The organism is Xanthomonas sp. 60 (assembly GCF_011761925.1).
In genome coordinates this window covers 167,397-281,216 of sequence record NZ_JAASQW010000004.1, presented here as the reverse complement: position 1 = coordinate 281,216, position 113,820 = coordinate 167,397, and the positions used below count along the sequence as shown (strand labels likewise).

Here is a 113,820-nt window from a genome sequence, read left to right as displayed (position 1 = left end):
GACTCGCGGAAGGCGGTGAAAGTTCCCGCTTCGATGGCCGCGCGCACGTCGGCCATGAGCTTTTCGTAGTAATACAGGTTGTGCAGAGTGCCCAGCATGGGCGCCAGCATCTCGTTGCAGCGGTCCAGGTGGCGCAGGTAGGACCGGGTGAAGCCACCGGCGCAGGCGTAGCAGCCGCAGCCCGGCTCGATCGGTTCCATGTCACGCTCATACCGGGCGTTGCGGATGCGTACGGTGCCGAACGAGGTGAAATAGTGGCCGTTGCGGGCATTGCGGGTGGGCATCACGCAGTCGAACATGTCCACCCCGCGCGCCACGCCCTCTACCAGGTCCTCCGGCCGGCCCACGCCCATCAGGTAGCGCGGGCGGTCCGCCGGCAGCAGCGGATGCAGGTGCTCGAGCATGGCATTGCGCTCGTCCTCCGGCTCACCGACGGCCAGCCCCCCGATCGCATAGCCATCGAAACCGATGGCCTGCAGCGCATCGGCCGAGCGGCTGCGCAGGTCGGTGTGCACCCCGCCCTGCACGATGCCGAACAGGGCCGCGTCGTTGCCCAGGCCGTCGTGGGCCTCGCGGCTGCGCTGCGCCCAGCGCAGGCTCAGCTCCATCGAGCGGCGGGCGACGTCCTCGGTGGCCGGGTACGGCGTGCATTCGTCGAAGATCATCACGATGTCCGAGTCCAGCACCTTCTGGATCTTCATGCTTTCCTCGGGGCCGAGGAACACGCGCGCACCGTCGGTGGGCGAAGCGAAGGTCACGCCCTGCTCGGTGATCTTGCGCCGATGCGCCAACGAGAACACCTGGAAGCCACCCGAGTCGGTGAGGATCGGGCCGTCCCAGCGGGCGAAGCCGTGCAGGCCGCCGTGGTCGGCGATGACGTCCAGGCCCGGCCGCAGGTACAGGTGGAAGGTGTTGCCGAGGATGATTTCCGCGCCCAGCGCCCGGATGTGCTCCGGCAGGATGCCCTTGACCGAGCCATAGGTTCCCACCGGCATGAACGCGGGGGTCTCCACGGTGCCACGCGGGAAGGTCAGGCGGCCCCGGCGGGCACGGCCATCAGTGGTCTTGAGCTGGAACTGCAGTCGGGACATGGCGCGGTTGTTTGGACAGATAGCGGGCCATTGTCTCGCACTTTGCCGCAGGCCGCCCAGCAGGGCCTCATTTCCCGGGGAACAGCAGCATCGCATCGCCGTAGCTGAAGAACCGGTAGCGCTGCGCGATCGCATGGCGATAGGCCTCGAACACCCGCTCCCTGCCGGCGAAAGCCGAGATCATCATCAGCAGCGTGCTTTCCGGCAGATGGAAGTTGGTGACCATGGCGTCGACGCTGCGGATCCGGTACCCCGGCGTGATGAAGATCTGCGTCTCGCCCGCGAACGGGAGCAGCTCCCCTTCGCGCATCGCGCTTTCCAGCGCACGCACCACCGTGGTGCCCACGCCGATCACCCGGCCACCGGCCTGGCGCGTGTGCCGTACCTGCTCCACCAGCTCGGCCCCCACGTTCAGCCATTCGCGGTGCATCACGTGGTCCTCCAACGCCTCGGCGCGCATCGGCTGGAAGGTGCCGGCCCCTACATGCAGCGTCACATGGCCGAAGGCCACGCCCTGCCCGCGCAGGGTGGCCAGCAGGGCATCGTCGAAATGCAGCCCTGCGGTCGGCGCAGCCACCGCGCCCACCTCGCGCGCGAACACGGTCTGGTAGCGTTCCCGGTCATCCAGCCCGGGCTCGCGCTGGATGTAGGGCGGCAGCGGCAAGCGGCCCGCGTGCAGCAACCACTGCTCCAGCGGCTCGGGCACGTGGAACGCCAGCACGAAGAACTCGCCGTCACGCCCCAGCACCTCGGCCTCTCCGCCGGCGTCGAGCGCGATGCGGCTGCCTGCTTTCGGCGTCTTGCTCGCACCCACCTGCGCACGTGCCTGCTGGCCCCCCAGCAGGCGCTCGATCAGGATCTCCACGCGGCCGCCGGTGGCCTTCTGCCCGAACAAGCGTGCCGGAATCACGCGCGTGTCGTTGAAGATCAGCAGATCGCCTGGCTGCAGCAGTGACGGCAACGCATGCACGTGCGTGTCCTGCAGCGCGCCGGGTGCGGGCGGGACCACCAGCAGGCGGCTGGCAGAGCGCTCGGGCAGCGGCGCCTGGGCAATCAGTTCAGGGGGCAGATCGTAATGGAAATCGGACTTTTTCAAAGCTGCGCGCGCCAACGGGTCGACAATGGCGCGCATTGTACGGGCGGCTGCCCGCAACGCGCAGTCCAACACGCATCGTCAGCGAAAATGCTGCCATGCAGCAGGAAAACGCCGGGGTTATCGCCCTAAAACGCCCATGCTAGGATCGGTCGATACGTCCCCCGCACGGCGCTGGCGCTGCCCGGGACGAGGACGCGACCCGTCTGAGCGGGCCTGCGAACTTCATGCTCCAGGAGATCTGCAATGAGCTTCATCGAACACCTTGCCCCGTTGCGTGCCCAGCCCGGCCACCGCCTCACCTCCGGCCTGGATGACGCCACGCTGGAGCGCCTGGCCGCGTCCCACCCGCAGCTGGTGGCGGCCGTCGAAGCAGCGGGCGCGGCCTTCGCGGCGACCGTCGAGGACCTGCAGGCATCGAACCTGTCCGGCCTGCTTGCACTGGATGAACAGGCGCAGGTGGAGGCGATGCAAGAAGGCTTCATCAACTTCTACGCCGACGATGCGGTGACCCCGTACGTGGCGTTTATCGCGCGCGGCCCGTGGGTGGTGACGCTGAAGGGCGCGGTACTGTACGACGCCGGCGGCTACGGCATGCTCGGTTTCGGCCACACCCCGCAGGCGGTGCTCGACGCCATGGCGCGTCCCCAGGTGATGGCCAACATCATGACGCCCAGCCTGTCGCAGCAGCGTTTCGTCGGCGCACTGCGCCGCGAGATCGGCCATCGTCGTGGCGACTGCCCGTTCACCCGCTTCATGTGCCTTAATTCCGGCTCCGAGGCCGTGGGCCTGGCCGCCCGCATCGCCGATGTGAACAGCAAACTGCAGACCGACCCGGGCGCGCCGCATGCCGGCGCCACGGTCAAGCGGGTGGTGATCAAGGGCAGCTTCCACGGCCGCACCGATCGCCCCGCGCTCTACTCCGATTCGAGCCGCCGCACCTACCAGCAGCACCTTGCCAGTTACCGCGACGAGAACTCGGTGATCGCCCTGGCGCCGTATGACGAGGCCGCCCTGCGCAAGGTGTTCGACGACGCCACCCGCAACCAGTGGTTCATCGAGGCGGTGTTCCTGGAGCCGGTGATGGGCGAAGGTGATCCGGGCCGCTCGGTGCCGCCGGCGTTCTACGCGCTGGCCCGCGAACTCACCCGGGCCCATGGCAGTCTGCTGCTGGTCGACTCCATCCAGGCCGGCCTGCGCGCCCACGGCGTGCTGTCGGTGGTGGATTACCCCGGCTTCGAGGCGCTGGATCCGCCGGACATGGAAACCTACTCGAAGGCGCTCAACGCCGCGCAGTACCCGCTGTCGGTGCTGGCCGTCAACGAACGCGCCGCCCAGCTCTACCGCAAGGGTATCTATGGCAACACCATGACCGCCAATCCGCGGGCATTGGACGTGGCCTGCGCCACCCTGGCGCAGCTCACCCCGCAGGTGCGCGCCAACATCATCGAGCGCGGCGCCGAGGCGCTGCAGCGGCTGGAGGCCCTGCGCAAAGAGCTGGGCGGACTGATCACCAAGGTACAGGGCACCGGCCTGCTGTTCTCCTGCGAGCTCGCGCCGGCATTCAAATGCTATGGCGCCGGCTCGACCGAGGAATGGCTGCGCCAGCACGGCATCAACGTGATCCACGGCGGCGAGAACTCGCTGCGCTTCACCCCGCATTTCGAGATGGACAGCCAGGAGCTGGAGCTGCTGGTCAGCCTGGTGCGCAAGGCGCTGCGCGAAGGCCCACGGCGCGAGGAAGCGGCAGCGGCGTAAAGGATGTCCGTGCCGGGCGTCCGGCCGCACATTCGTCAGGCAGGGGCCGACCGGCGATAATGGTCGGCCCTTCTTTCATCGACTGATAAGCCATGAAGTCCGTCTGTGTGTATTGCGGCTCCAACGCCGGCAGCAAACCCGTCTACGCTGAACGCGCCCTCGCCCTTGGCGAGCGGTTGGCGCACGATGGCCTGCGGCTGGTCTACGGCGGCGGCAATGTCGGCCTGATGGGCACGGTGGCCAACGCGGTGCTGGCCGCCGGCGGCGAAGTCACCGGTGTGATCCCGCAGCAGCTGGCGGACTGGGAAGTGGCCCATCGTGGACTCACTTCGCTGGAGATCGTCGGCTCCATGCACGAGCGCAAGTCGCGCATGTTCGACCTGGCCGACGGCTTCGTCGCGTTGCCAGGCGGCTTCGGCACCATGGAAGAGATCTTCGAGATGCTGACCTGGCGCCAGCTCGGCATTGGCAACAAGCCGTGCGCGTTCCTGGATGTGGACGGTTTCTACGCCCCGCTGATCGGCATGATCGACCGGATGGTCGAAGAGCACTTCCTGCACCCGGCCCAGCGTGCCGACCTCTGGTACGGCTCGGACATCGACCAGATGCTGGCCTGGATGCACGCGTACGAGCCCGCCCAGGCCTCGAAGTGGATCGACGAGAAGCGCCGCAACGCGCTGCGCTGAAAGAGGGTCGGGGTAGACCAGGGCGCGTCCGCCGCGGGCATGCAGGCCCGCGGTGCGCTTACGCCCCGCCGTCCTCCCGCTGGGGGCGCCCGAGCAGATAGCCCTGGCCGTAGTCGCAGCCCAGCTCCAGCAGGGTCTGCCGCTGCGCTTGGGTTTCGATGCCCTCGGCGATCGTGGCGATGCCCAGCGTGCGCGCCAGCGAGACCACGCCCTCCACGAGCGCGTGCGTGCTCTGCGCCTCCTCGCCATGCAGACCGGCGATGAAGCTCTGGTCGATCTTCAGCGTGGAGATCGGGAAGCGGTGCAGGTAGGACAGCGCCGAGAACCCGGTACCGAAATCATCCAGCTGCACCACGATGCCACGCTCGCGCAACGTCTCCAGGATCCGCAGCGTACGCGGGCCGCCGTCCAGCAGCGCCACCTCGGTGATCTCCAGCCGCAGCCGGCGGGGATCGGCGCCGGCTGCGTCGATGAGCCCGAACAATCGCTGGGTGAAATCACGCGTACGGAAATGCCGCGGGGACACGTTGACCGATACGTAGCCGTGGCCACCGCGGGCCAGGGCAGCGATGACCTGTTCGTAGATCAGCCAGTCCACCTGCTCGATCAACCCGCTTTCTTCGCCAAGCTCAAGGAAGGCCCCGGGCAGCAGCAGGCCACGTCGCTCGTGCTGCCAGCGCAGCAGCGCCTCGTGTCCCACGACCACGCCATCGCTCAGGCGCACGATGGGCTGGTAGAAGGCGAGGAAATCGCGGCTGATGATCGCCCGCCGCAGATCGGCCTCCAGGTCCAGGCTGCGCATGGCCTGGTTGCGCATGTCCTCATCGAAGATCGCACAGCGGTCCTGGCCCTGCGCCTTGGCGCGGTACATCGCGGCATCGGCATCGCGCAGCATCTCCTCGCCGGCCAGGTACTGCCCGTTCCAGAGCGCGATACCCAGGCTCCCGGACGGAAACAGTTCGCGCCCGGCCACCCACATCGGCTCCTGCAACGCCAGCAGCAGGCGCTGCGCGAAACCCAAAGCCTGCGCCAACCCCTGCGGGCAGCGCAGCAGGATCGCGAACTCGTCACCGCCCAGGCGCGCCACCACATCGCCGGTCCCGAGCAGTCCGACGATCCGCCGCGCGACCTCCTCCAGCATGCGGTCACCGGCGGCGTGCCCGATGCTGTCGTTGACCAGCTTGAACCGGTCCAGGTCCAGGAACAGCACCGCGAACAGCGCCTGGTCCGGCGCGTGCCGCGCGGCTGAAATCGCATCCTGCAGGCGGCTCAGCAGATGGGCACGGTTGGGTAGTCCGGTGAGCCCATCGTGCATGGCCTGGTAAGTCAGTCGTTCCTCCGCGCGCAGGCGCTCGGCGATCTGTCCCAGCAGCCTTCCATTGACATCGGCCAGCTCGCGGGTGCGTTCATCCACGCGCTTCTCCAGCTCGGCGTGCGCCAGGCGCAGGCGCTCCTGGTCGCGCTGCCGGGCCAGCCCGGTGCCGATGTTCTGGGCGACGAAGGTCAACAACCGCTGGTCATCGGTGGTGAAGGCAACCTCGGCCGTGTAGCTCTGCACCACGATCGCGCCAGCCACCTCGCCATCGAACACCAGCGGCACACCGAGCCAGCACTGCGAACGCGCGCCGAAGTGCTCCACCTCGCCCGAAGCACACATGGCATCGATGCGCTCGCGCGAGGCCAGCAGCGGTTGCCGGTGACGCACCACGTATTCGGTCAGTCCGTTGCTGAAACTGCGCGGCGTGCGCGCACTGGTGTGCTCATCCACCGAATAGACGAACTCCAGGCCTTCACCACTCTCGTCCAGCAGCGCGATGTAGAAATTCCGTGCGTCCAGCAGCGTGCCGACCATGCCGTGCACCTGCACGTAGAACCGGGCCAGGGTCTGTTCGCGCATGGCAAGCTCAGCGATGCCGTACAGCGCGGCCTGCAGCATCTCCGCGCGCCGACGTTCCACCACTTCTTCCTGCAGGCTGCGGTTGGCGCGCTGCAGCTCCAGCGTGCGCAGCTCGACCTGGCGCTCCAGCTGCACCTGCGCCTGCCGCCGGTTCATCGCGGTCAGCACATGCTGGGCGACGAAGCCGAGCAACGCACGGTCGGATTCACCGTACTGGTCGCCCTGATCGTAGCTCTGCACCACGATGGCGCCGCACACACGACCCTCGCGCAGCATGGGCACGCCCAGCCAATCCTGGCTCTGTGGACCGCGGCGCTGGTGCGCCGGCTCGCCGAGCTGCTCCAACAGCGTGCGCGAAGGGCCGCTCAGCGGCTGCCCGTGGCGGAGCAGCGCGAACGTCAGGCTGCCTGCCAGCTCGCTCTCCGCATAGGCATGCTCAGGGTCGGCCACGAAGTCATCGATCTGGTCGGCAAAGTACAGGAAGCGAAGGGTATGCCGCACATCGTCGTATTCGACGATGAAGCAGTTCTGGGCGTACATCAGCGTGTTCAACACCGCGTGCACGTGCCGCAGCATCTCGGGCATCTCAAGGTCCGCGCCGGCCAGGTCGGCGATCTGGAACAGCGCCTGCTGGAGCCGTTCGGCCCCTTCCAGCGCGATGATCTGACCGGCCTGGCGCCCCCGCTGCAGTGCCAGTTCCAGGGTCTGCCGGGCCAACGCCCACCAGGCGGCCGGTGCCTGCGCCTGCTCGATCCACACCGACAGGACCGCCCCGTCATGTTCCCAGCGCTGCATCCGCGCCGAAGGGTCCAAGGCGGCCGGCCAGACGGTCTCTACCGGGGGCGTGGCCGGGGGATGGCTGTGTCCCCCCCGTCCCAGCATCGGATCATCCCAGCCCACGTGCAGCACGCCGCCAGCGGGCAGCAGCGCATGCAGCGATTCCAGCAACGCAGGCGTGACCGCGGGTTCGCGGTGCGGCTCCACCAACGGCATGATGATCTGACTGGACAACGTAGCACCCCATGACGCTCACCGCAGCGCGGCTCCCCTGCCGCCGAGCATAGCGCGTTCCCCGGTCGGCGGCGCCCGGACCGTCAACCCCACCCGGACCTGTCGTGCGTTTGCACTGAAATGCCAGCAACCGCCGCACCCTTGCCGCCCGCCCTGCCCCCCGGCCACGCCCTGTCCGGCTATGCGCCGCAGCGGCCAGCGCTTACCCTTGGTCGCGTGGATACCAACGCCCTGCCTACCGACGAAGCCTTGATGCTGGCCTGGGCCGGCGGGGACGTGCAGGCGTTCCAGGCCTTGTACGAGCGCCACCGCCGGCGCCTGTTCGGCTTCCTGGTGAAGCAGCTGCGCGATGGCACGCTGGCTGAAGAACTCTTCCAGGATGTCTGGCAGAAAGTCATTGCCGCGCGCACCACGTGGCAGCCCGAGGCCGCCTTCGGCACCTGGCTGTTCCGCATCGCACACAACCGGCTCAACGACCATTGGCGGGCCGCACGCCATCGCCCTGCCGCGCCCGCCGACGCCGAAGCGCGGCTGCAGGCCCTGGTCGACCTCCGCACGCCGGAGAGCGCGTTGGGACGCGAAGACCAGCGTCGCCACGTGCAGCAGGCCATGGCGGCCCTGCCGCCGGAACAACGGGAGGTGCTGCAGTTGCGGCTGGAACAGGAACTGACCCTGGAGCAGATCGGCGAGATCACCGGCGTCGGCAGGGAGACGGTGAAATCCCGCCTGCGCTATGCGATGGACAGACTCCGCGCGGGAGTGGACGCATGAGCCGGCACGAACCCCTGACGCCCGAAGAACGCGCCTTGGCTGCGCTGCTGCGGGACACGCTGGCAGCGGAGCCTTCCGCTTCGGTGGACGCGGCCGTGCTGGACGCGGCGCGCGCGGCGCTGGCGGCCGATGCCGCCCGCGAGGGGGACGCCAGCGCTCCGACCGGCCCGCGTGCCGGCGTGCCTCGCCGGGTCCGGCGGCGTGCGCGCTGGCAGCCGCTGGTGGGTATCGCGGCATCGGTGGTGTTCGCGGTAGGCATTGCCTGGCAGCTGCAGCCCACGCCAGCTGGACGTGAGGTGCCGAGCCTGCCGGAAGCCCTCTCGATGACGGCGGAAACGACTGCGCAGCCGCCGTCCCATGATCCTGCGCCACAGCCGGCCCAGCCGACGGTGGCCGAACCCGTCGCCCGCGCCCGGACGCAGCTGCCTGCCGCAGCGGCGCCTCAACCGGCACGTGGCGCGCCGGAACAGCGCCGACCCGCCCCGCGCGTCGCTGCGCAGCCGCCACCACAGGGGACGGCCAAGCCTGCGATGGAGGCCCCTGCTGCCAGGACGGTGGCACCTGGGCGGGGCCGCGATGGCCTCGCGGCGAAGGAGGAGGTCCAGCAGGAGCGCATGCCGGCCAACCGGCCGCACGCATTCGCATCCAGCACGGTGGCACCGGCTGCCGCCCACGGCAGCGCCGACGCGGCCACGCCAGCCCAGGCGGAACCCGCGGCGAGGTCGATGACCGCGCCCCCCCAGCGCGCCCTGATGCGCGCGCCCCAGGTGCCCATCACCCAGGCTGCGACCGACCTCGCCGGACAGGTGCGCGACGATGCCCGACTGCCCCGCCGCCAGTGGCTGCTGAAGATCCGCCAGCGCAATGACGCAGGGGACGTGGACGGCGCGCGCTCCAGCCTCGAAGCCTATCTGCAGGCCTATCCAGCAACCCGCGTGCCCGCTGACCTGCGCGCCCTGCTGGATCGTTGAGCCCCGATGCGGGCTGCGCGGTGCCGCGATGGGTGCGCCCGGTAGAATGGTGCCGATGCTCGACACTCTGCCCGCTCCTGTCAGCCATGCGCTGGACATCAAGCACAGCCGCTTCATCGCCCACGCCGCGCCGGTGGACGATGGCACGCAGGCCCTGGACTTCCTGCGCCAGGTCGCGGTGACCGAAGCGACCCACAACTGCTGGGCCTACCGCTGCGGCGGCGATTACCGTTCCAGCGATGACGGCGAGCCCGCAGGCACCGCCGGACGCCCGATCCTGGCCGCCATCGATGGGCAAGGCTTCGACCAGGTCATGGTCGTCGTTACCCGGTGGTATGGCGGAATCAAGCTCGGCGCGGGCGGTCTCGTGCGTGCCTACGGGGGCACGGCGGCCGAGTGCCTGCGCACGGCGCCCCGGCTGCCGCTGGTTGCGCTGAGCCGTGTCTGCATCCGCGCGGGGTTCGAGGATCTGGGCGCGCTGCACGCCGCGCTGGCGGCGCACAGCGCCCGGAAACTGGACGAATCGTTCGACGCCGACGGCGCCCTGCTGGAGGTCGAAGTGCCGACTGACGCGATGGACGCATTGAAAACGCGCCTGCGCGACGCCACTCGTGACCGTACCCGCATCATCGAAGCGAGCGCATGACCGAGCCGACGCCCTCCTCCCCTCCGCTGCGCCGGCTTGGCAGCCTGGCCACCCTGTGGCCCTTCGTACGGCGTCACAAGGGTCTGTTCTGCGCCTGGCTGGCGGCCCTTGCGGTGTCTTCAACCGCCACCCTGAGCCTGCCGCCGGCCGTCAAGCAGATGATCGACCATGGCTTCACCGGTGGCGGCCAGATCAACCGTGCCTTCGCGCTGCTGTTGCTGGTGGCCATCGTGATGGCGCTGGCCACCGCCGCGCGGTTCTACTTTGTTTCACTGCTCGGCGAAAAGGTGGTGGCTGACCTGCGCAGCCAGCTCTACGCCCACCTGATCACCCTGGGCGCCGGCTTCCACGACCGCAACCGCAGCGGCGAGCTGGTCTCGCGGCTCACCGCCGACAGCGAACTGCTGCGCAGTGTCATCGGCTCGACGATGTCGGTCGCACTGCGCAGCAGCGTCACCGTCGTGGGCAGCCTGGTCATGCTGTTCGTCACCAGCCCCCACCTCGCCGCGTGGTCGCTGCTGGGCATTCCGCTGGCGGTGTTGCCGATCATCCTGGGGGCACGCCGGCTGCGCGGCATTTCGCGCGACAGCCAGGACCGCATCGCCGATGCCAACAGCCTTGCCGCCGAAACGCTCGGTGCGGTGCGCACGGTGCAGGCGCATGCGCGCGAACCCTATGAACGGGGTCGCTTCGACCGCGCACTCGGCGATGCCATCGGTGCTGCGCGGCGGCGCATCGCAGCCCAGTCGCTGGTGACCGCCAGCGCCATCCTGCTGGTGTTCGGCGCGATCGTCGGGGTGCTCTGGCTGGGCGCGCACGACGTCATCGCCGGCCGCCTGAGCGCCGGCACGCTCGGACAGTTCGTGCTCTACGCCCTGATCGGCGGCGGCTCGGTGGGGGCGCTTGCCGAGGTCTGGAATGAACTGCAGCGGGCATCGGGCGGCATGGGCCGCATCAGCGAACTGCTGCACGAAGAGGTGGAGATCCGCACGCCCGGCACGGCCACCGCACTGCCATCGCCGCTGCGGGGGGAGATCCGTTTCAACGACGTGGTGTTCCACTACCCGCAGCGCCCCGACCAGCCCGCGCTGGACCACTTCAACCTGCACGTGCGGCCGGGCGAGACCGTGGCCCTGGTGGGCCCTTCCGGTGCCGGCAAAAGCACCGTGCTGCAACTGCTGCTGCGCTTCCACGATCCGGCCGCCGGACAGGTTGACGTGGACGGCATCGATGTCCGCCAGCTGGATCCTGCCGCGCTGCGGGCCGGACTCGCGCTGGTGCCGCAGCAGCCGACGCTGTTCGCCGCCAGCGCACGCGACAACATCCGCTACGGTCGACTGGACGCCAGCGATGCCGAGGTGGAGGACGCCGCGCGCGCCGCCGAAGCCGACGAGTTCCTGCGCGCGCTGCCGGAAGGCTATGCCAGCGAGCTCGGTGAGCGCGGCGCCCGTCTGTCCGGGGGCCAGCAGCAGCGCGTGGCGATCGCGCGCGCACTGCTCAAGGACGCGCCCATCCTGCTGCTGGATGAAGCCACCAGTGCGCTCGATGCGCAGAGCGAACGTTCGGTGCAGCACGCGCTCGAACGGCTGATGGCCGGCCGCACCACGCTGGTGATCGCGCACCGCCTGGCGACGATCCTCAAGGCCGATCGCATCGTGGTGATGGATCACGGCCAGATCGTCGCGCAGGGCACCCACGCGCAGCTGCTGGCCGAGGGGGGGCTTTACGCGGAACTGGCGAAGCTGCAGTTCATCGAGTGAAGACGCGCGCATAACGCCGTGCGGCGCACCGTGCATGGCATGCCCCCCGAGCCCCTGCACGGCGCCGCCGAAGAGGAGATAGCCCATGTCCTTCAGACAGTTTCCTGCCACCGACGCCAACGGCGAGAGCCATGTCATCATCGAGTTCAAGACCGAGGGCGCAACCTCGGGCGATGGCCAGGCCCCGCCGCGCTACGAGCTTGAAGACGGACGCGTGCTGATTCGGGCCGGCCGCGAATTCACCACCCAGGGCGGCGACCTTCGGCTGCACCTCTAGCCACAGTGTCGTGCGGATGGTGTGCTGACAAGCGGTCCGTCCGGGAGTAGCGACTGGGTGGTCAATAAATCACCACACGTCTTGACAACGTTGTCCCGCAAGCGGCGCACGCACTTATCCACATGTTTGTTGGAAAACCATCCACACCGCCTGTGGATGAAATGCGTCAGCGCGCGAGCACGCGCCCGATCCCTGTCGCATCGACTTCGGCCGCCGCAACGGCGATCCGGGCGATGTCGCTGCCTGCAACGAAACCGATGCGGAAATGCACGTCACCGGACGGCGTGCGCGAGGAATGGATCGATGCAAGGCTGATGCCGTGGGTCTCGAAGACGTGCAGCAGGGCGCGCAGCGAGCCCGGGCGGTCCTCCGGAAGATGCACGGACACCGCCTGCGTCTCGGTGAGATCGGCCAGCAGGTAGCCGACGCGTTCGAAGGTGTAGTTGCCCTCGGCCACGCCGGCCTCGCCGAGTACCGCGCGATTGTCCTGCAACCACTGCCGGCGGAACCCGGCGCGCGCATCGTCATCCCCCTGCGCCACCTGCGCATGCAATGCCTGCAGTTGGGTGACCAGCTGCTGCAACATCGGCGGCACGTGCGGATTGCCGAACTGGAGGTCTTCGTAGATGGCCGGGTTGAGCGCGAAGATGCGCGCGATGATCGCCGCATCCAGTTCGAAGGACGCTGACCGGAACGGCATCAGCGCGGACAGCTCACCGAGCAGAGGCTGATAGCTGCGCAGCACGCCGGCCTGCGCCAGGTGGGTGGCATGCACCATCGCCTGCACCAGCGCCATCCTCTGGTCATGCTGGGACGGCGTGGACTGCACGCACTCGGCCTCCAGCGCGGTGCACAGCGCCTGCACCCAGCCCTGCCACGCCTCCACGCGGGCCGGGCACACCACCAGCACGCGACCTTTGAGGGTCGGCGACTTGGGCGGCGCCGTCATCGGATGCAGGCCCAGCACCTCCGCCTGCGAAGCCAGCATCGCCTGCACGGGCGCCTCCTTCACCGAGGTCACGTCCAGCCACAGGCGGCCTGCTTCGCGGCCTGCCGATCGCTGCGCATACTCGGCGATCAGCGCCGGCGTGTGGCGGATGGGCGCGGAGAACACCAGCACATCGGCGCGCTGCAGCAGAACGTCGGGCGTGACAGACGCCGGATCGGCAGGATCGTGGCCGATCACCTCCAGCTGCATGCGATCGCGGAAAAAGCGCGCCAGCCAGCGCCCGTACGCGCCGGCGCTGCCGACGATGCCAACCACGCGCGGCGGGTGCGATGTCGGCACGCTCACGCCAGGCGCTCGACCGCAAAGCGTGGCGGGTCGAGCAGTGCGGCCGGCGCGGCGGCGTGCACATCGAACTCTTCCACACCCTCGGCAAGGGTGCGCTCCAGCGCCGCGTGGGTACCGGCCACCGCTCGCCCCACCGCCTGCTCCATTGATTCGCCGCGCAGCAGGAACGCCACTACCAGCGCCATCAGCACATCGCCGGTACCGGCCACATCCACCGGCAGCAACGGCGAACACCAGCGCCATACGCCTTCGCGGCCAACCGCCAGCGTGACCAGTTCGCCATCCTGCCCGGACACGCTATGCGCGATGACCCACTGCGGGCCGCGCTCGAGCAGGCTGCGCGCCGCGGCGATCGCGTCGTCCTGCGCCAGCGCCGCCCTGCCCGTCAAACGCCCAAGCTCGAAGGCATTGGGCGTGACCAGCCAGGCATGCGGCAGCAGCCGCTCGGCAAACACCTTTTCCAGCCCCGGCTCCACGTAGGGCCCGGTGTGCGTGTCACCGATCACCGGGTCGAGGCAGTAGCGCAGCTGCGGGCAGCCAGGCCGTACCGCGTCGAGCCAGTCGGCGAATGCGGCACCGTTGTCGACGCTGCCGAAGTACCCGGACACCAGCATCTTCGCCCGCTGCGGCACGCCCCGTTCGGCCGTGCCGCGCAGCAGGTCGGCGAACCAGTCCACCGGCAGCACGCGGCCGCGGGTGGTGGCATAGAACGGCGCATTGCTCAGCAGCGTCGTGGGGATCTCGGCCACGCGCACACCGAGCGCGCGCAGGGGTGGCGCGGCGGCACTGTTGCCGGCATGGCCGTACACCAGCTGCGACTGCACGGAAATGACATCGACCACGGCGGGGCCGTCAGGCCGCTGGCGGCGGCCATGTACCAGATGGTTTTCGAGGGATTCGCTCATGCAGCAAGTTTACGCCCGCGCAGCACCCGGCGTGGCGCGCCGGCGGACGGCAGAACGCCGGGCGCGGCCCGGCGCTCTGCTGGCAGTCAGGAGGTCATCCGGTCCCAGAAGCCCTTGACGCCGTCGATGAACGTCGCCGACTTCGGCGAATGCTTGCGCGCGTCCTCGCCCACGAACGTGGACTCGAACTGCTCCATCAGCTTGCGCTGGTCGGTGGTGAGATTGACCGGCGTCTCCACTACCACGCGGCAGTACAGGTCGCCCTCGGAGCGGCTGCGCACCGAGCGCACGCCCTTGCCACGCAGGCGGAACAGCTTTCCGGTCTGGGTCTCGGCGGGAATGCGGATTTCCGCTTCGCCGCCCAGCGTCTGCACGCGGATGGTGTCGCCGAGCGCGGCCTGGGAGATGCGGATCGGCACCTCGCAGTGCAGGTCATCGCCGTCGCGCTGGAATATCGCATGCTCGCGCACACGCACTTCGACGTACAGATCACCCGGCGGCGTGCCGGCCGGCCCCGCCTCGCCCTCGCCCGCCAGACGGATGCGGTCACCGGTATCGACGCCGGCGGGCACCTTCACCGAGAGCACCTTGTCTTCCTCGACACGCCCATTGCCTTGGCACGTCTTGCACGGGTTGGCGATGATCCTGCCGCGGCCGCCACACTGGTGGCAGGGCTGCTGCATGGTGAACGGGCCGCGCTGGATGTGCACCTGGCCACGCCCGCGGCACACGCTGCAGGTATCGACCTTGCCGTCTTCCGAGCCGCTGCCGTGGCAGTCATCGCACTCGGCCAGCGTGGGGATTTCGATACGGCGCTCGATGCCCCGCACGGCTTCCTCCAGGTCCAGCTCCAGCACGTAGCCGACATCGGCGCCGCGCCGGGCCTGGCGCGCGCCACCTCCGAAGATGTTGCCGAAGATGTCGCCGAAGATATCGTTGATGTCCGGGCCGCCACCGCCACCACCGCCCATGCCGTGCTCGAAGGCCGCATGGCCGTGGGCATCGTACATGCGCCGCTTGTTGGCGTCGGACAGCGTCTCGTACGCTTCCTTGCATTCCTTGAAGGCGGCTTCCGCCGCTGCATCACCGGGATTGCGGTCGGGATGGAACTTCATCGCGCAGCGACGGTAGGACTTCTTGAGTTCTTCGTCGGTCGCGGTCCGGGCAACGCCCAGGACTTCGTAATAATCACGCTTGCTCATGGAATGAATCGCTTTCCGGTACGTCGGGATTCGTCAAAGCAGAAGAGCGGAACCAGGTCCGCTCCTGCATCGGGCGCCCCGACACGCCAGGACGGCGGCCAGGACCCTGAGGCGACAACGGGGCACCGCCTTCCGGCAGTGCCCCGCATCGTCCTGGATCAGGACTTCTTGTCGTCCTTGACTTCGGTGAACTCGGCATCGACCACATCATCGTGGCGATCACCGGCCGCACCGGCGTCGGCACCCGGGGCACCGCCCTGGTCGCCGGCCGAGGCCGCGGCGAACAGCGCCTGGCCCGCTTCTTCCAGCGCCTTCGAGCGCGATTCGATCTGCGCCTTGTCGTCGCCCTTCATCGCGGTTTCCAGATCCGCCAGCGCCGACTCCACCTTGCCGATCACATCGCCGCCGACCTTGCTGCCGTGCTCGGTGATCGCCGAACGCGTGCCGTGGATCAGGGCATCGGCCTGGTTGCGCGCCTGCACCAGTTCCTGGAACTTCTTGTCTTCCTCGCGGTTGGCTTCCGCGTCGGCGACCATGCGTGCGATCTCCTCCTCGGACAGACCCGAACCGGCCTTGATCTCGACCTTCTGTTCCTTGTTGGTCTTCTTGTCCTTGGCCGACACGTGCAGGATGCCGTTGGCATCGATGTCGAAGGACACCTCCACCTGCGGCAGGCCGCGCGGGGCCGGCTCGATGCCGGAGAGATCGAACTTGGCCAGCGACTTGTTGAAGCGGGCCTGCTCGCGCTCACCCTGCAGCACGTGCACGGTCACGGCCGACTGGTTGTCCTCGGCGGTGGAGAACACCTGCGAGGCCTTGGTCGGAATCGTGGTGTTCTTCTCGATGATCTTGGTGAACACACCGCCCATGGTCTCGATGCCCAGCGACAGCGGGGTGACGTCCAGCAGCAGCACGTCCTTGACGTCGCCGCCGAGCACGCCGCCCTGGATCGCCGCACCCAGTGCCACGGCTTCGTCCGGATTGACGTCCTTGCGCGGCTCACGCCCGAAGAACTCGGTCACCGCCTGCTGCACCTTCGGCATGCGGGTCTGGCCACCGACCAGGATCACCTCGTTGATGTCGCTGGCGCGCAGGCCGGCATCGTTCAGCGCAGTGCGGCACGGCTCGATCGACTTGCGGATCAGCTCGTCCACCAGCGACTCGAGCTTGGCACGGGTCAGCTTGATGTTCAGGTGCTTCGGACCGGATGCATCGGCCGTCACGTAAGGCAGGTTCACCTCGGTCTGCTGCGCGCTGGACAGTTCGATCTTCGCGCGCTCGGCCGCATCCTTCAGGCGCTGCAGCGCCAGCGGATCCTTGCGCAGGTCGATGCCCTGGTCCTTGTTGAACTCTTCAACCAGGTACTCGATGACGCGGTTGTCGAAATCTTCGCCGCCCAGGAAGGTGTCGCCGTTGGTGGCCAGCACTTCGAACTGCTTCTCGCCGTCGACGTTGGCGATCTCGATCACCGAGACGTCGAAGGTACCGCCGCCCAGGTCGTACACCACGATCTTGCGATCCTTGTTGTCACCCTTGTCCAGGCCATAGGCCAGGGCCGCGGCGGTCGGCTCGTTGATGATGCGCTTGACGTCCAGGCCGGCGATGCGGCCGGCGTCCTTGGTCGCCTGGCGCTGGCTGTCGTTGAAGTAGGCCGGCACGGTGATGACCGCTTCGGTCACCTTCTCACCGAGGTAATCCTCGGCGGTCTTCTTCATCTTCTCCAGCACCTTGGCGGAGATTTCCTGCGGCGCCATGCGCTTGGCATCGCTGGTGGCCACCCAGGCATCGCCATTGTCGTGCGCCAGGATGCTGTACGGCACGTGGGCGATGTCCTTCTGCACTTCGCCGTCGGAGAACTTGCGGCCGATCAGGCGCTTGACGGCGTAGAAGGTGTTCTTGGGGTTGGTCACCGCCTGGCGCTTGGCCGAGGCGCCGACCAGCACTTCGCCGTCCTTGGTGTAGGCGACGATGGAGGGCGTGGTGCGGTCGCCTTCCGAGTTTTCAATGACGCGGGCCTTGCCGCCGTCCATGATCGCCACGCACGAGTTGGTGGTGCCGAGGTCGATACCAATGATCTTGCCCATGGGGAACTCCTGAAGATTATCCGGTGAATCCGGCCCACAGGCCGGTGTATGAATGGGATGTGGGGGAGGCTCGTGGAACATTCAAGCCATCCCGATGAATCGTTTCAGCGATCGGGCCGCGCCCGCCCGGACCGGGCGGCGCGTGACTCAGTCCGCGGCCACGACCACCAGCGCCGGCCGCAGCAGCCGATCGTTGAGCAGGTAGCCCTTCTGGAAGACGGTGACCACGCTGCCCGGGGCCACGCCCTCGGCCGGGACCTGGCTGATCGCCTGGTGGTGCTCCGGATTGAACGGCTGGCCGGTCGGGTCCAGCAGGGTCAGGCCGTTGTCGCCGGCGACCTTGAGCAGCTGCTTGTAGGTCAGGTCCAGGCCGTCACGGAGTGGGCTGGCCTGCTCGCCGGCGGCCTTCAGCCCGGCATCCAGGCTGTCGAACACCGGCAGCAGCTCGCCGAGAAGCTTCTCGTTGGCGAAGCGGCGCGCCTGGTCCACGTCGCGGACCATGCGCTTGCGCTGGTTCTCCAGGTCGGCGCGCTCACGCAGTGCATCGGCCTTGACCTGCTCCAGCTCGCCACGCAGCTGCTCCAGCAGGTCGTGATGGGTCGAGTCGGCTTCGGCGGCCGACGGGGAGGATTCGATATCGTGCTGATCTTGGTTCATGTGCGTTTCCCTGGCGGTGACTCCCCGCCTCCATCCCCCCTAGTGTGGGCGGGATGCTGCGTTTCAAGCGCCAGGGTGCCCCGGACGACGTCCGGTGGGTGAAAAAGCCTCACCAAGCACCTCGGCGGTGGCCTGAACCAGCGGGATCAGCCGGTCGTAGGCCATGCGCCGCGGCCCGATCACCCCCAGCACGCCCAGCACCTGGCCATCGGCCACGTAGGGCGCGGTCACCAGGGACACGCCCTCCAGCGATACCACCCCGGTCTCCTCGCCGATGAAGATGCGCACGCCCGGCGCCTGCTGGGTCCGCTCCAGCAGCTGCAGGATCTCGCGCTTGCTGGCGAACAGCTCGAACAGTTCGCGCAGGCGCTCCAGGTCGGAGAGGTCCTGCACCCCCATCAGCCGCGTCTGCCCGGCCACCAGCATGTCGTCGGCCGGTGGCGCGAAGGCTTCTTCGGCCAGGGTGATGCTGTGCGCCAGCAGCTGCTCCATTTCATTGCGGGCGTCGTGCAGTTCGTGCAGCAGGCGGTGCCGGATCTGCGCAAGCGGCAGCCCGGCAAAGTGCGTATTGAGATGATTGGCGACCCGCTCCAGCTCGGCCGGCTCCCACGCGCGGCGGCTTTCGATCACCCGGTTCTGCACCTCGTTGTCGGCGAAGACCACGATCGCGAGCACGCGCCGGGCATCGAGCGCCACGAAATCGATCTGCCGGAACGCGAACTGCTCGCGCCGCGGCGCGCTCACCACGCCGACGAAATGGCTCATGGCCGAGAGCAGCTCTGATGCACTGCCCAACAGGGCCTGCGTGCCTGCGCCACTGGCCAGCTCGCTGCGCAGCCGGCCCATTTCCTGCTCACCGGGCGGCTGCATCTGCACCAGGCTGTCGACAAACACGCGGTAGCCATGGGCGGTGGGAATGCGCCCGGCCGAGGCATGCGGCGAGCTGAGCAGACCCAGGTCTTCCAGGTCGCCCAGAATATTGCGGATGGTCGCTGCGCTGACATCCAGCCCGGCGGTGCGCGCAAGCGTCTGCGACCCGACCGGCTCGCCATCCTGGATGTGGCGGGCGATCAGGGTCCGCAGCAGGTGCCGCGAACGGGGAGCAAGGTGGTCATGGGAACGCGCCATCGGATCAGCCGGTGAGACTCAGCCACTACATAATGCCCCCTCCCCGGCTTGGCAAGTCATTGGACCGACCTGCCCTGCATGCTAGCTTTGCGCGGCTCCAGAGACTGCAACCCATGCTCAGACATCTATCCATCAAGGATTTCGCCGTAGTACGCGCCACCGAACTGGAATTCGGCCCCGGCATGACCGTGGTATCGGGTGAAACCGGTGCCGGTAAATCGCTGATGGTGGACGCGCTGGGCTTCCTGTCCGGCCTGCGCGCCGACAGCGGCGTGGTCCGCCACGGCGCTGCGCGCGCCGAGCTGTCAGCCGAGTTCGCGCTCGATGCCCAGGCCGGCGCCCGGCGCTGGCTGGCCGAAAATGAACTCGACGACGAGGACCACTGCCAGCTGCGCCGGATCATCCGCGCCGATGGCGGTTCGCGCGCCTGGATCAACGGCCGCCCGGTCACGCTGTCCCAGCTGACCGAGCTGGCCGCCTTTCTGGTGGAGATCCACGGCCAGCATGAACAGCAGGCGCTGCTGGCTCGCCCTTCGCAGCTGGCCCTGCTGGACGCCTACGCCGACAACGCCGAGCCGCGGCGCCTGGTGCGGCAGGCCGCCGCGACCTGGCAGGCGCTGGTGGACGAGGCCGAGACGCTCTCCCAGCAAGGGGATGTCAGCGACCGCATCGGGTTCCTGGAGCATCAGCTGCGCGAACTGGAGCGCGAGGACCTGGACGCCGACTCGATCATCGCCCTGGGCGCCAGCCACCGCCGGCAGGCGCACGCCAGCGCCCTGCTGGCCACCTGCGAGACCACCACCTCGCGCATCAGCGGTGACGAGGGGCCCTCGGCGCTGGAGCTGCTGCAGCAGGTCCGCGGCGACCTCGGCCGGATGGTCGAGCATGACCCGCGCCTGGGCGAGGTGGATGCCCTGATCGACAGTGCCAGCATCCAGCTGCAGGAAGCCCTGGTGCTGCTGGACCGCGTACACGACGACCTGGACGCCGACCCGGAGCAGTTCGAGGAGAACGAGCGCCGGCTGGGCCGGCTGCACGACCTGGCGCGCAAGCACCGCGTGCCGATGGAAGAACTCGGCCTGCAGCGCGATCGCATGCAGGCGGAAGTCGAGCAGCTGCGAGGTGCCGATGTGCGCCTGCAGAAGCTCGCCGGGGAGATGGAAAAGGCCGTGCAGGCGTGGCGCGAGGTGGCCAGCAAGCTCACCGACAGCCGTCAGCGGGCCGCCGCCGAACTTTCCACCACCACCACCGAGCTCATCGCCGAGCTGGGCATGGGCGGTGGCCAGTTCCTGATCCAGCTGGAGCCGCAGGACGCGGCGAAACCGGACCCGCAGGGCGCCGAACGGGTGGAGTTCCTGGTGGCCGCCAACGCCGGCCAGCCGCCCCGTGCGCTGCGCAAGGTGGCCTCCGGCGGTGAACTGTCACGCATCTCGCTGGCCATCGAGGTCGCCGCGCTGGATCTGGACGCCGTGCCGACGATGGTCTTCGACGAGGTCGATTCGGGCATCGGCGGGGCCGTGGCGGATATCGTGGGGCAGAAACTGCGCGCGCTCGGCGAGAAGCGCCAGGTGCTGTGCGTGACCCATCTGCCGCAGGTGGCTTCCAAGGGCCATGCGCATTACCGCGTCAGCAAGGCGCCGGTGGACGGCATGACCCAGAGTGCGGTGGAAAAGCTGGATACGCGGGCCCGCGAGGAAGAACTGGCGCGGATGCTGGGCGGCGTGGAGGTCAGCAAGGAAGCCCGGGCGGCCGCGCGCAGACTGCTGGCCGGCTGAGCGGGCGCTGAGGGGAATGGAAACAGCCGGGCAGCGCCCGGCTGTCAGGCAACGCCCGTCAGCGACGCTTCTTGCGCACGTAGAGCACGAGCGAGTGCTCTTCCAGATCGTAGCCATGCTCGGCGGCGATCTTGCGCTGCAGTTCTTCGATCTCCGCGCTCTCGAACTCGATCACGTTGCCGGAGTCCACGTCCACCATGTGGTCATGGTGGCCACCGCGGTCAAGTTCGTACACGGCCTGGCCGCCCTCGAAGTTGTGCTTGAGCACCAGCCCCGCGGCCTCGAACTGGGTCAGCACCCGGTACACCGTGGCCAGGCCGATCTCATCACCGTGCTCCAGCAGCTGGCGGTAGATGTCTTCGGCGGTCATGTGGTGCTGGGGAGTGCGCTCGAGCAGGGCGAGGATCCGCATCCGCGGATGCGTCACCTTCAGGCCGACTTTGCGCAGGTCGTGGGTTTCCATAGGTCTCCGTTCATTGGCGATTTAGCGCCAGCTGCCTCGGATTGGGTCGCGGTGGCACGCCGGGAGTGTATCATCGGTTCGTTTTCACCAACCGCCATTCCCGATGCGCAATCTCCTGCTGGTCGCCGCCGTTGCCCTGTCCACCACGGGCTGCGGCATCATCTACAAGCAACCCATCTATCAGGGAAATCTGATCCGGGAAGATGCCGTGTCCAAGCTCCAGGCTGGACAGAGCAAGCAACAGGTCACCGAGCTGCTCGGCACCCCGTCCATCGCCGATCCGTTCCACGCCCAGCGCTGGGACTACACGGCGAGCCAGCGGGTCAACCGCCTGGGGCGGACCGAGGTGAAGAACTTCACCGTGTACTTTGACAACGACGTGGTCAGCCGCTGGGATGGCGACTACTTCCCCTCGCAGGATGCCACCCTGGCCCGGGAGACCGTCCGCCAGTTCGGCCGCAACCTGCCGAAGGACAAGAAGAAGCGCGGACGCTGAGGCGCACGGTCGGTCTCCAGCGTACGGGAGGGGACGCCCGTCCCCACAGGTGCCGGCCGCATGGCCGGCACACTGCTATCTGGCGGCCCGGGCGCGGCGGCGGCGATTGTCCTTCGGATCGGCCAGCAACGGCCGCAGCAGTTCGATGCGGTCCCCGTGCTGCAGCTGCTGGGCAGGCTGCGCCAGGACGCCATGCACTGCGATGGCCGGGCACAGGATCGCCTCCTCGATCGCGGCCACGCGCAGCGCGTCGGCCACGGTGGCGTCTTCGGCCAGCTCCAGCGTCCGCTGGATCACCCGCTCCGGCCAGGCAAGCACCACATCGACGCGGATCACCGTTCAGCCCTGCTCGTCGGCTACGCGCACGAAATCGTTCACCATGCGGTCGGCCAGGCCCTTGAAACCGAGCGACAGCGCCGGGGTGAGCAGGCGCGAGGTCGGTTCGAAATCCAGCGACAGCGAAACCTTGCAGGCGTTCTCGGCCAGCGAATGAAACTCCCAGCGGCCATGCATGCGCTTGAACGGCCCCTCACGCAGCTTCATATCGATGCTGCTGGGCCGCACCAGCGCGTTTTCGGTCATGAACCAGGTCGTGAACGAGCCCAGGCCGAGGTCCAGGCGGGCGACGACGCGGTCCTGGCCCTGCTCGATGATCTGCGCATCCGAGCACCAGCGGAAGCGGCGTGGATAGGCGGCGACATCGTTGACCAGGTCGAACATGTGCGCGGCGGAATGCTCGACGAGAGCGCTACGGCGGATGATTGGCATTTCAGGTCTACTGCAGTGATCGACCCGGAGGCCCCGGATCGGAGAGAATAGGAAAATGAGCAAGAACAGCGGCAAGGATAAAGCAAAGGACGCGACGGCCAATAAGACCATCGCGTTGAACAAGCGTGCGCGCCACGAGTACCACATCGAAGAACGCTTCGAGGCCGGGCTTGCGCTGCAGGGCTGGGAGGTGAAATCGATCCGGGCCGGGCGCGGCAACATCATCGACGCCTACGCCTATGTGAAGCAGGGCGAGATCTTCCTGATCGGCGCGCAGATCACCCCGTTGATCCAGGCCTCCACCCATGTGGTGGCCGTGGACCGGCGTGAGCGCAAGCTGCTGCTGCACCGTCGCGAGATCGACAAGCTGGTCGGCAAGGTGGAACGCGATGGCTACACGATCGTGCCCACGGCGATGTACTGGAGCAAGAACAAGATCAAGCTCGAGGTCGCGCTGGCCAAGGGCAAGCAGGAGCACGACAAGCGCAACACCGCCAAGGACCGCGAGTGGGCGATCGAGAAGCAGCGCGTGATGCGCCGTGGCAACCGCGACGCTTGACTGCCTTGGATAGCGCGGCCGGCAACGAAGCTGCCGGACTTCGCTTCCAATTTCCGATCCTTTTCGTGACTATTCAGCCGAACAGGCGTAGCATCACTCGCGTTGGGCAGCCAGTGTCCCGTCGCATCGGATTCTGGCCAGTACTTGCAAGCATCTGTAGAAACCGGGGGTGCATTGGTTTCGACGGGGGTTGTGAAGTCGCTTGGCGCATGCCGAGGGGGTAGCTTTCCTCGTAAATCCAGCTGCAAAACTCTAGTTGCCAACGACGACAACTACGCTCCGGTCGCCCTCGCAGCCTAAAAACTGTGGTGTGTGACCTTCTGCCGACTTAGGCGGAGCCTCGAAACTGCTTGTGTCCATGCTCGCAGTGTAGAGTCATTATCATGGAATCGAGCCGGGCGGCTGCCTGTCAGTCCGGCACTAGAACACAGCAGGCTTGTCCCGGGATGTGCTTCGCACACCGTGCTGTTCCGGGGCGAAATCCAACGGTGAGCTAAGCATGTAGTGCTGGGGATGGAGTGCCTTCGGACGGCGGTTCAATTCCGCCCACCTCCACCATCTGTAAGCAGTTCAGCTGTATCTTGCTGATTCTGTTGGGTTTTGGCAGGGCGCGATACCGAAAAACGATCTTTCCAAAAGGATCTTTTGAGGTATCGCCCCTTGCCTAAGCCCTATCTTCTACGCCGACCTAGCGGACTTCATGTCCGCTTTCTTGTTCCTGTAGACCTGCGCGAGGCTATCGGCTCACGCTTCTTGGTCCGCCGCCTTCCTCCGTCTGCTGCTGACCTTGCCCGCCTCGTCGCGGCCCGCATGGCTGTGGCACTCTCCGAAGCATTCGAGCGCTGGAGGGGTAGCCGCATGGATGACAAGGATAGAGAAGACCTGCTGAAAGTCGTCAGCGGCTCCATCAACCAGTGGACCGGAAACATCCAGCTGCCGAATGGGACTAAGCTCACCGGCCTGAACGTCAATGGGCGAGAAGATGCTCAAGCACTTCTGGAAACGATCAGAGGCTTGGCGTTGCCTGAGCTCTCGGTTGTGGGACTGCCCAATGGACCCACCCGCGCAGATTTCACGCTATGCGACCGCATCGCCCTGTATCTGGCGGACCTGAGGAATGCCAAGACCTCACCCGGCAATCTTCTAGATAGTGAGAACACGCTCATCATCTTCCAGGAAGTTGCAGGACCTGACCTGCTGATGTCGAAGGTCGGGGAAGCTCAAGTCAGAGCGTTTCTGACAGGACTCCATCACTGGCCAAGCAATGCGAGGAAGAAGAGTGAATACAAAGAGCTGACTGCACCACAGATCATGGCCAAGGTCAGGCAGCAGAGAGATAAGGGCATCGTTGTTGCCGGTCTCTCAGATCGGACCCTCGGAAAGCACCGAGACCGGCTTGCCAGCTTCTTTAACGCACAAGTGGCCAGCGGCATCATCGCGCGCTCGCCCTTGGACGGGATCAAACGGCAGAACTCGGCACAATCTGTGGCTGCCCTGCCCCGCCGTCAGTTCACGATTGAAGAGATCAACAAGATCTTTGACCCAGAGAATTTCCTGCCTTGGGCTAAAGGGCGACCTGATCGCTACTGGGGCGTGCTGCTGGCGGCAGGCACCGGGGCGCGGGTCAACGAAGTTGGCCAGCTTTATGCGGAAGATGTTGCAGAAGTGAACGGCATCTGGGGGATCCACATCCGCGCCGTCCATCGCGACCAGAAGCTGAAGAATGCCAACTCGCTGCGCTTCATCCCACTACATCCCCGCCTCTTGGATGCTGGAATTCTCACCTATGCCCGCGATGTCATGGAGGCAGGCCATGAGCGCCTGTTTCCCCACCTGCCTTGGCATAAGAAGGCAGGCTACGGGGATGCCCTCGGAGATCAGTTCCGCGCCTATCTTGTTGGCTTGGGCATGATGCAGCCCGGCATGGGCTTCCACTCGTTCCGACATACTGCGAGCACTCGACTTCTCTACGCGGGGGTGCTTAGCTCTATTGCCGCAGCCATTACGGGGCACAAGGCGCACATGCCCGGCGAGCTCGGAACCTATGTAGATGTGCCGACACTCCAATCGCGCGCAGACGCCGTGGCGCTTCTCCCCGTTCCCGAAGGTCTGCCGGTCTATCAGCCGGGAGAGGCAGCGCAGTCTCTCAGGCAAGCGCAACTCAGAGCGAAGCGGAGGGCGGTCAATGCAGCTGCACGTGAACGAAAAGCGGTCGCTCTTGCCAAAAGCGCGCACTCCACGACGCCAGCAAGTCGCGTGAGGAAGCCATCGAAGGCGTCGTAGCGCCCGGGGGATCGCGGCGACAATGATTAGGCAACGCCATCAACTGGCGGAGGCGGCCCAGGATTGGGGTCAAAGTCTTGCGATCAACGCAAATGATGGTTTTATGAAAGCTCCCCCACGTTAGGAGCTTCATATGCCGTTAGAGAGAAAGTTGGCTATCGCTAGTCGAGTGCTGTGTCCGTTGATCGCACAAGACCGGACCCGAGACACTCAAGAGCGGATCGAGGACATCATCCATGCCCTCGAAATCGCCGACGAACTGATTAATCGATGCATGGTTCCAAAACCCCCGGCTGACGACCACACTCTGAAACCTGCCGTTAGGGTCAGAGAAGCCGTGGTAGAACGCGATCAGGTGCAGCTGAGCGACATGATCACAGAACGCCGTGGCGCAGTGTCCAAGCCCACTCGCGGGCCTACCTACCACTGAGTTTTCGAAACGAGGTTGGCTAAAGCCCCGGCTCGCCGGGGCCTTCGCTTGTCGGTCAGTGCAACCGGGCACCAGGCTCCTTGCTCTGCTTCATTGCCAGCAAGGCATCAGCAGGAATAGTCGCTGCGGGAGCATCAGTGGGCGCGTCCCCCAACACCGGATATCTACGCAGCAACACTTCACTCCAATTCTCCAGCTGCGAGAGGGACTCATCCGTCTGACGGTTATAGTCCTTCTGAGCGGCGGGGCCAGTGGCCTCGTGAGCGCGTTGATACTCCAGGCGCCCCAGTTCGAAAGCCCGAACCCGGCGCGCTCGGCGACGCGACCAATCCGACCGATTCAAGAGGCCCGGCCTTGGGTTCTGGCTTTCGAAGTTCTCCAAGGCAAATTCTGCTTGGGCCAATATGTGCTGGGCTCGATGTTCAGCTTTCAGCCTACGCTTGAAGCGTAGAGCGTCCCGCTTCAACTTCTTCAGTCGCACGAGCAGCTCTTCCAAGTCGCCACGGAGCTTGGGCGCCGATACATGAGCGGATATCAAAGCGGCACTGTTGCGCAGCAACCTGCGCGTGAATTTGAGCCTATCTCGAAGCGCCTCAATCCACGCCTCGGCCCAAATTTCTAACACAGCCTTCAACGCCTGCTTGGATGCGGTGGCCTGTGGCTGCCGCGCCTCGTCATCGGCAATCGCTTCAACTGGCAGACTTCCCTTCACCGCTTCAACCACAGGGCTCACCACGTCGGAAGACAGCATTGTTTGGATGGCAGGATGCGAAGGAGCCGCGCGCGGGCCGACCAAGATGGCTTGATCGGATGCCGGTTCCATCAATCTGCCCTGCTCCGCCAAGTCAGCGACGGCGCGATCCCAAGCAGCGCTGTTAGCCTGAGCAATTCCGTCATTGCCCTGCTTAAGGACTGTATCGGCGCCTCGGCGATGAAGCGCCGTCGCGTCTTTGCCCATGTGAAGTCCTGGAGCACGGGAAAGCTCCGCTGCTGTGAGCTCATCTCCTTGCTCTGCGGCCTCTGCCGCTTGGTCCTTAAGGCTACGGTGATCGACACGGGCCGAGATACCTGCAGCAGCAAGATGGGCATTGATGGCTTCCCCTACCATTGCCCGGATCCACTCGACTTCCCCTCGACCCGAAGGGCCGCCGTCTAATTCTCTGGTCTTGTCCTTCAGCCCCTCTGCGTCAACCCGCCTTGTAGTCGCCAAAATATGAACGTGGTAGTTAAGCCCGTCAGCGGTTTGCGGCTCATGGATGCTGGATTGGACAGCGAATCGGTAGCGCTGGACCAGACAGCGCGAAATCTCAGCCGCCAGATCTGAACGCTGCTCGTTGCTCAGTTCGTGTGGCAGCGCCACCTCGAACTCACGGGCAACGGTAGCGTCTTTTCGGCGCTCTGAGGCCTCTGCTGCGGGCCAGAGCTGCCGAGGATCGAAAGCCCAGTCAGGCGCCTCATCCGGCGCCAGGCAGCGGGTTTCGACTACGCCCCCACGCCTTCGGTAGTCGTGCCGGAGACCGGTGCGGTCATCGATGATGAGCAGGCCTGCGCGGTAGGCTGCTGCAGCGGTGGATGCGTGCCCCTGGGCACGGCTAAAGGTCTTTACTCTGGTGTGATAAATGGCCATTGATGCTCCTTGTTCTGGCCCCCGCACTTGCCTTTATGCCTACGATTTAGGCTTTGGCAAGCGCTTTTCCAAGGGGTCAAGGGGCACAGCCTCTTGCGCACGCATTGCCCGCAGGGCAATGCCTAAGTGCGCTCTTGCTAGCGCTTCGCTGTCTGCTTTGACCGTACTCCCGACGTGTATGGCCAAGTCTGGCCATGCCGAAAAGCACGCGGCGACGCGCCACAAAATGTGACAGGCATCAAACTATTGAACAGATGGGCTGCCTGAGGCAGGATCTCATGACTGAAGGGCGAATCAGCCAGGGAATTTTCAGGGGGGAGGTAAAATTTCGCAGGAGGCGTCAAGAAGCCCGGCAGATGTATCTGTCAGGATGATGATTGTAGCGCAGGATGAAAACGGCCAACAAATATGCCGACATCTACACGCGCGCGCAATGGACATCTCACGTCAGCCGATGCTGACAAATACGGCGCAGGGAGAATGCGCTGCCCAACTTCGCATGAGCAGAATACGTATCCAGGAGAACAAGCGTGTCTAGCCCGTTCCAAGATGTCGCACCCCGCATTACTGGAAATCCGAAGGTCAGAGAGCCGCAACAAGGAGCCTATGAGGCGCTAGCACAGCATGTAGCTGATGGCGTGGACATAAGAGAAGTTAGCGTAGTACTGCCAGTGGGTTGCGGAAAGTCAGGAACTATAACGCTGACTCCATTTGCGTATAAATCGAAACGAGCATTGATCATCGCTCCCGGCGTTGCGATTGCGACGCAGCTGGCAGCTGATTTCGACTTTAGCAGCGAGAAGCTATTCTATGCCCGCTGCGATGTCATGGACGGCCCTAATTATCCAGAACCAGTGGAAATAAGAGGCACCGATGCAAATCGAAGTGACCTTGACGCCGCACACGTTGCTATTACAAATATCCAGCAGATTTCCGGCGATGGGAACAAGTGGTTGCGAACGCTTCCTGCCGACTTCTTTGACCTGATCATTTTCGATGAGGGCCATCATAGCGTTGCAGCAACCTATGAGGCCCTGAAAGCAAAATTCCCTGCAGCCTCGGTCGTGAACTTCAGCGCCACGCCTCTTAGAGCTGATGGCCAGATGATGAGCGGTCCCATCGTTTACTCATACCCAATCTTCAAGGCGATCAGAGCGGGCTATGTTAAACAGCTCAAAGCAATCCAACTCAATCCGAAGACCTTACGCTATGTCAGGCGACCAGGCGATTCGGAGGTAGAAGTCTCCCTAGATGAGGTCCGTCGCCTAGGTGAGGAGGACGCGGATTTCCGCAGAAGCATCGTAACGTCCGAAGAAACGCTGAATACCATTGTTGATGCGTCCCTCCGGGAGCTCGACCGGCTCCGCAACTTGACAGGCGAGCCACGCCTAAAGGTAATCGCCTCGGCATTGAATTATGAGCATTGCATTCAGATTGTGGAGGCTTATCGCGCACGGGGAAGGAAGGCCGACTTTGTGCATTCCCGCGAGAGTAAAAAGAATGACCAAGTCATGCAAAGGCTGGCGAATCATCAACTGGACGTGATCGTACAGGTCAGAAAACTTGGCGAAGGGTTTGACCATCCGTTCCTGTCGGTAGCGGCGGTCCTTAGTGTGTTCTCCAACCTGTCTCCATTCGTCCAATTCGTTGGGCGAATCATGCGCGTAATCAAGCAAGATGCGCCTGGGGACGTTCTAAACCAAGGCAGTGTGATCTTTCATGCGGGCGGCAACATCGCCGCCAGGTGGGGAGACTTCCAGCAGTTCAGCGAAGATGACCAATCCTTCTTTGACCAGCTTCTTCCTCTTGAAGGCCTGGATCCTGCAGATCCCACGGAGCTCCGTGAGTATGCACCTCGCGACACTACCAATGGAAAGCCCGAGGTCAGGGAGCAATCCGAGGTGGAACTGCAGGAAATCCACCTACTAAAGCAGGAAGAGGAAGACGCCATTCGCCTGTTGAAGCAGAGCGGAATAATCCCGGCAGACTTTGATCCTACCACCCAAGCCCTCAAGCCCATCGCTGTCCCTAAGGCAGCAAAACGACAGGCCGCCAGAGACGCTCTTAACGAGCTTATTCAACTCCACGCAGGACGAATTCTAAATGAGCGCGGAATTAAACATGGCGGGCGAGAGTTGGATCACAGACGGCTTGGTCGCGACAACTACGTAGTGGTAGTCACCTCTCTCAACGAGGCGGCGAACACCTTGGTCGGCCGGAAGCCAAAGGAAAGAAGTGAGATGTCACAGGTGGAACTGGACACCATTCGGGGGCAGTTTGATGCCCTTACAGCAGGCGTTTGCAGGAAGCTGTTCGATGGCGACTAAGTCCTTGATAGTCTCAACAATGGTAGACAGGGCGAAGAAGGCCCACAACTGCCAAGCTAACAGTAAACATAGGATCGAACGCGGAGACATTCGACTAGGGGTGCGAAAAGACCGGGGCTGGGATCGATACTGTGTTGCTTGTGCGCAGAGCATGATCGAGCGCGGCTTATTGCGACTGGGAGAACTGAGCAAGTTGGAGCCTGAGGAAAGCGAAGACTAAGAAACAACATAGGTCCATCCTTCCGCACATGGAGGATGGACCACTCTGCTTTCCTGCCTACCTGCATTCGCTGGATTTGGTGCTGCTTAGATGGTCCGCGTTTCAGTAAGCCAAGCTTTCATCCTAGCGAACCATTCATCCCTCTCAGTCTCGTTGACAGCTGTGCTCTTGAGCCAACGGTCAGAGTGGCGGACGAACGGGACAAGCCAGAGCGGGTGAACAACGTCCCGGACTTGGACTTCCAGGCGATGGGTGATCACTCCCTTGTAGTTGTATTCCCCAGTGCGGATTGCGAGCACTTCAGATCGCCGCAGATAGCGCTCGCCCTTCCCAGGGTCCCGAACCCAGATGGCGTCCCTGCCGAGGTCCAAGGCAATGTGATCATGGGATACCGTGGGCTCAAACTCTTCAAGGCTATGCTTCTTCAGCTGGGGCGCTCGGCGCCGGAACAGCCACGGCAAGCCCCACAGTAGCGCAAGGGGCCAGAAGACCAGCTGCCCGAACAGCATCAGGCCGAAGACTGCTCCGTCAGCCGTCGTGCCCTCTTCGAACACCACGCTGCACAGCCACCACAGCGAGAGACCGGTGATGATCCAGCGGACTACCTTGAACAAGGTCCACATACGAGCTTCCTAGCGATGGTTGGGGAGGACCAGCGTCAGCGACGGTCTACGACAGTCCAGTTGCCGCCAACTTTGTCGATGACGAAAGTGCCGACAAGCTGCTGTTGCTCAATGCGAGTGCCCAACTGATATCGCGCGATTCCGGTCACACTACATGCATAGCCCGGGCTGTCCCCACGCACGCACTCTCCTACCTTCAAGTGCTCAAACGTCATCGTCGTTCCCGTCGCTTCCTTGAAATACACGGCCAAGGCCTTCTCAACATCGCCATTGCCGGGCCCACCAGAACAAGCCGCCAGCAGCGCAGCAACCGAAAGCATCCAGATCCTCTTCATCTCAGTTCCTTGATCAGTCGACAAGTAGGCAGTGACTGCCCTGATTCGTTGCAATGCCAGGCAGGACTTCGCTATCGATCACGGACCCAGCCTTATTGATGACGATCACGATCTGACTAGGCCGCGCAGAGGAGTCCTCCTCACGCTCGCCGAGGTAAGCCAGAGCGATGGCGTCCTTGAAGTCATAGACTTTGCCGAAGCCAATGACGCTATGCGCTTCGGGAGGCAGCAGAACCGGCTTTCCATCGAGCTTGATAGCGCGCTTGTAGTCCCGGCCTTCGACGTGGTCGATGCGGCCGATGCTGGTTCGGATGGGGCCAGTAGGCATTGCAGAGCCATGACCCGTGGCCCAGATGAACTCGGAGACCTCGGGCTTCCCTTTCCCCTCCCCCGGAAACTGACCGCTCTGCAGTTGGCACGACAGGCTCGGCGCAGCGTCGGCAGAAGCAGCGAACGCCAGAAGACCCAGAAATCCAAAGCACCTCATATCCATACGACAAGCTCTCCGACGAATATTTGCGTTGAACGCAAATGACCGGCTAAGCTTAGATCGGCACACTTCTGGGAGTCAACGTCTTTGTTGTTCTCGGATGCCCGCCCCTCAACCTACGCCTACTGTTCTTGGCCAACGTCTTCGCGCCGCCCGTGTGGCTAAGGGGTGGACACAGGCGCAGCTTGGGGAATTGCTTTTGGGCGTGGACGACCCGAACACGGTGGCTCCCCGCATCAGCCGTTACGAACGAGGCATGCACAAGCCCGATCTGGCGACCATTGAGAGACTTGCGGAACTGCTGGATCTGCCCGCGGCTTACTTTCTTGCTGCTTCGGACACAATGGCTGAAGCCATCTTGGTGCTATCGCAGCTTGATGACAGGAAGCAGAAGGAAGCACTGGTACTGCTAAAGCAGCTCGCTTCGCCTTAGCCTGTCAATGCATGTCTTCGGTCGGAATTCGGCCGGAGAGCACCTTGCAGAAGAAACCATCGTCCGCGATTTTTCAAGCGAATGACAGTGGTACTCTCTTTAAAGACCAGACGCGATACGGATCCATTAGTGCTTTCAGCCGGAACACCGATTAGAACAAGCATAGGTCTGGCGCGGTTGTCCAAGCAGGAGTTAATCTAGAAGCATCGGGAACGAGTCACAGGGGACTTGAAGGATGCAAGAAGCTCTGGATCGAAGAACCAATCACGAATACACCGCTTTAGAGATTTCGCTGCTCACGGAGGCCCAGCGGGAGACCTTTAGGGGCCACCTGAAGTGCTTGGGCTGTGAATCAACCGCTCACTTTCGCCGAGAGACCGATCCAAGTCCGGGAAGGAGGGGAAGAATTGCGCATTTCTATTGTCGTCCACATGCGGCCAACTGCAGCCTCATCCAGCGCAACGCAGATCCATGGGAAACAAATGAGAGTGATGCGACTGTTGCTCAATGGGTGGAACGCAATCAGACACTGATTGTCAGAATTCAGACACCAGTCGAATCTTCGGAGGTGAATTCTGAAGACGGCGAAGATGCTGACGAGGGCAGCAGAGCTGGCGGAGGCTCGGCCTCCCGAACACGCCGGTCGACGACTATATCTCGCGGGCCGCAACGGCTACTTGAACAATTAGTTCACTGGCCAAGCTTCAAAACAAGTCCAGTCCGGATACGGCTCCCAGATCCTGCTCATACGGAGGTGCCGGTCCATGACGCCTTTGTACGGTTTGAGGACGCCCGAGTCGATCTACATACGGAGCGTTGGCTTGGATTCTGGGGAATAGTGCGCTCTTTTAGCTTTTGGCCCCTTGGCAGTAGCTACTACTCAAACTTTGGCGCCGAAAACAGCAGCTTTCGCATCTCGATTCACCAGAGCCACGCCGATGCTATAGTGCAAAGGTATCGGCTAGAGAGCATTCATGACCTGGTTGGCCACCATCTCTTGCTCTTCGACCGTGCTCGCGAATCTGCATCAGGCCGCTTCACTGCAGACGTAAATTCAGTTCATCATGTTGGATTTGTCCGCAGTACGGATTAATGAGAATAGGTCGTCAGGCTCATGACCGCGAGCTAGTGTTACGACACACGTTCAGCAAAATTCGCCAGCACTTAAATAATGTGATAACGGTCGCAATGCCTAAATGCCATTAGTGTAAGAAAGCACGCTTAGGCGTAAGCACTCTAAAAATCGTACAGTACACAAATGACTGCAAGATAGAAGCGGTCACCCAAGGCAAACCATTACGCGACAAGGCTCCAAAAGGCACATTGGACTAATTCACCAGAAAAGTATTCGCGTTAATTTCTACGTTCCGGCGAATGCCTAAGCAACGCTCCAACCCTCTAGATCTCGTTTGACGAATCAAAGCTAGGCCTTAGCACTGCTCCCATCAACCACGGAGACAGTGCAGTGCCAAATACAGTAAAGAATTTCCTTAGGGACTTCCCGTTCAATCCAGACGCCGAGGACACGCTGCACCTTAAGGGCATCAAGATCGGACGCTTCCGGATTGATGAGCTGGTCATCACCGGACGCGAAGCAGCCATCCATGCGCAAGAAATCCTCAACGCTGCGATGGAGCGCTCCCGACGCTCTCGCATCAATGCCGCAGGAACGCGCTACCTTGAGCCACTCTCCGCAGGCCACCCCGCCCGCCTTCTGTCCGTAGAGATCAAGGACTACCTGGGGGACCGGGAACGCCGCTGCCTCGCACAAGAGACCATCGACTCCACGGCGCGCACGCTGCGGCTTCTCCAGATGACCTGCGGCGACATCCCCGTCTCTCGCATTGACCACCCGCACATCTACCGACTCTGGGACCTCATGCGCTGGTCACCTCCAGGCCTCTTCTCTGACCCCGCCTATCGAGGGATTAGCTATGAAGAAGCCATTGCCTGCGGCAAGGAGCTAGACGTTCCTCAGCTTGCTCCTGCAACACTTGAACGACATCGACGCTTCCTGGTCTCCTTCTTCAATCAGCTGGTCAAGACGAAAGCCATTGAAGCGTCTCCCATGGCTGCGTTCGCGGAGATCAAGAAAGACCTGGTCACCGATCCCAACAAGCCTGAGCGCCTCTTTGATGAGGAAGACCTAAGGCGCATCTTCGACCCAAAGACCTTCATTCCTTGGGCAAGCAAGTATCCGCATCGCTGGTGGCTTCCCATGATCGGCCTGTATACGGGCGCACGCATCAACGAAGTCGCTCAGCTGAAGGTGGCCGACATCGTCCAGGAGAGCGATGTCTGGTGCATCCGCATCCAGAAGACCGTAGATCCTGACCTAGCGAACCGGACCCGGCTCAGGAGTCGTCAAAGCCTAAAAGGCAAGGCCTCTATCCGGACCATCCCTATCCCGAAGCCGCTGCTGGACGCAGGCTTCCTAGACTTCATGGATGACATCAGAGAGTGCGGCCACCCTCGCCTCTTCCCACACCTATCCGCTGGTGTGAACCGTAAGACAGGTGAGACCAATGCTCGATATAGCCTGGCAGCGCTTAGCCAGTTCAGCCGCTACATGAAGGACCTTGGTTTCCCTAGAGGTGTTGGTTTCCATGCTTTCCGCCACACAATCGCCACCGAACTCCACCACCAGAACGTCCCTGACGAAGACATTGCTCTGATCACCGGCCACTCCGTCAGCAAGCGTGTGCCCGTGCTTCACGAGGCCTACTTCCACAAGAAGCCCGCCCTGATGCGCAGGAAGCAGATAGAGACTTTGGAGAAATACCGACCTGCAGTCGCGCTTCCGGTCTATGCCAAGGGGCAGTTCAAGCGTTGCTTGAAGGACAAGAAGAGGTTCTATCCATGATGGCGACCCCACGGGTGATTCGCAGTGAGCTCGCCCTGCTCGCCGCAGATGTTGCGGCGACCGTGAGAGGGTCCAACCGGAAAGCGGAACGTCATGGTTCTGATCCATCACCAGTAGAGGTTGCTAGCTTTTTCTCGATCACTGGCCACCCTGCCTTCTGATAGTCAACAGTGGTCCCGGCATAGCCAACGACATCAAACACCAATCTCTTGAAGGTCTCTATGCATATAAAAAATCGGTCGTACATTTTCTGATGCTCTTGGTCCGTGATTCCAAGCAGCTCTCCATGCGCAGCCTTGTGACGAATCTTGGTCCACGCCTCGAAGAGCTTTGGATTCAGAAGCCCGCGACGAATCATACTCTGGAAAACGCTCTTTATACCTGGTCGTTCTGCGTTCTCCTTACTCTTCGTCAAGAGCCTTACAATCCTCTCATCCAGATCGAGACCAGCGCTTGAAGCCGAATCAAGCGTCACTTCGATAAGCCGAGCAAACTCCAGATCCTTATCGTCGTTCGTCATAAACAAGCTTGCGAGCATGCCCTCAATAGAAGAGGAAAGAACCTGCGCTCCGTTCTCGATACCTTCTTGCTGGGCGTAGCAGATGCGGGCAAAGTGATGGAAGATGAATGTCTGTGCTCTACGGTCGCCTACTTGACGCTCGACGGAAATCCACGCCTCCAAAAACTCGTTCCAAGATATGGCATATCGCCACGCACGTGGAACAAAAGGGACCATCACTTTTCGATGAGGGTCGCGTCGCCACCCGAAGATCTCTACTACTTGCCGGTCGCCAAAGAAACGATACCCGCACATCGGCGAAAGTGGACGCCCACACAGCATCGCTACACCACGCAGGAAGTCCTCTGATCGTTGCTTGAAGCCCTCTTGGGGCGCATGGAACGAGAGTTCTGAATTTCCATGATGATCGACCACTCCCTTCCAGGAAGTCGAGCCACGCTCATGCTCCCACTTCTTCGAATGCGGTCGAGTCGGCATCTTCAGATCACCTGAAAAGTACCAGCCTTGGTATTCCTTCTCCAGTTCCTTTCGGGATGACTTCTGCTCCGCAACCAGGTTTGTTAGATTTGAAGTGAGCCTTAACTCTTGCCCTTGGTCTACGCCCAACATCTGACGCTGACACCGCCACCGTATTCCAAGCGAGTCGTGCCCCGAAATGTTATAGCGACTCCTGTCTTCCACCAATTTGCCGGGTTCCAAGTCGCTGAAAAGCTCTACGAATGGATCGAAGCGAGCGTCAACCTTCTGGCACAGGAGCGTGAATTCAATGCTTCCATCCTTCGCCTGGCTGACGACGCCAATCCCCTCGAAGACCAATGGCTCGTTCTCGACGCATTGCACCGCCTTGCAGTCAAATAGTTCTACTCGAAATTCGCCAGCGACAAGCTGATCTCTGATGTTCTCGAACATCCTACTGCTGACCGCTACAAGCTCACCGTCCGAAGTCGCGGTGCTCGATGTTTCTCCCATCCCTTCTGCCTCTCATAGGTTCATGGTGAATGCGTTCGAGTTCAGTCCTACAGCTAACGCAGCTACAGGACTAGTGGAGGCGCCATGTTAGACAAGCACCGGAAGATGAAGCGTACAACTGGCCGTATTTGCTGGCGAGAGGCTATGAAAAAAGAAGCCCCGCATCTGCGGGGCCCTAGACTTCAGTAGCCGTAACCGGATCGACGCTGCTGCGTCTTCGGCTGGTTGTAGGGGCTACCGTATGGATTACTCTGCGTCGGCTTGTAAGGATCTACAGTCCCGGACTTCCCGTTGTAGGGGTTGTAATTTCCTTGGGTGCTGTAGTTGTCCAGCTTGGTGGAGTTCGCATTGCTACGGTGGTGAGGCTGGACGTATGTACCGTCCGAACGATAGTGCCCCTTTACCGAATGGCTCTGAGCCGCAACGGAAAAAGAGGCCGCCAGAGCGAAGCCTGCGGCTACAGTCAGTGGAATCCTTTTCATATTTCCCCTTGAATTCAAATGCTCCGAATCAGTTCAAATTCAGCTGCAGATCGAGCTACATACAAAATACAAAGAGCGATAAGCGGCGATAGAGCACCACTTTACTTAAATCAAAACCGTGCTATTTATATTTCAAATTAAAAGCACGGAACTAATTTATGTTAATGATTGCATTTGCCATAGTTATTTATGCAATTCTACTGTATCTCACCTTTAAAAAGAAACTCGATTCACCATCCCAAGAGAACAAGCAATCTGGAAACGCCAAATCCAACCAGGAGGATGGCGATATAGATAAAAATTAAGGTTGTTCGCAGCTTGATTAACGTCCTACCCACCTGCATAACGCTTAGGTAAATGCTATCAGCAATAAATGTAATCGCCATCACGAACGCTAAGCCGATGCCGATGCGCAATCCTAAACTAAGCGCCGGATTGTTTATGACAGGACATACAATCCACAGCCCGGCGGAGACGACCGCTGCAACCCCAATAAGACCAACTGCATCGCTTTTTTTCCACATTAGAAATATTCCCTTTTATCGAAAAATTCAGCATTCCGTCTTTGCAAATTATTTAATCTGGCGAGATAGACCAAACCACCGATCATCATATCGGCCGGGAAGCTAGATTCTTTAGAGGCAAATAGATTCCACCGAAGACCCCATGCTTTGGCATCACAAATCAAGTAACACCAGCAATTGAAAAGTGCAATAAAGAGCCCCGCAGCGCTCTTTCGGGCATCCTTAGGGCTGCAGAGCTTAGCTATCAAATGATGGGATTACGGAGCGTAGTCCGCTCATGTCGCCCGGAAACAAAGGGGGAAGTCCATCTGGCACTCTCCTCCATGCCAACTCCACAAACTCTCTATCCTGCTCGAAAGTGTGCATGACCCTGAACTCCGTCACTCCGATGGCGTGAGATCTTCTCCTGTTGTGCAGACTCATTGCCCGGAACTGGATTGTCCGCATAAGTAGAGAGTAGAGGGACCGCCTCGCCTCAGAGTTGAGCTGAGACGCGATGGCCTGAAGCTGCGGCTGCTTCTCTATATTGGGAATCAGTTCCAGCATCCCAATCAGCTGGGCCTTGTTAGTCTTTGAGTTGAAACTCACTGAGCAGCACTTACACAGCTGTTTCAAGTCAGCAACCTTCATCCGCTGCAACAATGAAGAAACGGATGGCCGCTGAGACGGCACGGGCTGAGGAAAGTTGAGCGGGAAGCGACCCAGTTCCGAGAAGACCGATAGCCATTCCTCATGCTCAAGCCATCGCCAAGAACGACCTGCGAAGTAGTTCTCCCATACGTGCTCGTAGTATCCGTGAGCATTCAAGAAGCCGCCTTCAACAGCCATGATGTAATCCTTGATGGCGTCTACGTCTTCGGCAGGCATACCTGACACCTTCGCCATCGCTTGGTCGAATACGGCGTCGTAGCAATCGAACACGTCATCGCTTGGCGTGATTTCGAGCGCCTTGTAGTCAGCCTCTTGCGGCACCTGACCTTGAGGAACGTCAGGAGGCCTTGTCCCCAGAAGCGACTTCAGAAAGCCAACGACCCCCATAGCCCCCCCCTAAGCCTTCAGCCTACTTGTACCGCTCTTCTTGCGTTCCTTCCAGGTCTCCACAACAAACAAGCACAGTGAGTGCGCGGAGTGGACAACTAGTCGAGCATGGCGCGGAGCGACCTTATACGTGCGCTTGTGTTGCCCGTGGGCGCTACCCGCATGAGTCCGGAAGGCACCGATGCCATCAATGATCGAGCTAAGCCCTGCGAGAACTCGCTTGAGATCATCATCTTCCAACTGCTCAGGCGACAGCTTCAGATGCTTAGCAACCACTACCCAAAGTGGCTTGACGGTCTGGTTTGAAGGAAGCTCAAGCCCCTCTGTAGCGATGTAGTGCTTGCACAACGCCTCAACAATCGCACATGCCGCCGTAACCGCTGCGGCTGGATCGGATTCAATGAACCTGACGGCGCGTTCAAACTCCTCTTCAACTTCGGAGACAGAGAACTCCTTCAGCGCTTCGCCGAACGCCTTGCTCGGAGCAGTGACCGAGTGCGCACCCAGAATCCGGCCACCGAAACCGTAAGACAGCTGATAGCGCGCCAAGGCATCATTGATTCGCTTACGAGCGTTGAGCTTCTTCTCTGGCTCCCAAGAGGGGAGTTCGCCATCCATGATGTCTTCGATCAGATTGCCCAGGATGGAGAAGGACTTAGATACGTCATCCCTGCCTTCCCTGACCAGCCAGTTCGTCACCTTATCGACGCAGTTGCCTTCCGGAATGTCCCCGGACGCGCCCGCCTCATACAGCATGGTCTCCAGGCGCCGATGACTGTAGTAGTAGGAACCCACAACGTCACCAACTGTTATCGCGAGCGGCTTGGGAAACTCTTTCAACATCGCGGTGCCTAGTCAGTGGGTCGATGGTTGAGTGAAGAGTGCTACCTGCTGGCGTCCTTGCAGGCGCTTCCGGGCGAACTATGAGTATCGGCGATGCATGGGCCTTGTGCTGCCCCATCCGTTCGATCTACGATCAAGTATCGTTTGAGGTATCGTCGCACTAACGCACCCATATTCAAAATGGCTATTGGAATCAGTGGGTTAGAGGTCTTTTGAGACCTCTCCGCCCACCTCCACCAATGAAAGGTCCTTCACGGGCCACAGAAAGCCGGAATCCCTGGTGAAACAAGGGGTTCCGGCTTTTTTGTTGTCCGGGGTCGTCCGGTCGGTTCCATTGCAGCCTGTGAGACGGTTGGGGTATTCCCGTAGGCAGCGAACGGCCATGGCAGCGCGATGCCCAGGCGCCGCTGCACCTTTCGCCCTTTTCAGCCCCCGATCAAGCCAAGCAGATGCATCCACAGGAACTGCAGGGGTGCCAGCACCAGCAACGTCGCCAGTGCCAGCCATAACGCAAGCCTGATGCCCTGGCGCAGCGGCACATTGGCCATCATCATCGCGACCACGATCGGCGAAGCCTGGTAGGGAAACAACGGGGTTGAGTAACTGAGGACCTGGAACATCAGCACGGTGGTCAGGGGCAATCCCGAGGCGTGGGCGATGTCCCCTGCCAGCGGCGTGAACACCGCCGGCACGCCGTTGGCCGTCGTCACCGCATTGAGCAGTTCGCCCAGCCCGAGCACGGAAAGGTAACTGGTGAAGGGATTGACCGGATCCAGCGGCAGCAAGGGAATGACATGGTCACCCAGTGTGTCGCCCAGCCCGGTCGCGGCAACGAAGGCGCTGAGGCCAAGCAGCCCAGCGACATACAGGCAGGTGCGGAAGTTGCTCGCTTGGCCGAACTCATCGCTGGTGAGGAACCCGACGCGCGGCAGAAGGCACACGCACGCGGCAACCAGGCCAACCCAGGCAGGCGAGATGCCATGCAACGCGTCGGTGACCCACATGCCGAGCGTGCACAGCAGGACGATGCCCAGGCGGCGCTCCCGCGAGCTCCAAGGGACAGTGCTGGCCACCGTCTTGATGGGTTCCGGGCAGGCCGGAAACAGCCGGTGCACCAACGCGACGACCAGACCGCCCTTCAACAGTCCCAGCACCGGGGTGAACGTGATCAAGTACGGCAGGTAGTGCAGGTGCATGCCGTAACTGGATTCGATGGCTCCGGCCATGACCAGGTTCGGCACGTTCGCAGGCAGGATGCTGGCCGACAGCTGGAAGGTGCCGAAGCCCACGGCCAGCGCAAGACCGAACCAGCCACGCGACCCCGGAGGGATTCCGGACCTCTCGGCGATGGCCAGCACCATCGGCATCAGCAGGGCGATGCGCCCCATGTTGGAAGGCATCACGAAAGCAGCGGCGTAGGTGACCGCGACCGTGCCACCGACCATGCGCAGCCAAGATCCGGCCAGATGAGGCTGGAGCGCGCCCGCGAGCCGGTCGGCCAGGCCGGTTTTCTTGATCGCAGCCCCCAGCACGAACCCGCTCAGCACAAGCCAGAACGCGGCTGACGCGAAGCCGGAGAAGATCGTGGCTGCCGGCACGGTCGTGGTGACCGTGGCCGCGGCGAAGAAGATCAGTGCCGTGAGGTACTCAGGCAGGCGTCCGGTGGCCCACAGGGCGACCGTTACAAATACCAGTGTGGCGGCTACGAGCAGGTCCATGGTGATAGCGGCCATCCTTGCCAGGCATGAGGCGTCTGCAGCCCTTTATTCTGCCACTGCATCGGCCGGCGGTCAGCGGTCAGCGGTCGGCGCAGCCTGCGCTGTCCCGCAAGGATTCCAGGCCCGCCCCGTTGCGCCGGCCCCCTCCCCCGCTCAGGGCAGCGTGAACTTGCGCGCCATGCGCTGCGGCCACACCGAAGTGAACTGCGCGCCACCCACCAGGCGATATGCGGCCGAGACGCTGTGCATGACGCCCAATGCCTCGAGCACATCCTTGGCGCGGCGGAACGCCGGACGCGGCTCGGCAGTATTCATGAACAGATTGATTTCTTTCGCGCTCACGTCGAAGCCATCCAGCACGGCAGTCTTTCCCAACGCGCTCGCGAGCTGGGCTTCGAGGATCGGCAGGAATGCTTCGTCATCCAGCGACTTCCTCCAGAATTTGATGATCAGCTGATAGTCCATCGGGGTAGTCCTGCGGCAATCGGGAGAAGGCCATCGTAACGTGCATCCTCAAGATGCGTTCTGCCCGCATAAGCCAACCCGATGGCGGCCTGCCGGGCACCCACAACGAAAAACGCCGCGTCGAATACCGACGCGGCGTCAGGGTCACCGGAACGGGAAACGGTCAGGTGACTTTCTTGGCAATCGTCATGCCCAGCACGAACAGGATCACCGCAACGATGATGCCCGCCCAGAACAGGAACTTGGCAATGCCCATGGCGCCGCCGGCGATGCCGCCAAAGCCCAGCACACCGGCGATGACGCCGATGATGGCGAAAATGATGGCCCACTTGATCATGTCGTGTCCTTTGAAACAGATGCGAATCGCGTTGTCATGAACCTTACTGCGCGCGATGTGGGCGAGAAGTGAGCGCCCCGCCACCCGGCCATGAAGAGTGCGCGTCGTGCGCCGGCCTGTGCGAGACTTCGCCGTAAACGTTTCCACTTGAGCCCGCCATGCTGAAACATTTCCAACGAACTGCTGCCGTCCTGCTCCTGGCCATCACCCTGCCCACCGCCGCCGCGCCGCTGACCGTGATGTCCTTCAACGTGCGCACCCCGGCCGATACCGAACAGGGCCGCCGCTGGGAGGACCGTCGCGAGGCCATGGTCGCGGTCATCAAGGACGCCAGGCCCGTGGTGATGGGAACGCAGGAACTGGTCAAGGCGCAGGCGGATTACCTGGCCGAACGCCTGCCGGGCTACCGCTGGTTCGGCGAAGGACGCCGCGGCGGCGACGGCGACGAGCACATGGGCATCTTCTACGACGGCGCGGTGGTTGCGCTGGAGCAGTCGGGCAATTTCTGGCTGTCCGATACCCCGGCGGTGGCGGGCAGCATCAGCTGGGGCCACCCCTATCCGCGCATGGTGACGTGGGGCCTGTTCAAGCGGCTCGATGACGGGCGCCAGTTCTATCTGCTCAACACCCACCTGCCCTACCGCGAAGAAGACGAAAGCGCGCGCGTTCGCGGGGCGCAGGCCATCATCGCGCACATCGCCTCACTGCCGGCCCGCGTGCCGGTGGTGCTGACCGGCGATTTCAACAGCGAGCCCGGCAGCGAAACGTACAAAGCGTTCACCACGGCACTGCGCGACGCCCGCACCCAGGTGCAGACACCGCAGGGTCCGAAGCCCACCTTCCACGATTTCACCGGCCAGGCCACCCGGGAACTGGACTGGGTGCTGGTGCGCGGCTTCACGGCGCGCCGCTTCGACACCGTCGATGCCAAGGTCAATGGCGTGCTGCCATCGGACCATTTCCCGCTCGTGGTGTCGCTGGACTGGCCGGAATGATCGCCCTCCCCAGGCGCGGGTGACCATGCACCGTCACCCGCGCCTGGGGGACGGTCAACCTTCGTAGACCACCCGCCAGATGGTGTTGCCCGCATCATCGCTGACCAGCACGCTGCCATCGGCCAGGACCGCGGAGGCTACGGGTCGTCCGTAGGCCTCGGTCGTGCTGCCTTCCTTGACGAACCCGGTCAGGAAATCTTCCGCCGCATCCACCGGCGCGTTGCCGCTGAAAGGCACGAACAGCACCTTGTAACCATTGAGCTGCGCACGGTTCCACGAACCGTGCAGCCCCACCAGCGCACCGCCGCGGTATTTGGCGGGGAACGCCGTGCCGTCGTAGAAGGTGATGTCCATGGCGGCCACGTGCGGCCCCACCGAGAAATCCGGCACCCGTGTCCTGCTCACCCGTTCCGGCGCCTTGCCCTTCAGGCGTGGGTCTTCGATCGGGCCGAAGTAAGCATAGGGCCAGCCGTAGAACGCGCCCTGCTCCACCTCGGTGATGTAGTCCGGTACGAGGTTGTCCCCCAGGTGATCGCGCTCGTTCACCGCCGTCCACATGCGGCCCTGCTTGAAGGCGATGCCGTTGGGATTGCGGAGGCCTGCGGCGTACACCGTTTCATCGCTGCCATCCGGACGGATGCGCAGGATGTTGGCACGACGCTTTTCTTCCTCGAGCCCATACTCGCCATTGTTGCTGGCCGAGCCTACCGTGACATACAGGTACTGGCCATCCGGACTGGCCAGGATATTGCGCGTCCAGTGGTTGTTGTAGCCACCGGCCGGCAGGTCGAGAATCTTGCGGCCCTTGCCGGTAAGGGTGGTCTGCCCGCGCGTATACGGGTAAACGTACACACCGTCGGTGTTGGCGACGTAGAACTGGTCGCCACGCTGCAGCATGCCGAATGGCTGATTGAGATCGGCGAGGAAGCGATGGCGCAGCTCGGGGACGCCGTCGCCGTCGGCATCGCGGAACAGCGTGATGCGGTCGGCGCTGACGTCGTCCGGCGAGTCATTGGTCTGGCCCTTTGGCCGGGTCTTCGCTTCGGAGACGAGGATGTCGCCATTTTCAAGCACATGGATCCATCGCGGATTGTCCAGGTCTTTGGCGAACGCTGTGACCTTGAAGCCGGCTGGCGCGGTGGGCGTACGGCCTTCGGGCCAGCCGATGACCCTGGAGCGGACCTCGACGGACTCGGTGGCATAGGGCTCGGGCAGTTCGGCGGCAACCCTGGCCCCGGGCCCGACCAGCGGCCCGGCGGCGTGCGAGCTGAAGGTGGCCAGTGCCAGCAGGCAGGCGGCGGCGAGTGATGTCGTACGCATCGGTGGTCCTCGTCGTGGGGAGTAGAGACGCAGCCTAGCGAGCGGGCGATGAGCGGGCTGGCTAGGCAGGGTTCACGCCGTTTCGACCGATGGCCTCCATCGCGGCAGCTGGGATGGCAGGACCGGGCCGTCCCTGGCCCGGCGTACTTCAGTGGTCCAGCAGCGCGACGGTGGGCTGGGCGGCCTGACCCCAGCCACCGAGCGCCTTGTACACCGCCACCACGCTCACGTTGACCTCGGCTTCGGCCGCCGCCAGCGCATCGTCGGCGGACAGCTGGGTGCGCTGCGCATCCAGCAGCGTGAGGAAGTCTTCCGATCCTTCCCGGTAGCGGATCTGCGCCAGCGCTTCGGCACGCCGTGCGGCCTGCGCCTGCTCGGCGACGATCGCCAGCCGTGCCTGCTGCTTGGCATAGCGCGTGAGGGCGTTCTCGGTGTCCTCCAGCGCCAGCAGCACCGCCTGTTCGTACTGCGCGGCCACGCCATCGGCCTCGGCACGGGTGGCCTTCAGCCGCGCGCGCACGGTGCCGAAATCAAACGCCGCCCAGCTCAGCGAAGGTGTGAGCGACCATGCCTTGTTGCTGCCGTTGACCAGTCCGCTGGCATCGCCGCCGAGGAAGCCGACGAAGCCGGTCAACGTCAGTCGCGGAAACAGGTCCGCCGTGGCCACCCCGATGCGCGCGGTCGCCGCGGCCAGCCGCCGCTCCGCGGCACGCACATCGGCACGCTGGCGCAGCAGCTCACGCGTATCGCCCAGTGGCAGCGCGCGTGCAAAGGCCGGCACCTCGCGCGGGGCCAGCAGCCCGTTCAATGCATCCGGACGCAGGCCGAGCAGCACCGCCAGACGGTGGCGCGACTGGGTCTGCGCCACCTCCAGCAGCGGGATGTCCGCCTCGATGGCCTTCAGCCGCGCGCGGCTGCTCTGCACCTCCAGCTCGCTGCCCGCGCCCAGGTTCCAGCGGGTCTCCGTCAGGTTCTGGGTATCACGCAGGTTGATGAGCGTGTGCTCGGCCACGGCTATGCGTTTCTGCGTGCCACGCAGCTCGAAGTAGTTGCGCGCCACTTCGGCGGCCACCAGCACCTGCGCGTCGGCGAGGTTGGCCCATTCGGCGTCCAGGTCGGCGCGGGCGGCCTCGGCCGCCCGGCGCTGGCGGCCGAACAGGTCCAGTTCCCAGCCGGCGTCGAAGCCAAGCTGGTAGCTCTCGCTGAAGACCCGCTCGCCGCCGGCCAGCGGGTCCGGCTGCTTGCGGCGATCGTAGGTGCCATCGGCGGTCACGTGCGGCGCCTGGTCCAGGCGGCGCTCGGTGAACACGGCCCGTGCCTGCTGCACGCGTGACACCGCCACGCGCAGGTCCAGATTGTCCGTCAGGGCGTTGTGCACCAGCTGTTCCAGCACCGGATCGTCGAACTGCGCCCACCACGTGGCCACCGGGGCTTCGGTGCTGTAGACCGGCGCGGCCGCACCCTGCAGCGTCACCGGGGACGGCGGTGGCGCCTTGTAGTCCGGGCCGACCGTCATACAGCCTGCCAGCAGCACGGTGGAAAGTGCCACGGCGAGGGTTCTGATCACCACGGCAGCACCTCGCCCAGGTAGGTGAAGCTGCCGTTGGGGCCGTCGGCATCCAGCAGGGCCATCTGCACGCTGGAGTGTGCGCCCACGGCCACTTCCAGCTCACCTTCGCCACGGTTCATATCGGTTTTCACATAACCGGGGTGCACGGTGTTGACCTTGTGCGCGCTGTCGCGCAGCTCGTAGGCCAACTGCACCGTCCAGGCGTTCACCGCACTCTTGGACACATTGTAGGCAGGTACCATGAAGCCATGGATCGGCGAGCCCGGCTGGCTGTGCAGCGTGATGGAACCGAGCATGCTGGACACATTGACGATGCGCGCGCCGGCCGACTGCCTCAGCAGCGGCAGGAAGGCCTGGGTCACTGCGATGACGGCGAACACATTGGTGTCGAAGGTACGGCGCCAGGTGTCGAGCGATTGCTGCGAAGGCGGCAGCGCGGTGTCGTCGAGCAGGATGCCGGCGTTGTTGACCAGGATGTCCAGGCGGCCGTGGCGTTGGCTGACGTGGGCCACGGCGGCGGCGATGCTGGCCGCATCGGTGACGTCCAGTTCCAGTGCTTCCACCGGCAGGCCTTCGGCCTGCAGCGTCAGGGCGATCTCCACGGCGGTATCGCGGCGGCGGCCGGCCAGCAGTGTATAGACGCCCTGCTGGGCCAGCTGGCGCACGGTCTCCGTGCCGATGCCGCGGGTGGCGCCGGTGACCAGGGCGATCTTGTGGGTGAGTGCGTTCATGGATGGATCTCCAGTGGGTTGTGCATCAGGGGCGCGCCGGGACGGTCCCGGCGCCGCCAGGGAATCGGATCAATGCTTGAGGGTGGCGTGGCCGTGGCTGACCAGCTGGCCACCACCGTTGCGGCTGACGAACTTGCGCAGGGCCACGTAGAACACCGGGGTGAGGAACAGACCGAACAGCGTCACGCCGAGCATGCCGGCAAACACCGTGATGCCGGTGACAGAGCGCACCTCCGCACCTGCACCGTGCGAGAGCACCAGCGGCACGGTGCCGGCGATGAAGGCGATGGAGGTCATCACGATGGGACGCAGGCGCAGCCGGCACGCTTCCAGCGCCGCTTCCACGATGCCCTTGCCCCCCATCTCCAGCTCACGGGCGAACTCCACGATCAGGATCGCGTTCTTGCATGCCAGGCCCATCAGCACCACCAGGCCCACCTGCACGAAGACGTTGTTGTCACCCCCGGTCACCCACACGCCGAAGAGCGCGGACAGCAGGGTCATCGGCACGATCAGGATCACCGCCAGTGGCAGCGACCAGCTTTCATACAGCGCAGCCAGCACCAGGAAGGCCAGCATCACCGCCACCGGGAACACGATCAGTGCCGCATTGCCCTGCGTGGCCTGCTGGTAACTCAGGTCGGTCCACTCGGTCACCATGCCGACCGGCAGCACCTGCCCGGCGATCTCGGTGAGCTTGGCCATGCCCTCGGTGGACGACAGCAGGCGCGGATCGGTTTCACCGGCCAGGTCGGCGGCCGGGTAGCCGTTGAAACGCAGCACCGGATCCGGGCCGAAGGTCTGCTTGACGGTGACCATCGAACCGATCGGCACCATTTCGCCACGATCATTGCGGGTACGCAGGTTGCCGATGTCTTCCACGCTGTCACGGAACTGTCCGTCGGCCTGGGCGATGACCTGCCAGGTACGCCCGAACTGGTTGAAGTCGTTGACGTAGGACGAGCCGAGGTAGGTCTGCAGCGTGTCGAACAGTTCGGTCAGCTGCACGCCCTGCGCCTTGGCCTTGACCCGGTCCACTTCCGCATCCAGCTGCGGCACGTTGGCCTGGTAGCTGGTGATCGGGTAGGCCATGCCCGGCGTCTGCGCGACCGCGCCCTGCATGTTCTGCACCGCGTTCTGCAGCGCGCCGTACCCGAGGTTGCCGCGATCCTCGATGAACATCTGGTAGCCATTGCCGTTGCCCAGGCCGAGGATGGGCGGCGGCATCATCGAGAAGGCGAAGCCTTCCTGCAGACCGGCGATCTTCTGGTTGATCTCGGCATTGATCTGCGCAGCCGTGCGGCCGTTGCGCTCGCTGAAGGGCTTGAGCGGAACGAAGGCCACGCCGGTGTTCGGAGTGTTGGTGAACTGCAGTGCATTCAGGCCGGGGAAGGAAATGGTGTGCGCCACGCCGTCGGTTTCCATGGCGATCTGCGCGACCTTCTTCAGCATCGCGTCGGTGCGGGCGATGGACGAACCTTCCGGCAGCTTCACGCCGGCGATCAGGTACAGCTTGTCCTGGGTGGGAATGAAGCCCGGCGGCACCAGCTTGAACATCACCCCGGTGCCCACCAGCAGCAGCGCGTACACCACGAATACCGCACCACGCTTGCCGAGGATCTTCGACACGCCGCGCTCGTACTTGTTGGAGCTGGCATTGAAGAAACGGTTGAACGGGCGGAACAGCCAGCCGAACAGGCGGTCGATCAGGCGCGTCGGAGCGTCCTTGGGCGCGTCGTGGGGCTTGAGCAGGCGCGCGGCAAGGGCCGGCGACAGGGTCAGCGAGTTGATCGCGGAGATCACCGTGGAGATGGCGATGGTGACGGCGAACTGCTTGTAGAACTGACCGGTCACCCCGGACAGGAAGGCCATCGGCACGAACACCGCGCACAGCACCAGCGCGATGGCGACGATCGGGCCGGACACCTCGCGCATGGCCTGGTGGGCCGCTGCCGTGGGCGAGAGTCCCTCTTCGATGTTGCGCTCGACGTTCTCCACCACCACGATCGCATCGTCAACCACGATACCGATGGCCAGCACCAGCCCGAACAGGCTCAGCGTGTTGATCGAGAAGCCCAGCAGGTACAGCGCGGCGAACGTACCCACGATGGACACCGGCACGGCGATCAGCGGAATGATCGAGGCGCGCCAGGTCTGCAGGAACAGGATCACCACCAGCACCACCAGGATGGTGGCTTCCAGCAGCGTGGACACCACGGCCTTGATCGAATCGCGCACGAAGATGGTGGTGTCATACACCGCCTCGTACTTGACGTCGGCCGGGAAGGTCTTCTGCATGTCATCCATGGTCTGGATCACCGCATCCCGGATTTCCAGCGCGTTGGCACCCGGTGCCTGGAAGATGCCGATGCCCACCGCGTTCTTGCCATCCAGCTGCGAACGCAGGGTGTAATCACCGGCGCCCAGTTCCAGGCGGGCGACGTCGGACAGGCGCACCACTTCACCATCGACGCCGGCCTTGAGCACGATGTCGTTGAATTCCTGCTCGTCCTTGAGCCGGCCCTGCGCATTGATCAGGGTCAGGAACTGGCTGCTCGGCATGGGCTCGGCGCCGAGCTGTCCGGCCGAGACCTGCACGTTCTGCTCGCGCATGGCGCGCACTACGTCGCTGGCTGTCAAGCCACGCGCAGCGATCTTGTCCGGGTCCAGCCAGGCGCGCATGGCATAGTCACCGCCACCGAAGATCTGCGCATCGCCGACGCCCTGGATGCGCGAGAGCGCGTCCTTGACGTGCAGGCGGGCGTAGTTGCGCAGGTACAGCGTGTCGTACTTTCCTTCTGGCGAGGTCAGGTGCACCACCATCAGGAAGGTCGGCGACTGCTTCTGGGTGGTCACGCCCTGGCGGCGCACGTCTTCGGGCAGGCGGGCCTGGGCCTGGGCGACGCGGTTCTGCACCTTCACCGCCGCCGCATCCGGATCGGTGCCCGGGCGGAAGGTGATGGTCATCTGCAGCACGCCGTCCGAACCGGCCACGGACTTCATGTACATCATGTCCTCCACGCCGTTGATCGCCTCTTCCAGTGGCGTGGCTACGGTTTCGGCGATCACCTTGGGGTTGGCGCCCGGATACACCGTACGCACCACCACCGAAGGTGGCACCACGTCGGGGTATTCACCGGTGGGCAGCAGCGGGATGCTGATCAGGCCGGCGGCGAAGATGATGATCGACAACACCGCCGCGAAGATCGGCCTGTCGATGAAAAAGCGGGAAAAATCCATTGGGAATGTCCTTGATGAGGCTGCCGCGGGCATGCAGCTGCCCTGCCCCTGCCGGCGTGGCAGGGGAACGGTGGTGCGTCGGCGCGGGTCGGTCGGATCAGTTCAGCGAAGCGGTCTCGGTACCGGTGGCGGCCGGCTTGGCCCCTGCCGGTGCGGTGGGAGCGGCCGGTGCGGTCCCGGGCTGCATGGTCACGGCCTTGGCCTGCACCGGCATGCCGGGCATGAAGATCTTCTGCACCCCGCCGATGACCACGCGATCACCCGCGGCCAGCCCGCCTTCCACGATGCGCAGGCCCTCGGCGCTGCGGCCAAGCTGGACGTCGCGGCGCTGTGCCTTGCCGTCCTTGTCGACCACGTAGACGTACTTGCGGTCCTGGTCGGTTAGCACCGCTTTCTCGTCGATCAGCATGGCGTTGAACTGTCCGCTGCCGAGCAGCTGCACCCGGGCGAACAGGCCCGGCGTGAACTGGCGGTCGGCGTTGTCCAGCAATGCGCGCACGCGGATCGTGCCGGTGCTGCGCGCGACCTGGTTGTCGAGGAAGTCGACGGTGCCCTGGTGCGGGAAGCCCTCCTCGCCGCTCAGGCCGATACGCACCGGCAAGGCCGCCTCGCGCTCGCTGGGGCGCGTGCCCTTGCGCGCCATCTGGGCGTAGCGCAGGAAGGTTGATTCGTCGGCATCGAAGTACACGTGTACCTTGTCCAGCGAAACCAGCGTGGTCAGCACGCTGGCGGCGTCGCCGGCGGTGACCAGGTTGCCTGCGGTCACCATCGCGCGCCCGGCGCGGCCACTGATCGGCGCGCGCACCTTGGTGAACTCCAGGTTCAGTGCGGCGGCATCGAGTGCGGCCTGCGCGGCCTGCACCTGCGCGCCGGCCTGGTCGGACGCCGAACGGCGCTGCTCCCACGTCTCGGTGGAGATCGCCTGCTGCTCGCTCAGGCGCTTTGCACGCTCGGACTCGCTGCGCGCCAGCGTGGCCTGTGTCCGCGCGCGGGCGAGATCGGCACGGGCACGATCGTACTCGGCCTGGTAGCTGCGCGCATCGATGGTGAACAGCACATCGCCCTTGCGTACCTCCTGCCCTTCCACGTAGTTCACTTTGTCGATGTAGCCGGACACGCGCGGTCGCAGCTCCACGCTTTCCACCGCTTCAACGCGGCCGCTGAAGTCGTCCCACTGGCTGACCGCCTTCACCAGCACCGGTGCGGCGCTGACTTCGGGCGGTGGCGGCGCACCGGCCTCACCGGCCTGGCTGCCACTGCACGCAGTGAGGATGGCGAGGGCGAGTGCGGAGACAGTGGCCAGCGCCACACGGCGCGTGCGTTGTTGCAGGGAGGGGGAGAGGTTCATGGCAATGAATTCCGTAGAAGGTGGTGAGGCGTTGAGTCGAAGATCGAAGGCCGTGACGGGCGGCGTTACGGCGGGCGGCGCAATGGTGGGACCTCAACAAAGGTTGAGGTCAAGCACTCCCGCAGGCGTCGCGCCATTGCAGCGGGCCATCCAGGTTGAGCAGTCCGCGTGGCAGCTGCGCATCGCGGTGGTCACAGCGGACGATGGCGCGGTTGTCGTTGCACTGGTCAAGCAGGGACACCACGCGGCGGCCCACCATCAACGCGCTGGGCCATTCGCTGCAGGCGTTGGCGGCGTTGAACGGCGTGCAGACCGGATCGCCCACTTCCAGCATCTGCGCCCGCACGCCGATGGCCTGCGCTTCCTGGTGCACGACCTGCGCATACATGCGCAGCGCCGCAGCACTGACGGAGGAGTCGCCGTGCGCTGCCCAGGGCTTGACGCCAGCCGGACTGCCGATCATCACGAAACGGCGCGGATGCGGGTGGTCCTGCAGCAGGGGCAACAGATGCCGCACGGCATGTACATGGGGCATGAGGTCCAGCTGCAGTGTCTGCAGCAGGGCATCGCCCGGTCGGTCCAGCACGCGGCCGCGGGCGGTGGGGCCGCCCAGTGCGGCGATCACCGCACCCAGCGGGCGCGGGCGCGCCGAGATGCGATCTGCAAGGGTCTTGGCCGACTCATCGTCCGCTACCGAGCCCAGCAGCGTGGTCAGTGCCGGCTCGTCGGCGAAGCAGGCGTGCAGGGCGGCCAGGCGCCCCGGATCGCGGCCAGCGACAAGCACCGGACTGCCCGCTTCAAGCAGCGCAGCGACGATGCCCTGGCCGACCGCACCGGTTCCACCAAGGACCAGGACCTCGGGCGCCAGCGTCCCATTCACGGGATATTTCCTCCCATCCCCGGGACAATACCCATCGAGGCGAACCGATCGGCCCGGTGGGGGGCAACGGATAGTGCACCACCGCGCTGGCTGCGCGCAGGTGCGGTAAACTCGCGGAAATCCTTGTGTACCAGGGCACTCGGCCGCGCTTCCACGGTCATGGCCGCGTCGAGGGACGCGGCACGGAGCGGCATGAGGTGACGGAGAATGTTGCGCAGGCGCATCGGAATGAGCCTCCAGTTCGGGAATGGCGCCATCATGATCCGCAAACCCCTACTTGATTAGTCCTGTTTAAGGGGAATAATCATCCCGCTCCCGGTCCAATCTTTTTGTCACCATAGTCACGTCCCCGACGTCCAAGGCGCCTGCCATGTCCCACGATCTCAACGAAACACTGATCTTCGTCAAGGTGGTCGAGCAAGGCAGCTTCATCGCTGCAGCCAAGACGCTCGGACTGCCCAAGACCACCGTGAGCCGTAAAGTGCAGGAGCTGGAGACGCGCCTCGGCGCCCGCCTGCTGCACCGGACCACGCGCCGGCTCGGGCTGACCGAAGCCGGCTCGATCTACCACGAACATTGCCAGCGCATCGCACGCGAGCTGGAAGAGGCCGAGAGCGCGGTCAGCCAGCTGCAGTCCGGTCCGCGCGGGTGGTTGCGCTTCACCGTGCCCTACTCGCTCGGCATCACCTGGATCGCGCCTCTGCTCGGGCAGTTCCACGCGGCGTATCCGGAGATCAGGCTGGACATGCACCTGGGCAACGAAAAGCTCGATCTCATTGCCGGTGAAGCCGATCTCGCGCTGCGTGTCGGCGCTCTGCCCGATTCGAACTTCGTTGCACGCAAACTCGGGACGCTGCGCACGCAGGTATTTGCCAGCCCGGCCTACATCGAGCGGCATGGCGAGCCGCTGCATCCGGACGAACTGCAGTTCCACCGCATCCTGGCCATGCGCAAGGCGCACCACACCAATCCGAACCGCATCACCTGGCAGCTCGGTGAGAACGGTGGCGATCTGCGCGATTTCCCGGTGACGCCTTTGATGATGGCCAATGATGTGTCCGCACTCAACGGTGCGCTGGTATGCGGCGAAGGGTTGCTGCTGACCGGCGATGTGATGGCCAAGCCCTTCGTGGAGACCGGCATGGTGCGCCGTGTGCTGGCCGGCTGGACCGGGCCCGAGGTGGACTTCAACGCCGTCTTCGCCGGCGGCCGGCTGGTCTCGCCGAAGGTGCGCGCGTTCGTCGATTTCCTGGTGGAAAAACTCAACTTCGATGCGAGCTACATGATGGCCCAGTGCCCTGCGGCAAAGTATGCGCAGCAGCAATCGGCAACGTCAGAGAAGGCCGGGACGGCGGACAGCGCGACAGAGACCGCGGCACTCGGCCAGCGCGTGCTGGAGACGGTCACCGCCGCCTGAGCAACCGGCTCCGCGCGCCGACGCGCGCGGTCATTCCCGCTCGCGCAGGTACGCCACCAGCGCGCGCAGTTTCGGCTCCGCCTGCCGCCGTCCGGCGTAGTACAGGAAGAATCCCGCAAAGCGCGGACAGAAGGGCTCCAGCACCGTCACCAGGCGGCCCTGGGCGACCTCGGCGCGGAAGGTATCTTCCATGCCGAACGCAAACCCGGCGCCGGCCAGCGCAAGGCGGACCATCGTGCCCATGTCGTTGCTGGTGATTTCCGGGGCCACGTCAACGCTGAACTCGCGGCCGTTTTCTTCGAACTCCCAACGATAGGGCGCCACGCCCGGCGCGCGCCGCCAGCCGATGCAGCGATGCGCCGGCAGCTCGCGCGGATGCCGCGGCGCGGGGTGGCCCCGCAGGTACTCCGGTGCGCACACCACCTGTTGCCGCTGCCGCGTTGAAACAGGCACCGCCACCATGTCCTGGTGGATGACCTCCCCCAGCCGCACGCCGGCATCGAAGCCTGCACTGACGATGTCGAATTCTTCGTCGGTCACGGTGATGTCCAGCTGCAGCGCCGGGTGCCGGGCCGCGAAGCCGGCCAGCAGCGGACCGGCCAGGAAGCGCTCTGCGATGGACGAGACCGCAAGGCGCAGTTGCCCACTGACCGCCTCGCCCTGGCGTACCGTTGCGTCCACGGCGGCATCCAGTTCCGCCAGCGCCGGCCCGATGGCCGCGCGCAGGGCCCGCCCCGCATCGGTGAGGTTGACGCTGCGCGTGGTGCGCTGGACCAGCGCGACGCCAAGCTGCTGCTCGAGCCTGCGGATGCTCTGGCTGACCGCCGATCGGGTGACACCCATCCGGGCGGCCGCCGCAGCGAATCCACGTGCGTCGGCCACGTACTGGAATACCCGCAGCACATTGAGATCGGCCGGCATGGGTTAGCGCTCCTTACCACGGCATTCGGGACGGGCCATCTTATCGTGCCACGGCGAGCGCCCTAGCCTGTGTGGACCGGGCCCTTCCCGCGCCCTTTCCCACAGCAGGAGTCACGCCATGGCCACATCCCGTACAATCCTCATCACCGGCGCATCCAGCGGCATCGGCGCCGGCATCGCCCGCGCACTGGCCGGGCCCGGTGCACGCCTGGTGCTCGGCGCCCGCCGCGTGGACCGCCTTGCAACCCTGGCCCAGGACCTGCGTGGACAGGGGGCGGACGTGCTGGTGCATCCGCTGGATGTCACCCGCCGCGACCAGGTGGACGGCTTCGCCGACGCGGCGCGGCAGCGCTTCGGCCAGGTCGATGTCATCGTCAACAATGCCGGAGTGATGCCCCTGTCACCGATGGCCGCGCTGAAGGTGGACCAGTGGGACTGGATGATCGACGTGAACATCCGCGGCGTCCTGCACGGCATTGCCGCCGTGCTGCCTGAAATGGTCGCCCGCGGCAGCGGTCAGATCATCAACATCGCCTCGATCGGCGCCTTGTCTGTCGTACCGACCGCCGCGGTGTACTGCGCGACCAAGCACGCCGTGCGCGCGATCTCCGAAGGGCTGCGGCAGGAGCATCGCACGCTGCGGGTGACCTGCATCCACCCGGGCGTGGTGGAGAGCGAGCTGGCGGACACCATCACCGACCCGACCGCCGCACGGGCCATGGTGGACTACCGCGCCGTCGCACTGCAGCCGGACGCCATCGGCCGCGCGGTGCGCTACGCCATCGAGCAGCCCGACGAGGTGGATGTCAACGAGATCGTGGTGCGACCGACGGCGGCCGCCTGAGAAACGGGGCCGCTTGCCTGGTCCACCGTCCTGCGCCGGGCCGGAACCCGGGTGCAGGAATGGCGCCTGCGAAGGCGCCATTCCCGTGTGCCGGCGATCCTTGCCGACCCTGCGCAACCGCTGCCGTGCGACCGTTACTGCTGCAGCGGAATGACGCGGATTTCCACGCGGCGGTTCTTGGCGCGGCCTGCGTCGGTGCTGTTGTCGGCGATCGGATAGGCCTTGCCCGCGCCCAGCGTCTCGATACGCGCGCGCTGCACGCCCTGCCCGCCCAGGTATGCCGCCACGGCATCGGCGCGTTCCTTGGACAGGCGGTTGTTCACCGCATCGCTGCCGATGCTGTCGGTATGGCCGACCACTTCGATCATCGTCTGGTTGTATTCGGACAGCGTGCTGGCCACACCGTTGAGCGAACCATAGAACTGGGGCTTCAGCGTGGACTTGCCGAAATCGAAGGTGATGCCGTCCGGGAGGTTCAGGGTGATGTTGTCACCCTGGCGCGAGACATCGATGCCGGTGTTGGCGGTGCGCTCGCGCAGCGCGCGTTCCTGCCGATCCTGGTATTGGCCCACCGCGGCACCGCTCAGTGCGCCGATGCCCGCGCCGATCATGGCGTGCTGGCGGCGCTCGGTGGCGCTGTCACCGGTGAGCAGGCCGGCGGCCACACCGATGGCGGTGCCGATCAGCGCATTGCGCCCGGTCTTGTTCTGCTGCTGCGTTTCATTGCCATACGGATCGCTCTGCACATAGGAGCCGCCGGTGGCGCACGCGGTGAGCGCGGCGGCGGTCATCAGGGCGAGGGCCACGTTACGGGGAGCGGATCGGATCATGGAGTTTCTCCTATAAGGCCGGGCAGTTCCGGCGTGCTGACGGCGGTGAGCATAAACAGCGCGGCGCGATGTGGGGATGAGGATCGTGAACGCGGCCCCAGCCCCGTTCAGGTTCCAGCACAACGACGCCCGCGCACTCGCCTCGCCCCTCATCCCCTGCCGGTACGCTTGTAGGCGGCCAATGCCGCATCACGGCCCTCTGCCAGCCCCACCAGCGGTTCACGCGGATAGCCCGGGGCTTTCTCCGCAAGCAACGCCGGCTGGGTCCAAGGTGCGAAGCGTGCCTTCACCGGCAGCGCGGCCAGTTCAGGAACCCAGCGGGTGATGTAGCGCGCCTGCGGATCGAACTTCTCGGCCTGCGTGACCGGATTGAAGACCCGGAAATAGGGTGCGGCATCGGCACCGGTCCCAGCCACCCATTGCCAGCCCATCGTGTTGTTGGCCAGGTCCGCATCCACCAGTGTGTCCCAGAACCAGCGCGCGCCTTCCAGCCAGTGCACGCGCATGTGCTTGCACAGGTAGCTGGCCACGATCATCCGCACGCGGTTGTGCACGTAGCCGGTGTGCCAGAGCTGGCGCAGCCCGGCATCGACGATCGGCACGCCCGTGCGCCCGCGCTGCCACGCCTCCAGGTCCGACGGCGAGGGCGTGACCCAGGTGAATCCATCAAACCGCGGATTGAGGTTTTCCGTGGTGGTCTGCGGGAAGTGGTGCAGCAGGTGGTGCGCGAACTCGCGCCAGCCCAGCTCACGGATGTACGCATCGATGTCCGCGTCACGGCTGGCGCGTCGCTCGGCTTCCAGCGCGCGGACGATCTGCCAGGGCGAAATCTCGCCGAAATGCAGATGCGGTGACAGCAGCGAGGTACCGACCCGATCCGGCAGGTCGCGCTCTGTGCGGTAGCCCTGCAGCGCGCCGTCGATGAAGGTGCCCAGCGCGTCCTGAGCGCCGTCCTCGCCGGGCTGCCAGTGCTCCCAGAAGCCCGAATCCCAGCCAAGCGCCGGCTGCAGCCCGAGCGCGTCCAGATCCCCGCCACGCACGCTATGACGCCGCAGCTTTGCGGGTGCAGCATGCGCTTCGGGAAGGTGGAGTCGGGTCAGTGCGTTGCGCCAGAACGGCGTGAACACCTTGTAGGGCTGGCCCTGCTGCGTGCTCAGATCCCAGGGCTCGAACATCAGGCTGGCATTGCAGCTGTCCGCCTGCAGGCCCTGTTCGCGCAGCGTGCGCTTGATCAGTGCATCGCGTGGCTGGGTGGCCGGGGCGTAGCGGCGGTTCCAGAACACCGCCTCCGCGCCGGTCTCCTTGATCAGTGCCTGCAGCTCGGCCAGGCTGTCCCCCTGGCGCAGCACCAGCGCGCTGCCACGTGCCTGCAACGCCTCGTCCAGGCCCTTCAGTGAGCGGTGCAGCCAGGCATTGGAGGCCGCGCCCGGTGCCCATTCGCCCTCTTCGTGGGGTGCATGGATGTACACCGGGACGATGGCATGGCCGGCCTCGAGCGCAGCGTGCAACGCGGGATTGTCGGCGAGGCGAAGGTCACGACGGAACCAGACCAGGGCTGTGGACACGCGGCATACCTTGCAGGTGGGGGCCGGCAATCATACCCAGCCGATGTCCACGCGGCGGTAAGGCCGGCGCGGCAGCACCGCTCAGTGCGCGGCGTCGAAGCGTTCCATCGAGGCCTCGATGAGCACCTTCGCTTCGGCCGCCGTGCCCCAGCCGTCCAGCCGTACCGGATTGCGACCCATCGGCAGGTCCTTGTAGATGCGGAAGAACGCCTCGATCCGCTGGCGCTCGATCAATGGCAGGTCGGACAGATCGTGTATCCCCGAGTAGGTGGGATCAAGCGCATCGGTGGGCACACCGATGACTTTCTCGTCCTGCTCGCCGTCGTCGACCATCTTCAGGTAGCCGATCGGGCGGAAGCGCACCACTACGCCGGGATGCAGCGGCTCGCGCGTCAGCACCAGCGCATCGAGCGGATCGTCGTCCCCGGCACGCGTGCGCGGCATCGAACCGTAGTTCGCCGGATACGCCACCGGCATCGACTGGAAGCGGTCCACGTGGATCAGTCCGTCCTGCTTGATCTCATATTTGGTGAAGCTGCCGGCGGGAATCTCCACCACCAGGTTCGCTTCCGCCGGCGCCTGTTCCGGCTGTGCGGCCAGGAACGGGTGCAGCACCGGACCGGCGGCCACGCTGGCGCCCGCCATCAGGACCAGTCCCGCTGCCAGGGCCAGCAAAGGGGCACGTCTGTTCATCAGCATCTCCAGGCTCGTTCACTCTGCACGGCGCGCCGGGAAGGAAAGGCGTCCCCGGCGCAATCGTTCACTCCCAGCACCGATCCTCGCGGCCGGTGGGGGCATGGGGGCGCGGGCAGCGTCGCGGTGCGATCCGGCCCGCCTCCAGCTCCACCCGGCGCACGCTGCCATCCGAGCCACGCTGCAGCTCGAAAGCGTCGTACACCTGCCCGGTTACCGTACGGGCTTCGTAGTGCAGGCGCTGTGGATCGATCCGCAGCACCTGGAACAGCTGGGTGTCTTCGGCCACCGGAGACATCGTGGCCAGCGCTTCGCGGGAGAGCCTGTACTGCTTCGGGCTGGCATTGCTGACCACGAACTGCGGCGTCGCCTCGCCCTCCTCCCCGCGGCGGCCGTAGGTATGGTCGTGCCCCTGCAGCACCAGATCGACGTTGTGCCGGCGTACCACGGGCAGCAGCGCGTCCTGCAGCACGGGGTTATGGCGTCCGCGCGCCGGCGAATAGAACGGCTGGTGAACCACCACGATCGTCCACGGGCGCGTGTTGGCGGCCAGGACCGCATCCAGCCACCTGGCCTGCGCATCGGCCGTGCCCAGATCCATCGCAGAGGTGCCGTCGAGCACCACGAAGCGCACGCTCTGGTAATCGAACCAGTACGTGCTCTTCTCCACGCCCGGCGCGCCGTTGCCGGGCAGCGCGAACGTCGCCGGCCAGTGCCGCGCCATGACCCGGCGCTCCTGCGGCGTGTCCTCGAACTCCTCGAAGTACTCATGGTTGCCGATGGCCGGGGCAAGCACCGTCTCCTGTGCCAGCCAGCCCACCGCAGCGAACCACTCGCCCCACTCACTGTCGTCGGCGTTGTCGCCGCCGCTGACCAGATCGCCGGCGAACAGGCTCAGGTCCGCCGCGGGTGCGGCTTTCTGCGCGGCCCGCACCACCCGGCTGACGTGGCTGAGGTTCTTGTTCTGGGTATCGCCGAAGTAGAGGAAGGTCATCGGCTGGTCGGCCTGGCCTGCCGTCCGCAGCTGGTTCCAGGCACTCCAGGTGTCCTTGCCCTGCACCCGGTAGACGTACAGCGCACCGGGCTGCAGGCCGGTGACATCGGCGCGGTGATGGTGGGAAAGACCGTTCTCGGTCTGCAGCGGACTGCTGCGCGCGGTCACGCGCGTGATCGGGCCAAAGCCCGGGCCTGCATCGGCCGGCGCGATTTCAAGCACGGGCGCCTGCACGCTGCCGTCGGTGCGCCAGCGCACCGCGAAACCCCGCGATGCGTCGGCCGCCGGCGAAGCCACGATGCGGTCCGGGAACCCGGTGGCCGCGTAGTGGCGGCTCCCGGCGGGTACCTGCGTGTTGGGCTCCACGCGCGAGGCCAGCGCGTCGGCGGCAGCGGCAGGCCCGCCCATCGCAAGCAGCAGTCCCATGGCGAGTGCGCCCGGCATGAAGCGGCTCATGCGCCGCACGCCGTGGGCAGCGACAGCGCACGCGCAACCTGCGCCCAATCGAAGGCCACCACGCCCTGGTCGTCATGCACGGCGTACAGCGCGCCCTGCGGGAAACGCGGGGTCGCGTGCTGCATCATCCAGATCCCATCGGTGTTGGCCACGGTGGTGCCCTGGAAGGCCCCCACCGGCTTGAGCGTATGCCGGTCGAAGAGGTGGAACACGCTGCGTCCCTTGCCCTGTTCGGTGGTGATCCACCAGCCGCCGCTGCCGCAGGTGCGCAGCATCACGCCCTCCGCCTGCGCCTTGAAGACGTCGCGCCCGAAGGTGGTGCCGGTGAAACGCCCTTCCAGCGTATAGACCTTGAATTCGTTGGCGTAGGTCTCGTCTTCCTCGGCGATGAGCAGGCGGTCATTGGCCGGATCGCCCCAGATCGACTCCACCACCCGCAGCGCGCCGGCTTCGGTGGTGTCACCGATGCTGGCCGCCAGCGTGGCGGTCAAGGTCGTCCCGTCGCGCTGCACGTCGTAGCGGCGCACGCGCTTGTCCAGCTGCGCCAGCGGCGGCAGGATGTCGTTGCCCTGCGCATCTTCGCCGTCGTCCCAGGAATCGGTCACGTATACGCTGTAGCGACCCTCGCGGGTGTCGACCCACAGCCCGTAGGGTTTGCGCAGATCATCGGCGCCGAACACCGCCAGCGGGGTGAAGTCGGGCAGCGAGAACACCTGCACGCGGTGGTTGTCGCGCTCGACGATCCACAGCAGATCATCGGTCACGGCGATGCCGTTGGGGCGATCGAACTGACCCAGGCCCGCGCCCGCGCTGCCGATATCGCGTATGTGCCTGCCGGTACTGCCGTCATACACCACCAGCTTGTCGGTGGCCTTGGCGGTGGCGATCAGCCAGGTGCTGCCATCCGGCGCCTGCCAGGCCGCCGGTGAGTCGATGTTGTCCTTAGGCGTCATCGGGCTCAGGAACGCCTCGGCCACCGTGGCGATCCGGCGCTCACCTGCCGCTGCAACGCTTCCGGCCGGCGTGGCCAGCGTGGCCGCTGCCGGACCGGCGGCGCCGATGGATGCCGGCTGGCAGCCCGTGGCGAGCACGGCCAGCAATGCAGCGGTGAGCACCGCAGTGCCGCGCGCGATCACAGGGCCACCTTCAGGCCGACCGCATACGTGCGACCGTATTCTTCCAGCTGCAGGGTGCGCGAACGCGCGCCCTGGTAAAGCTCGAGCGGCTTGTCCAAGAGATTCTGTGCCTCGAAGTAAACGCTGACGCGGGGGCTGAAGCGGTAGTCCAGCGAGAAATCCAGCTGTGTATGGGGCGCGACGTAGATATCGAACGCACGACCGGCACCCAGCGCGTCCAGGTACTCGCTGCGGTACACCGCCGCCAATCGCGTGCTCAGGCCCTGTTTCTCATAGCCGAGGTGGGCGCTGTACACGTGCCGGGAGGCACGCGGCAGCATGAAATCCTCACCGGCACGGTCGTCCAGGCCCGGATTGAAATCGGTATCCAGCCAGGTCCCGCTGGCACCGACCAGCAGGCCATCCAGGCCCGGCGGCAGGAACGCCAGCTGTTGCTGCCAGTTGAACTCGGCACCCCGCACGGTGGCCTTGTCACCGTTGATCGCGGTAGTCACATCAAAGCCGTCGAACGCCGGATCATTCAGGCGCGTGGTCTCCACGATGTAGCCGTCGATGGACTTGTGGAACACGCCAAGCGAGACGATGCCGGTGCTGCCGATGTATTTTTCCACCGAAAGATCGATGTTGCGTGACTCGTAGGGATCCAGCGCCGGGTTGCCGATGCGCACTTCCTCGTCGCCGCGGTTGAGCCCGACGCGCGGGGAAAGGTCGCCGAACGAAGGCCGCGACACGGTCTTGTTGGCCGAGGCGCGGAACACCCAGTCATCGGCGGCGTCGTACCGCAGGTGCAGGCCGGGCAGCACGGTGCTGTAGCTGCGGTCAGCCTCCACCGGGGTCACGGTGAAGGCACTGCCATCGACATCCACACGGTTGCCGGTGGCCGTGAAGCGGGTGTTCTCCACGCGCACGCCACCGATGACCCGCAGCGCGCCGATGTCCCAGGTGCCCATGGCGTAGGTGGCGAAGATGTCCTCGCGCGCGATGTAATCCTCTTCCAGCGACGCGGTGGCGTTGCCTGCCACGTCCTGCGGACGGGCACTGTAGCGGTCTGCATTGGCAGCCCAGTAGCGGCGCATCGCCTCCGAGCTCATGCCCTGCCCCAGCGGGCCATGGCGATGCTCCGGCGCCTGGCGGCTCCAGCTGGCCAGGTCGATCCCCGGGCCTCGGCGCAGCTCGGCTTCGTCGGTGTTGACGTCGCGGTCGCGCCAGCGCCCCAGCACGCCGAACTTGTAGCTGGCATTGCCGGCATCGAAACGTACGTTGATCTGCGCGCTCGTCTCCTCGTCGTCCACCTGCTTGGGCGAGAGCACCATGCGGTCGAAGCCGTAGTTGGCGTTGTCCAGCCACTGCGGGTTGTCGAGCGTGAAGCGCGGCAGCCGGCTGCGCTGGTCCAGCGTGCCGCCCATATCGTCACCGTCAAGAGTGAAGCGGGCTTCCATCTCGTCGTTCACGCGCTCGCGGGTTCTGGTGTAGCCGACCTTGTAGTCGAGTACGGCCGAGGACAGCCGGTTCTCTCCGCCGGCACTGGCGGCGAAGGTGTTCTCGCGCTTGGTGCGGTAGCGCATGCGCTTGTCGATCGCATCGGCCGGCAGGTCATCCAGCCGGAACTGGTCCACGCCGGTGGCCACGCGCTGGGCCTCGTCGAAGTTGACGATCACGCGCTGGCGCGTTTCCGCGTCATCGAAGCGGCTGTACAGCGTCCGCAGGTAGTACGCATTGTCGGCATCCGGGCGCCAATCCAGATTGAGGTTCGCGCCGACGCGCTTGCGCTCGATCTCGTACTTGCGGCGCTGCAGATTGATGGCGGTGACGTCGCCGGGCCGCGCGTCATCCTCCCCTTCGTACTCCACCTCGGAGTTGTCGGACTCGAAGGCGCGGTTCTGGTAATTCACGCCTGCGGCGATGCCGAAGGTATCGGCGAACACCTCGCTGTAGTTCAGCGCCGCCTTCGGGCTGGTCTCACCGGACAGCGGCTGGTGGCTGGCTTCGAGCCTGCCGCGCAGGCTGCGCCCGTCGCGGTCGAACGCCGAGGCGGACTCGACCAGGATCGCGCCGCCGATGGCATCGCCGGGCATGTCCGGCGTGGGCGATTTGACCACGCGCAGGCGCTCGGTGGAATCGGACGGAATGACGTCCAGCGGCGCGGCACGGCTGGAATCTTCCGGGGTGCCCACCGCGATGCCATCGATGCTGACGCTGTTGAGGTTGGCATCCAGTCCGCGCACCACGACAAAACGGCCTTCGCCCTGGTCGCGGGTGACGCTGACGCCGGGCAGACGCTGCAGTGATTCGGCCACGTTCTTGTCCGGGTACTGGCCCAGTGCATCCGAGGAGACCGCGTCTTCGATGGCATCGCTGCTGCGCTTGAGGTCGACCGCGCGGACCTGTGACTCCAGCTGCGCGCGCACTTCGACGCGGTCCAGGTCGGTCGCATCTGCCAGGGCGACGCCGGTGGCGATGGCAGCGCCATGGCCCGCGGCGGCGAAGGGGACGGTGGCGCCCACCGCAAGTGTGAGGGTTATGGCGAGCGCCAGCGGCGTCTTGGTCTGCACGGATGAATCCCCATTCGGTGTGAAGAATGGGAGAGCACGGTATGTCGCCAACGTTGCGTGCCCATGACACCGGGGGAAGGTTGAGGCGGCCCATCCGTTCCCGACGCTGGCCCGCCCTGCCGTGACGCGTCAGAATAGCCACTCTGCCTTTCCCGTACGCCATGCCATGAAAATCGTTGAAGTGCGCCATCCGCTGGTGCGGCACAAGATCGGTCTGATGCGTGATCCAACGCTCAGCACCAAGGATTTCCGCGAGCTCGCCAACGAGCTGGGCACGCTGCTGGCCTACGAGGCCACCGCAGACCTGGACACCGAAGCACACACCATGACGGGCTGGGCCGGCCCGGTCACGGTGCAGCGCATCGCCGGGGCCAAGATCACCGTGGTGCCGATCCTGCGTGCCGGACTGGGCATGCTCAGCGGCGTGCTGTCGCTGATCCCGGCGGCGCGTGTGAGCGTGGTCGGCCTGCAGCGTGATGAAGAAACCCTGCAGCCGGTGCCCTATTTCGAGCGCCTGACCGGCCGCCTCGAAGAACGCGACGCGCTGATCCTGGACCCCATGCTGGCCACCGGTGGCACGCTGATCGCGACGATCGACATGCTCAAGCGCGCCGGGGCACGCCGTATCAAGGGCATCTTCCTGGTAGCCGCGCCGGAGGGTATCGCCGCCGTGCAGGCCGCACACCCGGACATCGAGATCTACACCGCCGCCATTGACGACCACCTCAACGAGAAGGGCTACATCCTGCCTGGCCTCGGCGACGCCGGGGACCGCATCTTCGGTACCCGCGTGATCGGCTGAAAAAGCGGACGGAGGCCATCGAATCGCAGGCCGTACGCAGTGGGCCAGATGCGACCTGGTGCCCACTGCCCTCCTTTTTCACGCTCCGGTGAGTTCACGTTGCTCGTTGAGGGTCACGAAGCGGCCCTTCTCGTCGCGCCCCAGTTCGGCCAGTGCGACCTCGGGGTCGTGGGTGAAGAACAGCTGCACGTTGCGTGCGAGCTTGTCTTCGAGGAACTGCTTTTTCTCATCGATCAGCAGCTCGGCATTGCGGTCGTAACCCATCGTGATGGGCACATGGACCCACGAGCGACCCGGGACCAGATCGGCGCAGAAGACAACGCCGCCACGGCTGCTGCCATCCGGGCCGGTTTCACCAACGATCTCGGCCAGCATCAGGCCCGGCGTGTGGCCGTCGCTGAAACTGAAACGCACGCTGCGACCCAGCGCGTTGGAATAGGCCCCGTCGACCACTTCAAGCCGGCCGCTGCCGTCGAGCAGGGCCGGCAGCTCGGGAATGAAGCTGGCGCGGTCGCGCGCGTGCGGCGACAGCGCGCGCTGCCAATGCGCAGCGCCGACCACGTACGTGGCATTGGGAAACAGCAGCTCGGGCGCGCGCCCTTCCACCCACGGCGCCAGCAGGCCGCCGGCGTGGTCGAAATGCAGGTGGCTGAGCACCACCACGTCGATGTCTTCGTGCTCGAATCCCGCCGTGCGCAGTGAATCGATCAGCACGTGCTGCGGCTCCTGCACGCCATAGCGGTCGCGCATCCGCGGTTCGAAGAATGCGCCGATGCCGGTTTCGAACAGGACGGTGCGTCCGTGCAGCGGGCTGGCAAGCAGGGCCCTGCACGCCAGTTCGATGCGATTGTGTTCATCCGGGGCGGCCCATTTCTCCCAGAGCGCGCGCGGGGCGTTGCCGAACATCGCGCCGCCGTCGAGGCGCTGCGTGTTGCCGAGGATCGACCAAAGTTTCATGCGCAAATTATCGGTGCGCAAGCGTTAAATAATGGTTCATCGCCGCTGGCGGCGTGGCGGACGGCGCGGCCCGTCATGACCCGGGCCATGCGGTGCGCCGCCCGCGCGCGCAGGCGGGGCCGCAGCGGGCGAACCCCTCAACGCGCCGCGCTGACCTCGGCACTGCCCACCGGATTGCGTGGATCACTGCCGCCCTGCAGCGTGTTGTCCACGCGGTCCCATTCCACTGTCTGCAGGTTGCCCCACACGTGGCTGGAACCGCGCCCACCGGCCGCGACGTTGCCGGGCAGATCAATCGTGTGGCCCATGGCCTGCAGCTGCTTGATCGTGTCCGCGTCGAACGCATCGGTTTCCGCTTCGATCACGTCCGGCAGCCACTGGTGGTGGTAGCGCGGCAGCGCCGCGACCTGCTGCGCCGACAACCCATCGTCATAGCCGAGGATCCCGAGCAGCACCATCGTGATGATGCGGCTGCCGCCCGGCGTGCCCAGCACCACGACCTTGTCCGCGTTCTCCATGAACGTCGGCGTCATCGAACTGAGCATCCGCTTGCCCGGCTTCGGCGCGTTGGCCTCGTAGCCCATCACGCCGAAGGCATTGGGCGTACCGGGCTTGAGCGCGAAATCGTCCATCTCGTTGTTGAGCAGGACGCCCGTGCCCTTGGGAATCAGCCCGGAGCCGTACAGCAGGTTCACGGTCTGCGTTGCGCCTACCCGGTTGCCCTCGCCATCGATGATGGAGAAGTGCGTGGTTTCATCATCCTCCAGCGGCGTCGGATTGCCCGACAGCAGATCGCTCGGCGTCGCCTTGTCCGGGTGGATGGTCGCCCGCAGTCCCTGCGCGTAATCCCTGCTGGTCAGCACGCCCTGCGGGATATCCACGAAATCGGGATCGCCGAGGAAGAACGTGCGGTCGCGGTAGGCACGACGCATCGACTCCACCACCAGGTGCGCGCGGTGCGCCGGGTCCATTTTCCTGATGTCCCAGCCTTCGAGGATCTGCAGCATCGCCGCCAGCGCGATGCCACCGGAAGACGGCGGCGGCGCGGTGGTGATCTTCCAGCCGTTGTAGGCGAAGACGATCGGCTCGCGCTGCTTGACCCGGTAACCGGCCAGCTCCTCGGCGGTCCAGCGGCCGCCGGCCTGCTTCACCCCGGCCAGCAGCAGGCGGCCGGTCTGTCCGCGGTAGAACCCATCGAACCCGCCGTCGGCCAGCCGCTCCAGCGTGCGGGCCAGTTCGGGCTGCTGGAAGACATCGCCCTCGGCGATGGGCCGGCCGTTGCGCAGATAGACCTCGCGCGTGCCGGGAAAGCGCTCCATCACTTCGCGCCGTGACTGGTAGCCCCTGGCCATGCGCGCATACACCGGGAAGCCTTCCCGTGCGATGCGGATGGCAGGCTGCAGCGCGGCTTTCAGCGGCAGCTTGCCGTGCTTGGCCGACAGTTCCACCAGGGCCGCCGGCAGGCCGGGAATGCCCGCCGACCAGGCACCGTTGACCGAGCGATCGCGGTCCAGTTTGCCCTCCTTGTCGAGGAACGCGGCCTCGGTCGCGGCCGCCGGCGCGGTCTCGCGCGCGTCCAGCATCAGGTCCTTGCCACTGGCCGCATCATGCAGCAGGAAGAAGCCGCCCCCCCCCAACCCCGAGCTGATCGGCTCGACCACCGCCAGGGTCGAGGACACTGCCACGGCGGCATCGAATGCGTTGCCGCCCTGCGCCAGGATTTCCATGCCGGCACGGGTTGCCAGCTGGTGGCCGCTGGCAATGGCCGCGCCCTCCGGGTGGGCGGCGCGCTGCGGATCGGCGGCGACGGCCAGCGGCGCGGACGCCAGCAGGCCGAACAGCAGCAGTGAGCGGGCAATCAGGTTCATGGGGAACGGGGCTCCACGTAGAGTTCGGGATGATCGTGCTGCAGGCCACGCAGCTTGGCCAGCAGCTGGTCTTCGGTCTCGACGATGTCCGGGTCCGGATCGATGCATTCCACTGGACAGACGATCACACACTGGGGCTCGTCGAAATGACCGACGCACTCGGTGCAGCGGGCCGGGTCGATCACATAGATGGTTTCACCCATCGCGATGGCCTGGTTCGGGCAGGCCGGCTCACAGACGTCACAGTTGACGCAGAGCTCATTGATTTTCAGCGACATGGCGATGACTCCTCGCCCGCGCAGGGCAGCCCGCCACGTCGTGGCAGGCCGCTGGACTGGCCCCGGCCGGCGCGGGCGCGCCGACCGGTCAGGGACGATGCCGGCAGGCACCGTCCACGACCACGCCCTCGGGCGCGGCCGTTACCACACGGGATTACTTGGCTTCGACGAATACGTACTCGGCGCCGGTGGGCTGCACGACGGACTGCACGCGGGCATTGTCGGCGGCATCGCCGATGAACACCACGCGCACGTTCTTCATGGAGTCCGGCGAGACGTCCTTGAACACGGCCTGGATCATGTCGGCCATCTTGCCCGAGGCAGACGAACCGAAGGCCAGCATGTTGCCCGGCTGCACGCCACGGGCCACCGCGGCGGTCGCGCTCTCCACCTGGCGCTCGTACTTCTCGGCGAACTGCGGATCCGATTCCGGGGAGAGGTAATACAGGAACGGGCTGTTGGTGACGTTGCCCATGTTGCGGATCGCAACATCCTGCAGGTACTTCTTCCAGGCCGCGTCATCGTCCTTGGCCGGTGCGACCAGCGCCTGCTGCGCTTCGGCCTGGGCCGGGGCTTCTTCCTTCTTGCAGGCGGTCAGCGCCAGGGCGGTCATCGAGGCGAGCAGCAGCGCGCGCATGGTGGTGTTCATGGGTGGTCTCCCGTTGGTTCGTGTGGTGTTGGAGCGGTTGTCAGGGTGCCGGTGGCAGAGCGTCCGCGACCAGCGCAGGAATCAGGCCTGTGCGGCCCGCGTTTCACGCACGCGGCGCAGCGCTTCGAGCACCGACGCGGGCACGAAGCCGGAGACATCGCCACCGAGCCGCGCGATCTCGCGCACCAGCGACGACGAGATGAAGCTGTGCTGCTCGGCGGGCGTGAGGAACAGCGTCTCCACTTCCGGAATCAGGTGGCGGTTCATGCTGGCCATCTGGAACTCGTACTCGAAGTCGGACACCGCGCGCAGGCCGCGCAGCAGGATGCCCCCCTGCACCGAGCGTACGAAGTGCGCCAGCAGCGTATCGAAGCCGCGCACCTCGACGTTCCCGTTGTGCTGCAGGGCTTCGCGCGCCAGCTGCACGCGCAGCTCCAGCGGCAGCGTCGGGCCCTTGGAAGGGCTCTGGGCCACGCCCACGACGACCTTCTCGAACAGCGGCGCGGCCCGGTTCACCAGGTCGATGTGGCCGTTGGTGATCGGGTCGAAGGTGCCGGGGTAGACGGCGATGCGACGGTTGGCCACGGTCATGAGCGGTCGTGAACGTTCAGAATGGGTCAAAGTGTAGCAGTGGTGTGCCGGTACAGGGCGAAGCGCACGTCCCGGGTACTGCCCTCGCGGTGCAGCAGCCATTCCGGGGGCAGGCGCGGGGCCTGCCCGGCAGGCGATTCCAGGTACAGCCATGGCGCCCTGCCCAGGTGGCGCGGGAGCACCGCCAGCGCCTGCTCCCACAGCCCGTCGGCGAACGGCGGGTCGATGAACACCAGCCCGGCCTGCAGGGGCGGCGCGGTCGCCAGCCAGCGCAGGGCGTCGGCCTGCACCACGGCCACGCGTTCGGCGGCCTTGAGCTTGTCCACGGCTGCCTGCAGGTTGCGCACCAGCTGCGGATCGCGCTCGATCAGCGTGGCATGCGCGGCGCCGCGCGAGACCGCCTCCAGCCCCAGTGCGCCACTGCCGGCGAACAGGTCCAGCACGCGGGCACCGCCCAGCCGCGGCATCAGCCAGTTGAACAGGGTCTCGCGCACCCGGTCGCTGCTGGGGCGCAGGCCCGGCAGCGTCGGGACCGGCAGGCGCGTGTTGCGCCACTGCCCGCCGACGATGCGGACCTGGCCTTCATTGCGGTCGCGGCCGCTCACCGGCGGCCCCGGCGGGTCATGTTGAGCGTCTTGAGCATGCCGTGATTGTAGAACGGCCGGCCGGCCACGGGCACCACGATGCACCTGCGGCCTTGATTTCGCAGCTTCCGCCCCTACCCCTTGGCCAGGCCGCACACGCTGGCGCGGCACGTACATGGAGCCCTACCGATGACCGAGACGACCCAGACCGAAACCCTTGGCTTCCAGACCGAGGTCAAGCAGCTGCTGCAGCTGATGATCCACTCGCTTTACTCCAACAAGGAAATCTTCCTGCGCGAGCTGGTGTCCAACGCCGCCGACGCCGCCGACAAGCTGCGCTTCGAAGCGTTGACGCAGCCCACGCTGCTGGAGGATGACAACGAGCTGCGCGTGCGGGTCAGCTTCGACGCCGACGCTCACACCGTCACCATCGAGGACAACGGCATCGGCATGAGCCGCGAGGAGGCCATCGCGCACCTGGGCACCATCGCCAAGTCCGGCACTGGCGACTTCCTGCGCCAGCTCTCCGGCGACCAGAAAAAGGATTCCCAGCTGATCGGCCAGTTCGGCGTGGGGTTCTACAGCGCGTTCATCGTCGCCGACCAGGTGGACGTCTATTCACGCCGGGCGGGTGCGGCCGCAGCCGAGGGCGTGCACTGGTCCTCGCGTGGCGAAGGCGAGTTCGACGTGGCGTCTATGGAGAAGGCCGAGCGGGGTACCCGCATCGTGCTGCACCTCAAGGACGGCGAGCATGACTTCGCCGACGGCTGGCGCCTGCGCGGCATCCTCAAGAAGTACTCCGATCACATCGGCCTGCCGATCCAGATGCCCACCCAGGCGCCGCCGTCCGGGGACGAGGCCGCCGCTCCGGCGCTCGAGTGGGAGACCGTCAACCGTGCCAGTGCGCTCTGGACGCGCCCGCGCACCGAGATCAGCGACGCCGAATACACCGAGTTCTACAAGCACGTCGCGCATGATCACAGCGATCCGCTGGCGTGGAGCCACAACAAGGTCGAAGGCAAGCTCGAGTACACCTCGCTGCTGTATGTGCCTGGCCGCGCGCCGTTCGACCTCTATCACCGCGAGGCACCGAAGGGACTGAAGCTCTACGTGCAGCGCGTGTTCGTGATGGACCAGGCCGAACAGTTCCTGCCGCTGTACCTGCGTTTCATCAAGGGCGTGGTGGATTCCAGCGACCTGTCACTGAACGTCTCGCGCGAGATCCTGCAGTCCGGCCCGGTCATCGATTCGATGAAATCGGCACTGACCAAGCGCTCGCTGGACATGCTGGAGAAGCTGGCCAGGGACAAGCCGGAGCAGTACGCCACGTTCTGGAAGGAGTTCGGCCAGGTGCTGAAGGAAGGCCCGGCCGAGGACTTCAGCAACCGCGAGAAGATCGCCGGGCTGCTGCGCTTCGCCTCCACCCGTGGCGAAGGCGATGCGCAGTCCGTGGCGCTGGCCGATTACGTGGGCCGCATGGCCGAGGGCCAGGACACGGTGTACTACCTCACCGGCGAAAGCTACACGCAGGTGCGCAACAGCCCGCACCTGGAAGTGTTCCGCAAGAAGGGCATCGAGGTGCTGCTGCTGACCGACCGGATCGATGAGTGGCTGATGGGCTATCTGACCGAGTTCGACGGCAAGCGCTTTGTGGACATCGCCCGTGGCGACCTCGACCTGGGTGCGCTGGAAAGCGAGGAAGACAAGCAGGCGCAGGAATCGGCGGCGAAGGAAAAGCAGGCACTGGTGGAGCGCCTGAAGAGCGCGTTGGGCGATGACGTGGCCGAAGTGAGGGTGTCGCACCGGCTGACCGATTCGCCGGCGGTGCTGGCCATCGGCGCGCAGGATCTCGGCCTGCAGATGCGGCAGATCCTCGAAGCCAGTGGACAGAAGGTCCCCGACAGCAAGCCGGTGCTGGAAATCAACCCGGGTCATCCGCTGATCGCCAAGCTGGAGGCCGAAGCCGATGGTACGCGCTTCGATGACCTCGGCCGGGTGCTGTTCGACCAGGCGGCACTGGCCGCCGGTGACAGCCTGAAGGATCCCGGCGCGTACGTGGCCCGCCTCAACCGGCTGCTGCTGGAACTGTCGGCCTGACCGGCCGTCACGCGCGGTGCCGGCGGTCCGCCGGCACCGCGCGCGGATGCTCTCCACGCGGGCCCGACCGGGCCCGGTGGTACCCTGTCGCCTGATCTGGAACCGCCCTCGCCCCATGCTCAGTTTTTTCCGCCGCAAGAAGCCCGAAGACGCGCCGCAGGGCGAGTCGCCCAAGACCCAGCACTATTCGGCTGAAGAGCTCGCGGCCGCGTTCCCCACCGCGCGACCCGCGCCGGCCGACACGCCGGTTGTCACGCCGCCGGTTACGCCGATCACCGCTGAGCCGCCGCGCCAGCCCGCGCCGGTCGTCGTGCGCGAGGCGGCGCCTGCTCCGCTCGACCCTGTTGCCCCGCCTGCCCCACCACCCGTGGCACCGGTGGCTGCACCCTCCGTTGCCGTGCCGCCTCCTGCCAGCGCACCTGTGCCTGCCGCACCTGTGCCTGCCGCACCTGTCGTTGCGCCGCCGGCCGTGCAGCCGCCGCACGCCCAGCCCGTCGCCCCCTCCGTCGCCGGCACGCCCAGCCCGGAACGCGCACCGGAAAATTTCCTCGAAGAGGCCCTTGCCGCCGCGGCCGTGCTGGCGCCCATCGCGCCGGTCACCCGTGCGCCCGAGCCCGCCGCGCCCGCTGCGGACCTGCCGACGCTGGTCGATGCCGCACCGGCACCGGCCGGCAAGTCCGGCTGGCGCGACCGCCTGCGCAACAGCACCTTCGCACGCAGCTTCGGCGGCCTGTTCTCGCGCAACCCCAAGCTCGACGATGACCTGCTCGACGAGATCGAAACCGCGCTGATCACCGCTGACGTCGGCATGACCGCCACCACCACGCTGGTGGACAGCCTGCGCCGGCGCATGAAGTCGCGCGAGTTCGCCGATGCGCAGGCCCTGCTCAAGGCCCTGCGCGCCGACCTCATCGGCATCCTCCAGCCCGTATCCAGGCCGCTGGTCATCGACCGCAGCGCCAAGCCGTTCGTGATCCTCACCGTCGGCGTGAACGGCGTCGGCAAGACCACCACCATCGGCAAACTCGCCAAGCGCTTCAAGGACGAGGGCAACAGCCTGATGCTGGCCGCCGGCGATACCTTCCGCGCCGCAGCGGTGGCACAGCTGCAGGCATGGGGCGAACGCAACGGCGTGGCCGTTGTGGCGCAGGGGCAGAACGCCGACGCTGCCTCAGTGGCCTTCGATGCGCTGCAGGCTGGCACGGCCCGCGGCACCTCCGTACTGATCGCCGATACCGCCGGCCGCCTGCACACGCAGTCCGGCCTGATGAACGAGCTGGGCAAGATCCGCCGCGTGCTGGGGAAGATCGATCCGGCCGCACCACACGAAGTGCTCATGGTGATCGATGGCACGACCGGCCAGAACGCGCTCTCGCAGCTGCGCCAGTTCAACGCCGCAGTGAATGTCACCGGCCTGGTGGTGACCAAGCTGGATGGCACCGCCAAGGGCGGCGTGGTGTTCGCCCTGGCCCAGGAGTTCGGCATTCCGATCCGGTTCGCCGGCATCGGCGAGCGACCGGAGGACCTGCGCGTGTTCGATCCGGAAGCCTTCGTCGACGCGCTGCTGCCCGAAGCCCTTGGCAGTGCCTGAGCCGCTCTGCGCCGTCGCCACCGCGCCCGGTCCGGGTGCGGGCGTCGGCGGCGGCGATGCCTTCGTCGCGCGCCTTCTGCACTGGTTCACCGGGCATGGTCGGCATGACCTGCCCTGGCAGCACCCACGCACGCCCTACCGGGTCTGGCTGTCTGAAATCATGCTGCAGCAGACCCAGGTAGCCACGGTCATCGGCTATTTCGAGCGTTTCCTGCACCACTTCCCCACCCTGCCGGACCTGGCCGCCGCCGACAACGATGCGGTCATGGCGCAGTGGGCCGGGTTGGGCTACTACGCCCGCGCACGCAACCTGCACGCGGCGGCCCGACACTGCATGGCTGCCCATGGCGGCGACCTGCCACGCGATTTCGATGCCCTGCACGCGCTGCCCGGCATCGGCCGCAGCACCGCCGGCGCCATCCTCAGCCAGGCCTGGAATGATCCGTTCGCGATCCTGGACGGCAACGTCAAGCGCGTGCTCAGCCGCTACCACGGCGTGACCGGATTCCCGGGCCTGCCAGTCATCGAGCGTACGCTGTGGACGCACGCGCTCGGCCACGTCGCGCACGTGCCGGGCGGTCGCATGGCCGATTACACCCAGGCCCAGATGGACCTCGGCGCCACGGTCTGCACGCGCGCGCGCCCGGCCTGCGTGATCTGTCCACTGCAGCAGGACTGCGTGGCACGCAGGGAGGGGCTCACCGCGCAGCTGCCCACGCCCAAGCCCGGCAAGGTGCTCCCGGAGCGTTCCGCCGTTGCGCTGCTGCTGCGCGATGCGCAGGGGCGCGTGCTGCTGCAGAAGCGTCCCCAGACCGGTATCTGGGCCTCGCTGTGGACCCTGCCGCAGGCCGACACCGAAACCGCCGCACAGGACTGGTTCGATGCCCATGTGGACGGTGCCCTGGAGCCTGCGCAGGCACTGCCACCGGTCCGCCACGCCTTCAGTCACTACCGGCTGGAGCTGCAGGTACTGCAGGTCCAGGTGGACGGACTGAAGGCGGCCGGCCCGTCCGCGGCAGACCCCTCCCTGCGCTGGGTGCACCTGCACGATCTGTCCACGCTGGGCCTGCCGGCGCCGATCCGCACACTGCTGCTGGCCCGCCTGTGACCCGCGCCGCGCCACCTCAGCGGCACAGCACGGCGTCAAACCACCGCAACCTGACCACGAGAGATCCCATGTCACGCACTGTCTTCTGCGAACACGAGCAACGCGAAACCGAAGGCCTGGAGTACGTGCCTTACCCGGGCGAGCTCGGGCAGCGCATCTTCGGCAGCATCGGCAAGCCCGCATGGACGGCCTGGCTGGCACACCAGACCATGCTGATCAACGAGAACCGGCTGTCCCCGCGCAATCCGGAGCACCGTGCCTTCCTGGAAGGCGAGCTGGTGAAGTACCTGTTCTCCGGCGATACCGCCAAGCCCGCAGGCTTCGTTCCCGAAGCCTGACACGGCCGGTCATGGTTCAGGCTGCGCGTCCGCCGGTGTCCGTTCCTGCGCATCGGCCTGACGCAGCGCCTGCTCCGAAGCGCGCAGCGCCTTGACGTCCAGGGGGCGGATGCTGCCGATCCGGCACGGCATCTGGATGCCCGGCCCGGCGTCGCGCACCCGTACCTCGTCAAAGCGCGCCGAAACCCGGCCGCCCTGGCTGGTCAGTCCGATCGCGGGGGTATAGGGCAGCTGCGGGCAGGCGCCGGCCAGCTCAAGCAGGTAGGCCTCACCCGGGCGCGTCCAGACCGCCAGGGCGGTTTCGCCAAGCTCGGTCCAGCCGTTGAGCCGGCCGGTGAAGCGCATGTCCTGCTGCGGCGCACCGGCGTGGGCGCGGTACAGCGCCAGGCGTTCTCCGGTACTGAGGCGGCCGGTGGCACAGCCGGCCAGCAGGGACGCACACAACAGCGAGGCAATCAGCACAGGACGCATCATCGGCTCCAGGGTGGCTGGGGAGGACCCGACCGCCACGGCGGCCGGCTCCGTCGCACCCAGTACAGCACAGGGGCGTGTCTAGACCTCGTCGCGCGCCAGTGCATGCAACCGGCCTTCACGCAGCTCCAGCACCCGGTCCAGCTTGCGTGCGAGGCTGCGATCGTGCGTCACCAGCACCAGGGACGTGTGGCGCGCACGGTTGAGGTCCAGCATCAGTTCGAACACGGTCGCGGCGGTGCGATCGTCCAGGTTGCCGGTCGGTTCGTCTCCCAGCACGCAGGCCGGCTGGTTCACCAGTGCACGCGCTACCGCGGCGCGCTGGCGCTCGCCCCCGGACAGCTCGCTCGGCTTGTGCTGCAGGCGGTGGCCCAGGCCGACCGACTCCAGCAGCTGCTTGGCCCGGTCGTTGGCCGCAGCCACCTCGCCGCCGCCCAGCAGCACCGGCATCATCACGTTCTCCAGCGCGGTGAACTCCGGCAGCAGGTGGTGGAACTGGTACACGAAGCCGAGCGCGCGGTTGCGCAGCTGGCCACGCGCGCCATCGGAGAGCGCGGACATGCGCTGTCCGGCAACGTACACCTCGCCTGCGCTCGGCACGTCCAGCCCGCCCAGCAGGTGCAGCAGCGTGCTCTTGCCGGCACCGGAGGCACCGATGATCGCCACCGTTTCGCCGGCATCCACCTGCAGGGACAAACCATCGAACACTGGCGTGCGCATGCGGCCCTCGGCGTAGGTCTTGCCCAGCGCCTCGGCGCGGATCACTTCCTGGCCCGGGGTGAGCATCTCATTCATAACGCAGGGCCTCCGCCGGCTGCGTGCGCGCTGCGCGCCAGGCCGGGTACAACGTGGCAAGGAAGCTCATCAGCAGGGCCACCAGCGTGATCACGATGATGTCCGCGGTCTGCATGTCGGTCGGCAGGCCGGTGATGTAGTACACGTCCTCCGGCAGCAGCTTGACGTTGAACACCGATTCGATCGCGCCCAGGATGCGCTCCAGGTTGAGCGTGAGGGTGATGCCGCCGATGACGCCGGCCAGCGTGCCGAACACACCGATCAGCGAGCCCTGCACCATGAACACTCCCATGACGCCGCGCGGGCTCAGGCCCAGCGTGCGCAGGATGGCGATGTCCGCCTGCTTGTCCGTGACCAGCATGACCTGCGAAGACACCAGGTTGAAGGCTCCCATGGCGATGATCAGCGAGAGCAGGATGCCCATCACCGTCTTCTCCATGCGCAGCGAGTGATAGAGATTGGCGTTCTGCTGGGTCCAGTCACTGACCCGGTACGCACCGCCGAGCCGCTCGGCCAGGCCCACGCCGACCTCCAGCGCCTGGTCCATGTCATGCAGCTTCAGCCGCACGCCGGTGGCCCCGTCGATGCGCAGCACGCGCTCGAGGTCCTGCATGTTGGCGAAGGCCACGCCACGGTCGATCTCGTTATAGCCGGCTTCGAAGATGCCGCTGACGGTGAAGCGCTTCATCCGCGGCACCGCGCCCATCGGCGTGCCCTGCACCTCGGCCAGCGTCACCACCACCTGGTCACCGACCCCCACGCCCAGCCAGATCGCCAGCTCGGAGCCGAGCAGCAGGTTGTAGCGCCCCGCCTCAAGGCTGTTGAACTCGCCTTTCTTCATCTTCTCGGCGATGACCGAGACCTTCGGTTCCATGGCCGGGTCGATGCCCTGCACGATCGCACCCTGCACGCGCGAGCCGCTGATCATGCCCTGGATCTCGATGTAGGGCGCCGCACCGGCCACGCGCGGGTCCTTGTAGGCGGTATCCACTGCCCGCTGCCAATCGCTCATCGGCTCGCCATCACGGCTGATCGTGGTGTGCGCGGACATCTGCAGCAGGCGGTCACGGATCTCCTTCTGGAAACCGCTCATCACCGCCAGCGTGGTGATCAGCACGGTGACACCCAGCGCGATGCCGAGGATCGACGCCATGGAGATGAAGGAGATGAAGCCGTTACGCCGTTTGGCACGCAGGTAGCGCAGGCCGATGGCCACAGGAATGGGTTTGAACATGCAGGTGCGCCGATGGAATCCGGCTATGGTGCCATCGTCGGGGCATTACGGGAAATCGCCCGCGCACGAACGGCCAGTCGCAGTTCACGTCGCTGCGCGGGCCGCAGCGTATCCGGCCAGAACAGCAGGCTGCCACCGCGCCCGGGGCCCGCCCAGCGCAGGTGCAGCCAGGCGCCTCGAACCTGCAGGGTGGGCGCCTCCAGTTCCTGCCCATCCAGCAGCAAGGGCCCGGGCAACGCCTGCAGCCACAGCAGCCGCGGCGCCCGGTACAGCTCACGTGCCAGCAGCAGGCCACCGCACACCCAGTAGATCAGCACGGCCGGCGGTCGCCATGCCTCGGGCAGGTCAGTGGCGGCGATCAGCCACGGCGCACCGGCCAGCACCAGCGCTTCGGCCAGCGCGCGTAGCCGCGAAGGACGCCACTCAAGCCTTGAGGGCGCGCATCTTGTCGAGCAGGGGGACGGCATGTGCATGCGGACAGGCCTCGTAGCCCATGAACCACCGCCACAACTTATCGTCCTCGCAGTCGAGCAGGAACAGGAAAACCTCGCGTTCGTCGTGCGGGGCATCGCCCCAGCACCGCGCCAGGTACGCCTCGAACAGCTGGTCGAGCTCGCGCATGCCGCGTCGGCAGCGCCAGTGCAGCTTCTTCAACAGTGTCGCTTCGTCCATCTCAGGTCCCGGATAGAACGACGCCGAGCAAGGCTCGGCGTCGTGGGTCGATCAGCGCAGCGTGGGCCGCTCAGGCGCGACGCGCCATCATCAGCTTCTTGATTTCGGCAATCGCCAGCGCCGGGTTCAGGCCCTTCGGGCAGGTCCGCGCGCAGTTCATGATGGTATGGCAGCGGTACAGCTTGAACGGGTCTTCCAGGTCGTCCAGGCGCGCACCGGTGTCCTCATCACGCGAGTCGATGATCCAGCGGTAGGCCTGCAGCAGGATCGCCGGACCCAGGTAACGCTCGCCGTTCCACCAGTAGCTCGGGCAGCTCGTGGAGCAGCATGCGCACAGGATGCACTCGTACAGGCCGTCGAGCTTGCGACGGTCTTCCGGCGACTGCAGCCGCTCACGGTCCGGCGGTGCGGGGGTCTGCGTACGGATCCACGGCTTGATCGAGGCGTACTGCGCGTAGAAGTGGGTCAGGTCGGGCACCAGATCCTTGACCACGCTCATGTGCGGCAGCGGGTAGATCGGCACTTCGGCCTTGTGGCAGTCGGCGATGGCGCGCGTGCACGCCAGCGTGTTGGTGCCATCGATGTTCATCGCGCACGAACCGCAGATACCCTCGCGGCATGAACGGCGGAACGCCAGCGTCGGATCGATCTCGTTCTTGATCTTGATCAGCGCGTCGAGCACCATCGGTCCGCACGCATCCAGGTCGATCTCGTACGTATCGGTACGCGGATTGCTGTCGTCGTCGGGGTTCCAGCGGTAGACCTTGAAGGTCCGCACGTTCTTGCCGCCGTTCTTGACGGGGAAGTGCTTGCCCTTGGTGATCTTGGAATTCTTGGGCAGGGAAAACTCGGCCATGGCTGCTCTCGTTGGCTCAGGCGGCCCGCGCCATCACGGCGCGGATTGCATGGTAGGCGGGGGTCGCGATCAGTACACGCGCGGCTTCGGCGGCACCACGTCAACCTCGTCGGTCAGCGTGTACATGTGCACCGGACGGTAATCGAAGCTGCACTTGCCCTTCTCGTCGACCTTGACCAGCGTGTGCTTGTGCCAGTTGACGTCGTCGCGATCCGGGAAGTCTTCGTGCGCGTGCGCACCGCGGCTTTCCTTGCGCTGCTCGGCCGAGTTGATGGTCGCCACCGCGTTGAGCAGCAGGTTGTTCAACTCGTAGGTCTCGATCAGGTCCGAGTTCCAGACCAGCGAACGGTCGCTGACCTTCACGTCCTGGAACGAATCGAAGATCCCGGCCATCTTTTCGCAGCCTTCCTTCAGCGTCTGGCTGGTGCGGAACACGGCCGCATCGGCCTGCATCGTCCGCTGCATGTTGTCGCGGATCACCGACGTCGGCGTATCGCCCTTGGCGTAGCGCAGTTTGTCGAGCAGGCCCAGTGCCTTGTCGCAGGCGTCGGACGGCAACGGCTTGTGCGCGGCACCCGGCTTGATCGTCTCGGCGCAGCGGTTGGCCACGGCACGACCGAAGACCACCAGGTCCAGCAGCGAATTGGAACCCAGGCGGTTGGCACCGTGCACCGAAACGCAGGCGGCCTCGCCGATGGCGTACAGGCCCGGGATCACGGCATCCGGGTTGTCGCCGTCGATGCGTACCACTTCACCGTGGAAGTTGGTCGGGATGCCGCCCATGTTGTAGTGGACCGTCGGGATGACCGGGATGGGCTGCTTGTGCACGTCCACGCCGGCGAAGATACGCGCGCTCTCTGCAATGCCCGGCAGCTTGTCGTCGATCACGCCCGGGCCAAGGTGGGTCAGGTCGAGCAGGATGTGGTCCTTGTGCTCGCCGACGCCGCGGCCTTCGCGGATTTCGACGGTCATCGAGCGCGCGACGACGTCACGCGATGCCAGATCCTTGTAGTGCGGCGCGTAGCGCTCCATGAAGCGCTCGCCGCTGCTGTTGCGCAGGATGCCACCTTCGCCACGCACGCCCTCGGTGATCAGGCAGCCGGCCCCGTAGATGCCGGTGGGGTGGAACTGCACGAACTCCATGTCCTGCATCGCGATGCCCGCGCGCATGGCCAGGCCACCGCCGTCACCGGTGCAGGTGTGGGCGGAGGTGGCGCTGAAGTAGGCCCGGCCGTAGCCGCCGGTGGCCAGCACCACGCCCTGTGCGCGGAACAGGTGCAGCGAGCCTTCGGCCATGTCGATGGCCAGCACGCCGCGGCAGGTACCGTCTTCGTCGAAGATCAGGTCCAGCGCGAAGTACTCGATCATGAAGCGCGCATCGTGCTTCAGCGACTGCTGGTACAGCGTGTGCAGCATCGCATGGCCGGTACGGTCGGCCGCCGCGCAGGTACGCTGCGCCGCCGGGCCCTCGCCGTACTTGGTGGTCATGCCACCGAACGGGCGCTGGTAGATCTTGCCCTCTTCGGTACGGCTGAACGGTACGCCGTAATGCTCGAGCTCGATGATCGCCGGGATCGCCTCGCGGCACATGTACTCGATGGCGTCCTGGTCACCCAGCCAGTCCGAGCCCTTGATCGTGTCGTAGAAGTGGTAGCGCCAGTCGTCCTCGCCCATGTTGGCCAGCGCAGCGGAGATGCCGCCCTGCGCTGCCACCGTGTGCGAACGGGTCGGGAAGACCTTGGTCAGGCAGACGGTCTGCAGGCCCTTGGCGGCCAGTCCGAAGGTCGCGCGCAGGCCGGCACCGCCGGCGCCCACCACGACCATGTCGTACTTGTGTTCGGTGATCTTGTAAGCGGACATCTGTTCTGGATTCCTGTCTTGTGCCTGGGCTCAGGCAACGCCAAGCGCGATGCGGGCGACGGCGAAAATACTGACGATCGCGCCGAGCACGGCAACGAAACGCACCGTGGTCTGCAGCGCCAGGGCCAACAGCGAATTGTGGACGTAGTCTTCGAGAACGACCTGCAGGCCGATCTGCGCATGCCAGAACATCGCCACCAGGAAGCCGACGATGAGAATGGCATTCCAGGGCTTGGCGACCGCTGCCGTGGCGGTCACGTAATCCGCACCGATCAGGCTCAGCAGGAACACCAGGAAATACAGGGCCAGCACGATCAGCGCGGTAGCGGTCAGGCGCTGCATCACGAAGTGTTCGGTGCCGGTCTTGGCGGCGCCCAGGCCGCGCACGTTCTTCAGCGGCGTGCGGTAACGGCTCATGCGGCACCTCCATTCATCAGCACATAGGTCCAGATCAGCGCGGTGATCACCAGCGAACCGATGACGGCCATCCAGCTGTTGCGCACGAAGGCCGGGATGCTCATCCCGAGCGCGAAATCCTGGCTCATGTGCCGGATGCCGTTGCAGAGGTGGTAACTGAAGGCCCAGCTCCAGCCGAACAGGTAAACCTTGCCGTACCAGGCGCCGGCGTGTTCAGTGAAACAGCTCCACGAGGCCGGGCCCATCATCAGGGCGAGCAGGCCGCCAGCGATGATCAGCGCGCCCACGGCGAGGACGATGCCGGTGGCGCGGTGCAGGATCGACCCGACCATCTGGATCTGCCAACGGTACACCTGGAGGTGCGGGGATAGGGGACGTTCTCTGCTGGCCATTCGCTGGGCTCGTTTTCTCGGCTGGGCGGCTGGATGCCGCGTTGGCTGATGCTGGATCAGAAATCGATGCAGCGACCGTTTTTTTCCCAATCCCCATACCGCACCGGATCAAGTCCACCACGGCCGCCATATTCCTTCGGCTCCACGGGCACACTTTCGGGCGCAGGCGCCTTCGGGTCCAGCGGGGCTTCAGTCACGGTATCGGGTTCGGGGGTTGTTTGGCCTATCATCAGGATTCTCGCAACGCACAAATTCTAGACCTCGTTCACGTGCCTGACAACCTTTATCCCGATTTTGTCTCATATGCGCAGTTGGCGGACCGTCAACTCGTGTCGCTCTCCGGCGCCGACGCGGTGACATTCGCGCACGCCCAGTTCTCCGCCGACGTGGTCGCGCTGGGCGATGGTCACTGGCAATGGAGCGCGTGGCTGAGCGCAAAGGGCCGCACGCTGGCGGTGTTCCAGCTGATCAGGATGTCTTCGCAGCACCTTCTCCTGCTGTTCGCCGACGGCGACGCCAATGAGATTGCGTCCCAGTTGCAGCGTTTCGTGTTTCGCCGCAAGGTCAGCATCACCGTGCGAACGGACCTGCGTGCGATCGGTGGATTCTGCGCACCTGCGCGCGCGCGGGGTGCGGTCATGGCGGGTACGCTGCCCGCCGACGGGGACGACGCCGCGTTCCTGGAACTGGACATCGGCAGTGGCGCCCTGCCCCGCACCCTGCGCATCGCCGCTGCAGGCGACCCCGGTGGTGCAGCGGGGGATGCGGCGTTCACCACCGCCTGGCGCGCGTCGGACCTGCGGTTCGGGCTGCCGCGACTTGTCCAGGGACAACGCGAACAGTGGACGCCGCAGCAGCTGGGGCTGGACCGCCTCAACGGCTACAGCGTGAAAAAGGGCTGTTATCCCGGGCAGGAGATCGTGGCGCGCACGCATTTCCTCGGCAAGGCGAAGCGGGGGGTGCAGCTGCTTGAACTGGACCGGCCCTGCGAGGCCGGCGCATCGGTGGAACAGGCCGGTGCCCCACTCGGGACCGTGGTGAGCACGGCCGGTACGCTGGCGCTGGCGGTCCTGCCGCTGGAGACCAGCGAAGCACCCGTGTCGGTGGACGGCCAGGACGCACGCCGTGTGCCGCTGCTGGATGGGCTGGGGCGCTGAGGCGCCGCTGACCCCGACGCTTCGGTCAGGCGGCGCAGCGGCGTCCGGCGTGGCGGCGGCCTACAGCCGCTCGCCGGTCTGGGCGTCGAAGAAGTGCAGCGCGTCCGGACGCACGGCCACCTTGAGCGTCTCTCCCACCGCCGGCAGCGCGCGCGGCGCCACGCGCATGGTCAACGCATGGGCCCCGCTGACCATGTTGACGAAGATTTCGTTGCCGACCGGTTCGATGCCCTCGATGCGCGCCTCGAACGCCTGATCGTCGCCCGGCTCGGCCGGCTGAAGATGCTCCGGCCGCACGCCGACCGCCACCGGACCCCCGAGCCAATCCGCATTGACCGTCGCCTGGCCGAGCGGCGCCTTCCAGCCTTCCGCTTCCACCCGCACGCCGGCCGCGCTGCCCTGCAGCGTGCCCCGCAGCACGTTCATGGCCGGGCTGCCCAGGAAGCCGGCCACGAACAGGTTGGCCGGGCGGTCATACAGCGCCATGGGCGTATCGATCTGCTGGATGATGCCGTCCTTGAGCACGACGATCCGCTGGCCCAGCGTCATCGCCTCGACCTGGTCATGGGTCACGTAGATCATCGTGGTGCCCAGCTTGCGGTGCAGCTGCGCGATTTCCGTGCGCACGCTGTGGCGCAGCTTCGCGTCCAGGTTGGACAGCGGCTCATCGAGCAGGAACACCGCCGGCTCGCGCACCAGGGCACGACCGAGCGCGACGCGCTGGCGCTGGCCACCGGACATCGCCTTGGGCAGCTTGTCCATCATGTCGGTCAGGCCCAGCGTCTGCGCGGCCTCGGCGATGCGGCGACTGATGGTTTCCTTGTCATGCCCGCGCAGCTTGAGGCCGAAGGCCAGGTTCTCGGCCACGGTCATGTGCGGATACAGCGCGTAGCTCTGGAACACCATGGCGATGTCGCGGTCCTTGGGCGCCACATCGTTGACCACGCGCTCGCCGATGGTCATCGTGCCGCCGCTGATTTCCTCCAGCCCGGCGATCATGCGCAGCAGCGTCGATTTGCCACAGCCGGAAGGCCCGACCAGCACCATCAGTTCGCCGTCGGCCACCTCGAAGGTCGCATCCTTCACCGCGACCTGGCCGTTGTCATAGACCTTGCGAACGCCCTGCAGCTGCACTTTTGCCATGTCACTCTTCCAGTCCGCCCGCACTCCGGGCCGTTGCATGTGGACTGCCTTCGGCCCTCCCGATGGCAGCGATTTTGCCTCAGTGCCGCATGACGGGCACCGATGCAATCGAATACAGTTGCGCATTCTGCCATGTAAACGTTTTCACGTGGCACTATCGAAAGGCGATACTTGTCATGTTTCCACTGCCACGATCATCAGGCTCGATCCGGAAAGTCCGCTTCCGGCGCCGGTCAGGTAGCCTTAGGCTGATGGACAGCACGACGTTCGGACCCTCCCTGGAACCCTGCCAGAAAGCGACTGACAACGATGTCACCCGGAACTGAAACCCGCGCAATGCACGATACCCTCTTCCTGTTCGGCGCCACGGGCGATCTGGCCCAGCGCTACCTCTTCCCTTCCCTCCTGCGCCTGCTGGGCGATGGCCTGTTGCCGGAAGATTTCCGCATCCGCGCACTCGCGCTTTCACCGCACGACACCGAGAGCTTCGCAGAGGTGCTGCGGCCACGCCTCCAGCAGGCCCATCCACTGGCCAGCGCCGAGGACATCGCCTCGCTCCTGCGCCGCATCGATTACCGATCGGTGGACCTGCGCGATCCGGCCTCGGTGGCCGCCGCGGTCTCCGACCTGGTCCATCGCCGGTGCGTGAGCTACCTTGCGATCCCGCCGGGCCTGTACATCTCCACCTGCGAGGGCCTGGCCGAAGGCGGCGCACTTGCCGCACCGCACCGCCTGATGCTGGAGAAGCCGATCGGCAGCGACAGTGACAGCGCCGAGCAGATCCTGCGCAGCGTCGCCCAGTGGATCGACGAAGACCGCGTGTTCCGCCTCGACCACTACCTGGGCAAGGCGGCCGTGCAGAACCTGCTCGCGCTGCGCTTCGGCAACACGCTGCTGGAAGCGGTGTGGAACCGGAACTACATCGAGTCGGTGCACATCCTGGTCTCCGAAAGCGAAGGCGTGGACGGCCGCGATGCCTACTACGCGCGCTCCGGCGCACTGCGCGACATGGTGCAGAGCCATATCCTCCAGCTGCTGTGCCTGGTGGCGATGGAGCCCCCGGCGTCGCTGGAAGCCGACCGCATCCGCGATGAGAAGGTCAAGGTGCTGCGTGCGCTGCGTCCGCTGGATTCCAAGAACGTGGCCCGTGACAGCATCCGCGGGCGTTATACCGCGGGCACGATCAACGGCCAGCCCGCACAGGCCTACCAGCCGCCGGAAGGCAGCGAGGTGGAGACCTTCGCCGGCGTCACCGCGCACATCGACAACTGGCGCTGGAGCGGCGTGCCGTTCCACCTGGTCACCGGCAAGCGCCTGCCCGAGCGCACCACCCGCGTGGTGGTGACGCTCAAGCCGGTCACCCACTGGCTGTTCGAGCGCCCCGCGCGCAGCCAGGCCACCCCCAACCGCCTGGTGTTCAAGCTGCAGCCGGAAGAAAACATCGAACTGGGCCTGATGAGCAGCCTGGCCGGCCCGGAATGGGGCGCGCTGGAACTGCACCCGCTGGAACTGGAATTGTCCGTGCCCACCGGCCTGCACCGCCGCATCGCCTACGAGCGCCTGTTCCTGGATGCCTTCAACGGCAACCATGCGCTGTTCGTGCGCGATGACGAAGTGCGTGCGGCATGGCACTGGATCGACAGCGTTGCCGATGCCTGGAAGGCCGCCGATCTGCCCCTGCAGCTGTACCCGGCCGGTCAGTGGGGTCCGGATGCGGCGGCGGGCTTCCTGCCCGACGATGTGAGCGTGGACACGCAGGAGGTGCAGTCTTGAGCGCGCGGCAGCAGCCGGTGCTGGTCGCCGACATCGGGGGAACCAACGCCCGCTTCGCCCTCGCTGATACGGGCCAGGCCTCGCCGCTCATCGATGCGAGCATCCGCGAATTCCCGGTCGTCGACTTCCCGTCCCTTGGCGATGCCGCCCGCCACTACCTGCAGGACGTCGCCGCTGAAGCCACGCGTGGCGTGTTCGCCGTCGCCGGCCGCGTGGACGGTGACGAAGCCCGCATCACCAACCATCCGTGGGTGATCTCGCGCAGTCGTACCGCCGCCATGCTCGGCTTCAGCGAACTGCACCTGATCAACGATTTCGCAGCGCAGGCCATGGCGATCTCGCTGTTGCAGCCGCAGGACGTGGTGCAGATCGGTGGTGCGCCGTGGCGTCCGCGCCTGCCCCATGCCGGCGCCAACTACGGGGTCATCGGCCCGGGCACCGGCCTGGGCGTGGGTGGGCTGGTGATCCGCCACGATCGCTGCTACCCGCTGGAAACCGAAGGCGGCCACGTGAGCTTCCCGCCGGGCACGCCGGAGGAAATCCGCATCCTGGAGATTCTCTCGGAAACGTTCGGACGCGTCTCCAACGAGCGCCTGATCTGTGGCCCGGGCCTGGTCAATATCCACCGTGCCGTGTGCGAGATGGCCGGCTTCGATCCCGGCCACCTGCAGCCCGCCGATGTCACCGCACGCGCGGCGCAGAACGATCCGCAGGCGATGCGCGCGGTGGATCTGTTCTGCGCGATCTTCGGCGCCATCGCCGGCGATCTGGTGCTGATCCAGGGCGCCTGGGACGGTGTGTTCCTGACCGGCGGCCTGGTGCCGCGCATGCTTGAATCGCTGCAGCATTCCGGCTTCCGCCAGCGTTTCGAACACAAGGGGCGCTTTTCTTCGATCATGGGCCGTGTTCCTTCGCTGGCCGTGATCCATCCCAATCCGGGTCTGCTCGGTGCCGCCGCCTATGCGGTGGATGCCGAGTGCGATACCCCCACAGGAGCCCTCGCCTGATGGCCGTTTCGTTCACCTCCGACCGCGTTGAATTCCACGCCCACCGCGAAGCCGATGCCTGGATCGAAGCGGTGGCCGCCGACATGGCCGCCCTGCTGCGCAGGGGCATCGCCGAGCACGGCCGCGCCCGCATGCTGCTCTCCGGCGGCGGTACGCCAGCCCCGGTCTACCAGGCGCTGGCCGAGCTGGACGTGCACTGGGACCGCGTGGAAGTCAGCCTCGCCGACGAGCGCTGGCTGTCTCCGCAGGACCGCGACAGCAACGCGCACCTGGTGCGGGAAAGTTTCCTGCAGCGCGCCGAGGGCGCACACTTCGACCCGCTGGTACGCATCGGCAAGCCGCTGGCGGAGTGCGTGTACACCGCCAACCTGCAGGCCCAGTACAGCCAGCCGCCGAGCGTGGTGGCCCTGGGCATGGGCAACGATGGCCACACCTGCTCGCTGTTCCCCGGCTCGCGCGATCTGCCGCGTGCGCTGGAAAGCACCCTGCCCTACGCGGCACTGGATGCCACCGGTTGCCCGGGCGCGAACCAGTGGCCACTGCGCATCACCCTGACCCCGCATGGCCTGCGCGCCTGCCGCCAACGCCTGCTGCTGCTGCGTGGCAGACAGAAGCTGGAAGTGCTGCAGCACGCGCTGGACAGCAACGACGTCAACCAGTACCCGATCCTCGCTGCCATCGACCAGCCCGGTCCGCGCCTGCGCGTGCACTGGGCCGATTGAACGCCCTCCTCCCGCCACCTCTTCAAGCTGGTAGCCCATGAGTCTGCATCCCCGCCTGCACGCCATCACCGAGCGCATCGTGCGCCGCAGTGCCCCTTCGCGCGCCGCCTATCTGGCCACGCTGGAGGCCGCCCTGCGCGATGGCCCCTTCCGCAGCCGCCTGAGCTGCGGCAACCTCGCCCACGGCTTCGCGGCCTGTGGTGGCACCGACAAGAGCCGGCTGCGCGGCGGCGTGACGCCCAACCTGGGCATCATCACCTCGTACAACGACATGCTCTCCGCGCATCAGCCGTTCGAGAGCTATCCCGAGCAGATCCGCCAGATCGCGCGCGAGCTCGGCGCCACCGCGCAGGTTGCCGGCGGCGTGCCGGCGATGTGCGATGGCGTGACCCAGGGCCGCGGCGGCATGGAACTGTCGCTGTTCTCGCGCGATGTCATCGCCCAGTCCACCGCGGTGGGGCTGAGCCATGACATGTTCGATGCAGCGCTCTATCTCGGGGTCTGCGACAAGATCGTGCCGGGCCTGCTGATCGGCGCGCTGGCCTTCGGCCACCTGCCCTCGATCTTCGTGCCGGCCGGCCCGATGACCCCCGGCATCCCGAACAAACAGAAGGCCGAAGTGCGCGAGCGCTACGCCGCCGGCGAAGCGACGCGGGAGGAGCTGCTGGAAGCCGAATCGGCGTCCTACCACGGTCCGGGCACCTGCACCTTCTACGGCACCGCCAACTCCAACCAGGTGCTGCTCGAAGCCATGGGCGTGCAGCTGCCGGGCGCCTCGTTCGTCAACCCGGACCAACCGCTGCGCGAGGCGCTCACCCGCCAGGCCACCGAGCGTGCGCTGGAGATGACCGCGCTGGGTGACGATTACCGTCCCCTCGGCAAGCTCATCGACGAGCGCGCGATCATCAACGCCGTCGTCGCGCTGATGGCCACCGGCGGCTCCACCAACCACACCATCCACTGGATCGCCGTGGCCCGCGCGGCAGGCATCGTGCTGACGTGGGATGACATGGACGAGCTGTCCCAGCTGATTCCGCTGCTCGCGCGCGTCTACCCCAACGGCGAGGCCGACGTGAACCGCTTCGCGGCGGCAGGCGGTCCGGCGTTCGTCTTCGGCGAACTGATCCGAGCCGGCCTGATGCACGGTGACATCGTCACTGTCGCGCGCGGCGGAATGGCCGACTATGCCCGCGAACCGCGCCTGCAGGACGGCCAGGTCAGCTGGGTGGACGGCATCACCCAGAGCGCCGACACCGACGTCGTGCGTGGTGTGGCCGATCCCTTCGAAGCCCAGGGCGGCCTGCGCCTGCTGCGCGGCAACCTGGGCCGCTCGCTGATCAAGCTGTCGGCAGTGAAGCCGCAGTACCGCACCATCGAGGCCCCGGCCGTGGTGGTGGACGCGCCGCAGGTGCTCAACAAGCTGCATGCCGCCGGCCTGCTGCCACAGGACTTCGTGGCCGTGGTGCGCTACCAGGGCCCGCGCGCGAACGGCATGCCCGAACTGCATTCACTGGCGCCGCTGCTGGGCCTGCTGCAGAACCAGGGACGGCGCGTGGCCCTGGTCACCGATGGCCGCCTGTCCGGCGCCTCCGGCAAGATCCCCGCCGCGATCCACATGACACCGGAAGCCGCGCGCGGCGGTCCGCTGGGCAAGCTGCGCGAGGGCGACATCATCCGCCTGGACGGCGAGGCCGGCACGCTGGAAGTACTGGTAGACGCGGCCGAGTGGGCCGCGCGCACCCACGCACCGAACACCGCGCCGGCCGCCAACGATCTCGGCCGCAACCTGTTTGCCGTCAATCGCCTGGTGGTCGGCCCGGCGGACCAGGGAGCGGTGTCGATCTCCTGCGGGCCGGCGGCCGCCGATGGCAGCGCATGGGACTACGACGCCGAATACGAGCTGGGTCATGACGCGGCCGCGGCCGAAGCGCCGCACGAGGCGAAGGACGCCTGAGCCGTCGCCCGGCGCCGGATTCGTTGATACACGTTGATTACAAGGCAAGGACAGAACATGGGTATTGCAGAACATCAGGCGCGCGCGATCAAACTGCTCGGCGCAGCGGGCATCCTGCCGGTGGTGACGGTGCATACGCTGGACCAGGCGCGTGCCGTCAGCGCGGCGCTGCTGGAAGGCGGCCTGCCGGCCATCGAGTTGACCCTGCGCACACCGGTGGCGATGGACGCCCTGGCCCTGCTCAAGCGGGAGCTGCCGGACGTGGTGGTGGGGGCCGGTACGGTGCTGACCGTGGAGCAGATGCAGCAGGCCATCGACGCCGGTGCGGACTTCCTGGTCACCCCGGGCACGCCCGCGCACATGGCCGATGCCCTGGCCGCTGCGCCCCTGCCAGTGGTGCCGGGTGCGGCAACGCCGACGGAGCTGCTGGCGCTGCATGCGCGAGGATTCCAGGTCTGCAAGCTGTTCCCCGCAACTGCCGTCGGTGGCCTGCCGTTGATCAAGGGCGTGGCCGGACCGATGCCGGATCTCAAGCTCTGCCCGACCGGCGGGATCACGGAGAACAATGCCGGCGATTTCCTCGAGCAGCCGAATGTCGTCTGTATCGGCGGCTCATGGATGGTGCCCGCCGGCTGGATCGACAACGGCGACTGGGACAAGGTCCGCGAAGCCTCCGCCCGCGCCGCGCAGGTGGTGGCGCGGGTGCGTCGGCACTGAGCCGACGGCCGGCTGACGGCCCGACGTGACCACGCAAAGGGGGGGGCGTTGTTGCGTCCCCGCCCCGTTACATCGGCCGTGCCGGATCCACCAGGCCGTACTGGCTGGCCATGCGGGCCAGCGCGATGTTGTCATGGATGCCCATCTTCTCGAACAGCCGCGCCTTGTGCGTGTTGATGGTCTTCGCGCTCAGGCTCAGGCGCCGCGCGATGTCCTCCTGCCGCAGGCCCTGGGTCAGCAGCAGCGCCACTTCCAGCTCGCGCGGGGAAAGATTGTCGAACGGCGAGGCACTGCCCTCGACGGTGGAAAGCGCCAGGTTCTGCGCGATGCTGCTGCCCAGGTAACGGCGACCCAGCGCGGCATCACGCACCGCCCTTAGCAGCTCCTGCGCATCGCAGCCCTTGCCGATATACCCGGAAGCGCCCGCTTCCAGCAGCCGCTTGGGCATCGGGCCGTCCTCCATCACCGAAACGATCACCACGCGCACCCCCTCCTGCCCCCGGACCACGCGTTCGGTGACTTCAAGCCCGCTCACGCCCGGCAGGTGCAGATCGCACAGGACCACATCGGGGTGCAGCTGGCGGATCTGCCGCAGCGCATCTTCCCCACTCTCCGCCTCACCGACCACGTCGATGTCGGTCTCACTCGAAAGAATCATTTTCATGCCGGTGCGGACCAACGCGTGGTCGTCCACCAGATAGACTCGGATCGTCATGCACGCTCCCCTTTGAGCACCTGCCGTGGCTGCCACGCTAGGCGTCCACCATGAACCCCACAAGCGCGAATGCCGACGCTTCACCCGGATTGCGCCCCAGGTCACAGTCCTTCTGTCCCCGACCCGGGCGCGGGCAGGTGCCGCCGACGATCAATATAGCCTATCGCCGACGATACTTCATGCATCGTTCACCTGGGCAGGCTGACGTGACCAACCCGCTCAGCTGGAACCGACAGGCCTTCGCCCCCAAGGGCGGCGCTGGCGGAACAGCACCAGGTAGCAGCCGACCACCCAGGCGATGGCCGCGCACCAGCCCGCCAGGATGTCGGAGGGATAATGCACGCCGAGGTAGATACGCGACGCGCTGACCAGCACCGCGAAGCTGATCGCGGCGGCGAGCACGGGCCAACGCCACCGGGTGTTCCACGTCAACAGGATGATGGCGCAGGCAAAGGTCATCGAGCCCATGGCGTGGCCGCTGGGGAAGCTGTAGGTGGGCTCGGGCGCGATCGATTCCCACAACGTGGGCCGGTCACGCTGGAAGAACTGCTTGGTGGCCAGGTTCAGCAGCGCCGAACCGGCGAAGGCGAGCGCGGTGAAACAGGCCTCGCGCCAGCGCCGCCGCAGCAGCAGCGCCAGCGGGATGAGCACGTCGGCCGGGACCAGGAACCACTCGTACCCCAGCCGGGTCACCAGCACCACGGCCTGGTCCAGCGCCGGTCCGTGCCAGGCGTGCATGCGCCACAGCAGCGATTCGTCGAAGTGGAAGGTTTCCAGCTCATGGACCTCCTCGGCCAGCTCCACGAAGATAGCCAGCGGGGCCAGCACGCCGAGGAACAGCAGCACGAAGCGCCACGCGTTGCCGCCAAGCCAGCGGCGGAACCCGGACGCTTCTTCCGGTGCGTCCTGCGCCGGGGTCTTACCCTGCGTGTCGGACATAGGTACGTTCGACGTACGCGTCGATCAGGGCCACGAACTCCTGGGCGATGTTGTCGCCGCGCAGGGTGACCGTCTTTTCGCCGTCCACGAACACCGGTGCGGAGGGTGTTTCACCGGTGCCGGGCAGGGAGATGCCGATGTTGGCATGCCGGGACTCGCCCGGACCGTTGACGATGCAGCCCATCACCGCCAGGGTCATGTTCTCGGCACCGGGATGGTTGACCTTCCACAGCGGCATTTTCTCGCGCACGTGGTTCTGCACCACGCCGGCCAGTTCCTGGAAGAACTCGGAGGTGGTGCGTCCACACCCGGGGCAGGCGGTGACCAGCGGGGTGAAGGCACGCTGCCCGGTGGTCTGCAGCAGTTCCTGCGCGACGATGACTTCCTGCGTGCGCGACTGGCCGGGCTCCGGCGTCAGCGAAATGCGGATCGTATCGCCGATGCCTTCCTGCAGCAGCACCGCAAGCGCCGCCGAGGAGGCCACGATCCCCTTGCTGCCGATGCCCGCCTCGGTCAGTCCGAGGTGCAGTGCGAAATCCGAACGCTGCGCCAGGTCGCGGTAGACCGCGATGAGTTCCTGCACGCCACTGACCTTGGCCGACAGTACGATGCGGTCACGCGGCAGGCCGAGTTCCACGGCCTGTTCGGCCGAATCCAGCGCCGAACGGATCAGCGCCTCGCGCAGCACGCGGCCGGCGTCCCACGGCTGTGCGCGCTGGCTGTTCTCATCCATCAGGCGTGCCGCCAGGGCCTGGTCGAGCGAGCCCCAGTTGGCGCCGATGCGCACCGGCTTGCCGAAGCGGACGGCGAACTCGATGAGCTGTGCGAACTGGGTGTCCTTCTTCTTGCCGAAGCCCACGTTGCCCGGGTTGATGCGGTACTTGGCCAGCGCCTCGGCGCAGGCCGGCTCGGCGCTGAGCAGCTGATGGCCGTTGTAATGGAAATCGCCGATCAGCGGCACGTCGATGCCCATCATCGCGAGCTTGTCGACGATGCGCGGAATGGCGGCAGCGGCCTCGACCGTGTTGACCGTCAGGCGCACCATTTCCGAGCCGGCGCGCCAGAGTTCGGCAACCTGCCTGACGCTGGACGCCACGTCGGAGGTATCGGTGTTGGTCATCGATTGCACCACCACAGGCTTGCCACCGCCGACCACCACGCCGCCAATGCGGACGGGCTGGGTCAGGCGGCGCGGCCACGCGGTGGGCTCGGCGGGAGGGGTTGGTCGGGAGACGGCGTCGTGCATCTGCACATTCTAGCGCCGAGCCGCGAAACGCGGGTGACTGCCGAGGTGGTCAATGCCGCGCCCGCTGCGGCGGATTGTCGCAGGCAGGTCACGCGCCGAGCGCATACGATGGCAGGCAATGACCGGCGCCGACGCTCCCTTCCTACGCACCCTGTGCAGCCTGCGCTGGCTGGCCGTGGCCGGCCAGGCGGCCACGATCCTGTTCGCCACCTGGCTGCTCGGGCTGCCGCTGCCACAGGTGCCGTTATGGGCCGGGGTGGGTGTACTGGCACTGTTCAACCTGTACGCCCAGCTGCGCGTGCACGGCCCCGACACCCAGCCGGTGACGGCCTTCGGCCATATCCTGGTGGATGTCACGGTGCTCACCTGGATGGTTGGCTGGAGTGGAGGCATCAGCAATCCGTTTGGTTCGCTGTTCCTGATCTTCATCGCACTGGCCGCACTGGCCCTGCCCGTCCGCTGGACCCTGGCGGTGGCCGCTGCCTGCCTGGGCGGCTATGCGCTCAGTGCGGCCTACGGGCGGCCCTTGCCCGCGGGCGGATACTTTGACGCCGATGCGTTGCTGCAATGGGGCGTGGTGGCCAATTTCCTGATCTCCACCAGCGTGGTGCTGGCCTTCTCCACGCGGCTGGCGCTGGCGCTGCGCCGCCGCGAACACGAGCTGTCGCTGCTGCGCGAGCGCTTCGCCCGCAATGAGGGCATCGTCGCACTGGCCACGCACGCAGCCTCCGTGGCGCATGAGCTCAACACGCCGCTGGCCACCATGACCCTGCTTGCCGATGACATCGCCGAGCAGAGCGAGGACCCCGTGCTGCGCGAGGACCTGGAAACGCTGCGCGAGCTGCTGGTGCAGTGCCGTGAGCGCGTGCTTGCCCTGGCGGCGCCGGCTGCCAGCGATGTGCCGGGACGCAGCAGCGCCACGGCCGGCCAGGTGCTCGACCAGTGGCGCCTGGTGCGTCCCACGATCACTCTCACCCGGAATCCGGATGCGCCATTGGACGTGCCGCTGGATCCGGGTATCGGCCACCTGCTGATGGTGCTGCTCAACAACGCGGCGGATGCCGGCGAGCAGGCCGGCCGCGCGGAAGTGGACCTCTCGCTGCGGATCGAGGAAGGCAGCCTGGTCGGCGAAGTCCGCGACCATGGCCATGGCTTCGATACCCGCGAGGCAGTGCTGCCGGGCACGCTGTTCGGTTCGGGCAAGCGCGAAGGCATGGGCGTCGGCCTGGCGCTGTCCCATGCGACCATCGAGCGCCTGCGCGGTGAAATGTGGATGCGCCCCGCCGACGGCGCCGGCAGCCGCGTCGGCTTCCGCGTTCCGATGCCCTCAACCAAGGACCCGAGATGACACTGACCGGCACGCCCGCTTCCGCCTCCCTCCAGGGCCATGGCCTGCTGGTGGATGACGATGAGCTCTACCTGCGCACGCTGCAGCGCAGCCTCGCGCGCAAGGGGCTGGAGACCCGCACGGCCCAGGACGGCGCGAGCGCGCTGCTGCTGGCGCGGCAGCAGCCACCCGACTTCGCGCTGGTGGACCTCAAACTCGGCAACGAATCGGGCCTGTCGCTCATCCAGCCGCTGCGTGCGCTGCGTGCGGACATGCGCATCCTGCTGGTCACCGGCTATGCGAGCATCGCCACCGCCGTGGAGGCCATCAAGCTCGGCGCGGATGATTACCTGCCCAAGCCGGCCACCGTGCCGATGATCCTGCGGGCGCTGGGCGAAGAGGACGAAGGCCCTGCCGATGACGGCGAGATGGATGTACCCGACGCCATGACGCCGATCAGCCGCCTGCAGTGGGAACACATCCAGCAGGCCATGCATGAAACCGGCGGCAATGTTTCCGCTGCCGCACGCCTGCTGGGCATGCACCGGCGCTCACTGCAGCGCAAGCTGGCCAAGCGCCCGAGCCCGGAACTGCCGCGATGACCACAATGAAGGTGACGCCGGGCCAGGCACGGCGCGCCCTTCCATGCGGGCTCAGGCCTGCAGCCGCGCCAGCAGCTCGCGCGTGAGCGGATCGGTGATTTCCACGGTCTCGCCCTGCAAAGCGGGCAGCAACTGACCCGCAAGCTGCTTGCCAAGCTCCACGCCGAACTGGTCGAAGGCGTTGATGTTCCAGATCACCGACTGCACGTAGACCGCGTGCTCGTACATGGCGATCAGCGCACCGAGCGCGTGTGGCGTGAGCGCGTCGAGCAGGATCATCGTGCTCGGCCGGCCCCCCGGATAATCGCGGTGCGGATCATCGCTGGACTGTCCGTTGGCCAGCGCTTCGGTCTGTGCCAGCAGGTTGGCCAGCAGGGCCTGATGGTTGACGGTGTAGGGATCGTCGCTGCGCACGCAGCCGATGAAATCGGCCGGGACCACGCTGGTACCCTGGTGCAGGGCCTGGAAGAAGCTGTGCTGCACATCGGTGCCCGCTCCGCCCCACCACACCGGAACGGTATCAGTGGCCACCGGCTGGCCGTCGCGCTGCACGCGCTTGCCCAGGCTCTCCATCACCAGCTGCTGCAGGTACGCCGGCAGCAGCGCCAGGCGCTGGTCGTAGGTCATCACGGCATGGGTGGCATGGCCGAGCAGATTGCGGTTCCAGATATCGGTCAACGCATGCAGGACCGGAAGGTTGCGCTCCAGCGGCGCCTGCATGGCGTGCAGGTCCATCTCCGAGGCCCCCTGCAGCAACGCTTCGAAGCGCTCGAAGCCGATGGCCAGCGCGATCGGGAAACCGACCGAGGACCACAGCGAGTAGCGGCCGCCCACCCAGTCCCACATCGGCAGCACGCGGCCTGGCGCGATCGCGAAGGCCGCCGCCGCACGCTCGGGGTTGGCGCTGACGGCGTACAGGCGCTCGCTGCCGCCGAGCCAGTCGTGCAGGATCCGGCCGTTCAGCAGGGTCTCCTGCGTTCCGAAGGTCTTGGAGATCAGGATGCCCGCCGTACGCGCCGGATCCAGCGTCGCCAGCGTGCGCTGCATGGCCGCGCCGTCCACGTTGGACACGAAATGCACGCGCATGCCCGTGCCATCGGCCGGACGCAGCGCATCGGCCACCAGGCGCGGACCCAGGTCCGAACCGCCGATGCCCACGCTGACCACATCGGTGATGCCACTGGACTGGAGCGCACGGACCTGTTCGCCCATGCGCTGACGCACGTCGCTGGCCAGTGCCGCCGCCTCGCGCGGCACGGGGGCATCGACGATATCGCCACGCAGGGCGGTGTGCAGCGCCGCGCGGCCCTCGGTCAGATTGACCTGCTCGCCACGGACAAGCCGCGTGATCGCCCCGGCGACATCGCGCTGGGCGGCCAGCGCCAGCAAGGCCTCCAGCGCCTGCGCGTCGTATTTCTGACGAGCGAAATTGACATACAACGGACCGACCCGGAGCGCCAGATCCTGCACACGCTGCGGCTCGGCGGCGAGCAGATCGGGGATGCGCGCGCCGCGGAGGCGCTGGGCGTGGGACTGCAGCGGGTCGAATCCGGTGTCGTTTGTCATGCGGCCTGGGTCGGAATGGTGTCGTTGGTGTGGGAGATCTGGTTGCGGCCGTCCACGTAGACGAGCTTGGGCTTGAAGCTGTCCGCTTCCTCTTCGCTCATCGTAGCGAAGGCGGCGATGATGATGATGTCGCCAACCTGCACGTGCCGTGCGGCACCGCCGTTGAGCGAGACCACGCCACTGCCGGCTTCGGCGCGGATGGCATAGGTCGAGAAGCGCGCACCATTGGTGACGTCCCAGATATGCACCTGCTCGAACTCACGGATGCCCGTGGCGGCCAGCAGGTTGTCGTCGATGGCGATGGAGCCTTCGTAGTTCAGCTCGGAGTGCGTGACCGTCGCACGGTGGATCTTGGTCTTCAGCAGGGACAGATGCATGGCACGACAACGGTAAAGGAAAGTGGCGATTCTACCACCCGGGGGCACAGCGGCAGGGCCCTGGCAGACGCGTAGCTGCATCGTTCAGCTGGTGGCCCGGGACGTGCGAGCGATGCGCGAAAGCGGGTGCCGAACAAATCGAGGTTCACTGCAACTCCCCTCAGGAGCCGACCATGCCCTTTTGCAGCCCTTCTCCCTGCGTAAGCCTCGCGTTCACCGGCCGCGCCCCCACGATCCAACCGGCCCCCACCAGCGGGACGCCGCAGTCCGCCGCAGAACGTCCCCTGCTCCGCCTCACGAGCAATTGCGAAGGCGTACCCGCGCCTGCTGACGTTCCAGGACGATTGACTGGGTTTGGCCTCGATCCGGAAAAGGTCGCCCAGTTCGAGCCTGTTGTTCTTGGAGTCAAGCGCCTGCATGCCGCCGTGTCCGTAGGCAACGGAGACCTGCTACGCGTGGCCGATTGCCTGCCCGTCCTGCTTCGCCTGGCTAGAGAAGGATTGGCTGGGGCGGCTGCCCACACTGCAAACCCGGCGCCGCCGGCCCGTGTCGAGTCCGCCGGGTCACTCCCCCCGACGAGCGGTCGGCTTTACCCGGAGCTGACGGACAGCCTCCTTCGGCCCTACCCGGGACTTCGGGAAAAGTTGCGGACGGGATGTGCGGATGACGGCTCGACGGACGCGCGGAACGAGTTTGTCTACATGGGCAGGACTGCTCTGCGCGCGGGGTACACCTCTGCAATCCGTCAAGGCAACTGCAGCGAGTGACCGTCGCGCGATATTCCGGCGAACGCGGGGTGAGCAGCAGTTCACCCGGCCATGGCGCGGGCGACGGGAGCATGGACGCCCTCCCCCACAGACGGTGTCGACCATGACCGAGCGCAACCAGTACGCGATGCAGAACCCACTGACCCAGTTCCCGCAGCCAAAGTATCCCGCCCAGACCCAGACCGCGCCGGGCACGGTCCACGCACTTTCGCCACGCGCCGACCATGGTGAGCAGAGCTATGTGGGCTTCGGTCGCATGGTGGGCCGCAAGGCACTGGTCACCGGCGCCGACTCCGGCATCGGCCGTGCAGTGGCCATCGCGTTCGCGCGCGAAGGTGCCGACGTCGTCCTGAACTACCTGCCCGAAGAAGAAGCCGACGCCGCCGAAGTGGTCGCCCTGATCGAGGCGGAAGGCCGCAAGGCGGTGGTCGTGCCCGGCGACCTGCAGGACGAAGCGTTCTGCACCGAGCTGGTGGACAAGGCGGTCCAGGCCCTCGGCGGGCTCGACGTGGTGGCCAACATCGCCGGCAAGCAGGTTGCCGTGGAGAGCATCGACGAACTGACCACCGAGCAGTTCGACGCCACCTTCCGCACCAACGTGCACGCGCTGTTCTGGGTCTGCAAGGCCGCGCTGAAGCACCTGCCCGCCGGCGCGACCATCATCAACACGACCTCCATCCAGGCCTACCAGCCCTCGCCGAACCTGCTCGACTACGCTCCCACCAAGGCGGCCATCGTCAATTTCACCAAGGCGCTCGCCCACCAGGTCGCCGAGCGCGGTATCCGTGTGAATGCCGTGGCCCCGGGCCCGGTGTGGACCCCGCTGCAGCCGGCCGGTGGCCAGCCGCCGGAAGCGATTCCGGAGTTCGGTTCGCAGACGCCGCTCAAGCGCGCCGGGCAGCCGGTTGAAATGGCGCCGGCCTACGTCCTGCTGGCCACGCAGGAATCGAGCTACATCACCGGCGAGGTGATCGGCGCCACGGGCGGCATGTTCCTGTCATGACGGCCGGTACGACCGGAGCCTTCGCGGATGCGGACCTGGCCCGCGACGACGAGGGCCATGCGCCGATTGCCGCCTATGCGGTGGTCGGCGATGGCCGGTCGGCGGCGTTGATCGCCGCCGACGGCAGCATCGACTGGTGGTGCGCGCCCTGCATGGATGCCCCGCCGCTGTTCGATCGGCTGCTGGATGCACCGGGCGGCGGCTACTTCGCTCTCACGGCGCGCGGGGTCACCCGCGTGCAGCGCCGGTACCGTCCCTGCAGCAACGTGCTGGAAACGCGGGTGCATACCCGCGAGGGCAGCGCACTGCTCACCGAATCGCTCAACAGCGGGCCGGCCGGGCGCCTGCCCTGGTCGGAGCTGGCCCGCCGCGTGGAGGGATTGCAGGGCACGGTGACGTTCGACCTGCGCTACCAGCCTGGCACCCGCGCCGGTCACCGAGCCCCGTGGATGGACGATACGCCCAACGGCTGCGTGCATCACGTCGGCCCGATGATGACGATGCTGCGGCACTGCGACGCCCTGCAGATCACCCACCGCGATGACCGCCGCGTCGAAGCCGAACTGACAGTGGCCGAAGGCTCCAGCGCGATCGTCGCGCTGCTGGTTTCCGAGGATGAATCGCTGCCGGTTCCGCCGCTGGCGGACATCGGGGCACGTCTGGAGCGCTCCGACCAGGAGTGGCGTGACTGGACCAACAGCCTGGTCTACCCGCCTGACTATGCGGCCACCGTCATCCGGTCGGCGCTGGCGCTCAAGTTCCTGTGGTTCTCGCCCACCGGTGCCATCGCAGCGGCCGTCACCGCCTCGCTGCCCGAGCGGATCGGCGGCGACAAGAACTGGGATTACCGCTACGCCTGGGTGCGCGATGCCGCTTACACCATCAAGACCTTCCTGCGCGTCGGCGCGCTGCCCGACGCGAAGGCCAGTTTCAGCTGGCTGATGACCACCATCAACCGCCACCGGCCCGGACTGCATCCGTGCTATTCGCTGCGCGGTGACCGCGTGGACCAGGAACGCCATATCGACATTCCCGGCTATCGCAACAGCCAGCCGGTGCGCGTTGGCAACCTGGCCACCGACCAGCTGCAGACGTGCGCCTACGGCGATGTCTTCGAGATGGCGGCGCGGTTCATCGAAGCCGGGCATGTGCTTGACAACACGACCTCGCGCCTGCTGTTCGACCTTGCCGAGGAATGTGCCGAAGGCTGGATGCGCAAGGACCACGGTTTCTGGGAACTGGAAGACGAGCAGCATTACACGATGTCCAAGATCGAGTGCTGGCTGGCCCTGCGTCGCGCGTGCGAAATGGCCGAACAGGGCCACCTCACCCAGGCCCGGCTGCCACGCTGGCAGCGTGAGAAGGCGCGCATCCTGGACTGGGTGGACGCCCACTGCTGGAGCGAACGCAAGCAGAGCTACACCCTGCACGCCGGCGATGAGCGGCTTGATGCGAGTCTGATGCTGGCCTCGCGCTTCGGGCTGGCGGATGAACGTCGCGAGCGGTTCATCGCCACGCGCGAAGCCATGCGCCGCGAACTCGCTGATGAAAGCGGGACGCTTCTATGGCGCTACACCGGCATGCGCGACTGCGAAGGCACCTTCCTGGCATGTGCCTTCTGGATGGTCGAAGCCTATGCCCTGCTGGGCGAACGTGACCAGGCAAGGGAAATCTTCGAAGCGCTGATCGGGCGGGTCGCCAACGAAGTGGGCCTGATGCCGGAAATGTACGATCCCCGGACCGGCGAGGGCCTGGGCAATGTGCCGCAGGGGCTGAGCCACCTGGCGCTGATCCATGCCGCGCTGTCGTTGAGCGGGGAATGATCCATCACATGCCGGCGGCGTCTACTGCCGGGGCGCAGGCCGATGTGGGCGCCAGGCCGCTGCCCGGCGCCCGACCGGTCCGCGCGGTGGGTCAGAACTCCAGGTTGTCGATCAGCCGCGTGCTGCCCAGTCGCGCGGCGATCAGCGCCACGCGCGGCCCGCCCTCATGCGGCGGCTCGAGCAGGTCCGGCGTGCGCAGCGCGGCGTAATCCACGGCGAAACCACCCGCCTGCAGTGCGGCCGTGGCCTCGGCCTCAATGCGCTCGCGCGACAGCCCCGTGATGTAGCCCTCGCGCATGCCCAGCAACACGCGATGGATCAATGTCGACGCCGGCCGCTGCTGCGCGTCCAGATACTGGTTTCGCGAACTCATCGCCAGGCCATCGTCCTCACGCACGATGTCACCCCCGACGATCTGGATCGGGAAGGCGAGGTCGGCCACCATCTGCCGGATCACCGCCAGCTGCTGGAAGTCCTTCTTGCCGAACGCGGCCACGTCGGGCTGTACCTGGTTGAACAGCCGCGACACCACGGTGCAGACGCCATCGAAATGTCCCGGGCGATGCGCACCTTCCAGCAGGCTGCTCATGCCCGGCACGTGCACGCTGGCCGCCAGCGCCACCCCGAACGGATACATCGATTCCACCGTGGGCAGCCACAGCACATCGCAGCCGGCGCCTTCCAGGCCGGTGGTATCGGCTTCGGGCGTGCGCGGGTAACGTGTGAAGTCCTCGCTCGGACCGAACTGGGTCGGGTTGACGAACACGCTGGAAACCACCCGGTCGGCGTACTGCCGGGCCAGAGTGACCAGGGAATAATGGCCGGCATGCAGGTTGCCCATCGTGGGCACCAGCGCCACGCGCAGGCCTTCGCGCTTCCAGCCGCTGACAACGGCACGCAGCCGGGAAAGTTCGGTGACGGTCTCGATCATGATGCGTAGGCGTGTTCTGCGTCTGGGAAAGTACCGTTGCGCACGGCAGTGGCGTAGGCCTGGACGGCACCGGCTACGGAGCCGCCTTCGGCGAGGAAATCCTTGACGAACTTGGGCCGGCGATGGCCGCTGTCCAGGCCGAGGAAATCGTGCATCACCAGCACCTGGCCATCGCAGCCCGGCCCTGCCCCGATGCCGATGGTCGGCACGGCAACCGCTTCGGTGACCTGTGTGGCCAACGGGGTCGGCAGGCATTCCAGCACCAGCAGCGAGGCACCTGCCTCCACCACCGCGCGCGCATCGTCCAGCAGCTGGCGCGCGGCATCGCCACGGCCCTGCACGCGGTAGCCACCCAGGCGCAGCACCGATTGTGGCGTCAGGCCCAGGTGTGAACAGACCGGAATCTCCCGCTCCACCAGGTGCCGGATGATGTCCAGCTTGAAGCCGGCGCCTTCGATCTTGACCATCTCCGCACCGGCCTGCAGCAGTTGCAGCGAGGCCTCCAGCGCGCGCTCGGGCGTGGCGTCGGCCCCGAACGGCAGATCCGCCACCAGCAACGCCCGCTGCAGCACTCCGGCCACGGCGCGGGTGTGGTAGACCATGTCCGCCACAGTCACCGGCAGCGTGGAGTCATGGCCCTGCACCACCATGCCCAGCGAATCGCCGATCAGGATCAGGTCGACACCGTTGGCATCGAAGGAACGCGCGAATCCGGCGTCGTAGGCGGTCAACATGACCAGCTTCTGGCCGGCGCGCTTGGCCTCGGCCAGCGCGGGAACGGTCCAGGGCTTGCTGTCTGCGTGGGAGCTCATCAGGAGATAACCGAGGGAGATGACGCGGACATTATCCCCCTATCGGCGCGATCCCGCAGGCATTGACCTGCATCGCTGCGTCCCGTACGCGGCCGTGTCCCGGAATCCATGCGTCCGGCGCGATCTCGGCCAGCGGCACCAGCACGAAGGCGCGCTCGTGGAGGTACGGATGCGGCACCTGCAGTTCGGGCAGGTCCACTGTCTGTTCCCCATACAACAGCAGATCCAGGTCGAGCGCGCGCGGGCCCCAGTGCACGGCCGGATCACGGATGCGACCGGCCTGCTGTTCCAGCGCCAGCAGTGCGTGCAGCAGCGGCAGCGGGGCGAGCCGGGTATGGACGACGGCCGCCGCGTTGACGAACGCTGGCTGGTCCTCGTTGCCCCACGCCGGCGTGGTGTACAGCTGCGATGCCAGGTGCAGGCGCGTTCCGGGCAGTTCATCGAGCGCCGCCAGGGCGGCGCGCAGCGTGGCCGCCGCATCGCCGAGGTTGGCGCCCAGGCCGATGCAGGCGGTTTCCATCACGCGCTCAGGGCGAACCGGCGTCAGCACCGGGACGCCGCCGGCGACGGCGGCGCCGGGTCGGCGCGCCGTCTTCGTCGAGCGGCTCCTGGGTATGCAGGTCGTCGAGCGTGGATTCCAGCTCGCGGCCGGACTGCTGCTGTGCCTCGCGCCAGAACTCCACATCGGCAGTGTGGTCGCTGGAGGCGACCTGGCGCAGGATGAGGAAATCGTAGGCAGCGCGGAAGCGCGGGTGGGTCAGCGTACGGAACACCCGCTTGCGCTGGCGCGAACCAAAGCGCGCCTGCAGCAGCCAGATCTCCTGCATCGGCAGCGAGAACCGGCGCGGCAGCGCGATCGTCGAAAGCTGGTGCAGCGTCACCCGGTCGGCAGCGCGGCGCTGTGCTTCTTCCGGTGCCAGGCCCTGTTTCTCCAGCGTGGCCAGCGTGCGGCAGAAGGCCGGCCACAGCAGCAGCGCGAACAGGAACGATGGCGAGACCGGTTCATCATTAGCCACGCGCAGATCGGTGTTGGCCAGTCCGGCCACCATCATGCGGCGCAGCGCCCCGCTGCGGTTTGCGCGCAGGGCCTTGCCGCTCTCGGGGAACATCACCTCGAACAGGCCGTAGCGCTCCAGGCCTTCGAAACTGGCCACGCCATGCCCGGAGAGGAACAGCTTCAACACTTCCTCGAACAGGCGCGCCGGCGCCGCCTCGTTGAGCAGGTTGGCCAGCTGCGGGATCGGCGCAGCGGTCTTCTCTTCGATCTGGAAGCCCAGCTTGGCCGCCAGCCGCACGGCGCGCAGCATGCGCACGGGGTCTTCCTGGTAGCGCAGCACGGGATCGCCGATGAGTTTCATCAGCCGCGCCTGTACGTCCTCGAACCCGCCGGTGTAATCGCGGACCGAGAAATCCTCCACCGTGTAGTACAGGGCATTGCAGGTGAAATCGCGGCGCACCGCATCGTCTTCGATCGAACCGTAGACGTTGTCCCGCACCAGCATGCCGTTTTCCATCTCGCGGTCACCGCTGCCGTCATCGGTGTTGGCCCGGAACGTGGCCACTTCGATGATCTCGCGGCCGAACACCACGTGGGCCAGCCTGAACCGGCGGCCGATGAGCCGGCAGTTGCGGAACAGCTGCTTGACCTGCTCCGGCGTGGCATCGGTGGCCACGTCGAAATCCTTGGGGTGGCCATTGACCAGCAGGTCGCGGACGGCACCGCCTACGAGGTAGGCGCCGAATCCGGAATCACGCAGGCGGTACAGCACGCGCAGCGCGTTCGGGCTGATGTCCTTGCGGGAAATGGTGTGCTGGTCGCGCGGGATGACGCGCAGGCCGATCGGAGTTGTAACGGAGGAAATGATGTTGGCGCTTCCGGTTGAAGTTTCGGGATTGCCCAATGGCATCGAGATGCATATACTAGCGCGCCTGCCTCGGCAGTGACACTGAAATGCTCCCTTCGTCTAGAGGTTAGGACGTGGCCCTCTCAAGGCTAAAACAGGGGTTCGAGTCCCCTAGGGAGCACCAGTCACTGCAGCAGGAACCGAAAAGCCCGCCGAAAGCGGGCTTTTCTGCGTTTTTGGCAAACGGCCGGGCGCTGCACCGCCACTGCCGTGGAGCCGGGCATGGCCCGGCTCCACGCGCCCTCACCCCTCCATCTGCTCCAGTTCCCTGCCCTTGGTCTCGCGCACGCAGCGCACCACGAAGAACACGGACAGGCACGCCGCTGCCGTATAGATGCCGTAGGCACCGGCCAGGCCGATCCCCGCCAGCAGCATCGGGAACGTGACGGTGATGGCGAAGTTCGAGGTCCACTGCGCGGCGCCGGAAACCGCCAGCGCCGACCCCCGGATCTGGTTCGGGAACATCTCCCCGAGCATCACCCACATCACCGGTCCCCACGACATGTTGAAGAACACGACGTAGATGTTGGCCGCGATGAGGGCCAGCCGCCCCATGCCATCACTGAGCTGGAGACGGCCATCGACCAGGCTGCCGCTGGCGAAGGCCACCACCATCAGGGCCAGCGCCGCCGACATGCCCACTGAACCGATCAGCAGCAGCGGCTTGCGGCCGATGCGGTCGATCAGCAGCAGCGCGATCAGGCAGGCCCCGATGCTCAGGCCACCGGACAGCACGTTGATCAGCAGCGCATCGTTTTCCGAAAAGCCCACGGCCTGCCACAGCACCGCACCGTAGTAGAACACCACGTTGATGCCTACAAGCTGCTGCAGCACGGCCAGGCCGATGCCCACCCAGACGATCCTGCGCAGCCGGCCGGTCGCCTTGTCCCTGAGGTCGGCGAAGGTCGGATGGTGCGCGTCGCTGGACAGGCTTGCTTCGATTTCGCCAAGCTTGGCGAGCGCTTCCTCCCGACCGTACAGCCGGGTGAGCACCGCCTCGGCTTCGACGCCACGGCGTTTGACCAGCAGAAAGCGCGGGCTCTCCGGGATCACCAGCAGCAGCACCAGGAACAGCAGCGACGGAATGGCCTGCATCCAGAACATCCAGCGCCACGCCTCGTGCCCCAGCCACAGCGCTTCGGTGGAGGCACCAGCGGCCCGGGCCAGCAGGAAATTGCTGAGGAACGCAGCGAACAATCCGCTGATGATGGCCATCTGCTGCACCGTGGCCAACTTGCCGCGGTAGCGTGCGGAAGCCACCTCGGCGATGTAGGCCGGTGACATCACGCTGGCCGCGCCCACCGCGAAGCCGCCCATCACCCGTGCGGCGATGAACAGCCAGGAGGCATGTGCGGCGCCGGCGCCGATCGCCGAAACCAGGAACAGCACGGCCGAGATGATGAGCACGCTGCGCCGTCCCAGCAGATCGCCCAGGCGGCCTGCCAGGAAGGCGCCGAAGGCACAACCCAACAGCATGGAGGCCACCTCGAAGCCCAGCGCGGCCTCGCTGGAATTGAAGGCCTGCCGCAGTCCATCGACGGTGCCGTTGATGACCCCGCTGTCGAAGCCGAACAGAAAGCCACCGAGGGTGGCGACACAACTGATCAGGACGATGAAAGTGGTGTTCTCGCCGTGACTGCCGGCGCCTGCCGGGCGTGTTGAAGACATGGGGTCATCCGTTGGAGTGGGTGGCCTGCTGCTCAGCGCAGCAGGTACTGGTTGAGCAGATTCTCATAACTTTCCTGTCGTCCGCTGCGCACCTGCAGCACGCCGCCCTGCGCGGCATGATCGGCCAACGCCTCCAGCGACAGGCGCCCGGCGGAGAACGCCGTACCGGGACCGTCCTCGAAGCTCGCATACCGCTCGCTGCGCCAGCGCTCCAGCGGCGATTCGGCGAGCAGGGCGTGGGCCACTTCAAGCCCACGCGCGAAGGCATCCATGCCACCGATGTGGGCGATGAACAGGTCCTGCGGATCCGTGGATTCGCGCCTGACCTTGGCGTCGAAGTTGAGTCCGCCCCCACCCAGCCCACCCTGCCGCAGCACCACCAGCATGGCGCCCACGGTGTCGTACAGGTCGGTCGGGAACTGGTCGGTATCCCAGCCGTTCTGTGGATTGCCCCGGTTGGCATCGATGCTGCCCAGCAGTCCGGCATCGGCCGCCACCTGCAGGTCATGGGCGAAGGTATGCCCGGACAACGTCGCGTGGTTGGCTTCGATGTTGAGCTTGAAGTCCTTGTCCAGGCCATGCGCGCGCAGGAAGCCGACCACCGTGGCGCTGTCGAAGTCATACTGGTGGTTCATCGGCTCCATGGGCTTGGGCTCGATGAGGAACGTGCCATCGAAACCGATGCTACGACCATAATCGCGCGCTGCTGCAAGGAAGCGCGCGAGGTGGGCCTGTTCGCGTTTCATGTCCGTATTGAGCAGGCTGGCATAACCCTCGCGGCCGCCCCAGAACACGTAATTGCGGCCGCCCAGCGCGACCGTGGCCTGCAGCGCGGCCTGCACCTGCACGGCGGCCCGCGCGACCACACCGAACTCCGGGTTGGTCGCCGCGCCATTCATGTACCGCGGATGCGAGAACAGATTGGCCGTGCCCCACAGCAGCTTCATGCCGGTCTGCTGCTGCAGGCTGCCGGCGAACTCCACCATGTGGGCCAGGTTGTCACGGTATTGACCGATGTCCTCCGCGTCGGGGGCCAGATCCACGTCATGGAAGCACCAGTAAGGCACGCCCAGCTTGGTGAAGAACTCGAACGCCGCATCGGCCTTGGCCTCCGCACGTGCCAGTGGCGTGGCCGCTTCGTCCCACGGGTGCAGGCGCGTGCCGGGACCGAAAGGATCATGGCCGGTGCCGCAGAAGGTATGCCAGTACGCTACGGCAAAGCGCAGATGCTCGGCCATGCTGCGCCCGCCGATCAGCTTGTCCGCCTGATAGACCTTGAACGCCAGTGGATTGTCCGAATCGCGGCCCTCGAACGGGATGGCGCCGATGCCGGGGAAGAACTCGCGCTGGCCAACATGGAACGAAGAACGCATGGGTCGGTTTCCTTTCTGGAGAACGGAGATCGGTACAGGATTCACGCGCAGGCATCCGCGATGGCACGCGGGCTGTCCTGGAACAGCGGCAACAGCGCCTGCAGGTGCGCCACGAAACGCTGATGGCCACGCGCGTAGGCCGCTGCGCGCGCCGGATCGGGCCGGGCCGCCAGCGCAGGATCAAAGCGCAGATGCACATCAACCAGGTCAGCCAGTGCCTGGTCCGGGTGCGCGCACGCCCATAGCGCCTGCAGGGCCGCACCGAACGCCGCGCCCTCGGTCTGCTCCGGCACCTCTACGGGCAGCTGGAACAGATCGGCGATCAGCTGCCGCCAGCGGGCACTGTTGGCGCCGCCGCCGGTGAGCACCAGGCGCTGGCCCTGCAGACCGCCCTCGCAGAGCGCGTCGTAGCCCAGCCGCAGGCTGTAGCTGGCGCCCTCCATCGCGGCGCGATACAGGTTGGCCCGGGTGAGATTGTGCAGGTCTACGCCGTGCAGGGCGCCCTTGGCCAGCGGCAGGTCCGGACTGCGCTCGCCGTTGAAGAAGGGCAGCAGCACCAGCCCGCCCGCACCCGGTGCGCTGGCCTCCATGAGGGCCTCGCCTTCCTCGCGGCCGATGCCGAGCAGCGCGGCGATCTGTCCCGTGGCCACGGTGCAGTTCATGGTGCAGATCAGCGGCAGCCAGCCGCCGTCGGACGCGCAGAACGCAGCCCAACGGCCGAGCGGATCGATGCGGGGCGTCGCGCTCCAGCCGAACAGCGTGCCGGAGGTTCCCAGGCTCAGGCTCAGCCGGCCTTCGCGCACCGCGCCGGTGCCGATCGCCGCCATCATGTTGTCCCCCCCGCCGACGGCCACCCGCGCCTCGGCGGGCAATCCCAGCAGCGCGGCCCGGTCCGGGCGCAGCGCGAAGGTCTGCTGCGGGCCCACCAGCGCGGGCAGCCGTGCCGCCAGATCCTGGTCCGGATCGGTGGCCGCCAGCATCGGCAGCGACCACGTCCTGGAGCGCACATCCAGCCAGCCGGTACCCGAGGCATCCCCGCACTCCATGAAGCGCGCGCCGGTCAACCACAGATTGAGGTAATCGTGTGGCAGCAGGATGCAGTCCAATGCGGCATGGACCTGCGGCCGGTGGCGACGGGTCCAGGGCAGCCTGGAGGCCGTGTACCCGACCCGCAGCGGGTTGCCGGCCAGCGCGATGCACGCCGCTTCGCCACCGGCCGCCGCGGTGATGGCGTCACATTCCTCGGTGGTGCTGGTGTCGCACCACAGCTTCACCGGCCCCAGCGGCTGGTCGTCGGTTCCTACCGGAACGAAGCCATGCTGCTGGCCCGACACCGCCAGGCCCCGCACCCCCCTGCGGACGCCCTCGGGAAGCTCGCCGATGCAGGCCGCCAGCGCGTCGGTCCACCACGCGGCCTGCTGCTCGCGGCCGCCATCTTCGGTACTGTGCAGGGCCAAGGGACGGGTGGCATGGGCCACGACCTGGCGTGTCGCCGGGTCGTAGGCGAGCACCTTGACGCTCTGGGTGCCTGCATCGATCCCCAGGAATATGCCTTCCAACGCCCTCATGCCCTGCCCTCCGCTACGATCCGCACCCGCGCGCCCCTTGATGTCTACCGATGGACAAGAGGATGGCTGGCACGCTGCGCGCTTGGCAATGTGCACTGCGGCAAACTCCGGGCGCGGCATCGCCGGGCAGCGCGTTGCACGGCGTCTGCCGACACCGGGGCCCAACCTGTTCTAGAATTGACGGCTTGAAAGACGGATCTGTCCCTCCCCATGCCCTTTGTCGTCACTGAAAACTGCATCAAGTGCAAACACACCGATTGCGTGGAAGTGTGCCCCGTGGACTGTTTCCACGAGGGCCCGAACTTCCTGGTGATCGACCCGGATGAATGCATCGACTGCACCCTGTGCGAGCCGGAGTGCCCGGTCAACGCGATTTTCCCGGAGGACGATGTACCCGCAGGCCAGGAAGCGTTCGTGGCGCTCAATGCCGAGCTGGCCAAAGCCTGGCCGGTGCTGACGGTACGCAAGGATCCGCCGGCGGATGCGGAGGAATGGGACGGCAAGCCGGACAAGCTGAAGCTGCTGGAGCGCTGAGGCGCGTTACGGCTGGACGATCAAGGCGCCGCAGGGCGCCTTTTTCGTGGGTGCGGACGGCGGCTGGCCCTGCCCCTGCCGCGTCATCGTGGTCCACAGGCAGAAACAGCGCAGGGCCGAGGCGCTGCGCTGTCCCAGGCAGGTGCGGACGGCCTGCGTTTACGGCGCCAGCTGGGCCTTCAGAGCGGCGATCAGCTTGACCGGCGCTTCGGCGGTGGCTGGCTGGCCACGCGGGTCCACCGCGGAGATGTAAGCGCCCGCTTCGACCGCCACCACGCGAACGAGGAAGTTGCTGCCTTCGAAGGCCACATCGTATGAGCCCAGCAGCTGGGCGCGGCTGGCGATGGTCACGCCCTGCAGGCCTTCCAGCGCCGTGCCGACCTTGCCGTACACCTCATCCTTGCTGCCGGGGATGGTGAAACCGGACGGCGATGCGGCGGCAGGCTGCGCGCTGCCCGCCGCCGGCGCGGCGGCCGGGCGCGAGGCCTGCGATGCAAGCACCGAGGTGCTGGCCGAGCTCGACGCGGCCGCTGCGGCGGCCGGATTGGGGTTGGTCAGGTCCGGCGGCACTTCCAGCGGACGCATTTCCGGGGCCATCGCATATTCGCCGCGCGCACCCTTCTTGAAGCAACCGGTGGTGGCTACCGTGGCGCCCAGGGCGAGAAGCGCGATGGACAGCACGCGGAAGGTGGAGGTGGATCGACGCATGTAAATCTCCTGGATCACGCAACGGCGGATCAGTGGCGGGAAAGGGTTTCAAGGTCGGCGATGGACGCGGCGAGCCGGTCGGCCGCAGCGGCGTGCGCGGCCGACAACGGCAGCAGCGGCAACCGCACATCGTGGCCGATCCCGAGCCGACGCAGCAGCGCCTTCACCGGAATCGGGTTGGATTCAACACCGCAGAACGCATGGAACGGCTGCAGACGTGCATCCCATTGGCTGAGTGCGGCCGTCTCACCCGCTGCCGCGAGCCGGCACAGGCGTACATAGGCCGCAGGCAGTACGTTGCTGCCCACCGAGATCAGTCCATCCATGCCGGCGTGGATCGAGTGGCCGGCCGTGCCGTCGTCGCCGCTGAGCACGGCGAACGCGGGGCCGCGCAGCGCCAGCAGCGCCTGCACCCGGCTCGCCTCAGCGACCGCCTCCTTGATCCCGACGATCCCCGGATGGCTGGCCAGGCCGGCCACGGTCTCCGGCAGCATGTCGCAGCCGGTGCGCCCCGGCACGTTGTACAGGACCACCGGCAGCCCGCCCTGTTCGGCCACGGCACGGTAATGCGCAGCCAGGCCGGCCTGGGTCGGACGCACATACGGCGGCGTGACCACCAGCGCGTGCGTCGCCCCGAGGGCCCCCGCGCGCCGGGTCTGTTCGAGGGTCCGGGCGGTACCGGAATGGCCGGTGCCCGCCAGCACCGCACAGTGACCGCCCAGCGTGGCCACCGCGCTGGACAGCAGCTGGTCGTACTCGGCATCGGACAGCATCGCCGCCTCGCCGGTCGATCCGGCCACGACGACACCGTCCACGCCTGCCTCGCGCTGGAGGTGCAGCAGGCGCTGCCACGCCTCGGAATCCAGGGAACCGTCGACCTTGAAGGGGGTCGCCAGGGCGGTGATGAGGCCGGAAAGGGACAAGGCGCGCTGCTCGTGACGGGGAGGGAGAAAAAGGCCGTCGCGCGGGGCGACAGATGGCCTGCATGTTACTTGCGGCGCGAAAGGGGGGGCAAGTATGCTGGACACCGGTGAATACCCGCCCCGTGCGGGCATTCAGACTCACGACGCATCACCCCGGAATCGCCTTGACCGACACCACCCCGCGCCCTTCGCCGAGCGAAAACCATCTCCTGATCAACGCGTACACGACGCATCCGGAGTCCCCCCTGCTGCCCGTCACCCGCCGTATCGCCGACAGCGGCTGCAACCTGGTGGATGCGCGCCTGTCCACGGTCGGCCGCGATGTCTCGGTCACCGCCCTGGCCACCGGCTCCTGGGACGCGGTGGCGAAACTGGAAGCGATGCTCACCCGCCTGGAACGCGAAGAAGGCCTGAAGCTGGTCTGGTACCGCACCGAAGCCAAGGGCGCGCAGTCCAACCTGCTGCCCTACATCGTCGAGGTGATCGCCGCGGACAAGCCCGGCATCCTGTTCCAGCTGGCCGATTTCTTCGATCGCCAGGGCATCACCATCGAGAACCTGCAGAGCACGCGGTACCGCGCGATGCAGACCGGTGCGGAGATGTTCAGCGCGCAGGTCACCATCGGCGTACCGGCCAACATGCACATTGCCGCGCTGCGCGACGATTTCCTCGAGTTCTGCGACCACCTGAACCTCGACGCGATCATGGATCCCATGAAGTTCTGAGCTTTCGCGCGCCCGTCACGGGTGCGCGATGTTTCATGCAGCTGTAGCACGCTGCAGTTGTAGTGGCACGACACGGCCCCGCTGAAGGACCCCATGGAAAACGGCGACACCCTGGACTCCACCACCCTTTCGCTGCCACTGGCACTGTCCGGCGGCGCAGGCACCACCACCCTTGGCGAACTCGCCGGCCACTGGCGGGTGCTGTACTTCTACCCCAAGGACAGCACCCCGGGGTGCACCACCGAGGGACTGGACTTCAACGCGCTGCTGCCGCAGTTCGAGCAGGCCGGGGCCAGGATCTTCGGCGTCTCGCGCGATTCACTGAAGTCCCACGATACCTTCTGCGCCAGGCAGGGCTTTGCGTTTCCGCTCATCAGCGATGCCGCCGAAGCGCTGTGCAGCGCGTTCGACGTGATCAGGCTCAAGAATATGTACGGCAAGCAGGTACGCGGCATCGAGCGCAGCACTTTCCTGATCGACCCGCGCAACCGCCTGGTGCAGGTGTGGCGCAAGGTCAAGGTGGCCGGCCATGCCGATGCCGTGCTGGCCGCGCTGAAGGCCGCGCAGGCCCAGTGACCCTTTCTTCTTCCGCCCATCTTCACCGCCCTGCCCCGCAGGTCGTGGTGAGTCCGGGCTGTCTGTCCACTAGGAGATGATGATGACCCGAGGCAAGCGCATCTACGTGCTGGACACCAACGTGCTGATGCACGATCCCACCGCGCTGTTCAAGTTCGAAGAGCACGATGTCTACCTGCCGATGCAGGTGATCGAAGAGCTGGACAACGGCAAGAAGGGGACATCCGAGGCCAGCCGCAACGCCCGCCAGGTCAGCCGCTTCCTCAACGAACTGGTCCAGGCCTCGGGCCTGGACAACCTCGCCGACGGCATCGCGCTGGAGCGTCCCAACGGGCTGCAGCTGCGCGGGAAACAGAGCGCCGGCAAGCTGCGCTTCCAGACCCGTCATTTCGATGCGGGGAAGAGCTTCGGCAAGGTCATCCCGGACAACGCGATCCTCGGCGCCATCCTTGCGCTGCAGGAGGAGCAACCCGAGGCACCGGTGGTGTTCGTGTCCAAGGACATCAACCTGCGGATCAAGGCGGCCATCGCCGGCATCGTGTCCGAAGATTACGAGAACGACCGCGCGCTGGATGATTTCAGCCTGCTGTACACCGGCGCGAACGAGCTGCCGGGCGACTTCTGGAAGCGCCACGGCAGCGATCTGCGCAGCTGGAGCGACAAGGGCCGCTCGCTGTATGAGATCCAGGCGCACGAAGACGAAGAGTGGTACCCGAACCAGTTCGTCTACCTGCCCGGCGACGATGAAGTCGAACTGCGCGTCAGCAAGGTCAACGGCGCCAAGGTCACGCTTTCGCTGGTGGACGACTTCCGCCACGGCAGCCACGCCGTGTGGGGGATCGGCGCGCGCAACCGCGAGCAGAACTTCGCCCTCAACGCCCTGATGGACCCGGACATCGATTTCGTCACCCTGCTCGGCACTGCCGGTACCGGCAAGACGCTGCTCGCGCTGGCCGCCGGCCTGGCGCAGACCCTGGACCAGCAGCGGTATCGGGAGATCATCATGACCCGCGCCACGGTCAGCGTGGGCGAGGACATCGGCTTCCTGCCGGGCACCGAGGAAGAGAAGATGACGCCCTGGATGGGCGCGCTCACCGACAATCTCGAAGTGCTGACCCAGCCGGCCGAGGGCGGCTCCTGGGGCCGCGCCGCCACCAACGATCTGCTGGCCAGCCGCATCAAGATCCGCTCGATGAACTTCATGCGCGGACGTACCTTCCTTTCGCGCTACCTCATCCTCGATGAGGCGCAGAACCTCACGCCGAAACAGATGAAGACGCTGATAACCCGCGCCGGTCCCGGTACCAAGATCGTCTGCCTGGGCAACGTGGAACAGATCGATACGCCGTACCTGACCGAAACCACCTCCGGCCTGACCTACGCCGTTGACCGTTTCAAGAACTGGCCGCACAGCGCGCACATCACGCTGCGTCGCGGTGAACGTTCGCGCCTGGCCGACTACGCCTCGGAGGTGCTGTGAGCAGGCGGGTGCGGAACACGCTGGCAGCGCTGGCCTGTGGCCTGGCGCTGGGCGCGTGCGCGACCGTGCAGGGACCGCCGAGCGTGCCCACCGCACTCAAGACCGGCCAGTCCTGGGTGGTGACGCGCCCGGTGGTGGCCGCGCAGGTGCTCGATACCTGTTCGCGGCCCAGCCCAGGACGTGATGCCGGGCGTGTGACCGGCTACTGGGCGCCCAGCCGCAGGCAGGTGGAACAGCTGGAAGCCGCACTGGCCCAGCTTCAGGCCCAGGTGCAGGCGCCGGCGGCGTTCGACCGGCAGTACGTCGGGATCGAAACCGAGGGACGCCAGCTGATCTACGTCAACGCGTTCAAGCTGCCCGACGGCAGCCAGATCGATCCGGCGCGCGAGGCCATCCGCGCCTGCGACGGCGGCCGGATGTTCTGGGGCGCGGTGTTCGATCCACAGACGGGTACGTTCGCCGAGTTCCAGCCCAACGGCAGCAAGGGCGAGTGAGCCTGAGCGCGCGCGCCTGCGCACTGACCATCGCCGGATCCGATTCCGGCGGTGGCGCAGGCATCCAGGCGGACCTGAAGACCTTCGCCGCGCACGGCGTGCATGGGCTGTCGGTCGTGTGCGCGCTCACCGCGCAGAACACGCGCGGCGTCACCGCCGTGCATGTGCCGCCGATCGACTTCCTGCGGGCGCAACTGGAGGCCTGCTTCGACGATTTCGACATCCATGTCGTCAAGCTCGGCATGCTGGCCAACGCGGCGGTCATCCACTGCGTGGCTGATACGCTGCAGGCGCGGCGTCCGCCGCACGTAGTGCTGGATCCGGTGATGATCGCCACCAGTGGCGCCACGCTGCTGGAAGAAAGCGCGCTCGACGCGCTACGCGCGCGGTTGCTGCCGATGGCTACACTGGTCAC

General features: G+C 66.0%; 106 protein-coding genes, 1 tRNA gene and 1 other RNA gene (2 of these 108 running past the window's edge). 40 read left to right on the top strand and 68 right to left on the bottom strand.

Going from position 1 to position 113,820, the window contains the following annotated elements; translation table 11 throughout:
• Both tgt and queA read right to left on the bottom strand, forming a co-directional pair.
• Positions 1-1,091 carry the 5' portion of a tRNA guanosine(34) transglycosylase Tgt gene (tgt, locus tag FHY09_RS11040; protein WP_166926917.1) on the bottom strand. The gene continues 40 nt to the left of window position 1, outside the view, so 1,091 of the gene's 1,131 nt are visible here — the first part of the coding sequence; the start codon lies at positions 1,089-1,091; the stop codon falls past the left edge of the window.
• 67 nt (positions 1,092-1,158) lie between these two features.
• Positions 1,159-2,187 carry a tRNA preQ1(34) S-adenosylmethionine ribosyltransferase-isomerase QueA gene (gene queA / locus FHY09_RS11035; protein WP_208407779.1) on the bottom strand — a complete coding sequence of 343 codons (1,029 nt, stop codon included), beginning with the start codon at positions 2,185-2,187 and terminating at the stop codon, positions 1,159-1,161.
• Positions 2,188-2,430: 243 nt separating this feature from the next.
• Here queA and FHY09_RS11030 point away from each other — a divergent pair, with 243 nt between their 5' ends.
• Both FHY09_RS11030 and FHY09_RS11025 read left to right on the top strand, forming a co-directional pair.
• Positions 2,431-3,942: an aminotransferase class III-fold pyridoxal phosphate-dependent enzyme gene (locus tag FHY09_RS11030; RefSeq protein WP_166926915.1), complete on the top strand. Its 1,512-nt coding sequence runs from the start codon at positions 2,431-2,433 to the stop codon at positions 3,940-3,942.
• A 92-nt stretch (positions 3,943-4,034) separates the two neighbouring features.
• Entirely contained in the window at positions 4,035-4,628 is a 594-nt protein-coding gene (locus tag FHY09_RS11025) for a TIGR00730 family Rossman fold protein (protein WP_166926914.1), read from the top strand.
• 58 nt (positions 4,629-4,686) lie between these two features.
• Here the strand turns inward: FHY09_RS11025 and FHY09_RS11020 are convergent, their stop codons facing one another.
• On the bottom strand, positions 4,687-7,536 hold the full coding sequence (locus FHY09_RS11020; protein WP_456362784.1) for an EAL domain-containing protein: 2,850 nt from the start codon (positions 7,534-7,536) through the stop codon (positions 4,687-4,689).
• Between the two features lie 216 nt (positions 7,537-7,752).
• Between FHY09_RS11020 and FHY09_RS11015 the strand changes: the two genes are divergently transcribed.
• The 5 genes from FHY09_RS11015 to FHY09_RS10995 all read left to right on the top strand — a co-directional run bounded on the left by FHY09_RS11015 (position 7,753) and on the right by FHY09_RS10995 (position 11,961).
• Positions 7,753-8,307 (top strand): RNA polymerase sigma factor, encoded by a 555-nt coding sequence (locus tag FHY09_RS11015; RefSeq protein ID WP_456362790.1) that lies wholly within the window; start codon positions 7,753-7,755, stop codon positions 8,305-8,307.
• Positions 8,304-9,278 (top strand): YML083C domain-containing protein, encoded by a 975-nt coding sequence (locus FHY09_RS11010; protein ID WP_166926912.1) that lies wholly within the window; start codon positions 8,304-8,306, stop codon positions 9,276-9,278. The genes FHY09_RS11015 and FHY09_RS11010 overlap by 4 nt, the downstream gene beginning before the upstream one ends.
• Before the next feature lie 55 nt (positions 9,279-9,333).
• A complete protein-coding gene (locus tag FHY09_RS11005) occupies positions 9,334-9,924 on the top strand; it encodes an IMPACT family protein (RefSeq protein ID WP_208407777.1) in 591 nt (196 codons plus the stop codon).
• Complete coding sequence (locus tag FHY09_RS11000; protein ID WP_166926910.1) at positions 9,921-11,684, top strand: ABC transporter transmembrane domain-containing protein; 1,764 nt, start codon at positions 9,921-9,923, stop codon at positions 11,682-11,684. Before FHY09_RS11005 ends, FHY09_RS11000 begins: the two co-directional genes overlap by 4 nt.
• Positions 11,685-11,769: 85 nt before the next feature.
• Positions 11,770-11,961 (top strand): hypothetical protein, encoded by a 192-nt coding sequence (locus FHY09_RS10995; protein ID WP_166926909.1) that lies wholly within the window; start codon positions 11,770-11,772, stop codon positions 11,959-11,961.
• A 166-nt stretch (positions 11,962-12,127) separates the two neighbouring features.
• Here the strand turns inward: FHY09_RS10995 and FHY09_RS10990 are convergent, their stop codons facing one another.
• The 6 genes from FHY09_RS10990 to hrcA all read right to left on the bottom strand — a co-directional run bounded on the left by FHY09_RS10990 (position 12,128) and on the right by hrcA (position 19,231).
• Positions 12,128-13,249 carry a prephenate dehydrogenase gene (locus tag FHY09_RS10990; RefSeq protein WP_166926981.1) on the bottom strand — a complete coding sequence of 374 codons (1,122 nt, stop codon included), beginning with the start codon at positions 13,247-13,249 and terminating at the stop codon, positions 12,128-12,130.
• 2 nt (positions 13,250-13,251) lie between these two features.
• Complete coding sequence (gene pdxY / locus FHY09_RS10985; RefSeq protein ID WP_166926908.1) at positions 13,252-14,160, bottom strand: pyridoxal kinase; 909 nt, start codon at positions 14,158-14,160, stop codon at positions 13,252-13,254.
• A gap of 86 nt (positions 14,161-14,246) precedes the next feature.
• On the bottom strand, positions 14,247-15,362 hold the full coding sequence (gene dnaJ, locus FHY09_RS10980; protein ID WP_166926907.1) for a molecular chaperone DnaJ: 1,116 nt from the start codon (positions 15,360-15,362) through the stop codon (positions 14,247-14,249).
• Between the two features lie 158 nt (positions 15,363-15,520).
• Positions 15,521-17,446: a molecular chaperone DnaK gene (gene dnaK, locus FHY09_RS10975; RefSeq protein ID WP_166926906.1), complete on the bottom strand. Its 1,926-nt coding sequence runs from the start codon at positions 17,444-17,446 to the stop codon at positions 15,521-15,523.
• 147 nt (positions 17,447-17,593) lie between these two features.
• The gene (gene grpE, locus FHY09_RS10970; RefSeq protein WP_166926905.1) at positions 17,594-18,103 is read right to left on the bottom strand and encodes a nucleotide exchange factor GrpE; all 510 of its coding nucleotides are present in this window, start codon (positions 18,101-18,103) and stop codon (positions 17,594-17,596) included.
• A 63-nt stretch (positions 18,104-18,166) separates the two neighbouring features.
• Entirely contained in the window at positions 18,167-19,231 is a 1,065-nt protein-coding gene (hrcA, locus tag FHY09_RS10965; RefSeq protein ID WP_166926904.1) for a heat-inducible transcriptional repressor HrcA, read from the bottom strand.
• A gap of 113 nt (positions 19,232-19,344) precedes the next feature.
• Here hrcA and recN point away from each other — a divergent pair, with 113 nt between their 5' ends.
• Entirely contained in the window at positions 19,345-21,006 is a 1,662-nt protein-coding gene (recN, locus tag FHY09_RS10960) for a DNA repair protein RecN (protein ID WP_166926903.1), read from the top strand.
• Between the two features lie 58 nt (positions 21,007-21,064).
• On the opposite strand, the gene fur is transcribed toward recN, so the two are convergent.
• A complete protein-coding gene (fur, locus tag FHY09_RS10955; protein ID WP_166926902.1) occupies positions 21,065-21,469 on the bottom strand; it encodes a ferric iron uptake transcriptional regulator in 405 nt (134 codons plus the stop codon).
• Between the two features lie 103 nt (positions 21,470-21,572).
• On the opposite strand from fur, the gene FHY09_RS10950 reads away from it, so the two are divergent.
• A complete protein-coding gene (locus FHY09_RS10950) occupies positions 21,573-21,965 on the top strand; it encodes an outer membrane protein assembly factor BamE domain-containing protein (protein ID WP_166926901.1) in 393 nt (130 codons plus the stop codon).
• A gap of 75 nt (positions 21,966-22,040) precedes the next feature.
• On the opposite strand, the gene FHY09_RS10945 is transcribed toward FHY09_RS10950, so the two are convergent.
• Complete coding sequence (locus FHY09_RS10945; RefSeq protein WP_166926900.1) at positions 22,041-22,301, bottom strand: RnfH family protein; 261 nt, start codon at positions 22,299-22,301, stop codon at positions 22,041-22,043.
• A gap of 3 nt (positions 22,302-22,304) precedes the next feature.
• Positions 22,305-22,733 (bottom strand): SRPBCC family protein, encoded by a 429-nt coding sequence (locus FHY09_RS10940; protein ID WP_166926899.1) that lies wholly within the window; start codon positions 22,731-22,733, stop codon positions 22,305-22,307.
• Between the two features lie 55 nt (positions 22,734-22,788).
• Between FHY09_RS10940 and smpB the strand changes: the two genes are divergently transcribed.
• From smpB to FHY09_RS10925, 3 genes are all read left to right on the top strand, one after another.
• Positions 22,789-23,292, top strand: coding sequence for an SsrA-binding protein SmpB (gene smpB, locus FHY09_RS10935; RefSeq protein WP_166926898.1), 504 nt, complete (start codon positions 22,789-22,791; stop codon positions 23,290-23,292).
• A 165-nt stretch (positions 23,293-23,457) separates the two neighbouring features.
• Positions 23,458-23,850: a transfer-messenger RNA gene (gene ssrA, locus FHY09_RS10930) on the top strand.
• A 300-nt stretch (positions 23,851-24,150) separates the two neighbouring features.
• Positions 24,151-25,575, top strand: coding sequence for a site-specific integrase (locus tag FHY09_RS10925; protein ID WP_208407775.1), 1,425 nt, complete (start codon positions 24,151-24,153; stop codon positions 25,573-25,575).
• Between the two features lie 485 nt (positions 25,576-26,060).
• On the opposite strand, the gene FHY09_RS10920 is transcribed toward FHY09_RS10925, so the two are convergent.
• Positions 26,061-27,632: a MobA/MobL family protein gene (locus FHY09_RS10920; RefSeq protein ID WP_166926896.1), complete on the bottom strand. Its 1,572-nt coding sequence runs from the start codon at positions 27,630-27,632 to the stop codon at positions 26,061-26,063.
• Between the two features lie 530 nt (positions 27,633-28,162).
• On the opposite strand from FHY09_RS10920, the gene FHY09_RS10915 reads away from it, so the two are divergent.
• Entirely contained in the window at positions 28,163-29,959 is a 1,797-nt protein-coding gene (locus tag FHY09_RS10915) for a DEAD/DEAH box helicase family protein (protein WP_166926895.1), read from the top strand.
• Between the two features lie 306 nt (positions 29,960-30,265).
• On the opposite strand, the gene FHY09_RS10910 is transcribed toward FHY09_RS10915, so the two are convergent.
• From FHY09_RS10910 to FHY09_RS10900, 3 genes are read right to left on the bottom strand one after another with little or no spacing between them, the layout of a single operon-like run.
• Positions 30,266-30,802 (bottom strand): hypothetical protein, encoded by a 537-nt coding sequence (locus tag FHY09_RS10910; RefSeq protein WP_166926894.1) that lies wholly within the window; start codon positions 30,800-30,802, stop codon positions 30,266-30,268.
• 35 nt (positions 30,803-30,837) lie between these two features.
• Positions 30,838-31,137, bottom strand: coding sequence for a hypothetical protein (locus tag FHY09_RS10905; RefSeq protein WP_166926893.1), 300 nt, complete (start codon positions 31,135-31,137; stop codon positions 30,838-30,840).
• A gap of 13 nt (positions 31,138-31,150) precedes the next feature.
• Entirely contained in the window at positions 31,151-31,465 is a 315-nt protein-coding gene (locus FHY09_RS10900; RefSeq protein WP_456362783.1) for a hypothetical protein, read from the bottom strand.
• A gap of 262 nt (positions 31,466-31,727) precedes the next feature.
• Here FHY09_RS10900 and FHY09_RS10895 point away from each other — a divergent pair, with 262 nt between their 5' ends.
• Together FHY09_RS10895 and FHY09_RS10890 are read left to right on the top strand one after the other, a co-directional pair.
• The gene (locus tag FHY09_RS10895; protein ID WP_166926891.1) at positions 31,728-32,060 is read left to right on the top strand and encodes a helix-turn-helix domain-containing protein; all 333 of its coding nucleotides are present in this window, start codon (positions 31,728-31,730) and stop codon (positions 32,058-32,060) included.
• Positions 32,061-33,525: 1,465 nt separating this feature from the next.
• Entirely contained in the window at positions 33,526-34,923 is a 1,398-nt protein-coding gene (locus FHY09_RS10890; protein WP_166926890.1) for a site-specific integrase, read from the top strand.
• Between the two features lie 91 nt (positions 34,924-35,014).
• Here FHY09_RS10890 and FHY09_RS10885 read toward each other — a convergent pair whose 3' ends face one another.
• From FHY09_RS10885 to FHY09_RS10855, 7 genes are all read right to left on the bottom strand, one after another.
• Positions 35,015-36,352 carry a hypothetical protein gene (locus FHY09_RS10885; protein ID WP_134968054.1) on the bottom strand — a complete coding sequence of 446 codons (1,338 nt, stop codon included), beginning with the start codon at positions 36,350-36,352 and terminating at the stop codon, positions 35,015-35,017.
• 772 nt (positions 36,353-37,124) lie between these two features.
• Positions 37,125-37,418 carry a hypothetical protein gene (locus tag FHY09_RS10880; RefSeq protein ID WP_032965766.1) on the bottom strand — a complete coding sequence of 98 codons (294 nt, stop codon included), beginning with the start codon at positions 37,416-37,418 and terminating at the stop codon, positions 37,125-37,127.
• Between the two features lie 237 nt (positions 37,419-37,655).
• Positions 37,656-38,456 (bottom strand): SAP domain-containing protein, encoded by an 801-nt coding sequence (locus FHY09_RS10875; RefSeq protein ID WP_166926889.1) that lies wholly within the window; start codon positions 38,454-38,456, stop codon positions 37,656-37,658.
• Between the two features lie 9 nt (positions 38,457-38,465).
• A complete protein-coding gene (locus FHY09_RS10870; protein WP_005409132.1) occupies positions 38,466-39,299 on the bottom strand; it encodes an abortive infection family protein in 834 nt (277 codons plus the stop codon).
• 425 nt (positions 39,300-39,724) lie between these two features.
• Complete coding sequence (locus tag FHY09_RS10865) at positions 39,725-41,017, bottom strand: SLC13 family permease (RefSeq protein WP_208407773.1); 1,293 nt, start codon at positions 41,015-41,017, stop codon at positions 39,725-39,727.
• A 153-nt stretch (positions 41,018-41,170) separates the two neighbouring features.
• The gene (locus FHY09_RS10860; RefSeq protein WP_166926887.1) at positions 41,171-41,482 is read right to left on the bottom strand and encodes a hypothetical protein; all 312 of its coding nucleotides are present in this window, start codon (positions 41,480-41,482) and stop codon (positions 41,171-41,173) included.
• A 163-nt stretch (positions 41,483-41,645) separates the two neighbouring features.
• On the bottom strand, positions 41,646-41,819 hold the full coding sequence (locus FHY09_RS10855; RefSeq protein ID WP_166926886.1) for a DUF1328 family protein: 174 nt from the start codon (positions 41,817-41,819) through the stop codon (positions 41,646-41,648).
• A gap of 158 nt (positions 41,820-41,977) precedes the next feature.
• Between FHY09_RS10855 and FHY09_RS10850 the strand changes: the two genes are divergently transcribed.
• Positions 41,978-42,814, top strand: coding sequence for an endonuclease/exonuclease/phosphatase family protein (locus FHY09_RS10850; RefSeq protein ID WP_166926885.1), 837 nt, complete (start codon positions 41,978-41,980; stop codon positions 42,812-42,814).
• Positions 42,815-42,868: 54 nt separating this feature from the next.
• Here FHY09_RS10850 and FHY09_RS10845 read toward each other — a convergent pair whose 3' ends face one another.
• The 7 genes from FHY09_RS10845 to FHY09_RS10815 form a co-directional block, all read right to left on the bottom strand.
• Positions 42,869-44,134 carry a PQQ-dependent sugar dehydrogenase gene (locus FHY09_RS10845; RefSeq protein ID WP_166926884.1) on the bottom strand — a complete coding sequence of 422 codons (1,266 nt, stop codon included), beginning with the start codon at positions 44,132-44,134 and terminating at the stop codon, positions 42,869-42,871.
• A 148-nt stretch (positions 44,135-44,282) separates the two neighbouring features.
• A complete protein-coding gene (locus FHY09_RS10840) occupies positions 44,283-45,704 on the bottom strand; it encodes an efflux transporter outer membrane subunit (RefSeq protein WP_166926883.1) in 1,422 nt (473 codons plus the stop codon).
• Positions 45,698-46,435, bottom strand: coding sequence for an SDR family oxidoreductase (locus FHY09_RS10835; protein ID WP_166926882.1), 738 nt, complete (start codon positions 46,433-46,435; stop codon positions 45,698-45,700). The genes FHY09_RS10840 and FHY09_RS10835 overlap by 7 nt, the downstream gene beginning before the upstream one ends.
• A 69-nt stretch (positions 46,436-46,504) precedes the next feature.
• Entirely contained in the window at positions 46,505-49,675 is a 3,171-nt protein-coding gene (locus FHY09_RS10830) for a multidrug efflux RND transporter permease subunit (RefSeq protein WP_166926881.1), read from the bottom strand.
• Between the two features lie 97 nt (positions 49,676-49,772).
• A complete protein-coding gene (locus FHY09_RS10825; RefSeq protein WP_166926880.1) occupies positions 49,773-51,023 on the bottom strand; it encodes an efflux RND transporter periplasmic adaptor subunit in 1,251 nt (416 codons plus the stop codon).
• Positions 51,024-51,132: 109 nt separating this feature from the next.
• A complete protein-coding gene (locus FHY09_RS10820) occupies positions 51,133-51,903 on the bottom strand; it encodes an SDR family oxidoreductase (protein ID WP_166926879.1) in 771 nt (256 codons plus the stop codon).
• A complete protein-coding gene (locus tag FHY09_RS10815) occupies positions 51,900-52,127 on the bottom strand; it encodes a hypothetical protein (protein ID WP_166926878.1) in 228 nt (75 codons plus the stop codon). The genes FHY09_RS10820 and FHY09_RS10815 overlap by 4 nt, the downstream gene beginning before the upstream one ends.
• 146 nt (positions 52,128-52,273) lie before the next feature.
• On the opposite strand from FHY09_RS10815, the gene FHY09_RS10810 reads away from it, so the two are divergent.
• Positions 52,274-53,320: a LysR family transcriptional regulator gene (locus FHY09_RS10810; protein ID WP_166926877.1), complete on the top strand. Its 1,047-nt coding sequence runs from the start codon at positions 52,274-52,276 to the stop codon at positions 53,318-53,320.
• Positions 53,321-53,350: 30 nt separating this feature from the next.
• Here the strand turns inward: FHY09_RS10810 and FHY09_RS10805 are convergent, their stop codons facing one another.
• Positions 53,351-54,241, bottom strand: a complete 891-nt coding sequence (locus FHY09_RS10805) for a LysR family transcriptional regulator (RefSeq protein WP_166926876.1) — start codon at positions 54,239-54,241, stop codon at positions 53,351-53,353.
• A 118-nt stretch (positions 54,242-54,359) separates the two neighbouring features.
• Between FHY09_RS10805 and FHY09_RS10800 the strand changes: the two genes are divergently transcribed.
• Positions 54,360-55,085, top strand: coding sequence for an SDR family oxidoreductase (locus FHY09_RS10800; RefSeq protein ID WP_166926875.1), 726 nt, complete (start codon positions 54,360-54,362; stop codon positions 55,083-55,085).
• 134 nt (positions 55,086-55,219) lie between these two features.
• Here FHY09_RS10800 and FHY09_RS10795 read toward each other — a convergent pair whose 3' ends face one another.
• From FHY09_RS10795 to FHY09_RS10770, 6 genes are all read right to left on the bottom strand, one after another.
• A complete protein-coding gene (locus tag FHY09_RS10795; protein WP_166926874.1) occupies positions 55,220-55,915 on the bottom strand; it encodes an OmpA family protein in 696 nt (231 codons plus the stop codon).
• A 149-nt stretch (positions 55,916-56,064) separates the two neighbouring features.
• Positions 56,065-57,480, bottom strand: coding sequence for a cryptochrome/photolyase family protein (locus tag FHY09_RS10790; RefSeq protein ID WP_166926873.1), 1,416 nt, complete (start codon positions 57,478-57,480; stop codon positions 56,065-56,067).
• A gap of 81 nt (positions 57,481-57,561) precedes the next feature.
• Positions 57,562-58,173: an inorganic diphosphatase gene (locus tag FHY09_RS10785; RefSeq protein WP_456362782.1), complete on the bottom strand. Its 612-nt coding sequence runs from the start codon at positions 58,171-58,173 to the stop codon at positions 57,562-57,564.
• A 67-nt stretch (positions 58,174-58,240) separates the two neighbouring features.
• The gene (locus tag FHY09_RS10780) at positions 58,241-59,623 is read right to left on the bottom strand and encodes a purple acid phosphatase family protein (protein WP_166926871.1); all 1,383 of its coding nucleotides are present in this window, start codon (positions 59,621-59,623) and stop codon (positions 58,241-58,243) included.
• Complete coding sequence (locus FHY09_RS10775) at positions 59,620-60,759, bottom strand: phytase (RefSeq protein WP_456362781.1); 1,140 nt, start codon at positions 60,757-60,759, stop codon at positions 59,620-59,622. Before FHY09_RS10775 ends, FHY09_RS10780 begins: the two co-directional genes overlap by 4 nt.
• A complete protein-coding gene (locus FHY09_RS10770) occupies positions 60,756-63,311 on the bottom strand; it encodes a TonB-dependent receptor (RefSeq protein ID WP_166926870.1) in 2,556 nt (851 codons plus the stop codon). The genes FHY09_RS10775 and FHY09_RS10770 overlap by 4 nt, the downstream gene beginning before the upstream one ends.
• A 166-nt stretch (positions 63,312-63,477) precedes the next feature.
• Between FHY09_RS10770 and upp the strand changes: the two genes are divergently transcribed.
• Positions 63,478-64,113 carry a uracil phosphoribosyltransferase gene (upp, locus tag FHY09_RS10765; protein ID WP_166926869.1) on the top strand — a complete coding sequence of 212 codons (636 nt, stop codon included), beginning with the start codon at positions 63,478-63,480 and terminating at the stop codon, positions 64,111-64,113.
• Positions 64,114-64,191: 78 nt separating this feature from the next.
• On the opposite strand, the gene FHY09_RS10760 is transcribed toward upp, so the two are convergent.
• The 6 genes from FHY09_RS10760 to rsmD form a co-directional block, all read right to left on the bottom strand.
• A complete protein-coding gene (locus tag FHY09_RS10760; RefSeq protein WP_166926868.1) occupies positions 64,192-65,070 on the bottom strand; it encodes an MBL fold metallo-hydrolase in 879 nt (292 codons plus the stop codon).
• A 137-nt stretch (positions 65,071-65,207) separates the two neighbouring features.
• Positions 65,208-66,938: a gamma-glutamyltransferase gene (gene ggt, locus FHY09_RS10755; RefSeq protein WP_166926867.1), complete on the bottom strand. Its 1,731-nt coding sequence runs from the start codon at positions 66,936-66,938 to the stop codon at positions 65,208-65,210.
• On the bottom strand, positions 66,935-67,216 hold the full coding sequence (locus FHY09_RS10750; RefSeq protein ID WP_166926866.1) for a YfhL family 4Fe-4S dicluster ferredoxin: 282 nt from the start codon (positions 67,214-67,216) through the stop codon (positions 66,935-66,937). Before FHY09_RS10750 ends, ggt begins: the two co-directional genes overlap by 4 nt.
• Positions 67,217-67,370: 154 nt before the next feature.
• On the bottom strand, positions 67,371-67,865 hold the full coding sequence (locus tag FHY09_RS10745; RefSeq protein ID WP_166926865.1) for a hypothetical protein: 495 nt from the start codon (positions 67,863-67,865) through the stop codon (positions 67,371-67,373).
• Positions 67,866-67,946: 81 nt separating this feature from the next.
• A complete protein-coding gene (gene coaD, locus FHY09_RS10740; RefSeq protein WP_166926864.1) occupies positions 67,947-68,456 on the bottom strand; it encodes a pantetheine-phosphate adenylyltransferase in 510 nt (169 codons plus the stop codon).
• Between the two features lie 26 nt (positions 68,457-68,482).
• Entirely contained in the window at positions 68,483-69,061 is a 579-nt protein-coding gene (gene rsmD, locus FHY09_RS10735; protein WP_456362780.1) for a 16S rRNA (guanine(966)-N(2))-methyltransferase RsmD, read from the bottom strand.
• Between the two features lie 168 nt (positions 69,062-69,229).
• Here rsmD and htpG point away from each other — a divergent pair, with 168 nt between their 5' ends.
• From htpG to FHY09_RS10715, 4 genes are all read left to right on the top strand, one after another.
• Positions 69,230-71,137 carry a molecular chaperone HtpG gene (gene htpG, locus FHY09_RS10730; protein WP_166926862.1) on the top strand — a complete coding sequence of 636 codons (1,908 nt, stop codon included), beginning with the start codon at positions 69,230-69,232 and terminating at the stop codon, positions 71,135-71,137.
• A 115-nt stretch (positions 71,138-71,252) separates the two neighbouring features.
• Positions 71,253-72,728, top strand: coding sequence for a signal recognition particle-docking protein FtsY (gene ftsY, locus FHY09_RS10725; protein WP_166926861.1), 1,476 nt, complete (start codon positions 71,253-71,255; stop codon positions 72,726-72,728).
• The gene (gene mutY / locus FHY09_RS10720; RefSeq protein ID WP_166926860.1) at positions 72,721-73,836 is read left to right on the top strand and encodes an A/G-specific adenine glycosylase; all 1,116 of its coding nucleotides are present in this window, start codon (positions 72,721-72,723) and stop codon (positions 73,834-73,836) included. The genes ftsY and mutY overlap by 8 nt, the downstream gene beginning before the upstream one ends.
• A 68-nt stretch (positions 73,837-73,904) precedes the next feature.
• Positions 73,905-74,174 carry an oxidative damage protection protein gene (locus tag FHY09_RS10715; protein ID WP_166926859.1) on the top strand — a complete coding sequence of 90 codons (270 nt, stop codon included), beginning with the start codon at positions 73,905-73,907 and terminating at the stop codon, positions 74,172-74,174.
• Between the two features lie 9 nt (positions 74,175-74,183).
• On the opposite strand, the gene FHY09_RS10710 is transcribed toward FHY09_RS10715, so the two are convergent.
• The 10 genes from FHY09_RS10710 to FHY09_RS10665 form a co-directional block, all read right to left on the bottom strand.
• Positions 74,184-74,648 carry a DUF6491 family protein gene (locus FHY09_RS10710; RefSeq protein WP_208407768.1) on the bottom strand — a complete coding sequence of 155 codons (465 nt, stop codon included), beginning with the start codon at positions 74,646-74,648 and terminating at the stop codon, positions 74,184-74,186.
• Between the two features lie 78 nt (positions 74,649-74,726).
• Positions 74,727-75,440 (bottom strand): lipoprotein-releasing ABC transporter ATP-binding protein LolD, encoded by a 714-nt coding sequence (gene lolD, locus FHY09_RS10705; protein ID WP_166926857.1) that lies wholly within the window; start codon positions 75,438-75,440, stop codon positions 74,727-74,729.
• Positions 75,433-76,674: a lipoprotein-releasing ABC transporter permease subunit gene (locus FHY09_RS10700; protein WP_166926856.1), complete on the bottom strand. Its 1,242-nt coding sequence runs from the start codon at positions 76,672-76,674 to the stop codon at positions 75,433-75,435. Before FHY09_RS10700 ends, lolD begins: the two co-directional genes overlap by 8 nt.
• 23 nt (positions 76,675-76,697) lie before the next feature.
• Entirely contained in the window at positions 76,698-77,147 is a 450-nt protein-coding gene (locus tag FHY09_RS10695) for a hypothetical protein (RefSeq protein WP_166926855.1), read from the bottom strand.
• Positions 77,098-77,346: an FAD assembly factor SdhE gene (locus FHY09_RS10690; RefSeq protein ID WP_166926854.1), complete on the bottom strand. Its 249-nt coding sequence runs from the start codon at positions 77,344-77,346 to the stop codon at positions 77,098-77,100. The genes FHY09_RS10695 and FHY09_RS10690 overlap by 50 nt, the downstream gene beginning before the upstream one ends.
• 70 nt (positions 77,347-77,416) lie before the next feature.
• A complete protein-coding gene (locus FHY09_RS10685; RefSeq protein ID WP_166926853.1) occupies positions 77,417-78,202 on the bottom strand; it encodes a succinate dehydrogenase iron-sulfur subunit in 786 nt (261 codons plus the stop codon).
• Between the two features lie 69 nt (positions 78,203-78,271).
• A complete protein-coding gene (sdhA, locus tag FHY09_RS10680; protein ID WP_166926852.1) occupies positions 78,272-80,062 on the bottom strand; it encodes a succinate dehydrogenase flavoprotein subunit in 1,791 nt (596 codons plus the stop codon).
• A gap of 30 nt (positions 80,063-80,092) precedes the next feature.
• Positions 80,093-80,479, bottom strand: coding sequence for a succinate dehydrogenase, hydrophobic membrane anchor protein (gene sdhD / locus FHY09_RS10675; RefSeq protein ID WP_166926851.1), 387 nt, complete (start codon positions 80,477-80,479; stop codon positions 80,093-80,095).
• Positions 80,476-80,871 (bottom strand): succinate dehydrogenase, cytochrome b556 subunit, encoded by a 396-nt coding sequence (gene sdhC, locus FHY09_RS10670; protein WP_166926850.1) that lies wholly within the window; start codon positions 80,869-80,871, stop codon positions 80,476-80,478. The genes sdhD and sdhC overlap by 4 nt, the downstream gene beginning before the upstream one ends.
• 56 nt (positions 80,872-80,927) lie before the next feature.
• Complete coding sequence (locus tag FHY09_RS10665; protein WP_166926849.1) at positions 80,928-81,101, bottom strand: DUF1674 domain-containing protein; 174 nt, start codon at positions 81,099-81,101, stop codon at positions 80,928-80,930.
• Between the two features lie 39 nt (positions 81,102-81,140).
• On the opposite strand from FHY09_RS10665, the gene ygfZ reads away from it, so the two are divergent.
• Complete coding sequence (gene ygfZ / locus FHY09_RS10660; protein WP_166926848.1) at positions 81,141-82,028, top strand: CAF17-like 4Fe-4S cluster assembly/insertion protein YgfZ; 888 nt, start codon at positions 81,141-81,143, stop codon at positions 82,026-82,028.
• Between the two features lie 60 nt (positions 82,029-82,088).
• On the opposite strand, the gene FHY09_RS10655 is transcribed toward ygfZ, so the two are convergent.
• Entirely contained in the window at positions 82,089-83,171 is a 1,083-nt protein-coding gene (locus tag FHY09_RS10655; RefSeq protein WP_166926847.1) for a sn-glycerol-3-phosphate ABC transporter ATP-binding protein UgpC, read from the bottom strand.
• Positions 83,172-83,507: 336 nt separating this feature from the next.
• Here FHY09_RS10655 and zwf point away from each other — a divergent pair, with 336 nt between their 5' ends.
• The 5 genes from zwf to eda are packed head-to-tail and all read left to right on the top strand — an operon-like array spanning position 83,508 to position 89,344.
• Positions 83,508-84,944, top strand: coding sequence for a glucose-6-phosphate dehydrogenase (zwf, locus tag FHY09_RS10650; RefSeq protein WP_166926846.1), 1,437 nt, complete (start codon positions 83,508-83,510; stop codon positions 84,942-84,944).
• Positions 84,941-85,951: a glucokinase gene (gene glk, locus FHY09_RS10645; protein ID WP_166926845.1), complete on the top strand. Its 1,011-nt coding sequence runs from the start codon at positions 84,941-84,943 to the stop codon at positions 85,949-85,951. Before zwf ends, glk begins: the two co-directional genes overlap by 4 nt.
• On the top strand, positions 85,951-86,673 hold the full coding sequence (gene pgl / locus FHY09_RS10640) for a 6-phosphogluconolactonase (RefSeq protein ID WP_166926844.1): 723 nt from the start codon (positions 85,951-85,953) through the stop codon (positions 86,671-86,673). Before glk ends, pgl begins: the two co-directional genes overlap by 1 nt.
• A 37-nt stretch (positions 86,674-86,710) precedes the next feature.
• Complete coding sequence (gene edd / locus FHY09_RS10635; protein WP_166926843.1) at positions 86,711-88,627, top strand: phosphogluconate dehydratase; 1,917 nt, start codon at positions 86,711-86,713, stop codon at positions 88,625-88,627.
• Positions 88,628-88,684: 57 nt separating this feature from the next.
• Complete coding sequence (gene eda, locus FHY09_RS10630; RefSeq protein WP_166926842.1) at positions 88,685-89,344, top strand: bifunctional 4-hydroxy-2-oxoglutarate aldolase/2-dehydro-3-deoxy-phosphogluconate aldolase; 660 nt, start codon at positions 88,685-88,687, stop codon at positions 89,342-89,344.
• Between the two features lie 67 nt (positions 89,345-89,411).
• Here the strand turns inward: eda and FHY09_RS10625 are convergent, their stop codons facing one another.
• From FHY09_RS10625 to ispG, 3 genes are all read right to left on the bottom strand, one after another.
• Complete coding sequence (locus tag FHY09_RS10625) at positions 89,412-90,059, bottom strand: response regulator (RefSeq protein ID WP_166926841.1); 648 nt, start codon at positions 90,057-90,059, stop codon at positions 89,412-89,414.
• A gap of 219 nt (positions 90,060-90,278) precedes the next feature.
• Positions 90,279-90,998: a phosphatase PAP2 family protein gene (locus FHY09_RS10620; RefSeq protein ID WP_166926840.1), complete on the bottom strand. Its 720-nt coding sequence runs from the start codon at positions 90,996-90,998 to the stop codon at positions 90,279-90,281.
• On the bottom strand, positions 90,979-92,244 hold the full coding sequence (gene ispG, locus FHY09_RS10615; protein WP_166926839.1) for a flavodoxin-dependent (E)-4-hydroxy-3-methylbut-2-enyl-diphosphate synthase: 1,266 nt from the start codon (positions 92,242-92,244) through the stop codon (positions 90,979-90,981). Before ispG ends, FHY09_RS10620 begins: the two co-directional genes overlap by 20 nt.
• A gap of 118 nt (positions 92,245-92,362) precedes the next feature.
• Here ispG and FHY09_RS10610 point away from each other — a divergent pair, with 118 nt between their 5' ends.
• Both FHY09_RS10610 and FHY09_RS10605 read left to right on the top strand, forming a co-directional pair.
• Positions 92,363-93,592 (top strand): ATP-binding protein, encoded by a 1,230-nt coding sequence (locus FHY09_RS10610; RefSeq protein WP_166926838.1) that lies wholly within the window; start codon positions 92,363-92,365, stop codon positions 93,590-93,592.
• Positions 93,589-94,173: a response regulator transcription factor gene (locus FHY09_RS10605; protein WP_166926837.1), complete on the top strand. Its 585-nt coding sequence runs from the start codon at positions 93,589-93,591 to the stop codon at positions 94,171-94,173. Before FHY09_RS10610 ends, FHY09_RS10605 begins: the two co-directional genes overlap by 4 nt.
• 51 nt (positions 94,174-94,224) lie before the next feature.
• Here FHY09_RS10605 and pgi read toward each other — a convergent pair whose 3' ends face one another.
• Together pgi and panD are read right to left on the bottom strand one after the other, a co-directional pair.
• On the bottom strand, positions 94,225-95,739 hold the full coding sequence (gene pgi, locus FHY09_RS10600) for a glucose-6-phosphate isomerase (protein WP_166926836.1): 1,515 nt from the start codon (positions 95,737-95,739) through the stop codon (positions 94,225-94,227).
• On the bottom strand, positions 95,736-96,116 hold the full coding sequence (gene panD, locus FHY09_RS10595; RefSeq protein ID WP_166926835.1) for an aspartate 1-decarboxylase: 381 nt from the start codon (positions 96,114-96,116) through the stop codon (positions 95,736-95,738). Before panD ends, pgi begins: the two co-directional genes overlap by 4 nt.
• Positions 96,117-96,986: 870 nt before the next feature.
• Here panD and FHY09_RS10590 point away from each other — a divergent pair.
• Both FHY09_RS10590 and FHY09_RS10585 read left to right on the top strand, forming a co-directional pair.
• The gene (locus FHY09_RS10590) at positions 96,987-97,886 is read left to right on the top strand and encodes an SDR family oxidoreductase (protein WP_166926834.1); all 900 of its coding nucleotides are present in this window, start codon (positions 96,987-96,989) and stop codon (positions 97,884-97,886) included.
• Positions 97,883-99,709, top strand: a complete 1,827-nt coding sequence (locus FHY09_RS10585; RefSeq protein WP_166926833.1) for a glycoside hydrolase family 15 protein — start codon at positions 97,883-97,885, stop codon at positions 99,707-99,709. Before FHY09_RS10590 ends, FHY09_RS10585 begins: the two co-directional genes overlap by 4 nt.
• Before the next feature lie 91 nt (positions 99,710-99,800).
• On the opposite strand, the gene panC is transcribed toward FHY09_RS10585, so the two are convergent.
• From panC to pcnB, 4 genes are read right to left on the bottom strand one after another with little or no spacing between them, the layout of a single operon-like run.
• Complete coding sequence (panC, locus tag FHY09_RS10580) at positions 99,801-100,640, bottom strand: pantoate--beta-alanine ligase (protein ID WP_166926832.1); 840 nt, start codon at positions 100,638-100,640, stop codon at positions 99,801-99,803.
• A complete protein-coding gene (panB, locus tag FHY09_RS10575; RefSeq protein WP_166926831.1) occupies positions 100,637-101,452 on the bottom strand; it encodes a 3-methyl-2-oxobutanoate hydroxymethyltransferase in 816 nt (271 codons plus the stop codon). Before panB ends, panC begins: the two co-directional genes overlap by 4 nt.
• A gap of 31 nt (positions 101,453-101,483) precedes the next feature.
• Positions 101,484-101,972, bottom strand: a complete 489-nt coding sequence (gene folK / locus FHY09_RS10570) for a 2-amino-4-hydroxy-6-hydroxymethyldihydropteridine diphosphokinase (protein WP_166926830.1) — start codon at positions 101,970-101,972, stop codon at positions 101,484-101,486.
• A gap of 7 nt (positions 101,973-101,979) precedes the next feature.
• Positions 101,980-103,353 (bottom strand): polynucleotide adenylyltransferase PcnB, encoded by a 1,374-nt coding sequence (pcnB, locus tag FHY09_RS10565; RefSeq protein ID WP_166926979.1) that lies wholly within the window; start codon positions 103,351-103,353, stop codon positions 101,980-101,982.
• A 52-nt stretch (positions 103,354-103,405) separates the two neighbouring features.
• On the opposite strand from pcnB, the gene FHY09_RS10560 reads away from it, so the two are divergent.
• A tRNA-Glu gene (locus FHY09_RS10560) sits at positions 103,406-103,480 on the top strand.
• Positions 103,481-103,599: 119 nt separating this feature from the next.
• Here FHY09_RS10560 and FHY09_RS10555 read toward each other — a convergent pair.
• The 3 genes from FHY09_RS10555 to xylB are packed head-to-tail and all read right to left on the bottom strand — an operon-like array spanning position 103,600 to position 107,965.
• On the bottom strand, positions 103,600-105,024 hold the full coding sequence (locus FHY09_RS10555; RefSeq protein ID WP_166926829.1) for a sugar porter family MFS transporter: 1,425 nt from the start codon (positions 105,022-105,024) through the stop codon (positions 103,600-103,602).
• Between the two features lie 32 nt (positions 105,025-105,056).
• On the bottom strand, positions 105,057-106,397 hold the full coding sequence (gene xylA / locus FHY09_RS10550) for a xylose isomerase (protein WP_166926828.1): 1,341 nt from the start codon (positions 106,395-106,397) through the stop codon (positions 105,057-105,059).
• Positions 106,398-106,438: 41 nt separating this feature from the next.
• The gene (gene xylB / locus FHY09_RS10545) at positions 106,439-107,965 is read right to left on the bottom strand and encodes a xylulokinase (RefSeq protein WP_166926827.1); all 1,527 of its coding nucleotides are present in this window, start codon (positions 107,963-107,965) and stop codon (positions 106,439-106,441) included.
• Positions 107,966-108,175: 210 nt separating this feature from the next.
• On the opposite strand from xylB, the gene fdxA reads away from it, so the two are divergent.
• On the top strand, positions 108,176-108,499 hold the full coding sequence (gene fdxA / locus FHY09_RS10540) for a ferredoxin FdxA (RefSeq protein WP_166926826.1): 324 nt from the start codon (positions 108,176-108,178) through the stop codon (positions 108,497-108,499).
• Positions 108,500-108,658: 159 nt separating this feature from the next.
• Here the strand turns inward: fdxA and FHY09_RS10535 are convergent, their stop codons facing one another.
• Both FHY09_RS10535 and dapA read right to left on the bottom strand, forming a co-directional pair.
• Positions 108,659-109,207 carry a hypothetical protein gene (locus FHY09_RS10535; protein ID WP_166926825.1) on the bottom strand — a complete coding sequence of 183 codons (549 nt, stop codon included), beginning with the start codon at positions 109,205-109,207 and terminating at the stop codon, positions 108,659-108,661.
• Between the two features lie 29 nt (positions 109,208-109,236).
• Entirely contained in the window at positions 109,237-110,130 is an 894-nt protein-coding gene (gene dapA / locus FHY09_RS10530; protein WP_166926824.1) for a 4-hydroxy-tetrahydrodipicolinate synthase, read from the bottom strand.
• 164 nt (positions 110,131-110,294) lie between these two features.
• Between dapA and FHY09_RS10525 the strand changes: the two genes are divergently transcribed.
• The 5 genes from FHY09_RS10525 to thiD form a co-directional block, all read left to right on the top strand.
• A complete protein-coding gene (locus FHY09_RS10525) occupies positions 110,295-110,855 on the top strand; it encodes a glycine cleavage system protein R (protein WP_166926823.1) in 561 nt (186 codons plus the stop codon).
• 93 nt (positions 110,856-110,948) lie between these two features.
• Complete coding sequence (locus tag FHY09_RS10520; protein WP_166926822.1) at positions 110,949-111,431, top strand: peroxiredoxin family protein; 483 nt, start codon at positions 110,949-110,951, stop codon at positions 111,429-111,431.
• Between the two features lie 82 nt (positions 111,432-111,513).
• Complete coding sequence (locus tag FHY09_RS10515) at positions 111,514-112,911, top strand: PhoH family protein (protein ID WP_166926821.1); 1,398 nt, start codon at positions 111,514-111,516, stop codon at positions 112,909-112,911.
• A complete protein-coding gene (locus FHY09_RS10510; RefSeq protein WP_456362779.1) occupies positions 112,908-113,405 on the top strand; it encodes a hypothetical protein in 498 nt (165 codons plus the stop codon). Before FHY09_RS10515 ends, FHY09_RS10510 begins: the two co-directional genes overlap by 4 nt.
• Positions 113,402-113,820 carry the 5' portion of a bifunctional hydroxymethylpyrimidine kinase/phosphomethylpyrimidine kinase gene (thiD, locus tag FHY09_RS10505; RefSeq protein ID WP_166926820.1) on the top strand. It continues 391 nt past the right edge of the window, so 419 of the gene's 810 nt are visible here — the first part of the coding sequence; it begins with the start codon at positions 113,402-113,404; the stop codon falls past the right edge of the window. The genes FHY09_RS10510 and thiD overlap by 4 nt, the downstream gene beginning before the upstream one ends.

Coding starts and splice junctions, on each gene's coding strand:
- FHY09_RS11000 (WP_166926910.1), top strand. CDS start 9,921: ATGACCGAGCCGACGCCCTCCTCCCCTCCGCTGCGCCGGCTTGGCAGC.
- FHY09_RS10855 (WP_166926886.1), bottom strand. CDS start 41,819: ATGATCAAGTGGGCCATCATTTTCGCCATCATCGGCGTCATCGCCGGT.
- panD (WP_166926835.1), bottom strand. CDS start 96,116: ATGCATCTGTCCCTGCTGAAGACCAAGATCCACCGTGCGACGGTCACG.
- pgl (WP_166926844.1), top strand. CDS start 85,951: ATGGCCGTTTCGTTCACCTCCGACCGCGTTGAATTCCACGCCCACCGC.
- FHY09_RS10520 (WP_166926822.1), top strand. CDS start 110,949: ATGGAAAACGGCGACACCCTGGACTCCACCACCCTTTCGCTGCCACTG.
- edd (WP_166926843.1), top strand. CDS start 86,711: ATGAGTCTGCATCCCCGCCTGCACGCCATCACCGAGCGCATCGTGCGC.
- FHY09_RS10515 (WP_166926821.1), top strand. CDS start 111,514: ATGACCCGAGGCAAGCGCATCTACGTGCTGGACACCAACGTGCTGATG.
- sdhA (WP_166926852.1), bottom strand. CDS start 80,062: ATGTCCGCTTACAAGATCACCGAACACAAGTACGACATGGTCGTGGTG.
- ftsY (WP_166926861.1), top strand. CDS start 71,253: ATGCTCAGTTTTTTCCGCCGCAAGAAGCCCGAAGACGCGCCGCAGGGC.
- FHY09_RS11030 (WP_166926915.1), top strand. CDS start 2,431: ATGAGCTTCATCGAACACCTTGCCCCGTTGCGTGCCCAGCCCGGCCAC.
- fur (WP_166926902.1), bottom strand. CDS start 21,469: ATGGAAACCCACGACCTGCGCAAAGTCGGCCTGAAGGTGACGCATCCG.
- FHY09_RS10885 (WP_134968054.1), bottom strand. CDS start 36,352: ATGTTCGAGAACATCAGAGATCAGCTTGTCGCTGGCGAATTTCGAGTA.
- FHY09_RS10780 (WP_166926871.1), bottom strand. CDS start 59,623: ATGAGCCGCTTCATGCCGGGCGCACTCGCCATGGGACTGCTGCTTGCG.
- ispG (WP_166926839.1), bottom strand. CDS start 92,244: ATGCACGACGCCGTCTCCCGACCAACCCCTCCCGCCGAGCCCACCGCG.
- sdhC (WP_166926850.1), bottom strand. CDS start 80,871: ATGGCCAGCAGAGAACGTCCCCTATCCCCGCACCTCCAGGTGTACCGT.
- FHY09_RS10940 (WP_166926899.1), bottom strand. CDS start 22,733: ATGCCAATCATCCGCCGTAGCGCTCTCGTCGAGCATTCCGCCGCGCAC.
- FHY09_RS10845 (WP_166926884.1), bottom strand. CDS start 44,134: ATGCGTACGACATCACTCGCCGCCGCCTGCCTGCTGGCACTGGCCACC.
- FHY09_RS10605 (WP_166926837.1), top strand. CDS start 93,589: ATGACACTGACCGGCACGCCCGCTTCCGCCTCCCTCCAGGGCCATGGC.
- FHY09_RS10860 (WP_166926887.1), bottom strand. CDS start 41,482: ATGGACTATCAGCTGATCATCAAATTCTGGAGGAAGTCGCTGGATGAC.
- FHY09_RS10920 (WP_166926896.1), bottom strand. CDS start 27,632: ATGGCCATTTATCACACCAGAGTAAAGACCTTTAGCCGTGCCCAGGGG.
- FHY09_RS10825 (WP_166926880.1), bottom strand. CDS start 51,023: ATGAACCTCTCCCCCTCCCTGCAACAACGCACGCGCCGTGTGGCGCTG.
- FHY09_RS10590 (WP_166926834.1), top strand. CDS start 96,987: ATGACCGAGCGCAACCAGTACGCGATGCAGAACCCACTGACCCAGTTC.
- FHY09_RS10620 (WP_166926840.1), bottom strand. CDS start 90,998: ATGTCCGACACGCAGGGTAAGACCCCGGCGCAGGACGCACCGGAAGAA.
- FHY09_RS10785 (WP_456362782.1), bottom strand. CDS start 58,173: ATGAACAGACGTGCCCCTTTGCTGGCCCTGGCAGCGGGACTGGTCCTG.
- FHY09_RS10995 (WP_166926909.1), top strand. CDS start 11,770: ATGTCCTTCAGACAGTTTCCTGCCACCGACGCCAACGGCGAGAGCCAT.
- htpG (WP_166926862.1), top strand. CDS start 69,230: ATGACCGAGACGACCCAGACCGAAACCCTTGGCTTCCAGACCGAGGTC.
- FHY09_RS10555 (WP_166926829.1), bottom strand. CDS start 105,024: ATGTCTTCAACACGCCCGGCAGGCGCCGGCAGTCACGGCGAGAACACC.
- ggt (WP_166926867.1), bottom strand. CDS start 66,938: ATGAACCTGATTGCCCGCTCACTGCTGCTGTTCGGCCTGCTGGCGTCC.
- FHY09_RS10760 (WP_166926868.1), bottom strand. CDS start 65,070: ATGAAACTTTGGTCGATCCTCGGCAACACGCAGCGCCTCGACGGCGGC.
- FHY09_RS10535 (WP_166926825.1), bottom strand. CDS start 109,207: ATGCGTCGATCCACCTCCACCTTCCGCGTGCTGTCCATCGCGCTTCTC.
- lolD (WP_166926857.1), bottom strand. CDS start 75,440: ATGAATGAGATGCTCACCCCGGGCCAGGAAGTGATCCGCGCCGAGGCG.
- FHY09_RS10610 (WP_166926838.1), top strand. CDS start 92,363: ATGACCGGCGCCGACGCTCCCTTCCTACGCACCCTGTGCAGCCTGCGC.
- FHY09_RS10950 (WP_166926901.1), top strand. CDS start 21,573: ATGCGCAATCTCCTGCTGGTCGCCGCCGTTGCCCTGTCCACCACGGGC.
- sdhD (WP_166926851.1), bottom strand. CDS start 80,479: ATGAGCCGTTACCGCACGCCGCTGAAGAACGTGCGCGGCCTGGGCGCC.
- coaD (WP_166926864.1), bottom strand. CDS start 68,456: ATGACCGTGGCCAACCGTCGCATCGCCGTCTACCCCGGCACCTTCGAC.
- panB (WP_166926831.1), bottom strand. CDS start 101,452: ATGAGCTCCCACGCAGACAGCAAGCCCTGGACCGTTCCCGCGCTGGCC.
- FHY09_RS10865 (WP_208407773.1), bottom strand. CDS start 41,017: ATGGACCTGCTCGTAGCCGCCACACTGGTATTTGTAACGGTCGCCCTG.
- upp (WP_166926869.1), top strand. CDS start 63,478: ATGAAAATCGTTGAAGTGCGCCATCCGCTGGTGCGGCACAAGATCGGT.
- FHY09_RS11005 (WP_208407777.1), top strand. CDS start 9,334: ATGCTCGACACTCTGCCCGCTCCTGTCAGCCATGCGCTGGACATCAAG.
- recN (WP_166926903.1), top strand. CDS start 19,345: ATGCTCAGACATCTATCCATCAAGGATTTCGCCGTAGTACGCGCCACC.
- FHY09_RS10800 (WP_166926875.1), top strand. CDS start 54,360: ATGGCCACATCCCGTACAATCCTCATCACCGGCGCATCCAGCGGCATC.
- panC (WP_166926832.1), bottom strand. CDS start 100,640: ATGATCGAGACCGTCACCGAACTTTCCCGGCTGCGTGCCGTTGTCAGC.
- eda (WP_166926842.1), top strand. CDS start 88,685: ATGGGTATTGCAGAACATCAGGCGCGCGCGATCAAACTGCTCGGCGCA.
- FHY09_RS11010 (WP_166926912.1), top strand. CDS start 8,304: ATGAGCCGGCACGAACCCCTGACGCCCGAAGAACGCGCCTTGGCTGCG.
- xylB (WP_166926827.1), bottom strand. CDS start 107,965: ATGAGGGCGTTGGAAGGCATATTCCTGGGGATCGATGCAGGCACCCAG.
- zwf (WP_166926846.1), top strand. CDS start 83,508: ATGCACGATACCCTCTTCCTGTTCGGCGCCACGGGCGATCTGGCCCAG.
- xylA (WP_166926828.1), bottom strand. CDS start 106,397: ATGCGTTCTTCGTTCCATGTTGGCCAGCGCGAGTTCTTCCCCGGCATC.
- FHY09_RS10690 (WP_166926854.1), bottom strand. CDS start 77,346: ATGGACGAAGCGACACTGTTGAAGAAGCTGCACTGGCGCTGCCGACGC.
- FHY09_RS10695 (WP_166926855.1), bottom strand. CDS start 77,147: ATGCACATGCCGTCCCCCTGCTCGACAAGATGCGCGCCCTCAAGGCTT.
- grpE (WP_166926905.1), bottom strand. CDS start 18,103: ATGAACCAAGATCAGCACGATATCGAATCCTCCCCGTCGGCCGCCGAA.
- FHY09_RS10685 (WP_166926853.1), bottom strand. CDS start 78,202: ATGGCCGAGTTTTCCCTGCCCAAGAATTCCAAGATCACCAAGGGCAAG.
- pdxY (WP_166926908.1), bottom strand. CDS start 14,160: ATGAGCGAATCCCTCGAAAACCATCTGGTACATGGCCGCCGCCAGCGG.
- FHY09_RS10830 (WP_166926881.1), bottom strand. CDS start 49,675: ATGGATTTTTCCCGCTTTTTCATCGACAGGCCGATCTTCGCGGCGGTG.
- FHY09_RS10850 (WP_166926885.1), top strand. CDS start 41,978: ATGCTGAAACATTTCCAACGAACTGCTGCCGTCCTGCTCCTGGCCATC.
- FHY09_RS10655 (WP_166926847.1), bottom strand. CDS start 83,171: ATGGCAAAAGTGCAGCTGCAGGGCGTTCGCAAGGTCTATGACAACGGC.
- FHY09_RS10810 (WP_166926877.1), top strand. CDS start 52,274: ATGTCCCACGATCTCAACGAAACACTGATCTTCGTCAAGGTGGTCGAG.
- FHY09_RS10715 (WP_166926859.1), top strand. CDS start 73,905: ATGTCACGCACTGTCTTCTGCGAACACGAGCAACGCGAAACCGAAGGC.
- FHY09_RS10700 (WP_166926856.1), bottom strand. CDS start 76,674: ATGTTCAAACCCATTCCTGTGGCCATCGGCCTGCGCTACCTGCGTGCC.
- dnaK (WP_166926906.1), bottom strand. CDS start 17,446: ATGGGCAAGATCATTGGTATCGACCTCGGCACCACCAACTCGTGCGTG.
- folK (WP_166926830.1), bottom strand. CDS start 101,972: ATGGAAACCGCCTGCATCGGCCTGGGCGCCAACCTCGGCGATGCGGCG.
- FHY09_RS10805 (WP_166926876.1), bottom strand. CDS start 54,241: ATGCCGGCCGATCTCAATGTGCTGCGGGTATTCCAGTACGTGGCCGAC.
- FHY09_RS10910 (WP_166926894.1), bottom strand. CDS start 30,802: ATGTGGACCTTGTTCAAGGTAGTCCGCTGGATCATCACCGGTCTCTCG.
- FHY09_RS10895 (WP_166926891.1), top strand. CDS start 31,728: ATGCCCGCCCCTCAACCTACGCCTACTGTTCTTGGCCAACGTCTTCGC.
- FHY09_RS10900 (WP_456362783.1), bottom strand. CDS start 31,465: ATGCCTACTGGCCCCATCCGAACCAGCATCGGCCGCATCGACCACGTC.
- smpB (WP_166926898.1), top strand. CDS start 22,789: ATGAGCAAGAACAGCGGCAAGGATAAAGCAAAGGACGCGACGGCCAAT.
- FHY09_RS10750 (WP_166926866.1), bottom strand. CDS start 67,216: ATGTCGCTGAAAATCAATGAGCTCTGCGTCAACTGTGACGTCTGTGAG.
- pgi (WP_166926836.1), bottom strand. CDS start 95,739: ATGACAAACGACACCGGATTCGACCCGCTGCAGTCCCACGCCCAGCGC.
- FHY09_RS10870 (WP_005409132.1), bottom strand. CDS start 39,299: ATGTTGAAAGAGTTTCCCAAGCCGCTCGCGATAACAGTTGGTGACGTT.
- FHY09_RS10585 (WP_166926833.1), top strand. CDS start 97,883: ATGACGGCCGGTACGACCGGAGCCTTCGCGGATGCGGACCTGGCCCGC.
- FHY09_RS10795 (WP_166926874.1), bottom strand. CDS start 55,915: ATGATCCGATCCGCTCCCCGTAACGTGGCCCTCGCCCTGATGACCGCC.
- dnaJ (WP_166926907.1), bottom strand. CDS start 15,362: ATGAGCAAGCGTGATTATTACGAAGTCCTGGGCGTTGCCCGGACCGCG.
- FHY09_RS10710 (WP_208407768.1), bottom strand. CDS start 74,648: ATGATGCGTCCTGTGCTGATTGCCTCGCTGTTGTGTGCGTCCCTGCTG.
- FHY09_RS10815 (WP_166926878.1), bottom strand. CDS start 52,127: ATGCGCCTGCGCAACATTCTCCGTCACCTCATGCCGCTCCGTGCCGCG.
- FHY09_RS10665 (WP_166926849.1), bottom strand. CDS start 81,101: ATGATAGGCCAAACAACCCCCGAACCCGATACCGTGACTGAAGCCCCG.
- FHY09_RS10835 (WP_166926882.1), bottom strand. CDS start 46,435: ATGAACGCACTCACCCACAAGATCGCCCTGGTCACCGGCGCCACCCGC.
- FHY09_RS10880 (WP_032965766.1), bottom strand. CDS start 37,418: ATGTGGAAAAAAAGCGATGCAGTTGGTCTTATTGGGGTTGCAGCGGTC.
- FHY09_RS10875 (WP_166926889.1), bottom strand. CDS start 38,456: ATGGGGGTCGTTGGCTTTCTGAAGTCGCTTCTGGGGACAAGGCCTCCT.
- fdxA (WP_166926826.1), top strand. CDS start 108,176: ATGCCCTTTGTCGTCACTGAAAACTGCATCAAGTGCAAACACACCGAT.
- FHY09_RS10925 (WP_208407775.1), top strand. CDS start 24,151: ATGGATGACAAGGATAGAGAAGACCTGCTGAAAGTCGTCAGCGGCTCC.
- hrcA (WP_166926904.1), bottom strand. CDS start 19,231: ATGGCGCGTTCCCATGACCACCTTGCTCCCCGTTCGCGGCACCTGCTG.
- FHY09_RS10745 (WP_166926865.1), bottom strand. CDS start 67,865: ATGAACACCACCATGCGCGCGCTGCTGCTCGCCTCGATGACCGCCCTG.
- FHY09_RS10905 (WP_166926893.1), bottom strand. CDS start 31,137: ATGAAGAGGATCTGGATGCTTTCGGTTGCTGCGCTGCTGGCGGCTTGT.
- FHY09_RS11025 (WP_166926914.1), top strand. CDS start 4,035: ATGAAGTCCGTCTGTGTGTATTGCGGCTCCAACGCCGGCAGCAAACCC.
- FHY09_RS10625 (WP_166926841.1), bottom strand. CDS start 90,059: ATGACGATCCGAGTCTATCTGGTGGACGACCACGCGTTGGTCCGCACC.